100 protein-coding genes, 4 tRNA genes and 1 pseudogene are annotated in these 107,625 nt (G+C 72.2%); 63 read left to right on the top strand and 42 right to left on the bottom strand.

The window, feature by feature from the left end:
• The first annotated feature begins 1,079 nt into the window (after nucleotides 1–1,079).
• Nucleotides 1,080–1,283: a hypothetical protein gene (locus tag ABZY31_RS16285; protein ID WP_356410269.1), complete on the top strand. Its 204-nt coding sequence runs from the start codon at nucleotides 1,080–1,082 to the stop codon at nucleotides 1,281–1,283.
• 922 nt (nucleotides 1,284–2,205) lie between these two features.
• On the opposite strand, the gene ABZY31_RS16280 is transcribed toward ABZY31_RS16285, so the two are convergent.
• Nucleotides 2,206–2,673, bottom strand: a complete 468-nt coding sequence (locus ABZY31_RS16280; RefSeq protein ID WP_356410266.1) for an NUDIX domain-containing protein — start codon at nucleotides 2,671–2,673, stop codon at nucleotides 2,206–2,208.
• An 18-nt stretch (nucleotides 2,674–2,691) separates the two neighbouring features.
• Between ABZY31_RS16280 and ABZY31_RS16275 the strand changes: the two genes are divergently transcribed.
• From ABZY31_RS16275 to ABZY31_RS16215, 13 genes are all read left to right on the top strand, one after another.
• Complete coding sequence (locus ABZY31_RS16275) at nucleotides 2,692–3,471, top strand: GntR family transcriptional regulator (RefSeq protein WP_356410263.1); 780 nt, start codon at nucleotides 2,692–2,694, stop codon at nucleotides 3,469–3,471.
• Between the two features lie 138 nt (nucleotides 3,472–3,609).
• A complete protein-coding gene (locus tag ABZY31_RS16270; protein ID WP_356410260.1) occupies nucleotides 3,610–3,954 on the top strand; it encodes a hypothetical protein in 345 nt (114 codons plus the stop codon).
• A gap of 59 nt (nucleotides 3,955–4,013) precedes the next feature.
• Nucleotides 4,014–5,309: an FtsK/SpoIIIE domain-containing protein gene (locus ABZY31_RS16265; RefSeq protein WP_356410307.1), complete on the top strand. Its 1,296-nt coding sequence runs from the start codon at nucleotides 4,014–4,016 to the stop codon at nucleotides 5,307–5,309.
• A gap of 83 nt (nucleotides 5,310–5,392) precedes the next feature.
• On the top strand, nucleotides 5,393–5,587 hold the full coding sequence (locus ABZY31_RS16260; protein ID WP_356410257.1) for a hypothetical protein: 195 nt from the start codon (nucleotides 5,393–5,395) through the stop codon (nucleotides 5,585–5,587).
• 39 nt (nucleotides 5,588–5,626) lie between these two features.
• On the top strand, nucleotides 5,627–6,307 hold the full coding sequence (locus ABZY31_RS16255; protein ID WP_356410255.1) for a DUF2637 domain-containing protein: 681 nt from the start codon (nucleotides 5,627–5,629) through the stop codon (nucleotides 6,305–6,307).
• A 14-nt stretch (nucleotides 6,308–6,321) separates the two neighbouring features.
• Nucleotides 6,322–6,510 carry a mobile element transfer protein gene (locus ABZY31_RS16250; RefSeq protein WP_356410252.1) on the top strand — a complete coding sequence of 63 codons (189 nt, stop codon included), beginning with the start codon at nucleotides 6,322–6,324 and terminating at the stop codon, nucleotides 6,508–6,510.
• A 20-nt stretch (nucleotides 6,511–6,530) separates the two neighbouring features.
• Nucleotides 6,531–6,686, top strand: coding sequence for a hypothetical protein (locus ABZY31_RS16245; RefSeq protein WP_356410249.1), 156 nt, complete (start codon nucleotides 6,531–6,533; stop codon nucleotides 6,684–6,686).
• Between the two features lie 26 nt (nucleotides 6,687–6,712).
• A complete protein-coding gene (locus ABZY31_RS16240) occupies nucleotides 6,713–7,063 on the top strand; it encodes a SpdD-like protein (RefSeq protein ID WP_356410247.1) in 351 nt (116 codons plus the stop codon).
• Nucleotides 7,064–7,153: 90 nt separating this feature from the next.
• Nucleotides 7,154–7,336 (top strand): hypothetical protein, encoded by a 183-nt coding sequence (locus ABZY31_RS16235; RefSeq protein WP_356410244.1) that lies wholly within the window; start codon nucleotides 7,154–7,156, stop codon nucleotides 7,334–7,336.
• Entirely contained in the window at nucleotides 7,336–7,572 is a 237-nt protein-coding gene (locus ABZY31_RS16230) for a hypothetical protein (RefSeq protein ID WP_356410241.1), read from the top strand. The genes ABZY31_RS16235 and ABZY31_RS16230 overlap by 1 nt, the downstream gene beginning before the upstream one ends.
• Before the next feature lie 47 nt (nucleotides 7,573–7,619).
• Nucleotides 7,620–9,050, top strand: a complete 1,431-nt coding sequence (locus tag ABZY31_RS16225) for a replication initiator (RefSeq protein ID WP_356410304.1) — start codon at nucleotides 7,620–7,622, stop codon at nucleotides 9,048–9,050.
• The gene (locus tag ABZY31_RS16220; RefSeq protein WP_356410239.1) at nucleotides 9,047–9,235 is read left to right on the top strand and encodes a helix-turn-helix domain-containing protein; all 189 of its coding nucleotides are present in this window, start codon (nucleotides 9,047–9,049) and stop codon (nucleotides 9,233–9,235) included. Before ABZY31_RS16225 ends, ABZY31_RS16220 begins: the two co-directional genes overlap by 4 nt.
• Complete coding sequence (locus ABZY31_RS16215; protein ID WP_356410236.1) at nucleotides 9,235–10,389, top strand: tyrosine-type recombinase/integrase; 1,155 nt, start codon at nucleotides 9,235–9,237, stop codon at nucleotides 10,387–10,389. Before ABZY31_RS16220 ends, ABZY31_RS16215 begins: the two co-directional genes overlap by 1 nt.
• A 68-nt stretch (nucleotides 10,390–10,457) precedes the next feature.
• Here ABZY31_RS16215 and ABZY31_RS16210 read toward each other — a convergent pair.
• Nucleotides 10,458–10,532 (bottom strand) — tRNA-Val (locus tag ABZY31_RS16210).
• 116 nt (nucleotides 10,533–10,648) lie between these two features.
• Here ABZY31_RS16210 and ABZY31_RS16205 point away from each other — a divergent pair.
• The 3 genes from ABZY31_RS16205 to ABZY31_RS16195 all read left to right on the top strand — a co-directional run bounded on the left by ABZY31_RS16205 (nucleotide 10,649) and on the right by ABZY31_RS16195 (nucleotide 13,012).
• Complete coding sequence (locus ABZY31_RS16205) at nucleotides 10,649–11,893, top strand: hypothetical protein (RefSeq protein WP_356410233.1); 1,245 nt, start codon at nucleotides 10,649–10,651, stop codon at nucleotides 11,891–11,893.
• A 322-nt stretch (nucleotides 11,894–12,215) separates the two neighbouring features.
• Nucleotides 12,216–12,734: a DUF4383 domain-containing protein gene (locus tag ABZY31_RS16200; protein ID WP_356410302.1), complete on the top strand. Its 519-nt coding sequence runs from the start codon at nucleotides 12,216–12,218 to the stop codon at nucleotides 12,732–12,734.
• Nucleotides 12,735–12,790: 56 nt separating this feature from the next.
• Nucleotides 12,791–13,012: a zinc ribbon domain-containing protein gene (locus tag ABZY31_RS16195; protein ID WP_356410230.1), complete on the top strand. Its 222-nt coding sequence runs from the start codon at nucleotides 12,791–12,793 to the stop codon at nucleotides 13,010–13,012.
• Nucleotides 13,013–13,073: 61 nt separating this feature from the next.
• On the opposite strand, the gene ABZY31_RS16190 is transcribed toward ABZY31_RS16195, so the two are convergent.
• From ABZY31_RS16190 to ABZY31_RS16175, 4 genes are read right to left on the bottom strand one after another with little or no spacing between them, the layout of a single operon-like run.
• Nucleotides 13,074–13,736: an O-methyltransferase gene (locus ABZY31_RS16190; protein WP_356410227.1), complete on the bottom strand. Its 663-nt coding sequence runs from the start codon at nucleotides 13,734–13,736 to the stop codon at nucleotides 13,074–13,076.
• Complete coding sequence (locus ABZY31_RS16185) at nucleotides 13,733–14,554, bottom strand: HAD family hydrolase (protein WP_356410224.1); 822 nt, start codon at nucleotides 14,552–14,554, stop codon at nucleotides 13,733–13,735. Before ABZY31_RS16185 ends, ABZY31_RS16190 begins: the two co-directional genes overlap by 4 nt.
• The gene (locus tag ABZY31_RS16180; protein WP_356410221.1) at nucleotides 14,551–17,202 is read right to left on the bottom strand and encodes a phosphoribosyltransferase; all 2,652 of its coding nucleotides are present in this window, start codon (nucleotides 17,200–17,202) and stop codon (nucleotides 14,551–14,553) included. Before ABZY31_RS16180 ends, ABZY31_RS16185 begins: the two co-directional genes overlap by 4 nt.
• A gap of 57 nt (nucleotides 17,203–17,259) precedes the next feature.
• A complete protein-coding gene (locus ABZY31_RS16175; RefSeq protein ID WP_356410218.1) occupies nucleotides 17,260–18,423 on the bottom strand; it encodes an HpcH/HpaI aldolase/citrate lyase family protein in 1,164 nt (387 codons plus the stop codon).
• 207 nt (nucleotides 18,424–18,630) lie between these two features.
• Between ABZY31_RS16175 and ABZY31_RS16170 the strand changes: the two genes are divergently transcribed.
• Nucleotides 18,631–19,398, top strand: coding sequence for a TerD family protein (locus ABZY31_RS16170; protein WP_356410301.1), 768 nt, complete (start codon nucleotides 18,631–18,633; stop codon nucleotides 19,396–19,398).
• Between the two features lie 16 nt (nucleotides 19,399–19,414).
• On the opposite strand, the gene ABZY31_RS16165 is transcribed toward ABZY31_RS16170, so the two are convergent.
• The 6 genes from ABZY31_RS16165 to ABZY31_RS16140 form a co-directional block, all read right to left on the bottom strand.
• Entirely contained in the window at nucleotides 19,415–20,152 is a 738-nt protein-coding gene (locus tag ABZY31_RS16165) for a Tellurium resistance (RefSeq protein WP_356410298.1), read from the bottom strand.
• A gap of 101 nt (nucleotides 20,153–20,253) precedes the next feature.
• Nucleotides 20,254–21,384 (bottom strand): DUF475 domain-containing protein, encoded by a 1,131-nt coding sequence (locus ABZY31_RS16160; RefSeq protein ID WP_356410215.1) that lies wholly within the window; start codon nucleotides 21,382–21,384, stop codon nucleotides 20,254–20,256.
• A 25-nt stretch (nucleotides 21,385–21,409) separates the two neighbouring features.
• Nucleotides 21,410–21,985 (bottom strand): TerD family protein, encoded by a 576-nt coding sequence (locus ABZY31_RS16155; RefSeq protein ID WP_356410212.1) that lies wholly within the window; start codon nucleotides 21,983–21,985, stop codon nucleotides 21,410–21,412.
• A 140-nt stretch (nucleotides 21,986–22,125) separates the two neighbouring features.
• A complete protein-coding gene (locus ABZY31_RS16150; protein ID WP_356410209.1) occupies nucleotides 22,126–22,701 on the bottom strand; it encodes a TerD family protein in 576 nt (191 codons plus the stop codon).
• A gap of 141 nt (nucleotides 22,702–22,842) precedes the next feature.
• On the bottom strand, nucleotides 22,843–23,301 hold the full coding sequence (locus ABZY31_RS16145) for a peroxiredoxin (protein ID WP_356410206.1): 459 nt from the start codon (nucleotides 23,299–23,301) through the stop codon (nucleotides 22,843–22,845).
• 140 nt (nucleotides 23,302–23,441) lie between these two features.
• Entirely contained in the window at nucleotides 23,442–23,873 is a 432-nt protein-coding gene (locus tag ABZY31_RS16140) for a DUF3052 domain-containing protein (protein WP_356410295.1), read from the bottom strand.
• 432 nt (nucleotides 23,874–24,305) lie between these two features.
• Between ABZY31_RS16140 and aceE the strand changes: the two genes are divergently transcribed.
• Nucleotides 24,306–27,038, top strand: coding sequence for a pyruvate dehydrogenase (acetyl-transferring), homodimeric type (aceE, locus tag ABZY31_RS16135; protein ID WP_356410203.1), 2,733 nt, complete (start codon nucleotides 24,306–24,308; stop codon nucleotides 27,036–27,038).
• An 80-nt stretch (nucleotides 27,039–27,118) separates the two neighbouring features.
• Nucleotides 27,119–27,934 (top strand): potassium channel family protein, encoded by an 816-nt coding sequence (locus tag ABZY31_RS16130; RefSeq protein WP_356410200.1) that lies wholly within the window; start codon nucleotides 27,119–27,121, stop codon nucleotides 27,932–27,934.
• Here ABZY31_RS16130 and ABZY31_RS16125 read toward each other — a convergent pair.
• On the bottom strand, nucleotides 27,915–28,295 hold the full coding sequence (locus ABZY31_RS16125) for a peptidase inhibitor family I36 protein (RefSeq protein ID WP_356410197.1): 381 nt from the start codon (nucleotides 28,293–28,295) through the stop codon (nucleotides 27,915–27,917). The genes ABZY31_RS16130 and ABZY31_RS16125 overlap by 20 nt on opposite strands.
• A 240-nt stretch (nucleotides 28,296–28,535) precedes the next feature.
• On the bottom strand, nucleotides 28,536–30,140 hold the full coding sequence (locus tag ABZY31_RS16120; RefSeq protein ID WP_356410194.1) for an MFS transporter: 1,605 nt from the start codon (nucleotides 30,138–30,140) through the stop codon (nucleotides 28,536–28,538).
• Nucleotides 30,141–30,267: 127 nt separating this feature from the next.
• On the opposite strand from ABZY31_RS16120, the gene ABZY31_RS16115 reads away from it, so the two are divergent.
• The 3 genes from ABZY31_RS16115 to ABZY31_RS16105 all read left to right on the top strand — a co-directional run bounded on the left by ABZY31_RS16115 (nucleotide 30,268) and on the right by ABZY31_RS16105 (nucleotide 33,260).
• Nucleotides 30,268–30,954, top strand: a complete 687-nt coding sequence (locus ABZY31_RS16115) for a TetR family transcriptional regulator (RefSeq protein ID WP_356410191.1) — start codon at nucleotides 30,268–30,270, stop codon at nucleotides 30,952–30,954.
• Between the two features lie 225 nt (nucleotides 30,955–31,179).
• On the top strand, nucleotides 31,180–32,319 hold the full coding sequence (locus tag ABZY31_RS16110) for an alpha/beta hydrolase (RefSeq protein ID WP_356410292.1): 1,140 nt from the start codon (nucleotides 31,180–31,182) through the stop codon (nucleotides 32,317–32,319).
• A 74-nt stretch (nucleotides 32,320–32,393) separates the two neighbouring features.
• Nucleotides 32,394–33,260: a DUF4429 domain-containing protein gene (locus ABZY31_RS16105; protein ID WP_356410188.1), complete on the top strand. Its 867-nt coding sequence runs from the start codon at nucleotides 32,394–32,396 to the stop codon at nucleotides 33,258–33,260.
• Nucleotides 33,261–33,463: 203 nt separating this feature from the next.
• Here the strand turns inward: ABZY31_RS16105 and ABZY31_RS16100 are convergent, their stop codons facing one another.
• Together ABZY31_RS16100 and ABZY31_RS16095 are read right to left on the bottom strand one after the other, a co-directional pair.
• On the bottom strand, nucleotides 33,464–34,489 hold the full coding sequence (locus ABZY31_RS16100; RefSeq protein WP_356410185.1) for an aldo/keto reductase: 1,026 nt from the start codon (nucleotides 34,487–34,489) through the stop codon (nucleotides 33,464–33,466).
• The gene (locus ABZY31_RS16095; RefSeq protein ID WP_356410182.1) at nucleotides 34,486–34,917 is read right to left on the bottom strand and encodes a MerR family transcriptional regulator; all 432 of its coding nucleotides are present in this window, start codon (nucleotides 34,915–34,917) and stop codon (nucleotides 34,486–34,488) included. The genes ABZY31_RS16100 and ABZY31_RS16095 overlap by 4 nt, the downstream gene beginning before the upstream one ends.
• A gap of 69 nt (nucleotides 34,918–34,986) precedes the next feature.
• On the opposite strand from ABZY31_RS16095, the gene ABZY31_RS16090 reads away from it, so the two are divergent.
• On the top strand, nucleotides 34,987–35,808 hold the full coding sequence (locus ABZY31_RS16090; RefSeq protein WP_356410289.1) for a serine hydrolase domain-containing protein: 822 nt from the start codon (nucleotides 34,987–34,989) through the stop codon (nucleotides 35,806–35,808).
• Between the two features lie 179 nt (nucleotides 35,809–35,987).
• Nucleotides 35,988–37,127 (top strand): peptidoglycan recognition protein, encoded by a 1,140-nt coding sequence (locus ABZY31_RS16085; RefSeq protein WP_356410180.1) that lies wholly within the window; start codon nucleotides 35,988–35,990, stop codon nucleotides 37,125–37,127.
• Between the two features lie 34 nt (nucleotides 37,128–37,161).
• Here ABZY31_RS16085 and ABZY31_RS16080 read toward each other — a convergent pair whose 3' ends face one another.
• Entirely contained in the window at nucleotides 37,162–37,890 is a 729-nt protein-coding gene (locus tag ABZY31_RS16080; protein WP_356410177.1) for a pirin family protein, read from the bottom strand.
• Nucleotides 37,891–38,072: 182 nt separating this feature from the next.
• Here ABZY31_RS16080 and ABZY31_RS16075 point away from each other — a divergent pair, with 182 nt between their 5' ends.
• The 5 genes from ABZY31_RS16075 (at nucleotide 38,073) to fabF (ending at nucleotide 42,896) form a co-directional block, all read left to right on the top strand.
• Nucleotides 38,073–39,212 carry a helix-turn-helix domain-containing protein gene (locus ABZY31_RS16075; protein WP_356410286.1) on the top strand — a complete coding sequence of 380 codons (1,140 nt, stop codon included), beginning with the start codon at nucleotides 38,073–38,075 and terminating at the stop codon, nucleotides 39,210–39,212.
• 89 nt (nucleotides 39,213–39,301) lie between these two features.
• Nucleotides 39,302–40,219, top strand: coding sequence for an ACP S-malonyltransferase (locus ABZY31_RS16070; RefSeq protein WP_356410174.1), 918 nt, complete (start codon nucleotides 39,302–39,304; stop codon nucleotides 40,217–40,219).
• Between the two features lie 19 nt (nucleotides 40,220–40,238).
• Nucleotides 40,239–41,243: a ketoacyl-ACP synthase III gene (locus tag ABZY31_RS16065; RefSeq protein WP_356410171.1), complete on the top strand. Its 1,005-nt coding sequence runs from the start codon at nucleotides 40,239–40,241 to the stop codon at nucleotides 41,241–41,243.
• Nucleotides 41,244–41,302: 59 nt separating this feature from the next.
• Nucleotides 41,303–41,551: an acyl carrier protein gene (locus tag ABZY31_RS16060; RefSeq protein WP_150519766.1), complete on the top strand. Its 249-nt coding sequence runs from the start codon at nucleotides 41,303–41,305 to the stop codon at nucleotides 41,549–41,551.
• Nucleotides 41,552–41,630: 79 nt separating this feature from the next.
• Entirely contained in the window at nucleotides 41,631–42,896 is a 1,266-nt protein-coding gene (gene fabF / locus ABZY31_RS16055) for a beta-ketoacyl-ACP synthase II (protein WP_356410168.1), read from the top strand.
• A gap of 60 nt (nucleotides 42,897–42,956) precedes the next feature.
• Here the strand turns inward: fabF and ABZY31_RS16050 are convergent, their stop codons facing one another.
• On the bottom strand, nucleotides 42,957–43,451 hold the full coding sequence (locus ABZY31_RS16050) for a DUF3145 domain-containing protein (RefSeq protein WP_356410165.1): 495 nt from the start codon (nucleotides 43,449–43,451) through the stop codon (nucleotides 42,957–42,959).
• A gap of 250 nt (nucleotides 43,452–43,701) precedes the next feature.
• Between ABZY31_RS16050 and ABZY31_RS16045 the strand changes: the two genes are divergently transcribed.
• On the top strand, nucleotides 43,702–44,598 hold the full coding sequence (locus ABZY31_RS16045; RefSeq protein ID WP_356410162.1) for an SGNH/GDSL hydrolase family protein: 897 nt from the start codon (nucleotides 43,702–43,704) through the stop codon (nucleotides 44,596–44,598).
• Nucleotides 44,599–44,731: 133 nt separating this feature from the next.
• Here the strand turns inward: ABZY31_RS16045 and ABZY31_RS16040 are convergent, their stop codons facing one another.
• The gene (locus ABZY31_RS16040) at nucleotides 44,732–47,146 is read right to left on the bottom strand and encodes a glycoside hydrolase family 3 C-terminal domain-containing protein (RefSeq protein ID WP_356410283.1); all 2,415 of its coding nucleotides are present in this window, start codon (nucleotides 47,144–47,146) and stop codon (nucleotides 44,732–44,734) included.
• A gap of 267 nt (nucleotides 47,147–47,413) precedes the next feature.
• Here ABZY31_RS16040 and ABZY31_RS16035 point away from each other — a divergent pair, with 267 nt between their 5' ends.
• The gene (locus ABZY31_RS16035) at nucleotides 47,414–47,995 is read left to right on the top strand and encodes a TetR/AcrR family transcriptional regulator (protein ID WP_356410160.1); all 582 of its coding nucleotides are present in this window, start codon (nucleotides 47,414–47,416) and stop codon (nucleotides 47,993–47,995) included.
• A 29-nt stretch (nucleotides 47,996–48,024) separates the two neighbouring features.
• On the opposite strand, the gene ABZY31_RS16030 is transcribed toward ABZY31_RS16035, so the two are convergent.
• From ABZY31_RS16030 to ABZY31_RS16020, 3 genes are all read right to left on the bottom strand, one after another.
• Nucleotides 48,025–48,879, bottom strand: coding sequence for an EI24 domain-containing protein (locus ABZY31_RS16030; RefSeq protein ID WP_356410158.1), 855 nt, complete (start codon nucleotides 48,877–48,879; stop codon nucleotides 48,025–48,027).
• Between the two features lie 77 nt (nucleotides 48,880–48,956).
• Entirely contained in the window at nucleotides 48,957–49,379 is a 423-nt protein-coding gene (locus ABZY31_RS16025; RefSeq protein ID WP_356410155.1) for an organic hydroperoxide resistance protein, read from the bottom strand.
• Between the two features lie 65 nt (nucleotides 49,380–49,444).
• Complete coding sequence (locus tag ABZY31_RS16020; RefSeq protein ID WP_356410152.1) at nucleotides 49,445–50,467, bottom strand: NADP-dependent oxidoreductase; 1,023 nt, start codon at nucleotides 50,465–50,467, stop codon at nucleotides 49,445–49,447.
• A 92-nt stretch (nucleotides 50,468–50,559) separates the two neighbouring features.
• Between ABZY31_RS16020 and ABZY31_RS16015 the strand changes: the two genes are divergently transcribed.
• The gene (locus tag ABZY31_RS16015; protein ID WP_356410149.1) at nucleotides 50,560–50,982 is read left to right on the top strand and encodes a MarR family transcriptional regulator; all 423 of its coding nucleotides are present in this window, start codon (nucleotides 50,560–50,562) and stop codon (nucleotides 50,980–50,982) included.
• Nucleotides 50,983–51,006: 24 nt separating this feature from the next.
• Here the strand turns inward: ABZY31_RS16015 and ABZY31_RS16010 are convergent, their stop codons facing one another.
• Complete coding sequence (locus ABZY31_RS16010; RefSeq protein ID WP_356410146.1) at nucleotides 51,007–51,798, bottom strand: hypothetical protein; 792 nt, start codon at nucleotides 51,796–51,798, stop codon at nucleotides 51,007–51,009.
• Nucleotides 51,799–51,876: 78 nt separating this feature from the next.
• Between ABZY31_RS16010 and ABZY31_RS16005 the strand changes: the two genes are divergently transcribed.
• On the top strand, nucleotides 51,877–52,506 hold the full coding sequence (locus tag ABZY31_RS16005) for a hypothetical protein (protein WP_356410144.1): 630 nt from the start codon (nucleotides 51,877–51,879) through the stop codon (nucleotides 52,504–52,506).
• Here ABZY31_RS16005 and ABZY31_RS16000 read toward each other — a convergent pair.
• Complete coding sequence (locus ABZY31_RS16000) at nucleotides 52,499–53,233, bottom strand: triacylglycerol lipase (protein ID WP_356410141.1); 735 nt, start codon at nucleotides 53,231–53,233, stop codon at nucleotides 52,499–52,501. The genes ABZY31_RS16005 and ABZY31_RS16000 overlap by 8 nt on opposite strands.
• A 223-nt stretch (nucleotides 53,234–53,456) precedes the next feature.
• Here ABZY31_RS16000 and ABZY31_RS15995 point away from each other — a divergent pair, with 223 nt between their 5' ends.
• Complete coding sequence (locus tag ABZY31_RS15995) at nucleotides 53,457–54,494, top strand: rod shape-determining protein (protein ID WP_356410138.1); 1,038 nt, start codon at nucleotides 53,457–53,459, stop codon at nucleotides 54,492–54,494.
• 158 nt (nucleotides 54,495–54,652) lie between these two features.
• Nucleotides 54,653–56,182 carry a GAF domain-containing protein gene (locus ABZY31_RS15990; protein WP_356410280.1) on the top strand — a complete coding sequence of 510 codons (1,530 nt, stop codon included), beginning with the start codon at nucleotides 54,653–54,655 and terminating at the stop codon, nucleotides 56,180–56,182.
• 14 nt (nucleotides 56,183–56,196) lie between these two features.
• On the opposite strand, the gene ABZY31_RS15985 is transcribed toward ABZY31_RS15990, so the two are convergent.
• Nucleotides 56,197–56,628, bottom strand: coding sequence for an Lrp/AsnC family transcriptional regulator (locus ABZY31_RS15985; RefSeq protein WP_356410135.1), 432 nt, complete (start codon nucleotides 56,626–56,628; stop codon nucleotides 56,197–56,199).
• Between the two features lie 69 nt (nucleotides 56,629–56,697).
• Between ABZY31_RS15985 and ABZY31_RS15980 the strand changes: the two genes are divergently transcribed.
• Genes ABZY31_RS15980 through ABZY31_RS15970 form a run of 3 tightly spaced genes read left to right on the top strand, consistent with a single transcriptional unit; the run spans nucleotide 56,698 to nucleotide 59,498 of the window.
• The gene (locus tag ABZY31_RS15980) at nucleotides 56,698–57,717 is read left to right on the top strand and encodes a hypothetical protein (RefSeq protein WP_356410132.1); all 1,020 of its coding nucleotides are present in this window, start codon (nucleotides 56,698–56,700) and stop codon (nucleotides 57,715–57,717) included.
• 36 nt (nucleotides 57,718–57,753) lie between these two features.
• Nucleotides 57,754–59,094, top strand: coding sequence for a carboxyl transferase domain-containing protein (locus ABZY31_RS15975; protein WP_356410130.1), 1,341 nt, complete (start codon nucleotides 57,754–57,756; stop codon nucleotides 59,092–59,094).
• 56 nt (nucleotides 59,095–59,150) lie between these two features.
• Entirely contained in the window at nucleotides 59,151–59,498 is a 348-nt protein-coding gene (locus tag ABZY31_RS15970; RefSeq protein ID WP_356410127.1) for a hypothetical protein, read from the top strand.
• A gap of 37 nt (nucleotides 59,499–59,535) precedes the next feature.
• Here the strand turns inward: ABZY31_RS15970 and ABZY31_RS15965 are convergent, their stop codons facing one another.
• Nucleotides 59,536–60,759 carry an MFS transporter gene (locus ABZY31_RS15965; protein WP_356410277.1) on the bottom strand — a complete coding sequence of 408 codons (1,224 nt, stop codon included), beginning with the start codon at nucleotides 60,757–60,759 and terminating at the stop codon, nucleotides 59,536–59,538.
• A 323-nt stretch (nucleotides 60,760–61,082) separates the two neighbouring features.
• Between ABZY31_RS15965 and ABZY31_RS15960 the strand changes: the two genes are divergently transcribed.
• The 3 genes from ABZY31_RS15960 to ABZY31_RS15950 all read left to right on the top strand — a co-directional run bounded on the left by ABZY31_RS15960 (nucleotide 61,083) and on the right by ABZY31_RS15950 (nucleotide 63,409).
• On the top strand, nucleotides 61,083–62,273 hold the full coding sequence (locus ABZY31_RS15960; protein ID WP_356410124.1) for a glutamate--cysteine ligase: 1,191 nt from the start codon (nucleotides 61,083–61,085) through the stop codon (nucleotides 62,271–62,273).
• 156 nt (nucleotides 62,274–62,429) lie between these two features.
• On the top strand, nucleotides 62,430–62,897 hold the full coding sequence (locus tag ABZY31_RS15955) for a CBS domain-containing protein (protein ID WP_356410121.1): 468 nt from the start codon (nucleotides 62,430–62,432) through the stop codon (nucleotides 62,895–62,897).
• A gap of 95 nt (nucleotides 62,898–62,992) precedes the next feature.
• On the top strand, nucleotides 62,993–63,409 hold the full coding sequence (locus ABZY31_RS15950) for a GNAT family N-acetyltransferase (protein WP_356410118.1): 417 nt from the start codon (nucleotides 62,993–62,995) through the stop codon (nucleotides 63,407–63,409).
• Nucleotides 63,410–63,467: 58 nt separating this feature from the next.
• Here the strand turns inward: ABZY31_RS15950 and ABZY31_RS15945 are convergent.
• The 3 genes from ABZY31_RS15945 to ABZY31_RS15935 all read right to left on the bottom strand — a co-directional run bounded on the left by ABZY31_RS15945 (nucleotide 63,468) and on the right by ABZY31_RS15935 (nucleotide 63,872).
• Nucleotides 63,468–63,541, bottom strand: a tRNA-Ile gene (locus tag ABZY31_RS15945).
• A 180-nt stretch (nucleotides 63,542–63,721) separates the two neighbouring features.
• Nucleotides 63,722–63,794: transfer RNA gene (locus tag ABZY31_RS15940), tRNA-Asn, on the bottom strand.
• 5 nt (nucleotides 63,795–63,799) lie between these two features.
• Nucleotides 63,800–63,872 (bottom strand) — tRNA-Asn (locus ABZY31_RS15935).
• A gap of 154 nt (nucleotides 63,873–64,026) precedes the next feature.
• On the opposite strand from ABZY31_RS15935, the gene ABZY31_RS15930 reads away from it, so the two are divergent.
• From ABZY31_RS15930 to ABZY31_RS15915, 4 genes are all read left to right on the top strand, one after another.
• A complete protein-coding gene (locus tag ABZY31_RS15930) occupies nucleotides 64,027–64,323 on the top strand; it encodes a YtxH domain-containing protein (protein WP_356410115.1) in 297 nt (98 codons plus the stop codon).
• A 97-nt stretch (nucleotides 64,324–64,420) separates the two neighbouring features.
• Nucleotides 64,421–65,893 (top strand): FGGY family carbohydrate kinase, encoded by a 1,473-nt coding sequence (locus ABZY31_RS15925; RefSeq protein WP_356410112.1) that lies wholly within the window; start codon nucleotides 64,421–64,423, stop codon nucleotides 65,891–65,893.
• Nucleotides 65,894–66,045: 152 nt separating this feature from the next.
• Nucleotides 66,046–67,779, top strand: coding sequence for an ABC transporter ATP-binding protein (locus tag ABZY31_RS15920; RefSeq protein ID WP_356410109.1), 1,734 nt, complete (start codon nucleotides 66,046–66,048; stop codon nucleotides 67,777–67,779).
• Nucleotides 67,776–69,707, top strand: coding sequence for an ABC transporter ATP-binding protein (locus ABZY31_RS15915; protein WP_356410107.1), 1,932 nt, complete (start codon nucleotides 67,776–67,778; stop codon nucleotides 69,705–69,707). The genes ABZY31_RS15920 and ABZY31_RS15915 overlap by 4 nt, the downstream gene beginning before the upstream one ends.
• 103 nt (nucleotides 69,708–69,810) lie before the next feature.
• Here the strand turns inward: ABZY31_RS15915 and ABZY31_RS15910 are convergent.
• From ABZY31_RS15910 to ABZY31_RS15900, 3 genes and pseudogenes are all read right to left on the bottom strand, one after another.
• Nucleotides 69,811–70,914, bottom strand: a pseudogene (locus ABZY31_RS15910) (RNA polymerase sigma factor); the annotation flags it as partial.
• 192 nt (nucleotides 70,915–71,106) lie between these two features.
• Nucleotides 71,107–73,533 (bottom strand): molybdopterin oxidoreductase family protein, encoded by a 2,427-nt coding sequence (locus ABZY31_RS15905; protein WP_356410104.1) that lies wholly within the window; start codon nucleotides 73,531–73,533, stop codon nucleotides 71,107–71,109.
• A 176-nt stretch (nucleotides 73,534–73,709) separates the two neighbouring features.
• Nucleotides 73,710–74,324, bottom strand: coding sequence for an ElyC/SanA/YdcF family protein (locus tag ABZY31_RS15900; RefSeq protein WP_356410275.1), 615 nt, complete (start codon nucleotides 74,322–74,324; stop codon nucleotides 73,710–73,712).
• Nucleotides 74,325–74,745: 421 nt separating this feature from the next.
• On the opposite strand from ABZY31_RS15900, the gene ABZY31_RS15895 reads away from it, so the two are divergent.
• The 4 genes from ABZY31_RS15895 (at nucleotide 74,746) to dnaG (ending at nucleotide 80,332) form a co-directional block, all read left to right on the top strand.
• Entirely contained in the window at nucleotides 74,746–75,507 is a 762-nt protein-coding gene (locus ABZY31_RS15895; RefSeq protein WP_356410101.1) for a sirohydrochlorin chelatase, read from the top strand.
• Between the two features lie 122 nt (nucleotides 75,508–75,629).
• Nucleotides 75,630–76,946, top strand: coding sequence for a deoxyguanosinetriphosphate triphosphohydrolase (locus tag ABZY31_RS15890; protein ID WP_356410098.1), 1,317 nt, complete (start codon nucleotides 75,630–75,632; stop codon nucleotides 76,944–76,946).
• Between the two features lie 93 nt (nucleotides 76,947–77,039).
• Nucleotides 77,040–78,320 (top strand): FAD-dependent oxidoreductase, encoded by a 1,281-nt coding sequence (locus tag ABZY31_RS15885; RefSeq protein WP_356410095.1) that lies wholly within the window; start codon nucleotides 77,040–77,042, stop codon nucleotides 78,318–78,320.
• A gap of 83 nt (nucleotides 78,321–78,403) precedes the next feature.
• Nucleotides 78,404–80,332 carry a DNA primase gene (gene dnaG / locus ABZY31_RS15880; RefSeq protein ID WP_356410092.1) on the top strand — a complete coding sequence of 643 codons (1,929 nt, stop codon included), beginning with the start codon at nucleotides 78,404–78,406 and terminating at the stop codon, nucleotides 80,330–80,332.
• A gap of 15 nt (nucleotides 80,333–80,347) precedes the next feature.
• Here dnaG and ABZY31_RS15875 read toward each other — a convergent pair whose 3' ends face one another.
• The gene (locus ABZY31_RS15875) at nucleotides 80,348–80,833 is read right to left on the bottom strand and encodes a gamma-glutamylcyclotransferase family protein (protein ID WP_356410089.1); all 486 of its coding nucleotides are present in this window, start codon (nucleotides 80,831–80,833) and stop codon (nucleotides 80,348–80,350) included.
• A gap of 330 nt (nucleotides 80,834–81,163) precedes the next feature.
• Between ABZY31_RS15875 and ABZY31_RS15870 the strand changes: the two genes are divergently transcribed.
• Together ABZY31_RS15870 and ABZY31_RS15865 are read left to right on the top strand one after the other, a co-directional pair.
• Nucleotides 81,164–81,706: a hypothetical protein gene (locus tag ABZY31_RS15870; protein WP_356410087.1), complete on the top strand. Its 543-nt coding sequence runs from the start codon at nucleotides 81,164–81,166 to the stop codon at nucleotides 81,704–81,706.
• A 384-nt stretch (nucleotides 81,707–82,090) separates the two neighbouring features.
• Entirely contained in the window at nucleotides 82,091–82,696 is a 606-nt protein-coding gene (locus ABZY31_RS15865) for a class F sortase (RefSeq protein ID WP_356410272.1), read from the top strand.
• Here the strand turns inward: ABZY31_RS15865 and ABZY31_RS15860 are convergent.
• A complete protein-coding gene (locus ABZY31_RS15860; protein ID WP_356410084.1) occupies nucleotides 82,668–83,447 on the bottom strand; it encodes a sulfite exporter TauE/SafE family protein in 780 nt (259 codons plus the stop codon). The genes ABZY31_RS15865 and ABZY31_RS15860 overlap by 29 nt on opposite strands.
• A 216-nt stretch (nucleotides 83,448–83,663) precedes the next feature.
• Between ABZY31_RS15860 and ABZY31_RS15855 the strand changes: the two genes are divergently transcribed.
• From ABZY31_RS15855 to nirD, 3 genes are read left to right on the top strand one after another with little or no spacing between them, the layout of a single operon-like run.
• Nucleotides 83,664–84,917 carry an FAD-dependent oxidoreductase gene (locus tag ABZY31_RS15855; protein WP_356410081.1) on the top strand — a complete coding sequence of 418 codons (1,254 nt, stop codon included), beginning with the start codon at nucleotides 83,664–83,666 and terminating at the stop codon, nucleotides 84,915–84,917.
• A gap of 2 nt (nucleotides 84,918–84,919) precedes the next feature.
• Nucleotides 84,920–87,460: a nitrite reductase large subunit NirB gene (gene nirB / locus ABZY31_RS15850; protein ID WP_356410078.1), complete on the top strand. Its 2,541-nt coding sequence runs from the start codon at nucleotides 84,920–84,922 to the stop codon at nucleotides 87,458–87,460.
• Complete coding sequence (nirD, locus tag ABZY31_RS15845) at nucleotides 87,457–87,807, top strand: nitrite reductase small subunit NirD (protein WP_356410075.1); 351 nt, start codon at nucleotides 87,457–87,459, stop codon at nucleotides 87,805–87,807. The genes nirB and nirD overlap by 4 nt, the downstream gene beginning before the upstream one ends.
• Here the strand turns inward: nirD and ABZY31_RS15840 are convergent.
• The 4 genes from ABZY31_RS15840 to dusB all read right to left on the bottom strand — a co-directional run bounded on the left by ABZY31_RS15840 (nucleotide 87,804) and on the right by dusB (nucleotide 94,084).
• Complete coding sequence (locus ABZY31_RS15840) at nucleotides 87,804–88,220, bottom strand: VOC family protein (RefSeq protein WP_356410073.1); 417 nt, start codon at nucleotides 88,218–88,220, stop codon at nucleotides 87,804–87,806. The two genes, nirD and ABZY31_RS15840, sit on opposite strands and share 4 nt — an antisense overlap.
• Nucleotides 88,221–88,389: 169 nt before the next feature.
• Nucleotides 88,390–89,388, bottom strand: a complete 999-nt coding sequence (locus tag ABZY31_RS15835) for a helix-turn-helix domain-containing protein (protein ID WP_356410070.1) — start codon at nucleotides 89,386–89,388, stop codon at nucleotides 88,390–88,392.
• A 465-nt stretch (nucleotides 89,389–89,853) separates the two neighbouring features.
• A complete protein-coding gene (gene ppdK, locus ABZY31_RS15830; protein WP_356410067.1) occupies nucleotides 89,854–92,565 on the bottom strand; it encodes a pyruvate, phosphate dikinase in 2,712 nt (903 codons plus the stop codon).
• 376 nt (nucleotides 92,566–92,941) lie between these two features.
• A complete protein-coding gene (gene dusB, locus ABZY31_RS15825; protein WP_356410064.1) occupies nucleotides 92,942–94,084 on the bottom strand; it encodes a tRNA dihydrouridine synthase DusB in 1,143 nt (380 codons plus the stop codon).
• 64 nt (nucleotides 94,085–94,148) lie between these two features.
• Between dusB and ABZY31_RS15820 the strand changes: the two genes are divergently transcribed.
• The 4 genes from ABZY31_RS15820 to ABZY31_RS15805 all read left to right on the top strand — a co-directional run bounded on the left by ABZY31_RS15820 (nucleotide 94,149) and on the right by ABZY31_RS15805 (nucleotide 98,249).
• Complete coding sequence (locus ABZY31_RS15820) at nucleotides 94,149–95,582, top strand: MFS transporter (RefSeq protein WP_356410061.1); 1,434 nt, start codon at nucleotides 94,149–94,151, stop codon at nucleotides 95,580–95,582.
• Nucleotides 95,583–95,727: 145 nt separating this feature from the next.
• Complete coding sequence (locus ABZY31_RS15815; RefSeq protein WP_356410058.1) at nucleotides 95,728–96,756, top strand: aldo/keto reductase; 1,029 nt, start codon at nucleotides 95,728–95,730, stop codon at nucleotides 96,754–96,756.
• 21 nt (nucleotides 96,757–96,777) lie between these two features.
• Entirely contained in the window at nucleotides 96,778–97,371 is a 594-nt protein-coding gene (locus ABZY31_RS15810; protein ID WP_356410055.1) for a TetR family transcriptional regulator, read from the top strand.
• A gap of 167 nt (nucleotides 97,372–97,538) precedes the next feature.
• Nucleotides 97,539–98,249 carry a VC0807 family protein gene (locus ABZY31_RS15805; RefSeq protein ID WP_356410052.1) on the top strand — a complete coding sequence of 237 codons (711 nt, stop codon included), beginning with the start codon at nucleotides 97,539–97,541 and terminating at the stop codon, nucleotides 98,247–98,249.
• 79 nt (nucleotides 98,250–98,328) lie between these two features.
• Here the strand turns inward: ABZY31_RS15805 and ABZY31_RS15800 are convergent, their stop codons facing one another.
• A complete protein-coding gene (locus ABZY31_RS15800) occupies nucleotides 98,329–99,711 on the bottom strand; it encodes a glycine--tRNA ligase (RefSeq protein WP_356410049.1) in 1,383 nt (460 codons plus the stop codon).
• 154 nt (nucleotides 99,712–99,865) lie between these two features.
• Here ABZY31_RS15800 and ABZY31_RS15795 point away from each other — a divergent pair, with 154 nt between their 5' ends.
• The 4 genes from ABZY31_RS15795 to ABZY31_RS15780 all read left to right on the top strand — a co-directional run bounded on the left by ABZY31_RS15795 (nucleotide 99,866) and on the right by ABZY31_RS15780 (nucleotide 103,024).
• Nucleotides 99,866–100,828, top strand: coding sequence for a metal ABC transporter substrate-binding protein (locus tag ABZY31_RS15795; protein WP_356410046.1), 963 nt, complete (start codon nucleotides 99,866–99,868; stop codon nucleotides 100,826–100,828).
• A 32-nt stretch (nucleotides 100,829–100,860) separates the two neighbouring features.
• Entirely contained in the window at nucleotides 100,861–101,655 is a 795-nt protein-coding gene (locus ABZY31_RS15790; protein ID WP_356410043.1) for a metal ABC transporter ATP-binding protein, read from the top strand.
• The gene (locus ABZY31_RS15785) at nucleotides 101,655–102,524 is read left to right on the top strand and encodes a metal ABC transporter permease (RefSeq protein WP_356410040.1); all 870 of its coding nucleotides are present in this window, start codon (nucleotides 101,655–101,657) and stop codon (nucleotides 102,522–102,524) included. The genes ABZY31_RS15790 and ABZY31_RS15785 overlap by 1 nt, the downstream gene beginning before the upstream one ends.
• A gap of 71 nt (nucleotides 102,525–102,595) precedes the next feature.
• On the top strand, nucleotides 102,596–103,024 hold the full coding sequence (locus ABZY31_RS15780) for a transcriptional repressor (protein WP_323183433.1): 429 nt from the start codon (nucleotides 102,596–102,598) through the stop codon (nucleotides 103,022–103,024).
• A gap of 31 nt (nucleotides 103,025–103,055) precedes the next feature.
• Here the strand turns inward: ABZY31_RS15780 and ABZY31_RS15775 are convergent, their stop codons facing one another.
• The 3 genes from ABZY31_RS15775 to ABZY31_RS15765 all read right to left on the bottom strand — a co-directional run bounded on the left by ABZY31_RS15775 (nucleotide 103,056) and on the right by ABZY31_RS15765 (nucleotide 106,272).
• The gene (locus ABZY31_RS15775) at nucleotides 103,056–103,883 is read right to left on the bottom strand and encodes an isoprenyl transferase (RefSeq protein ID WP_356410037.1); all 828 of its coding nucleotides are present in this window, start codon (nucleotides 103,881–103,883) and stop codon (nucleotides 103,056–103,058) included.
• Between the two features lie 11 nt (nucleotides 103,884–103,894).
• On the bottom strand, nucleotides 103,895–104,641 hold the full coding sequence (recO, locus tag ABZY31_RS15770) for a DNA repair protein RecO (protein WP_356410034.1): 747 nt from the start codon (nucleotides 104,639–104,641) through the stop codon (nucleotides 103,895–103,897).
• Between the two features lie 101 nt (nucleotides 104,642–104,742).
• Complete coding sequence (locus ABZY31_RS15765) at nucleotides 104,743–106,272, bottom strand: nucleobase:cation symporter-2 family protein (protein WP_356410031.1); 1,530 nt, start codon at nucleotides 106,270–106,272, stop codon at nucleotides 104,743–104,745.
• Nucleotides 106,273–107,625: the final 1,353 nt, after the last annotated feature.

The following is a 107,625-nucleotide window of genomic DNA, read 5'->3' as shown; positions in this document are numbered from 1 at the left end:
TTCCTCGGGCCTTGGGCCACCGACCGCACCTTGCGGATCTCGAACTCCATCGCACCCCTTGAACTGGGGTGTTGCGACGACTCCTAGAACCCAAGGATCGGCGGGGGGCCTTTTGACTGGTGGGCGCGGACGGTTTCGAACCGCCGACATCTGCTTTGTAAGCTCGCCCAGCCCCCACCAAGGGTCCCCAAACGACGGGACGCGCTGTACCGGCGTCACCGCTCAAAGCTGTCCCGGTCTGTAGTCGTTGATGTCAGCTGCGGATGTCAGCCGTTACCGCCACATGCGGGCGTGGCTACCTGTTCCGTAGCTTCTTCATCTTCGCTTTGGCCTGCCGTATCTTCTCCTGCTCAACACCGTAGGCCGACCAGGGCCCCTGGTGCAGGCTGCAGCGAGAGGTCCCACTGACCGCCAGCCTCCTACAGCGCCCGCCGGCCTTCGTCCGCGCCCCACACCTCGGCTGTGCCACCGCTAACCACCGTCCCCAAAGGTTCGACGTCAGGTCATACGGATAGTGACGCGGACGCTGTGAGCGCGGAAGGCGCACCAAGCGCGGACAGATGCACGCCCCGGACACGGCTCCGGGCAACAGCCACCGCTGGACGGTCTAGCCGGAGCCCGCTAGTCAATCAATAGTTGACAGTTTGGACGGTCCCTGCCGAGACCGCTGTGGTCGCCACCTGCATGCTCAGCACCGGTGGGCCCTTATAGCACCGGATAATATTTTTTCGATTGAAACCCGCCGCTTTCAGGCTGTCATTCTTGACACACCGACACTCCAATCGACATCAACATGGAGGTTGTGCTGGTGCGCAGGAAATTGCAGGAATGGACCAAACCCCTCACACGGACCTCGAGTATGCGAACCGTCATCTTGGCTGCATTTCTCGTGGCATGCTCTAACTTCGTCTCGCCCGAGCAGATTACGGCGATAACTGGGGCACTATTCCTTCTCCATCAATCCGAAATGGGAGCGACGGAACTCAGGGGCCCCCTTCCTCCGTTGCAATCTCCTCGGGAAGGAGCGAATCGAGAGCCAGTGACCGAAACGCCGCACCAAGGTTCCACATGTGGTCCTCATGCCTACTCTGAGCATCCACCTCGTACCCGAAGCGCTCCCGGCGGCGACGATTCATGTGAGCCTGCTCCGTCGTCCCATTGCCTCCCGCAAGTCGAATAAATCGCTGTTCAGCTGCCTGCCTGCTCCGCATGGCCATAGCTTCGGCTATTTCCTGGAAAGTGATACCGCGGCGTCGCGCCTCGCGCAGCAGGCGCTCCTCTGATGATTCGGCAAGGACCTTCATCTCAACTACGAGAGTCAAGCCGTCGAGAATATCTTGACGGCTCCTCCGTGTGCCTCGTGCCGGGTACGCCATGACGGCAACAAATGCAGCCACGTCGATCATAAAGTGGCGCGCCTCTCCAAATAGCGCGGAATGCCTCTTAGATAAGCGCTCACACGCGCGCACGGCTTTATGCGGCAACCAGCTATACCGTTCCGGGGTCGATCGACCGTTGCGGGGCATGAAGACGACTGTAGAGACCCCAGGCTTGTCGCGTAGTAAATTCGGCGCAGTACGTTGCCTGCCGCACCCGCGAGGACGTCAACCACAACAAACCCTTGCTGTCATCCCGTCTGCCGTCGTCCCACACGGAGTGATAGCAGGGCAGGCACCAGGGGCCCAGGTGGAGCGCCCCGCTGGACGAACGACCTGGGCCCCTGGTGCCTGGTCTGCTATGGCTTGCCCTGGGACGGCGGCAGGCGGGATAACAGCCCCCACCCCCACCACAAACAAGCCGCGCCCGCCCGACCGCCCCCCTCCCCCGGAGCCGGAGCGCCCCCGCCGGAGGCACCGCTTTGGCCCGCACCTGGCGGCAAGCTCCGCACCGCACGTTGGCCGGCTCCCGTACGGACTCAGGCGGCGCCCGCGACTGTTCGTCGTGTCCCCGGTGTTTGAGCTCTGCCCAGTGAGTGCAGGTGGTGCCCTGGTCAGAGTCGGCGTCGGTCCCGGATGGGAAGGGCTAGAGCAGTGGAGCCGAGGGTTACCGATCCACGGACGGGTTCTCCCACCATCAACCCCGAGCTGTTCAGCGCGCGGGCCGACGGCCGGGCTGGAGCGGGGCGCAGACAGGAGCGCAGGCCCGGGCGACGGGCCGCGCTCGCCGCGCGTGCGCGGCGGGTGCCTTGATGAAGTAGGGAAACTCTCACCGCACCGTGATCAGCTGGCGCCCGTCATGGCTCCGTACGTGGGGCCCGTCTCCGTCCAGGGCATCCAGCAGCCGGATCGCGTAGACCCCGGACATCCGCTCGGACACCTCCTCTGGTGTGAGCCACTGGACGGCCGTCGACTCGTCGGACGTACGCTCCGCGCCCCCGGAAGGCTTGCACCGGAACACCAGGGCCACTACTCCCACGGTGACGTTCTTGTAGACCCCGGTCAGCTCCGCGACCTCGACTTCGATCCCGCTCTCTTCCCGGATCTCTCGCCGTACGCCCTCTTCGGGAGTCTCCTCCAGCTCCAGCACCCCGCCCGGCAGCTCCCACGCCCCGTTGTCCGCGCGCCGGATCGCCAGCAGTCGCCCGTCATCTCGTACCACCACACCGGCTACGGACACGGAGTGGCGGGGCGTTGACCGTGGAGACTGAGCGCTGTTACTCATGTACATGAGCATAAGAGGAAGTGAAGGACCATGGGAACAGCAGTAGGAGGGGGCAAGGCCGTACCTCGGTACTTGCAGATCGCCGAGGACATCGTCCAGCAGATCCGGGCGGGTGTTCTCGGGCCCGGCGATCAAGTGCCGAGTGAGGCCGACATGGTCGATCGCTACGGCGTCTCGGGCGGCACGATTCGCAAGGCCATGTTGGAGATCCGCGCGAGCGGCCTCGTGGACACTCGGCACGGCAAGGGCTCGTACGTCAAAGATCGCCCGCCAGTGCGTCACCGCTCCTCGGACCGGTTCCGCCGGTCGCTGCGCCGAGGGGGCAAGGCTGCGTACCTCGCTGAGTCGGAGCAGTCGGGGGCGACCGCCAAGGTCAGCGTCATCTACATCGGTCCGATGGATGCGGCCGCGGATATCGCCGGTCGGCTGGGGGTCGATGTCGGGGCTCAGGTGCTCGCCCGTCGGCGGTTGTACTTCCGCAACGGCGTCCCCGTGGAGACTGCGACTTCCTACCTGCCGTGGGACGTGGTGAAGGACATCCCCGAGCTGTTCGCGGAGAACCCTGGGGGTGGCGGCATCTACGCCCGGCTTGAGGACCACGGCCATGTCTTCGCAGAGTTCGTGGAGACGTTGCAGGCTCGGCCAGCAGCCAAGGCTGAGGCGTCGGAACTGGCCCTGAGCCCTGGTGCGCCAGTAGTTCACCTACTCCGCGATGCGGTCACCGAAGAGGGCCGGGTTGTCGAGGTCTGCGACACCCTTATGGCCGCTGACCAGTTCGTTTTCGAGTACCGGATCCCCGCAGCCGACTGACGGTCGCTCAACTCCCCCCAGCCCGCCGCGAGTTTTCTTACGCGGCGGGTTGACTCATGTATAGGAGTCAGGCACTCTTCTTCATGTCACTCCTATACATGAGTGACGGAGTCCCACCCCTATAGAGGAGTGATCTGCATGCGTCAGATTCCCGTCGACACGGCGGCTGCCCTGGTGATGGTGGCCCTGCCTCCGGCTCCGAAGATCAAGGACCGCCGTACCGGTGAGATCGCGGTCGACGCCGAAACGGGTGCCCAGATGATGACGGTGGACGTGCTGTTCGCCGCAAACGGTGAAGCCGAGGTCCTGTCCGTGGCGGTACCGATGCCCGGTGTCGCGGCAGACCTGGTCATGGGCACCCCGGTGGCCTTGACGGGACTCGTAGCCCGACCCTGGGAGAACGAGTTCAACGGCCAGAAGCGGCACGGGATCAGTTTCCGCGCCGCCGCCGTCACCGCCATCTCCGCCCCTGTCAAGGCCTGATCCCGGTGAACGGGGAACAGCTCGTCGCACTGGTCGGCTTAGCCGTGGTCATCGCGGGGCTGGGGTTGCTGCGCTGGCAGCGTCCGGTCTGGTACTGGCTGGGCTTCGGCTGGCTGCTCACCGTGGTTCGGCTGGCATGGACATACCGCTCGGTGATGGAGGCCTGCGGGCTGAGCGAGCCGCCGTCGCGCTCGCGAGTCATCCTGGCGGCCGCGCTGGACCGGGTGCCTGCCCGGGTGGTGCCGAAGCTGCGGCGGATCCGGATCACCCGCTCGGGGCTGGTCCTGCGGATCCGGATCTTGCCCGGTCAGGAAGTCCTCGACTTCGACGCCGCTACGGAGCGGCTGCGGCACTCGTGGCGGATGCACGGCGTGCACGTCAAGGCGCTCAAGCCGGGGTTCCTTGAGGTCCGGCTCATCAGCTACGACGTTCTACGGATCGTCCACATGCCGCGCAAGCTGCCCGCGGGCCTCCTCCAAGTCCCGGTGGCCTTGAGGGCGGATGGCGCTGTGCACGTGAGGAACTTCCGTACCAGCCCGCATGAGTTGGTCGTGGGTGCGACGGAGTCGGGGAAGTCGGTCTATCTGCGCGGACTGGTCAAGGGACTGGCTCCGCAGCGGGTAGCGCTGGTGGGAATCGACTGCAAGTGGGGTGTGGAACTGGCGCCGTTCGCCCGCCGGTTGTCCGCCCTGGCCTACACCCCGGAACAGGCTGCCGATCTGCTGGACGCGCTGGTCGAGGAGATGACGGGCCGCTTCGAGTTGATCCGAGCCTCGCAGCACCTCGCGCCGGACCTGCCGTTGGAGTCGATCACCTCCGACGTCTGGGGCCTGCCCGAGGAAATCCGCCCCGTGCCCATAGTCGTGTTCGTGGATGAGGTCGCGGAGCTATTCCTGATCGCCCACCGGGCCGACGAGAAGCGCCGGGACCAGATGGTCACCCAGCTCGTCCGCCTGGCTCAGCTCGGCCGTGCCGCAGCGATGTACCTGGAGGTCTCTGGGCAGCGCTTCGGTTCCGAACTCGGCCCCGGAGCAACCGCCCTGCGCGCCCAGCTCACCGGCCGCGTCGCTCACCGCGTCAACGACGAAGCCTCCGCCAAGATGGCGCTCGGAGACATCAGCCTCCGCGCCGTCGGCGCCGCTACCTCCATCGCCGCCGAACGCCCCGGCACGGCCGTCATCGGCCTCACCTCCGGCGGCTGGGCTCGCATCCGTTCCCCGTACGTCACCCTCGCTGATGCCGTCACCGCCTGCGCCGCGTACGAGCACCTCACCCCGGACGTCCCCGCTCTGGCCGACTTCCGCCCGCACCACCCCGCTCCGGCCGCCGAGCCCAAGGCCCCGCAGACCGTCTGAGCACCACCCCTCCCACCGGCCGCCGCGACCGCCGCGCGCCATGTCCCTACCCCCGCCATGCCCAAAACCGGAAGGCACCCGCCATGGCCACCACCAGGAAGACCACCACCCGCAAGACCACACCTGCTCCGGTGCCGCAGAAGTGCGCGCCCTGCGCCGGCACCGGAGAGACCACGGAGACCGTCCGGGTCGGCAGCCGCAAGGGCCGCGAGACCACCAACCGCCAGAGCGCCCTGTGCTCCGACTGCTGGGGCACCGGCGAGGCCCTCGCCGACTGACCAGCTCGCTGGCCTAACCCCTTGGAAGGGGGACCCGTGATGCGCACCACGTTCCGCCCGGACGCCGTCCTCGTACAAGCCGTCATCGCAGGCGCCCTGTCCTTCGCACACCTCCACGACCTGGCCGAAGCAGCCGGACAGAGCGGCTGGAAGGCCTGGGCCTACCCGGTCAGCGTCGACCTGCTCCTCGTCGCCGCCTGGCGCCGCCTCCGGCTCCTCCGGGATGCGGGAGAACCGACCCGCTCGGCGTGGACTTGGTTCGCCGTCGCCCTGGCCGCGTCCCTCGGCGCGAACGTCGCCACCGCCGGACTCCTGAACCTGCACGCCGTCCCGGCTTGGCTACGGATCCTCGTCGCCGGATGGCCCGCCCTCGCCTTCCTCGGCGGAACCCTCCTCGTCCACGCCCCTGCCGACCATCCCACCAGGCCCTCAGACAAGGTCGAGGTCCAGGTGGCGCCAGAGGCCTTGGACATCCCGGACTCCGAACCCGAGCCGCCCGCACGGGATGAACCGGTCGCCGAACTCCCGGCCTCGGATCCCGCCCCGGCCCTGCCCGCGACTCCTGCGCCCGCCGTCCCTGAGGCGCTCCTGGGCTACGCCCGGAAGATCGCCGTCGACCACCACACCCGCACCGGCAACCGGATCGACCCCGGCACCCTGCGCACCCGCCTCGGTGTCCCCGCCCCGATGGCCGACGCCATCGCCGCCCAACTCGCCTGAAAGGAGAACCACTGATGCCCCGCTACCGCTTCCGCGACGTCCGCCGGATCGGCCCGGTCGAGGTCGGCACCTACACCGACCGCTACGGACGCGAAGCCCACGCCGCCGCCTGCACCGCCCCGCGCTGCGACTGGTCCGCCAACTACACCAGCCGCACCGCCGCCGAACTCGCCGCCCAGTCCCACCGCTGCCCGCCCCGCTGACCCCCTGAGGGAGACCCGTCATGCAGGTACCGCTCTGGCTCGCCGTGATCGTCGTCGGTGTCCTCGCCGTGAAGCTCATCCGCCCGCCCTGGTGGCTCGTCGCCGTGATCCTCCTCGGCGGCTACCTCCTCGCGAACAGCCTGCTCGCCCCCGCCATCGACGCCGCCATCAAGTAACCGCCTCACGAAGGGAGAACCCGCTGATGATCCACCCCAAGATCCCGGTCAACCCGCTCCCGACCGGCCTCGTCGCCCCGCTCGTCAACCCGGCCACCGGGGACATCACCTACGGCCCGACCACCGTCCCGGCCTGCCACTGCCAGCACACCCCGGTGGCCCCGGCCCCCGCCCCGGCCAGCACCAGCGTCCAGGTGGCGGGTATCCGCCTCACTCCGGCCGCCCTCGTCACCACCGTCGCCGCCGGAACCGGTGTCGTCCTCGTCGTCGGCGCGGTCCTGGTCTCCATGCTCCTGGCCGTCGCCATTACCGGCGCCTCGGTCGCCGTCTGCGCCGTCGTCCTGCGCTCCCTGCTCAACCAGCACAACCGCCGCTGACCGGCCCCGGGGCGGCCTCAACCGCCAAGGTTCCGCCGTCCCGGAGCCGAACTCCCGCCCGAACCAGCAGATCCGGAAGGAAGCACCATCATGGCCCAGCACACCCACACCCCCGGGCAGGTCTGCCCGAACTGCGACGGACACGCCTCCGTCGCCATCACCCTCGGCGGCCGGACCCCGGCCGGTCACCGCCGCACGATCACCGCCCACTGCCCGGCCTGCCACGGCACCGGCACCGTGACCCGCACCAAGCGCGTGGGGGTGCACGCCTGATGGGCATCTTCAACCGCAAGCCGTCCATCAGCGACGACGACCGCTTCAAGTACGACCTCGACCAGGTCGCCGAGGACTTCGGCGCCGAAAACGTCTTCCAGCACCGAGTCCGCTACGCCCACGAGGACCACGACGCCTCCCGCGGTGAGGTGAGCCGCAAGCCCAGCGGCTCGACCTCGGGGCCCTCCTCCGACAACGCCAACACCCCCCAAGCACGACGGGGGCGACGCTGGTGATCGACTCCGCGACCCTCGCGGACCTGGACCCCGGCCTCCTCGGCGACATGCTGACGGTGGCCGGGGCTCCCGGTTACGCCCGCTGGGAAGACCAGATCCGCCGCACCGGCGGCTGCTCCGACCCGATCCACATCACCGGCTGGACCGTCACCAAGGACAAGACCACCGGCGCGACCCTGCACCAGTACTCGACCGCGAACGAGCCCGGAACCCGGCTCCGGATCGCATGCGGCAACCGGCGCGCCTCCCGCTGCCCCTCCTGCGCCTGGACCTACGCGGGCGACACCTACCACCTGATCCGCGCCGGGCTCGCCGGGGACGACCGCCGGGACATCCCGGCCACGGTCCGCGAACACCCCCGCGTCTTCGCCACCCTCACCGCCCCGTCCTTCGGCCCGGTCCACAACCGGCCCGCCTCCGGCCGTTGCCGCTGCGGTACCAGCCACACCGACGGGGACCCGACCCTCGGCACCGCCCTCAACCCGGACACGTACGACTACGCGGGCGCCGTCCTCTTCAACAACCTGGCCGGCACTTTGTGGGACCGGTTCGCCAAGCGTCTCCGCCGCGAGATCGCCGCCTCCGCTGGGCTGACTCAGCGGGAACTGATCGAGGTCGCCCGGATCTCCTACGGGAAGGTCGCCGAGTTCCAGAAGCGCGGCGCCATCCACTTCCATGCCGTGATCCGCATCGACGGACCTGTCGGGCCGGACACCCCGCCGCCTGCCTGGGCCACCACCGAACTCCTCGACGCCTCGATCCGGGCCGCGGTCGCCCACGCGTACACCTCGGTGCAGGTCCCGGCCGCTGGAGACCAGCCCGCTCGCACCCTCCGCTGGGGCACCCAGCTCGACGTCCGCCCCATCAAGGCTTTCGGAGACGGCTCCGACGTCACCGAGCAGGCAGTCGCCTCCTATGTGGCCAAGTACGCCACCAAAGCCGCTGAGACCACGGGAACCACCGACACCCCGGTGCACTGCCGCAAATGCCGGGGAACCGGCCTCTCCAACCGCTACCCGCACCCCGACTCCGCCCTAGGCCGATGCACCCGCTGCCACGGCACCGGCCTTGGTGAAGACCTCGCCCGGCTCGCGATACCTGAGCACGCCCGCCGCCTGATGGCCGCCTGCGCTGCCCTGCAACCCCTCTACCCCGAACGGATGCTCGTCCGCTGGGCCCACATGCTCGGCTTCCGCGGCCACTTCTCCACCAAGTCCCGCCAGTACTCCACCACCCTCGGCGCCCTCCGACAGACACGCGCCGACTACCGCGCCGCCCAGGAACACGCCGCCCGGGGGCTCCCCGACGTCGAGCCGGAGACCGTGCTCGTCCTCGCCTCCTGGCAGTACGCCGGGCACGGCCACACCCCTGGCGAGTCCGTTCTCGCCGCCACCATCGCCCACGGAATCCAGCTCAACCGCCAGACCGCCCGCGAAGCCCTGCACGACCAACTAGCCCTCGAAGGAGCCGCGTCATGACCACCGCCACCGCCGAACTGCTGACCGTGCCCGAGGTCATGCAGCGGCTCAAGCTCGGGCGCTCGACCGTCTACGACCTGATCCGGTCACGGCGACTCGTGTCCATCACCATCGGCCGCGCCCGCCGCATTCCCGCCGACTCCGTCCGCGAGTTCATCGACCACGAGATCGCAGAGGCTGCCTGATGGCCGCCCAGCGCAAGCGCAACCCGAACGGCGCGGGCACCATCACCCAGCGCAAGGACGGCCGCTTCCAGGCTGCCGTGTACGTCCTCCAGCCTGACGGCACCCGGGCCCGCAAGTTCGCCTACGGCAAGACCTGGGCGGAGTGCGATGTGAAGCGCCGGGAGCTGCTCGCCAAGGTCGACCAGGGCGTGCCCGTGCCGACGCGGTCCGCGAAGCTCTCCGAGTGGCTGCCGTACTGGCTCGACAACATCGTGAAGCCCCACCGCAAGCGCACGACCTACGCGAAGTACGAGACCCACGTCCGCCTCTACCTCGTGCCGTCGCTCGGAACCAAGCGGCTCGAATCACTGGGCGTTGGTGATGTCCGGCGGGTCCTCGTGCAACTCAAGAAGGCAAACGGCGCCGCGACCGCCAAGGAGTCCCACCGCGTACTGCGGACCGCGCTCACTGCGGCTGTCAGGGAGGAACTGGTCACGCGGAACGTGGCCACCCTCGTGGAACCCCCGACCGTCGACGCCCGGGACATCGCGCCGTGGAGCCTTCAGGAGACCCTCGACTTCCTCGCCGCGGGCCGCAAGGACCCGCTGTTCGCCGCCTTCGTGCTGGCGATCGCACTCGGCCTCCGGCGGGGCGAGATCGTGGGACTCCGCTGGGAGAACGTGGACCTCGACAAGCGCGAGATCCGGATCCGGACCCAGCGGCAGCGCGTCGGCGGCGAGGCGTACGAGGACGACCCCAAGGGCAAGCGGCGTCGGCAGACCCTCCCCCTTCCCGGGATCTGCGTCGCTCCCCTGCGCTGGCAGCGGATGAAGCAGGCGGAGATGCGGGCCAAGGCCGGGGCGAAGTGGGAGGAGACCGGGTACGTGTTCACGACGCGGACTGGGCGGCCCATCGAGCCGCGGAACGTCTACCGGTCCTTCACCCGAGTGGCCAAGGACGCCGGGCTCCGGGTGATCCGACTCCATGACGCGCGGCACGGGACGGCGACCCTGCTGACCGCTGCTGGCGTCCCGCCCCGGGTCGTAATGGAGATCCTCGGGCACTCGCAGATCGCCGTCACCATGAACGTCTACGCACACGTCGTGCAGGACACCCAGCGCGAGGCCATCGGGCACATGGACCGGCTGCTCAGGCGGCGGCACGACCGCCCCTGACCGCCTGCGTTGATGTCAGATGGAGATGTCAAAGGCCCCCAACCATGATCGGTTGGGGGCCTTTGCACTGGTGGGCGCGGACGGTTTCGAACCGCCGACATCTGCTTTGTAAGAGCAGCGCTCTACCCCTGAGCTACGCACCCGTGGATGAGTGGACAGCCTACATGGGCGGTGGACCCCGGACGCAAACGCGATCTCTTGGGGGAGAATGAGGGCAGGGCAGGGTGGACGCGGGTGGACGCGGTACGGGAGAGGGATTGTGACAACGGCTTCCCGGCGGTGGTTCGGTGGGCGGGACGAGAGCCGGCGGGCGGAGGCGCAGGCCGCGAAGGATGCGGCCGCCGCCGCGTTCTACGAGCTCGACACCGCGCAGCGGGATCTGCGGATCTCGATAGAGACGATCACGGCCGCGGACGGGTCTCCCGCCGGGCGCCGGGCGGTCGAGGGGTTCGCCGAGCTGGGGCGGCGGATCGACGAGGTCAGTCAGGCCTACATCGAGGCCGTCGACGCGCACGACCTCGACCGGGACGATCTCGACGGCGCGGTCGCCGCGCGGGCCAAGCGGGAGCTTGAGCGGGCCCGCGACGAGCTGGTGCGGGTCAAGGGGGAGCTGGAGCGGTTCGACCAGGGGCTGCGGCCGCTGCTCGACAACGCGGAGTCGCAGCTGGCGCGGGTCGCGCCCGCGCGGGAGCGGGCCAAGGCCGCGTTGCTGGCGGCGGCGAACGCGCTGGACGCCGTACGGGCCGCCGGCATGCGCGCCGATGATCTGGCCGCGCGGCTCGCGGCGCTCGGCCCGGAGCTGACCATGCTCAACCAGGGCGCCGCGCAGCACGGGGTGCCCGCGACGGTGCAGCGCGCCGACCGGATCCTGCGGGACGCGGAGGCGGTGCGGGCGGAGGCGGACCGGCTGCCGGAGCGCGCGGCCGAGATGGACCGCCGCCTGGCGAGCCTGCGGACGCGGGCGCAGGCGCTGCGCAACCGGGCGGACCGGGTGGATCCGGTCCTCAGCGAGCTGCGACGCCGCTTCAGTGCCGACTGCTGGCAGGACCTGCAGCACGTACCGGAGCAGGCGCTGGCCTCCGTACGACAGGCGGAGGAGCGGCTGGCGGAGGCCGCCGTGGCGCGCCATGAGCAGCGGTGGGGGGACGCCACGGCGCTGATCACGGTCGTCCGCGAGCTGTTCGACGCGGTCGACGGGGCCGTGTCGACCGCCCAGGACCGGCTGACCCGGCTGGAAGCGGTGGCCAAGGATCCGGAGGCCGAGGTCCAGCGGACGCGGTTCGCGATCCGGGACGCGCAGCGCCTCGCGATGGAGGGGCGCAGCGTCCCCGATCCGCGGCACGCGCGGCCGCTGGACGAGGCGGTGGCACGGGTGGAGCGGGCGCTGGCCGGCCTGGAGGGGCGTCATCCCGACTACTGGCACTTCCTCCAGGAGATGGAGGGCATCCGGGCATCGGTGGCCGGGGTCGTCAACGACATGCGGGGGCGGCGCGGCGGCGGCTGAGGGCAAGGGCCCCGTTCGTCCGGGTTGTCCGGTGGTGGGCGCCGGTGGATGCTTGAGGGGCCACGCCGGAACAGAGGAGGGCGCCATGGCTGCCCACGCTTTCCACAGGCCCCGCAGGTCCCGTGTGCCCCATGAGCCTCTCGCCCCCCACGAACCGCCCACGTCACCCGCACCGTCCCTACCCCAAGAGCACCATGCGGCCCACGCGGCCTACGGGTGCCACGAGGCCCATGAGTCCTACGCGCCCTACGTCGCCCACGAGGCCGGTGCGGCCCGGGCCACGCAGCCGGCCCTCGTCTCCCTCGATCCGCTGCGGCGCCTCATGCGCCCCGTCAACGCGCGGCTCGACGAGCACCTGCCCACCGACCACAAGCTCAGCAAGGTCTACCGGGTGGGCGCCGGGCTGACCGGGCTGCTGCTGGTCGTCTTCGGGGTCCTCGGCCTCATCGACCGGATCGGGTTCTTCGACACCCGCGGGGACACCGTGCTCGCCCTGAACACCAACGGCACGCTGAGCGTCCTGTCGATCTGCATCGGCGCGCTGCTGCTCCTCGGAATGGTGATCGGCGGCGGTTTCGCCTCGACGCTCAACATCGCGCTGGGGCTGCTCTTCATCGCGAGCGGGTTCGTCAACCTCGCCCTGCTGGACACGGGCCTGAACTTCCTGGCGTTCCGGATCCAGAACGTCCTGTTCAGCTTCGTCGTCGGCGTGATGCTGATGTGGTTCGGGATGTACGGGCGGGTGGGCAGCGCGCTGCCGCACGACAACCCGTACTGGCGCGCACGGCACCCCGAGGCGGCGGCCCGCGAGCAGCGGTCCCTCGTCCGCAGCGGCGGGTAGGCGGCCCCGGGGTCACCAGGCCGACCGGACGGCCCCCGACCGTCTAGCCTGTGCGCATGCCACGTTACGAGTACCGCTGCCGGACCTGCGAGGACGTCTTCGAGGTCAGTCGGCCCATGGCCGAGTCCGCCGCGCCCGCGAGTTGCCCCGCCGGGCACGGCGACACCGTCAAGCTGCTGTCCGCCGTCGCCGTCGGCGGCACCAGCTCTGCCCCCGCGCCCGCCCGAGCGGGCGGCGGGGGCGGAGGCGGCTGCTGCGGCGGCGGAGGCTGCGGCTGACCGACGCCGCCGACCGACGCCTCCGGGTCCGGCCTCCGCCGGACCCGGCCCGTCAGGCCCGTCAGGTCCGCTTGCGCGACAGCGTCAGGCCGTCCGAGATGGCCAGCATCACGGATTCCATCCGCTTGTCCTGCACCACGTGCTCGTTGAAGGCGCGGACCCCGGCCGCCGAGCCGGTCGCCGACTCGTCCAGCACCGTGCCGTGGAAGAGGGTGTTGTCCGTGACGATCAGAGCGCCCGGCCGCATGCGCGGGACCAGCTCCTCCCAGTAGGCGACCTGGTTCTGCTTGTCGGCGTCGAGGTAGGCCATGTCGATGTGCTCCTCGAAGGGCATCGCGCGCAGCGTGTCCAGGGCGGGCCCGATCCGCAGTTCGACGCGGTCCGCGACACCCGCTGCGGCCCACGCCTCGCGCCCGTACGCCGTCCACTCCTCGGAGACGTCGCAGGCGATCAGCCGTCCGTCCGCGGGCAGTGCCTGCGCCATCGACAACGACGAGAAGCCGGTGAAGGTGCCCACCTCCACGATGTGGCGGGCGCCGGTCAGCCGGACGAGGAAGGCCAGCAGAGGTCCCTGCTCCTCGGCCGACTGCATGCCGGCTGCGTCCGGGAACTTTTCGGCGGTCGTCGCGATCAGTGCGCGCTGGACCTCGTCGAGCGGCGGGTTGTGGGCGAGCATGTACGCGTACAACTCGGCCGTGATCTTGGTGCTGTTGCCTTTGCTCATGCGCTCAGTCTGCCCACCGCGGCGCCCATCCGGCGGAGGATTTCCTCACCCGCCACGACTCCCTTGGCGCCGAGGGCCTGCACGTGGGGTGCGTGCCACTGCGCGTCGGCCAGTTCGCCGTGGCCGGGCCGCCAGCCTTCGTCCGCCGCCTCCAGCAGGTCCGCGTCCAGCAGCGAGTCGCCTGCGGCCAGCGTGTGCGCGGCGCCGGTGCGCCGGGCCACCTCCCGCATCGCCGCGCTCTTGGTCAGCGGGCGCGGGACGGCGTAGATCTTGCGGCCCTGGAGCGAGACGGTCCAGCCGCGCGCCTCGGCCCACTCGGCCAGCGCCTTCAGCCAGGCGTCGGGCACCAGGTCCCGTTCCACCACCAGGTAGGCGAAGAGGTCCTCGGCGACGCGCGCCTTGCGCAGCCACAGCGGGTCGGCGGTGTCCAGCAGGTGCCCGTGCACCTCCTCCAGCGAGGCGCACTCCTGCGCGAGCCGCTTGGCCACCTGGCGCCGCCAGTCCCGGTCGGGCGCGCCGTCGACCAGGAGCTGGCCGCCGTTGGCGCAGATCGCGTAGGGGGCGGGGCGGCCGGGGAAGCGGATCCGCTGGTACTGCTTGCGCGTGCGCGTGGTGGTCGGGACGAACACCACGCGGGAGTCGGCGGTGAGCGCGGCGAGCAGCGCGGCCGCCGTCTCCGTCATGAAGGAGAGCGGGCGGCTCTCGTGCACCTCGACGCACAGCAGCCGGGGGGCCACCGGGTCCGGCATGGTCAGCCCGAGGGCCGCCGCCGAGTAGATGAGCGTACGGTCGAGATCACTGGCTACCAGAACGGTCACTTGGCGGACACAGCCTTTCCGTCGGCGCCCGTGGCGCCGCGTGTGAAGCGGGGATGGATGAGTCCTACGCAGGTGTACGGCAGCCCGTCGGCCTCCTCGACCGGCACGCCGCGCTGCTCGGCGAGCAGGCGCACGTGGTCCAGGTCCGCCCCGGCGCCGCGCCGGGCCAGGATCTTCCACGGCACGCGGCGCAGCAGCACGCGGGTGGTCTCGCCGACGCCCGGCTTGACCAGGTTCACGTCGTGGATGCCGTACTCCTCGCTGATCCGTTCCACCGCCGCCCAGCCCTCCCAGGTCGGCGCGCGGTCGGCCGCGAGCAGCTCCTTGACCTCCGCGTCGACGGCTTCCGCCACCTCGTCGAAGCGGGCGGCGACGGTGTCGACGAACTCGACGGAGACGTCGGCGCCGGCCAGCTCGCGGTAGAACTTGGCGCCGTGGAAGTCGTCCGGGCCGACCAGGTCGGCGCGCAGCACGGTCCGCGATATCAGCCCGGAGACGGTGGAGTTGAGGCAGGCCGAGGGGATCAGGAAGTCCTCGCGGGTGCCGTACGTCGACACGCAGCCGCCCGGGTCGGCGAGGACCACGATCTCGGGGTCGAAGCCCGGGCCCCCCGTCTCCTCGCGGTGGGCGTCGAGCGCGGCCTTCAGTTCGCGGGTGATGGCGCCCTTGCCGGTCCAGCCGTCGACGAAGACGACGTCGGCCGGGTCGTGGTGGGCGGCCAGCCAGCGCAGCGCGTTGGCGTCGATGCCCCGGCCGCGCACGATGGACACGGCGTAGTGCGGCAGGTCCAGGCCGTGCCGCAGCTGCGCCCAGCGGCGCATCAGGACCCCGACGGGGGTGCCCGCGCGGGCCAGCGAGACCAGCACGGGACGCGGGGACCGCTCGGCGAGGACGGTCTCGGTGACGGTGCCGACGGCGCGCGCGATCCGGGCGGCGGAGGCGGTCAGGGCGCTGCGGTACAGCTCCTGGTAATGCGCGCTGGGCTGGTACTCGACGGGCAGGGACTCGGCGTAGTGCGCGCCGCCGGCCTGGATCGCCTCCTCGCGCTCCTCGGTGGGCGCTTCCAGCGCGCGGTCGGAGAGGTCCTGGAGCAGCCAGCCGACGTCCTCGGCCGGGTAGGAGGAGAACGCGGGTCCGCGCAGGGGCTCGGGCATGATCGGCTCCCGCCGGTCGTCGGATACGGGGACGGCTACGGGCGCGGGCACGTAGGACGGTACGACGGCCAGCGCGATCCGCCCGGTGTGCGGGGCGAGCCGGGCGAGCAGGCCGTCGGGGGCGTGCAGGGCCGGGGTGTCGCCGGCCGAGTCCACCACCACGACCACGGTGTCGAAACGGGCACCCTCGCCGCCCGCGCCGACGCGGGCCGAGGGCGCGACGTTGTAGGCGTAGCGCTCGCCGGGCCCGTCGGCGGGGTCGTCGTGGGCGGGGAAGACGAGCCGGGTGCGGATCGCGTAGCCGGGGTCGTCGACCGCCAGGACGGGCGAGCGGGTGGTGGTGGAGAAGCGCACCTCGGCGGCGGCCCCGCTCTCCTCCAGCGCCAGGGCGAGCCGCAGCGGGGCGTACATCAGCTCTTCGTTGCCGAGGACGAGGACCCGCCCGGGGCGCTCGCCCAGGGCGCGGGCGAGCTGCGCCCCGAGGGCGGGCAGGGCCGCCTCCAGCCGGGCGCGGTGGGCGGGCGTGAACCCGTGCCGGCCCCCGTCGGGGACTCCGGCGGGCCAGTCGAGGGGTATGCGTACGGGGGGCGCGGCGGGGGCGGACGCGGGGTGCCTACGGTCCTCAGCGCGCGAGGGCTCGTACGCCCCCGGGGCACCCGCACCCCCCGCGGCGGCCCGCGCCTCGTACTCCTCCACGAGCCGCGTGCCCCGCTCCAGGACGCCCTCCGGGAGCCGGACGGTGCCGCTCGCCAGGGCGATCAGGTCGACGCGGGCGCCGAGGCCGTCGGCGAAGGCGGTCAGGCGGGCGCGGTCGGCCGGCGAGCGCATGTCCACCAGGGCCACCACGACGTAGTGCTCGCGCGGGTGGCGTGCGTGCAGGTCGCGGATGGTGTTCAGGACGGTGTTGCCCGTGGAGAACTCGTCGTCGACCAGGACCAGCGGGCCGGCCCCCGCCAGCAGCGCGGGGTCCTCCGGCAGCAGCAGGTGCGAGGTGGCGTGCGAGTGGGCCTCCTCGAAGCCCCCGGCGGGCGCGACGCCGGGCACCGGGCGGCGGGTGGAGTGCAGGTAGGGGGCCGCTCCGAGGCCGTCGGCGACGCTGTGGCCGAGCCCGGTCGCGGTCTCGGCGTACCCGAGCACCACGGCGGAGGCGGCCGCCGCCTCGCCGAGCAGCTCGCGCACCCGCAGCCCCAGCCCGTACCCGGCGCCGTGGACCACCGCCGGCGACTGCGGCACGTGCTTGCCGAGCACCCGGGACACCAGCAGGTGCGCCCGCTTGGGGTTGCGGCGCAGGGCCAGCCCGAGCAGCTCGGTCAGCCGCGGCCCGGCGGCCGGAACATCAGGCGCCGGGGCATCCGGAGCCGGGCCGTCCGGCCCCGCTGCGGCACCCGCGCCCGCCACTGGGCCCGGCCCCGCCCGGCCCGGCGCCTCCTCCAGGGCGACGCCCAGCCGCTCCGCGACCCACGTTCCCGACCACACCGCTGTTCCCGACCGCACCGCTTCGATCTCCTTGCCCTTCCTCGTCGACGACACCCGGCCCGGACGCACCGGGTGTCAGACCCGGAGTCCGGCGGTGAGGAGGTCGACGAAGCCGACCTCCTCCTTGGCCACACCGAAGACCTCCGCGCGCAGCATGGTGCGCTCGGCCCAGGCCCGGTGGGGCTTCACCTCGTTCATCTTGTTCGTATAAGCCGATCTCATCACTCCACCACCGCCGCGCTCCGGGCGCAGGATGTCCTGGGCGTCGCTGAACTCCTCGTGCGACACCACCGACAGCGCGTGCACGGGGGTGACGTGTGCGGGGTGGATGCAGGTTTTGCCGAGCAGACCGTTCGCCCGGTCGAGTTCGATCTCGCGGAGCAGGCCGTCCAGGTCGTGCTCGATGAGCGCCGTGCGCAGTTCCTCGACCCCCTCCTCCAGGAAGGGGCTGCGGCGCAGCTGGGGCTTGAAGAGGCGCTGCTGGCTGCGGAAGTACTCCCAGACGGGCCCGGTGACGGTGAAACCTGTGCCGTCGGCCCGGCTGAGGACGTTGACCACGTCGGCGATCACGCCGGCGACGATCTGGACGTCGTAGGCCGTCATGTCGGGGGTGCGGCGCAGGCCGTAGGCCGAGCAGAAGTCCGTCACGCCCAGGCGCAGCGCGAGGACGCGGTCGCGGTAGGCGTTGACGGTGCGCGAGATGCCCGCGAGGGCCTCCACGCGGGTTTCGAGGTGGAGCAGGTCGGGGGTTTCCAGGACGGGCATCGCGTAGAAGCGGCGCCCGCCGGCCTCCTCGGCCTGTCCGACGGCGTCGAGGAAGGCGGTTCCGCGACTCTCCGTGAATTTCGGCAGTACGAATCCGGCCAAGCGGCGGGCCGAGGCCCCGAGGCGCCGGACGATGTCGGGGATCTGTTCGGGCTCGCGGATCCGGATGAAGAGCAGCGGGGCTTCCGCGTCGCTCGCGTCGATCTCGGCGAACTGCCGGACGAGGTTCTCCTCGCCGCCCGCGACATCGGCGTCGCTGATGGAATCCTCCAGGCAGAGGACCATGGAGACGACGCCGCGGCCCGCCTGCTTGGCCACGTCGGCCGCGAGGTGGGGGCGGGTGGCGGGGCTGTAGAGGGTCGCGCCGAGCGCCGCCGCGAGCGTACGGGCGGGCGAAGCGGAGGAGAACTCGACGGGCTCCTGATGGAAGAGGTCCTTGCGGACAGTGGGTGATATGTGCCCGAAATGACGCATGTGCTTCCCCCGTACTGCCTCGGCGGCCCAACTGGCATGGCCGGTAATAGTACGTACGAATGCGTTCCCGGGGTTCCTCGGGCACATGAAGTTCGGGTAACCCTCTTGCACCACGCACAGGTCCCGCGTACCCCCGTAAGGCCCGCGCACGACACTCCGGGGGGCCCGCATTGTCCCGGCCCGCCCCGGGAGGGCAGGATGACCGCCATGACGCACGCGATGCAGAAGGGCTCCAACATCCCGGTGACCGCCGCCGCGGTCCGGGCGGTGCTGCGCTGGACCGGTGGGACCGAGGTGCCGGACGTGGACGCCTCCGCGCTGCTCGTGGGGACGGACGGCCGTGTGCGTTCCGATGAGGACTTCGTCTTCTACAACCAGCCCCGGCACCCCTCCGGGGCGGTCTGGCGCCTGGGCAAGAAGCGGGTCGGCGACGCGGTCACCGACGCCGTCCAGATGGACCTGGTCTCGGTGCCCGGCTGGGTCGACCGGGTGCTGGTGGTCGTCTCGGCCGAGGACGTGCCCTTCGAGCGGGTCGGCGACCTGCGGATCCTGCTCTACGACGCCACGGTCAGCGGCGGCACCGAACCCCTGGCCTACTTCGACGTGCGGCCCGAGACGGGAGCGGAGACGGCCCTGATGTGCGGGGAGGTCTACCGCCGGGGCGAGGGGTGGAAGTTCCGCGCGCTGGGCGAGGGGTACTCCAACGGGCTCGTCGGGCTGGCCACCGACCACGGGATCTCGGTGGACGACGGCGCCGGCGACGCGGAGGCCGCGGCGGCCGGGCAGGCCGACCGGACGGCGGCGATGCGGCCGCCGGCGCCGGTCACCGCGCCCCCGGCCCCCGTGGTGGCGCCCACCCAGGCCCCGCCCGCCGCGCCGCCCGCCTACGGCTACCCGCAGCACGTGTCCCCCGCACCGGGCGGGGACCCGTCCTTCCGGCTGCCGGTGCAGGGGCCGCAGTTCCTGCGCCGCTGAGCGGCGCCGGGCGCGCTCACGCCTTGCTCTTGTAGCCCCGGCCCCACTGGAGCCCCCAGCCGTACAGCCGGTCCAGCTCGGCCTGGAACCCGTAGACGAACTTGACCTCGCGCCGCACGACGAGTTCGCCCTTGACCTTCTCCAGGGTGACCACCGCGCAGGAGCGCGCCTGCGGGTGGCGCTCCTCCAGCGGGATCTCTATCCGCGGTCCGGTGACCGGGAAGAGGGTCACCATGGCGTGCGTGCGGTCGAAGGCGGGGGTCTGGTCGTAGATGTAGACGAAGAGCAGCAGCCGCTTGATCTCGTCGGCGTGGTCGAGGTTGACGTAGAGCGTCTCGCCGGAGGCCGAACCGAACCGGTCGTCGCCGCTGAGCTTGACGTACGGCGGGTCGTTGATGTCCCCGAGCAGGTTGCCCAGGGGCTGGACGGCCCCCCGCGTGCCGTCGGTCAGCTCGTACAGGCAGCCGAGGTCGAGGTCCACGTTGACCACGCCCTGCGTGTGCGCCTGCACCATGTCCGGTTTGAAGAGCTTGAACGGGTGGCGCAGCAGCCCGCCGCCCGTGCCGGAGCGGCCGCCGAAGTCGGAGGTCCGCATCCGCCAGGACAGGTTGACGCGGAGGTTGCCGTGGACCGCCCCCTGTTTGGTGAGCGACACCGTGGGGTGCCGTTTCGTCAGCTCGATCGCGTTGGACGACGCGCTGCCCGACTGGAACTGCGAGGCGCGGGCGCCCCTGAGACCGTCGAAGAAATCGATGAAGCCCATGTCCATCCCCCCTGGGTTCGCACACGCGGGACGGGGCGGCGTGGGAAACCCCGCGCCGCCCCGCAGTTGAGCGTTCCGCATTACCGCCGCGATCATGCCTGGGCGGCGGACTCCTCGAGTGCGGACTCCTGGAGCGCCAGGCGCTTGTTGCGGCGGACCGAGGACCAGAAGGACCAGGCGATCAGCAGCACGCCGACGAGGCCGGTGATGACCTCGTGGATCTCGTACTGGATGGTGACGAGCAGGATGACGGCGAGCGCGCCGATGGCGTAGTGCGCGCCGTGCTCCAGGTAGACGTAGTCGTCGAGGGTGCCCTGGCGGACCAGGTAGACCGTCAGCGAACGCACGTACATGGCACCGATGCCGAGGCCGAGGGCCATGAGCACGATGTCGTTGGTGATCGCGAAGGCGCCGATGACCCCGTCGAAGGAGAACGACGCGTCCAGGACCTCCAGGTAGAGGAACATGAAGAACGCGGCCTTGCCGGCCATGACGACCGCCGAGACGGGGCTGCCGCTCTTCTTGGCGGCTTCCTCCGCCTCGTGCTCGGCCTCTTCCTCCTCTTCGAGCTTGTTCTCGAAGTAGCCGGAGAGACCGCCGACGATCATGTACGTGATCAGGCCGGCGATGCCGGAGATGAGCACGGTCTGCGCCTTGTCCACGTGCGCGCCGCCGTGCTGGTGGGCGTGGGCGGCGAAGGTGAACGACGTGATCAGCAGGGCGATCAGCGCGAGGCAGGCGGACAGCATGTCGATCTTGCCGAGCTTGGCGAGGGGACGCTCGAGCCAGGCGAGCCACTTGATGTCCCGGTCCTCGAAGATGAAGTCGAGGAAGATCATCAGCAGGAACATGCCGCCGAAGGCCGCGATGGCCGGGTGGGCGTCGGTGACCAGCTGCTGGTACTGGTTCTTGTCGGTCATCGCGAGATCGACGGCCTCGATGGGCCCGATCTTGGCAGTGATCGCCACGATCACGACGGGGAAGACCAGGCGCATGCCGAACACGGCGATGAGGACGCCGACCGTGAGGAAGATCTTCTGCCAGAAGGCATTCATCTTCTTCAGGATTCCGGCGTTGACCACCGCATTGTCGAAGGACAGCGAGATCTCCAGGATGGACAGGATCGCGACGATCCCGAACGCGGTCCACCCCCCGTAGAGAACCGCCGCGGCCAGGCCGAGCGCGGTAATCGCGAACGACCAGCCGAAGGTTTTCAGAACCACGGGCACCCCATCGTCTTGTACGGCTTTACGAAACGTTGACCCCGAAGTCTAGAGCGATGCCCCGCAGTCCCGACGCGTACCCCTGCCCCACGGCCCTGAACTTCCATTCGGCGCCGTAGCGGTAGACCTCGCCGAAGATCATCGCGGTTTCGCTGGAGGCGTCCTCGGAGAGGTCGTAGCGCGCCAGCTCCTGGCCGTCCGCCTGGTTCACGACGCGGATGAAGGCGTTGGTGACCTGGCCGAAGGACTGGCCGCGGGCGTCGGCGTCGTGGATGGACACCGGGAAGACGATCTTGTCGCAGGACGCCGGGACCTTGGTGAGGTCGATCAGGACCGACTCGTCGTCGCCCTCACCCTCACCGGTGAGGTTGTCCCCCGTGTGTTCGACGGATCCCTCGGGGCTCTTCAGGTTGTTGTAGAAGACGAAGTACTCGTCGCCGAGCACCCGGCCGCCCGCGCACAGCAGCGCGCTGGCGTCGAGGTCGAAGTCCGCGCCGGTGGTCGAGCGCGCGTCCCAGCCCAGACCGATCAGCAGCCGGGTCAGGTTCGGTGCGGCCTTGGAGAGGGAGACATTGCCCCCCTTGGCGAGTGTGACGCCCATGATGTGGTCCTCCCCGGAGATGTGCCGGCGACGGTACGCCGATGAAGAACATCCGGCGCCGTACACGACTGTGCACGGCGCCGGACGGTGAACTGCTCTCGGCGCCCGGGCGCGGCCCGGGCCGAGGTCGGACGCTCGCGTCAGACGTTGACGCCGAAGTCCTGCGCGATGCCGCGCAGGCCCGAGGCGTAGCCCTGGCCGATGGCACGGAACTTCCACTCCGCGCCGTTGCGGTAGAGCTCGCCGAAGACCATGGCGGTCTCGGTCGAGGCGTCCTCGGAGAGGTCGTAGCGGGCCAGCTCGCTGTTGTCGGCCTGGTTCACGACGCGGATGTACGCGTTGCGGACCTGGCCGAAGCTCTGCTGGCGGGCCTCGGCCTCGTAGATCGAGACGGGGAAGACGATCTTCGCGACATCGGCCGGGACGCCGGCGAGGTTGACCTTGATGGCCTCGTCGTCACCCTCGCCCTCACCGGTGGTGTTGTCACCGGTGTGCTCGACCGAGCCGTCGGGGCTCTTCAGGTTGTTGAAGAACACGAAGTTGGCGTCGCTGGCGACCTTGCCCTGGTCGTTGGTCAGGATCGCGCTGGCGTCGAGGTCGAAGTCGACCCCGGTGGTGGTGCGAGCGTCCCAGCCCAGACCGACGATGACCGCCGTCAGGTTCGGTGCGGCCTTGGTCAGCGAGACGTTGCCGCCCTTGCTGAGGCTGACTCCCACGGGTCCTCCATTGGTTTCGTGTGGGGCGGAGCCCCGTACGTGCGGTTGCTACCGGATCAACGTTTCGATCCTAGTGACGGGTTCCCGCCCGGAACGGGGTTTTCGTACGGAAACGTGCGGTGGGCGCGTGTCGGGCGGCCCTCAGATGCTGTCGAGCGCCTTGATGTACTCGTTCAGGTCACGCGCGTCGGGCAGCCCGTTGACGACGCTCCAGCGCACGATGCCGTCCTTGTCGATGATGAAGGTGCCGCGGACCGCGCAGCCCTTCTCCTCGTCGAAGACGCCGTAGGCGCGGGAGGTCTCGCCGTGCGGCCAGAAGTCGGAGAGCAGCGGGTACTCCAGCCCCTCCTGCTCCCCGAAGACGCGCAGGGTCGGGACGGAGTCGTTGGAGACCGCCAGCAGCTGCACGTCGTCGTTCTGGAAGCGCGGCAGCTGGTCGCGCAGCTCGCACAGCTCGCCCGTGCAGACGCCGGTGAAGGCGAAGGGGTAGAAGAGCAGGACCACGGCCTTCTCGCCGCGGAAATCGGCGAGCCGCACGGTGGCGCCGTGATTGTCCTTCAGTACGAAGTCCGGGGCCTTGGTGCCGACCTCGATCGCCATCTCTCGTATCCCTTCGTTGAGCCGTTCGGGTGGGCCCAGCCTAGGGGAGGGCCCGGCAGGACCGTATGCGCCGGGCCGTGGACGGCAGAAACCCCGCCGGCTGGGGCCGGCGGGGTTCCTCCACTTGTCTGGGCGCGTGGCTAGCGCTTGGACTTGGCGGCCTTGGGGGTCACCAGCTTGCTGGCGGCCCACTCCTTGCCGACGCTGACGCTCTTGGTCTGCGCCAGGCCCGCCGTCTGGGCGGCCTCGCTGATGTCGCTGGCCTCGACGTAACCGGGACGACCGGTCTTGGGGGTCAGCAGCAGGATCAGTGCGCCGTCCTCCACCAAGTTGATGGAGTCGACCAGCGTGTCCGTCAGATCGCCGTCTTCGTCCCGGAACCAGAGCAGCACCGCATCGGCGACGTCGTCGTACTCCTCGTCGACGAGGTCGCTGCCGATGTGATCCTCTACGGCCTCACGGAATTCCTGATCGACGTCGTCGTCGTAGCCGATCTCCTGGACCACCTGTTCGGACTCGAAACCCAGCCTGGAAACCAGACTGGTCTCCGCGTGGTCCGCGGTCGCGCTCACGGGGTGCCTCCTGCTCATGTATCGGTGAATGTCTTCGGCGGCGCGCGTACGCGCAGCATTGGGCGTAGTCCACACGGACGCGGCGGATCGCGCAAGTACCCGGTGGCCGAGACCGTCGAAACGGTGACGATTGCGGCCGTCTCGCCGCAACTTTAAGCCTGCCCGCGCGAACCCCTCGTGATTCATCCCACACCACGGGGCCGCATTCGGCGCGCGAGAGGACTTTCGCACGCGTGCGGGGACGAACGCGCTTACGAACCCGTTGAACGGGGTGGGCGTAAGGTTGCGATTTGGCCGGACCCGCTCCCCGCTCCTTGAGTGTGGCCTGATATTCCAGCGGTTACCCAGCGGTACAGATGACGATTTCGGCCCGGCGGTAGACGATGGGAGCCGGCGACCCAGGCACGACTCCCCCGACAGCGAAGGAACAGCGTGGCTTCCGCATCCGATCGCAACCCGATCATCATTGGCGGCCTGCCGAGTCAGGTCCCGGACTTCGATCCGGAGGAGACTCAGGAGTGGCTCGACTCCCTCGACTCAGCCGTCGACGAGCGGGGCCGCGAGCGTGCCCGCTACCTGATGCTGCGGCTGATCGAGCGGGCCCGCGAGAAGCGCGTGGCCGTGCCCGAGATGCGCAGCTCGGACTACGTCAACACCATCGCGACCAAGGACGAGCCCTTCTTCCCCGGCAACGAGGAGATCGAGCGCAAGGTCCTGAACGCCACCCGCTGGAACGCGGCCGTGATGGTCTCCCGCGCCCAGCGCCCGGGCATCGGGGTCGGCGGCCACATCGCGACCTTCGCCTCCTCCGCCTCCCTCTACGACGTGGGCTTCAACCACTTCTTCCGGGGCAAGGACGAGGGTGACGGCGGCGACCAGATCTTCTTCCAGGGCCACGCCTCCCCGGGCATCTACGCCCGCGCCTACCTCCTGGACCGGCTCTCCGAGCAGCAGCTCGACGCGTTCCGCCAGGAGAAGTCGAAGGCCCCCCACGGTCTCTCCAGCTACCCGCACCCGCGGCTGATGCCGGACTTCTGGGAGTTCCCGACCGTCTCGATGGGCCTCGGCCCCCTCGGCGCGATCTACCAGGCCCGGATGAACCGGTACATGGAGGCGCGCGGGATCGCGGACACCTCAAAGTCCCACGTTTGGGCGTATCTCGGCGACGGCGAGATGGACGAGCCGGAGTCGCTGGGCCAGCTGTCCATCGCCGCCCGCGAGGGCCTGGACAACCTGACCTTCGTCGTGAACTGCAACCTCCAGCGCCTCGACGGCCCGGTCCGCGGCAACGGCAAGATCATCCAGGAGCTGGAGTCGCAGTTCCGGGGCGCCGGGTGGAACGTCATCAAGCTGATCTGGGACCGCTCCTGGGACCCGCTGCTGGCCCAGGACCGCGACGGCATCCTGGTCAACAAGATGAACTCCACGCCGGACGGGCAGTTCCAGACGTACGCGACCGAGTCCGGCGCCTACGTCCGCGAGCACTTCTTCGGCGGGGACCAGCGGCTGCGCGCGATGGTCGAGAACATGTCCGACCAGCAGATCCAGCACCTGGGCCGCGGCGGCCACGACCACAAGAAGGTCTACGCGGCCTACGCGGCGGCCAAGGCGCACAAGGGCCAGCCGACGGTGATCCTCGCCCAGACGGTCAAGGGCTGGACCCTCGGCCCGAACTTCGAGGGCCGCAACGCGACGCACCAGATGAAGAAGCTGACGGTCGACGACCTCAAGCGCTTCCGCGACCGGCTGCACATCCCGATCACGGACGCCCAGCTGGAGGGCGGCGCCCCGCCGTACTACCACCCGGGCCGCAACTCCCCCGAGATCCAGTACATGCACGACCGCCGCAGCGCGCTCGGCGGCTACGTGCCGACCCGCGTGGTGCGCGCCAAGCCGCTGGAGCTGCCGGGCGACGCGGCGTACGCGGCCGCCAAGAAGGGCTCGGGCCAGCAGTCGATCGCCACCACCATGGCCTTCGTCCGCATCCTGAAGGACCTGATGCGGGACAAGGAGATCGGCCGGCGGTTCGTGCTGATCGCGCCCGACGAGTACCGCACCTTCGGCATGGACGCGTTCTTCCCCAGCGCCAAGATCTACAACCCGCTGGGCCAGCAGTACGAGGCGGTCGACCGCGACCTGCTGCTCGCGTACAAGGAGTCCCCGACCGGCCAGATGCTGCACGACGGCATCTCGGAGGCGGGCTGCACGGCCTCGCTGATCGCCGCGGGTTCGGCGTACGCGACGCACGGCGAGCCGCTGATCCCGGTCTACGTCTTCTACTCGATGTTCGGTTTCCAGCGCACCGGTGACCAGTTCTGGCAGATGGCCGACCAGCTCGCGCGCGGTTTCGTGCTCGGCGCGACGGCCGGCCGGACCACCCTCACGGGTGAGGGCCTCCAGCACGCCGACGGTCACTCCCAGCTGCTCGCCTCGACCAACCCGGGCTGCGTCGCCTACGACCCGGCCTACGGGTACGAGATCGCGCACATCGTCCGGGACGGCCTGCGGCGCATGTACGGGCCCGAGGCCGAGGACGTCTTCTACTACCTGACCGTCTACAACGAGCCGATCCAGCACCCGGCCGAACCGGCGGACGTCGACGTGGACGGCATCCTCAAGGGCATCCACCGGGTCTCCCGGGGCACGGACGGCGCCGTTGCGGCGCAGCTCATGGCCTCGGGCGTGGCGGTGCCGTGGGCGCTGGAGGCGCAGCGGATCCTGGCCGCCGAGTGGAACGTCCGGGCGGACGTCTGGTCGGCGACCTCCTGGAACGAGCTGCGCCGCGACGCGGTCGAGGTGGAGACGCACAACCTGCTCCACCCGGAGGAGGAGCAGCGCGTCCCGTACGTGACGCGCAAGCTGTCCGGCGCCGAGGGGCCGTTCGTGGCGGTCTCGGACTGGATGCGGGCGGTCCCGGACCAGATCGCGCGCTGGGTGCCCGGCGCGTACACCTCGCTGGGCGCGGACGGCTTCGGCTTCGCCGACACGCGCGGCGCGGCCCGGCGCTTCTTCCACATCGACGCCCAGTCGGTGGTCCTGGCGACGCTGACCGAGCTGGCCAAGGCGGGGAAGATCGACCGTTCGGTGCTCAAGCAGGCCATCGACCGGTACCAGCTGCTGGACGTCACGGCGGCCGATCCGGGCGCCGCGGGCGGCGACGCGTAGGCGTCGGGCGCTCTTCTTCCGGCGGGGCGCCGGGGACTTCGGTTCCCGGCGCCCCGCCGTCTTTCCCTACGATGCCGGGCATGAAGGTTCAGTCCGCGCAGTCCCGCTGGGAGCGGCGCACCCAGCTCCCCCTGCTCGTGTGCGCCATGGCCTTCGGCGTCGCGTACGCCGTTCCGATCATCGCCCCGGACGCGGACCGGTCGGTGCACGAGGCGTGCCTGCTGACCGAATGGGTGGTCTGGGGCGTCTTCGCCGGGGACTACGCGGTGCGGCTGGCCCTGGCGGCCGACCGGCGGCTGTTCGTGCGGACGCACTGGCTGGACCTGGCGGCGGTGCTGCTGCCGATGATCCAGCCGCTGCGGCTGCTGCGGCTGGTGTCCACGCTGCTGCTGGTGGGGCGGCGGGCCCGGATGGCTCCGCAGGTCCGGCTGACCACCTATGTCGCGGGGGCGGTGGTGGGGCTGCTGATGTTCGGCTCGCTGGCCGTGCTGAGCGTGGAGCGCGACGCCCCGAAGGGGAACATCAAGAACCTCGGGGACGCGGTGTGGTGGTCCTTCACCACGATGACCACCGTGGGCTACGGCGACCACTCCCCCACCACGGGCCTCGGCCGGCTGGTCGCGGTGGGTCTGATGCTGTCCGGGATCGCGCTGCTGGGTGTGGTGACGGCGAACATCGCGGCCTGGTTCATCTCCCGGTTCGACCGCGACGACCAGGCGGACCGGCTCCAGGCCGCGGCGCTGACGGAACTGGCCGAGGAGGTACGGGCCCTGCGCGCCGAGGTCGCCCGGCTCGGCGGGGCGGGGCCGGGCGCGGGGGCCGGCGTACCGGCGGGCGCGGGGGCCGACGTACCGGCGGCCGCGCCCGCCACTGCGGCTATCGCTCCCACACCTTGAACGCCCTCACCTGGTAGGGGGACTGGGGCAGCCAGGTGCCGTCACCGGGGTAGGTCTGGAACTCCCCGGTCTCGGCGCACTCGGCGGACTGGTAGGTGGTCACCGGCCGGCCGGTGCGGTTGGCGAGGGCCTGCGCGGCCTTGCCCGGCGGCAGGGAGACGCAGTCGTTGGTGGTGATCTCGGTCAGTTCGTGGATCTGCTTCGTGCCCTTGAAGTCGGGCTTCGCCCAGAAGCACAGCTGCCCGGTGGCGCAGGCCCCGAGCGGCGGCGGCCCCGCGGCGTGGGCGGCGGAGGCGGCGCCGGGCAGCAGGGTGGTGGCGGCCAGGAACACGGCGGCGAGCACAGTGGAACTCGTACGCATGACGGGTCAACTCCTTGTGGTCACAGGGCACTCGTACGGGTGGCCCGGTGGGCCGGCGGTCCGTCGCGAGTGCCGCTGACACCACGCTGACCTGCGAAGACGGTCGGGCGGAAGACCCGGCGGGGCGGTCCATCCGGATAGGCGACAGCCCCGCCGGACGGGTCCGGCGGGGCTGTGGCGCCCCGGAGTTGACGCCTCCGCGGCGGGGCGGCCGAGGGGGGCCTGGGCGGTCGGCGCGGGTCAGATGTGGGCCGCGCCCGCGCCCGCGGCGGCGTTCTCCCCGCGCCGGGTGAAGCCCGCGACCACCGCGGCGAGCACGGCCACCACGCCGGCGACGACGAAGGCGGTGCTCATGCCTGACACGAAGGTGTCATGGGCGACGGTGCTGATGGCCTTCGCGAGGGGCGCCGGGGCGCCCTCGGGGACGGGGGCGACGCCGACCGTGGCGGCGCTCGTGGCCAGTTCCGCCTGCTCGGGGGTCATCGGCGGCAGCTGCGCCGCGGTCCAGTTGTCCATGAAGGAGGAGGACACCTTGTTGGCCATGACGGCGCCGAGGACGGCGGTGCCGAGGCTGCCGCCGACCTGCATGGCGGCCTGCTGGAGGCCGCCGGCCACGCCGGAGAGTTCCAGCGGGGCGTTGCCGACGATGACCTCGGTGGCGCCGACCATGACGGGCGCGAGGCCGAGGCCCATGAGGGCGAACCAGACGGACATGGTGACGGTGCCGGTGTGCGGGGTCAGCTGCGACATCCCGAAGCAGGCGGCGGCGGTGGCGACCATGCCCGCGACGAGCGGGAGGCGCGGGCCGACCTTGGTGATGGCGAGGCCCGCGAGCGGCGAGCCGACGATCATCATGCCGGTGAGCGGCAGCAGGTGCAGACCGCTGTCGACGGGGCTCATGCCGTGCACGTTCTGCAGGTAGAAGGTGACGAAGAAGAGGCCGCCCATGAAGGCGAAGGCCATCAGGACCATGAGGACGGTGCCCGCGGACAGCGGCACCGAGCGGAACATCCCGAGCGGGATCAGCGGCTCGGCGACCCGGGTCTCCCAGAAGGCGAAGAGCGCGAAGCAGAGCACGGACCCGGCGAGGAAGAGCAGGGTCTTGCTGTCGCCCCAGCCCCATTCGGAGGCCTTGATCAGCGACCAGATCAGGGAGAACATCGCGGCGGACAGCAGCAGGATGCCCAGGACGTCGAAGGAGCGCGGGGCGTTCTCGGCGCGGTGGTCGAGCAGGATGAACAGGCCGAAGCCGAGCGCGACGATACCGACGGGCACGTTGATGAAGAAGACGGACTGCCAGTTGACGTGCTCGACGAGCAGACCGCCGACGATGGGTCCGGCGGCGGTCGAGGCGCCGATGACCATGCCCCAGATACCGATGGCCATGTTCAGCTTCTCGGCGGGGAAGGTGGCCCGCAGCAGGCCGAGGGCGGCGGGCATCAGCAGCGCGCCGAAGACGCCCTGCGCGACGCGGAAGCCGATGACCAGCTCGACGCTGGAGGAGAGGCCGATCGCGGCGGAGGACGCGGCGAAGCCGGCGATGCCTATGAGGAAGGTCTGGCGGTGGCCGAAGCGGTCGCCGAGCTTGCCCGCGGTGATCAGGGAGACCGCGAGGGCCAGCAGGTAGCCGTTGGTGATCCACTGCACCTCGGCGAGGGTGGCGTGGAGGTCGTCGGTGATGGCGGGGTTGGCGACCGCGACGATCGTGCCGTCGAGGGTGACCATCATGACGCCGATCGCGACGGCGAAGAGGGTCAGCCAGGGATGCCCGCGCAGCCGGGAGGCCGGTCCCGGCGCGCCGTCCTGGTCGGACAGCTGCTTGTCGAGGCTGATCTGACTAGTCATGCGGACAGGCTAGTGACAGCGACTGACACTTCACAAACGGCTTAACACGACGGCAACTGTCAGGTCGGTCACAGGTAGCCTGACCGCCCACCCCGCCCCCGCAGCCCGAAAGAGGACCCCCTCGGTGATGACCGACCAGCGGCCCGGCGCACCGGCGGCACCGCCCGCGCCGCCCGCGCCCCTGCCGGGGGCCCCCGCCGGGCTGCGCGAACGCAAGAAGCGCCGCACCCGGGACGCCCTGCTGCGCTCCTCCCTCGTGCTCTTCACCACGCAGGGGTACGAGGAGACGACCGTCGACGAGATCACCGACGCCGTCGAGGTCTCCCAGCGCACCTTCTTCCGCTACTTCGCCAACAAGGAAGAGGTCGCCTTCGCCGTCCAGGACCTGGTGGAGTCCCACTTCGTGGCCGCGCTGGAGGCCCGCCCGGCCGCCGAGGGTCCGCTGGCGGCCATGCGCAACGCCGTGCTCGGCGCGTGGGACACCATCGAGGAGGCGATCGGCGAGGTGGTCCCGGTCGAGCTGCACATGCGGTCCTACCGGCTGATCGAGTCCACGCCCGCGCTGCTCGCCGTCCATCTGCGCCGCTCCACCGAGCTGGAGGAGCGGATCGCCCGGCTGATCGCGGCGCGCGAAGGGCTCGACGTGGACACCGATCCGCGGCCCCGGATCGCGGTGGCGGCGTTCTCCGGGGTGATGCGGGTGACCGGGCGGCTGTGGGGCCGGGGCGAGGACACCAGCGTGGCCGCGATCCGCCGGATGACCGAGGACTACCTCGACCAGATCGGCCCGGCGCTGGCCGCCGACTGGCACTGACCCGCAGCCGCCCTGTTCGTACCGGAACGGAACGGTTCGGCGCCTGTAGGTGACGGCCGCGGGGACGGGCCCGTGACGCCCGTCACCCGGCGTGCCGCGGCCGGAAAAGGTCTCCTACGCTATCCCTCAGTGAACCTGTCCGGCCTGCACGGCCCTGCCTCCCCCGCCACCTCCCCCAGCCCCGGCGCGCTGCACGCCGTGCTCGCGCTCCTGGTGGTCTTCGTCATGCTGGCGACCACCGGCTGGACGGCCGTGCACCGGCCGGAGGAAGCCGTCTCGGCCCGCCGGGCGGCCCTCGCCTCCTGGTCCGCGGCCCGGATCGGCGGCCGTCCCGTCCCGTCCGCCGACGCCCCCATACGCACCGTCGCGCGCTTCTTCTCCGAACTCGACGGACCCGAACGCGACCGGCTGGCCGACAGCTATCCGCTGGTCGTCGGCAACCTCGACGGGGTACCCGCCCGGACGCGGTTTCGGGCCAACCGGCGCGCCCTGGGCCAGGCGGCCCGCACCGAGGCGGTCCGGGCCCAGGACGTGGCGCTCACCCCGGCCGACCGGGACCAGGCCGGCCGGCGGCTGCACCGGCTGGAGTCCCTGGCCGACCCGGCGCGGCAGATCCTCGTCTTCGACCCGACCGGCGACGGCCTGGTCGCCGAGGTCTTCGGCGACCTGGACCGGGCGCGGCGCGTCTCGGTGATCGTCCCCGGCGTCGACACGGACCTGCTCACCTTCGAGCGGTCGCAGCGCCGCTACAGCGCCCCGGTCGGCATGGCCGAATCCCTCTACGAGGCCGAGCGCGCGGCGGCTCCGAACACCAGGACCGCCGTCATCGCCTGGGCCGGCTACGTCTCCCCCACCGGGCTCGGCGTGGACGCGGCCACCGGGCGGCTGGCCGCGCAGGGCGCCGTACGGCTGGCGGCCCTGGCCTCGGCGCTGCCCGGGGACGCGTCCGTGACGCTGTTCTGCCACAGCTACGGGTCGGTGGTGTGCGGGGTCGCCGCCCACGGCCTGCCGCGCCGGGTGACCGACGTGGTGGTCTCGGGCAGTCCCGGCATGCGCGTGGAGAACGCCGCCCAGCTGAACACCTCGGCCCGGGTGTGGGCGATGCGGGACTCCGGGGACTGGATCGCGGACGTACCGCACCTGGAGCTGGGCGGGCTCGGGCACGGGGCCGATCCGGTGTCCCCGGAGTTCGGGGCGCGCCGTCTCTCGGCGGCCGGGGCGAAGAGCCACACCGGCTACTTCGAGCCGGGGACCGGCTCGCTGGAGAACTTCGCGCGCATCGCAACCGGTGCCTACGCTTCCGCTGTCTGCGCGGACGGGGACGACTCCTGCCGACGGGGAATTTCCGGCCCGGAAGAGGACTGACGCACGGAGAGGGCCGGAAAACGACCCTCGCGGTCAGGGGACGCGCAGGCCTGCCGCCCTTTACGATGAGCCGCATGGGTGACGTACTGGCCGGAAACCATGCCGTCTGGGAGTTCGACTCGGACTCGGTGCTCATCCGCTTCGAACGGGGGATGTCCGCACTGCGCATGCCGCGCCTTTGGCATGCGCTGGGGCAGAGACGCATTCCCCACGAGGCGTTGTCCGAGGTGAGCGTGACCGTGACCGCGGGGAAGCGGGAGACGGTGGTGCTGCGTGCCGTGCCGCGGCCCGGGGCCGATCCGCTGATGGAGGCCGCCGCGGGACAGCTGAAGGACATCTGCGATCCGTACCGGCTGGTGCTGCCGGCCGACCGGGCGCCGCTGGCCCTCGCGCTGGCCGACGCGCTGCGCGCCCGGCTCGGGCCGGACCCGGCCGAACCGGCGCCGCGCTTCCTGGTCGAGGCGCCGAAGCCGCCGCTGCACCTCAAGGCGTACGACGGCCGGGCGACCCTCGACGAGAGCGGGGTGGGCCTGCGCTGGTCCCGCACCGGGGCCTCCAGCGCCAAGTGGAAGGCCGGCGACCGGCATTACCCGCTGGCGGAGCTGACGGGGGTCGAATGGCATTCCCCCGAGCGGCCCGGCGGCCACCTGCGGCTCCGCTCGCGCGACGACGGCGAGGAGGTCCCGGCTCCGGAGCACGATCCGGCGGCGGTGGTGTTCGCCACGGGGTACGGCGGGGTGCACGAGTCCCTGCCTTTCGCCGCCGCGGTGCTGGCGGCGGTACGGGGGCGGACTCCGGTGGCCGTGGGGGCGATGGCCGGCGGGGTGGGCGGGGCGCGTGAGCCCGACCGGATGCGGCACCTGGGGGAGCTGCACGGGGCCGGGCTGCTGACCGATGCGGAGTACGCGGCGCTGCGGGATCGTTTCGCCGCCGGGTCGTAGCGGGGGCCCCGGCCACCGGGGGCCGTGCCGGACCGCTGCGCGGGGCCCCCGCGCCTGCGGCGCGCACGTCCTCGAACGCCGGACGGGCTGAAGATGCCCCTGGCCCGGGAGCCGGATGGCGCCCGGGTCGGGGGGTGTCCTCAAACGCCGGACGGGCTGGACATGCCCCCGGGGCTGGGTGGTGTCACGGCCGGGGGCCGGTGTCAGGCCTCGCGGGCCTTCGAGGTGGAGCTCATGTCCGGGTAGCGGTCGCCCGCGACGTGGGCGGCGATCGGGTCCAGGAGGGCGAGGTCGGCCGGGGTCAGGGTGATGCGGGTCGCCGCCGCGTTCTCCGCGAGGCGGCTGCGCTTGCGGGTGCCCGGGATCGGGACGACCGCGAGGCCGTGGACCGCCGAGCGCTGCTGGACCCAGGCCAGCGCGATCTGCGCCGGGGTGGCCCCGTGCGCCGCCGCGACCGCGCGCACCGGCTCCAGCAGGGCGGCGTTGGCCTTCGCGTTGGCGCCGTTGAACCGCGGCTGGTGGCGCCGGAAGTCGCCCTCCGACAGCTCCGCGCCCGCGTCCGCGAACGCCCCGGTCAGGAAGCCGCGCCCGAGCGGGGAGTACGGCACGAAGGCCACGCCCAGCTCCGCCGCCGCGCCCACCGCGCTCTGCTCCACGTCCCGGCTGAACAGGGACCACTCCGACTGGAGCGCGGCGATCGGGTGCACCGCGTACGCCTCGCGCAGCTCGGCGCCCGTGACCTCGCTCAGGCCCAGGTGGCGGACCTTGCCCTCGGCGACCAGTTCCGCCATCGCGCCGACGGACTCCGCGAACGGCACCTGCGGGTCGCGCCGGTGCATGTAGTAGAGGTCGATGACGTCCACCCCGAGCCGCCGCAGGCTCGCCTCGACGGCCTGGCGGACGTACGGCGCGTCGTTGCGCACGCCCCGGTACTGCGGGTCGTCGGTGCGCTCGAAGGCGAACTTCGTGGCCAGCGTGACCTCGTCCCGGTGCGCCGCGAGGAACGGCGCGAGGAACTCCTCGTTGCGCCCCCGCCCGTACGCGTCGGCCGTGTCGAAGAGGGTGACCCCGGCCTCCAGCGCCGCGTCCAGGGTGTCGCGGGCCGCGGCCTCGTCCGTGTCGCCGTAGAACTCGCTGATGCCCATGCAGCCGAGGCCCTGTATGCCGACCAGCGGGCCGCCCTTGCCCAGCTCGACCTGGTCGATCCTGTCCGTGATGGTGTGCGTCATGAGTGTGCCTTCCCCTGTTCCCCGTGCGTGGCCGCGGTGTTTGCGCCGTCCGTGCACCGCTTCGTCTCCGCGTAAAAACCGATCTTGAAGTCCAGTACCGCCAGCGCGTCCGTCAGTTCGTCGATCCGTGCCCGGACCTCGCGCCGCGTGCGTTCCAGCAGCTCCCGCCGCTCCTCGACGGTGTGCCGGCCCTCGCGCACCAGCTCCGCGTACCGGACCATGTCCGCCACCGACATCCCGGTGGCGCGCAGCTTGCCCACGAAGGCCAGCCAGTCGAGGTCCTTGTCGCTGAAGCGGCGCTGGCCCGAGTGCGAGCGGTCCACGTGCGGCATCAGGCCGATCCGTTCGTACCAGCGCAAGGTGTGCTGGGTCAGACCGGTCCGGGCCTCGACCTCGCTGATCGTGTACCGCGTCTGCGTCAGGCTCATGCCCCCACGCTAAAACCCTTGAGTGCACTCCAAGCAAGTAGGCTCGACCGCATGGAGAGCACGGAGATCATGGAGAGCCTGCGGATCATCGACACCTGGCCGGTACCGACCGCCGCGGCGGCCGTCGTACGCGCCGACGGGACCCTCGCGGGAACCCACGGCCCGGTCGGCCACCGCTTCCCGCTGGCCTCCGTCACCAAGCCCCTCGCCGCGTACGCCGCGCTCGTCGCGTACGAGGAGGGGGCGATCGAGCTGGACGAGCCGGCCGGACCCGAGGGTTCCACCGTGCGCCACCTGCTCGCGCACACCAGTGGACTCGCCTTCGACGAGCACCGCGCGATGGCCCCGCCCGGGGAGCGGCGCCTGTACTCCAACGCCGGTTTCGAGGTGCTCGGCGACCACATCACCAAGGCCACCGGCATCGCCTTCGCCGAGTACCTGCACCAGGCGGTGCTGGAGCCGCTCGGCATGGACGCGACCACCCTGGACGGCTCCCCCGCCAAGGACGGCGTCTCCACCGTCGCCGACCTCTCCCGCTTCGCCGCCGAGCTGATGGCCCCCCGGCTGCTGGACGTCCGCACGGTCGCCGAGGCCACCTCGGTGGTACACCCCGGCCTCAAGGGCGTGCTGCCCGGTTACGGTCACCAGTCCCCCAACGACTGGGGCCTGGGCCTGGAGATCCGCGACGGGAAGTCCCCGCACTGGACGGGCGCCACCTCCTCCCCCCGCACCTTCGGGCACTTCGGGCAGGCCGGCACCTTCCTGTGGGTGGACCCGGACGCGCGCGCGGCCTGTGTGGCGCTGACCGACCGGCCCTTCGGGCCGTGGGCGGTGCAGGCGTGGCCGCCCTTCACCGACGGCGTCCTCGCCGCGCTGGCCGGCGGGAAGTGACCGGCAGCGGCCGGAAGCAGCGAGAAGCGAAAGCGCGTTCGACCGTGGTGCCGGGCGGGTGACACCGGCGGGGGCTATGCACCCATCCGACCCGATTGCCGTGGCGCACGTCCCGGTCCGGGCCCCCTCACATCGGTAGATTCCGGTTCCCATCACCGTTGATCATCGGGGAGAACCGGGTGCGCACCCGCAGCATCGTGGTGTCGGCCGCCACCGCCGCCCTCACCACCGGCATCGTCGCCCTGCTCGCCGTCCGGGGGGCGCCGGGCGCGGCGCTGCGCACCCAACCCCTGCGGGTGAACGGTTCCGGCGCCTCCTTCGAGGAGGCGGACACCGCCGGGTTCAGCATGCTGGCCGTCTCCTGGGACGAGCCTGACCGGTCCCTCGACGGGGTGATCCGGGTCCGCACCAGATCCGCGGGGACCGGAGTCTGGTCGCCCTGGACGGTCCTGGGCACGGAGCGGGGCGAGGGCGCGCGCGGGGTCTCCGAGCCGCTGTGGGCCGGGCCCTCCGACGGGGTCGAGGTCCGGGTCGCCGGGCGCGGCGGGCCGCTGCCCGCCGGGCTGCGGCTGGAGCTGGTCGACCCCGGCGCGGACCCGCCGGAGGGGGCGGACCCGGCGGCGGCCGGCGCCGTACCGGCCGCCTACGCGGCGGCCCCCGGCGTCCGCCGCGAGCACGCCGACCGGCCCGAGGTCGTCTCCCGCTCCGCGTGGGGCGCGCGGGAGCAGCCGGGAAACGACCCGGTGTACGGCAAGGACGTCAAGGCCGTCTTCGTGCACCACACCGCGCAGACCAACGCCTACGACTGCACCGACTCGGCGGCCCTGATGCGCGGCCTGCAGACGCTGCACGTGCGCACCAACGGCTGGAAGGACCTCGGCTACAACTTCGTCGTCGACAAGTGCGGCACCGTCTTCGAGGGCCGCCGCGGCGGCGCCGACCGGCCGGTGACCGGCGCCCACACCCTCGGCTTCAACACGGACACGATGGGCGTCGCGGTCATCGGCGAGTACTCCTCCCAGGAGCCCTCCGACGCCGCGATGAGCGCGGTGGCGCGGCTCGCGGCCTGGAAGCTGGGCCGGTACGGGTACGACCCCCGGGGCAGCGTCACCCTGACCTCCGGCCTCGACAACGGGAAGTTCCGCGCCGGGCACCGGGCACGCTTCGAGCGGATCTCCGGGCACCGCGACGCGTTCTCCACGGAGTGCCCGGGCACCGCCCTCTACCGCCGGCTGCCGGAGATCCGCGACCGGGCCGCCGATCCGGGCGGCGGCCCGCTCGACGGGCTGGTCGGCTCCCTCGCCGGCCGCCACGGCTGAGCGGGGCCCCTCAGCGGGACCCGCCCCGCACGCGCTACGGCAGCTCCCACAGGAGCAGTTCCCCCGGGGAGCCGGCGACGATCTGCAGGCCGTGCGCGCCGCTGATCCGCACCGAGTCCCCCGGACCCAGCTCGACCCCGGGCGCGTCCCCGTCGGCCTCCTCCGGCCCGTCCGCCCCGGCCGCCCCGTCGAGCCGCAGGTCCCCGCGCACGACGTGCAGGTACACGCGCGGCGCGGCCGGTACGGGGACCCGCTCGCCCGCGCCGGGCCTGCGCACCCGCAGCACCGCACCGGCCGCGGGGACCTCGTAGGGCGCGTCGTCCGCCACCGCCCGCACGACCTCGTAGGAGGCCTCCGCCGCGGCGGCGGGATGGTCCGACCCGTCGAGTGCGTGCCGCGGGGCCAGCCACATCTGGACGAAACGGAGCGGGACCGGCCCGTCGTTGCGCTCGACGTGACGGACGCCGTCGCCCGCGCTGAGCCGCTGGACGTCCCCGGGCCGCACGACGGTGGAGCGGCCGGTGCTGTCGCGGTGGGTCAGCTCGCCCTCGGTCACCCAGGTGACGATCTCGGTGTGCCGGTGCGCGTGCTCCTCGAAGCCCGCTCCGGGGGCGAGGGATTCCTCGTTGCAGGCCCGGACGGGGCCGAACCCGACGTTGTCCGGATCGTAGGAACTCCCGAAGGAGAAGGCGTGCCGGGTGCTGATCCCGGCCGCTCCGTCCCCGCCCGGGTACCGGTCCGTGGCACGACGTACTTCCATCATGCAGGCCACCGTAGCCGCCCGGCCGGGCACCGCCGGCGGACCTGGCCGCCGACCCGGGACGCCGCGCCGGGGTCGGCATAGGGCAGTCTTGTCACGTGCCCCCACCCGAACGTGAGCAGCTCCCCGCGCATCCTCCGCACCCCGCCCACCAGGTCCACCCGGCCCATCCGCATGCCGCGACACTGCGCCGGCTGGAGAAGTCCTCCGGACGTCTCGCCGCCAACGCGATCGCCCGCATGGACGAGACGCTGTCCTGGTACCGGGCGATGCCCCCGGAGAACCGCTCCTGGATCGGCCTGGTCGCGCAGGCGGGCATCGCCGCCTTCACCGAGTGGTTCCGCCACCCGGAGACCCCGCAGGCGATCTCCACGGACGTCTTCGGGACGGCTCCGCGCGAGCTGACCCGGGCGATCACCCTGCGCCAGACCGTCGAGATGGTGCGTACGACGATCGAGGTGATGGAGACGGCCATCGAGGAGGTGGCCGCTCCCGGCGACGAGTCGATCCTGCGCGAGGCGCTGCTCGTCTACGCGCGGGAGATCGCCTTCGCGACCGCCCAGGTGTACGCGCAGGCCGCGGAGGCGCGCGGCGCGTGGGACGCCCGGCTGGAGTCCCTCGTGGTCAACGCGGTGCTGTCCGGCGAGGCGGACGAGGGCGCGCTGTCCCGGGCCGCGGCGCTCGGCTGGAGCTCCCCCGACCACGTGTGCGTGGTGCTGGGCACCGCCCCCGAGGGCGACAGCGAGCTGACGGTCGAGGCGATCCGGCGGGCCGCCCGGCACCACAAGCTCCAGGTGCTCACCGGGGTGCTCGGCGACCGGCTCGTCGTGATCGCGGGCGGCAGCGACAACCCGATGCAGGTCGCCAAGTCCCTGATCGGGCCGTTCGCGGCGGGCCCGGTGGTGGCCGGTCCGGTGGTCTCGGACCTGCTGAACGCGACGAAGTCGGCGCAGGCGGCGGCGGCCGGGCTGAAAGCGTGCACGGCGTGGCAGGACGCGCCGCGGCCGGTCCTCGCGGATGATCTCCTCCCGGAGCGCGCGATCGCCTCCGACCCCTCCGCGCGCGAGCAGTTGGTGGAGGAGATCTACAGACCGCTCGAGGAGGCCGGTTCGGCTCTGCTGGAGACGCTGAGCGTCTACCTGGAGCAGGCGAGCAGTCTCGAAGGCGCGGCCCGGATGCTGTTCGTGCACCCGAATACGGTGCGGTACCGGCTGCGACGTGTGACCGACGTCACCGGCTGGTCGCCCTCGGACGTGCGCTCCGCGTTCACGCTGCGCATCGCCCTGATCCTGGGGCGTCTGGCCGAGGGCGAACAGCCGTCCTAGACTTTTGTCGGACATCAACAATTACCCCGACGGTTCTTCGTCCCTGTCCCCACGGGCGGCGCAGGCCCGAATCAAGAGAGAGTGTGAGGGTGCTCGTACTCGTCGCTCCCGGCCAAGGCGCTCAGACGCCCGGCTTCCTGACTTCCTGGCTCGACCTCCCCGGCGCCGCTGACCGCGTCGCCGCCTGGTCGGACGCCATCGAGCTCGACCTTGCCCACTACGGCACCAAGGCCGACGCGGACGAGATCCGCGACACCGCCGTGGCCCAGCCGCTGCTGGTGGCGGCGGGTCTGCTGTCGGCCACCGCGCTGGGTTCCCCGGCCGCGTTCGGCGCGGTCGCCGGTCACAGCGTCGGCGAGATCACCGCCGCCGCGTTCGCCGGCGTGCTGAGCGAGGCCGAGGCGCTGTCCTTCGTCCGCACCCGCGGGCTGGGCATGGCGGAGGCCGCCGCGGTCACCGAGACCGGCATGGCCGCCGTGCTCGGCGGCGACCCGGACGTGGTCGTCGCGCACCTGGCCTCGCTGGGCCTGACCCCGGCCAACATCAACGGGGCGGGCCAGATCGTGGCCGCGGGCACCATGGAGCAGATCGACGCCCTGGTGGCCGACAAGCCCGAAGGCACCATGAAGGTCGTCGCCCTCAAGGTCGCGGGCGCCTTCCACACGCACCACATGGCTCCCGCGGTCGTCACCCTGGAGAAGGCCGCGCAGGCCCTCACCCCGGCCGACCCGGCGCTGACGTACGTGTCCAACAAGGACGGACAGATCGTCACCACGGGCGCCGACGTCGTCGCCCGCCTGGTCGGACAGGTCGCCAACCCGGTCCGCTGGGACCTGTGCATGGAGACGTTCGCCGGCCTCGGCGTCACCGGGATCATCGAGCTGTGCCCGGGCGGCACCCTGACGGGGCTGGCCAAGCGCGCCCTCAAGGGCGTACCGACCGTGGCACTGAAGACGCCCGACGATCTCGAAAAGGCCGCCGCGCTCATCGCTGAGCACGCGGCCTGAGAGAAGGAGCCCACACAGCATGTCGAAGATCAAACCTGCACAGGGTTCCCCGTACGCGCGCATCCTCGGTGTCGGCGGCTACCGCCCGACCCGGGTCGTCTCCAACGAGGTGATCCTGGAGACGATCGACTCGTCCGACGAGTGGATCCGCTCGCGCTCCGGCATCGCGACCCGGCACTGGGCCTCGCCACAGGAGACCGTCGCCGCCATGTCGGTGGAGGCCTCGGGCAAGGCGCTGGCCGACGCCGGCGTCTCGCCGGAGCAGATCGGCGCCGTGATCGTCTCGACGGTCTCGCACTTCAAGCAGACTCCGGCCGTGGCGACCGAGATCGCGCACCGGATCGGCGCGGGCAAGCCCGCCGCGTTCGACATCTCCGCGGGCTGCGCCGGCTTCGGCTACGGCCTGACCCTGGCCAAGGGCCTGGTCGTCGAGGGCTCGGCGCAGTACGTGCTGGTCATCGGTGTCGAGCGGCTCTCCGATCTGACCGACCTGGAGGACCGCGCGACGGCCTTCCTGTTCGGTGACGGAGCGGGCGCCGTGGTCATCGGCCCCTCCGACGAGCCGGCCATCGGCCCCACCGTGTGGGGTTCGGAGGGCGACAAGTCCGACACGATCAAGCAGACCGTGCCGTGGGACGAGTGGCTCGGCAAGGACGGCGGAGAGAAGTTCCCGGCCATCACGCAGGAGGGTCAGGCGGTCTTCCGCTGGGCCGTCTTCGAGATGGCCAAGGTGGCCCAGCAGGCGCTCGACGCGGCCGGGATCACCGCGGAGGACCTGGACGTCTTCATCCCGCACCAGGCGAACATGCGGATCATCGACTCGATGGTGAAGACTCTGAAGCTGCCGGAACACGTCACGGTCGCCCGTGACATCGAGACCACCGGCAACACCTCGGCCGCCTCGATCCCGCTCGCGATGGAGCGGCTCCTGGCGACCGGGGCGGCGAAGAGCGGCGACACCGCGCTCGTCATCGGCTTCGGGGCGGGACTCGTCTACGCAGCAACGGTCGTTACCCTCCCCTAGGGCGCGGGATCGTTCCCGTCCCTCACCACCAGAGTTAGCTACCCAAGAAGGAGCGCCACATGGCCGCCACGCAGGAAGAAATCCTCGAAGGTCTCGCGGAGATCGTCAACGAGATCGCCGGGATCCCGCAGGAGGACGTTCAGCTCGACAAGTCCTTCACCGACGACCTGGACGTCGACTCCCTGTCCATGGTCGAGGTCGTCGTCGCCGCCGAAGAGCGCTTCGAGGTCAAGATCCCGGACGAGGACGTCAAGAACCTCAAGACGGTCGGCGACGCCGCCGACTACATCCTGAAGCACCAGGCCTGAGCCTGACGAGCGTTTGTCGCCACCTGGCGGTGGCGCCGTGACAATTCAGCACCCTCTTACACGTGGAGAAAGAATTCCTGTGAGCCCGACCAATCGCACCGTGGTCGTCACCGGTATCGGCGCAACCACTCCGCTGGGTGGCGACAGCGCTTCGACCTGGGAAGGTCTGCTTGCCGGTCGTTCCGGGGTCAAGCCCCTGGAAGGCGACCGTTTCGCCGAACTCCCGGTCCGCATCGCCGCCACCGCCGCCGTGGACCCGAGCGAGGTCCTGCCCCGCCCGCTCGCCCGCAAGCTGGACCGCTCGGCGCAGTTCGCGCTGATCGCCGGCCGCGAGGCCTGGGCCGACGCGGGCTACACCGGCCCCGCCGGCGAGGACCCCTCCGTCGCCCCCGAGCGCCTCGGCACGGTGATCGCCTCCGGCATCGGCGGCGTCACCACCCTGCTCGACCAGTACGACGTGCTCAAGGAGAAGGGCGTGCGCCGGGTCTCCCCGCACACCGTTCCCATGCTCATGCCGAACGGCCCGGCGGCCAACGTCGGCCTGGAGGTCAACGCCCAGGCCGGTGTGCACACCCCGGTCAGCGCGTGCGCGTCCGGCGCCGAGGCCATCGGCTACGCCGTCGAGATGATCCGTACCGGCCGCGCCGACGTGGTCATCGCGGGCGGCACCGAGGCGGCGATCCACCCGCTGCCGATCGCCGCGTTCGCCAACATGATGGCGATGTCCAAGAACAACGAGAACCCCACGACGGCCTCCCGCCCCTACGACAAGGCCCGCGACGGCTTCGTCCTCGGCGAGGGCGCGGGCGTGGTGGTCCTGGAGTCCGCCGAGCACGCCGCCGCGCGCGGTGCCCGGGTGTACTGCGAGGTGCTGGGCCAGGGCCTGTCCGCGGACAGCCACCACATCGCGCAGCCGGAGCCCACCGGCCGCGGTGTCGCGGCCGCGCTGCGCAACCTGCTGGACAACACCGGCCTGGACCCGGCCGAGCTGGTCCACCTGAACGCGCACGCCACGTCCACCCCGCAGGGTGACACGGCCGAGCTGAAGGCCCTGCGCAAGGTGCTGGGCGACGACCTCGACCACATCGCGATCTCGGCGACCAAGTCGATGACGGGCCACCTGCTGGGCGGCGCGGGCGGTGTCGAGACCGTCGCGACGGTCCTGGCGCTGTACCACCGCATCGCCCCGCCGACGATCAACGTCGACGAGCTGGACGACGACATCACGGCCGACATCGTCCGCGGCGAGCCGCGCAAGCTGCCGGTCGAGGGCCCGATCTCCGCGATCAACAACTCGTTCGGCTTCGGCGGTCACAACGTCTCGCTGGCCTTCCGTTCCGTTTAGTGCCTCACGCCGCAGAAGGCCCACCCGGAGTTCCGGGTGGGCCTTCTGCGTGGGCGGGGCTCAGACGACCTGGTGGAGCCAGCGCACCGGGGCGCCCTCCCCCGCGTAGCGGAAGGGTTCCAGTTCGTCGTCCCAGGGCTTTCCGAGCAGCTTGGCGATCTCCGCCTCCAGGTCGCTCTCGCCGAGGACCGACCGGGCGAGGGCGGCGCGCAGCCGGTCCTCCGGGATGAGGATGTCGCCGTGCATGCCGGTGACGGCATGGAAGATGCCGAGTTCGGGCGTGGAGCTGTAGCGCTCCCCCTCGGCGGTGGCACAGGGCTCGGCCGTCACCTCGAAGCGCAGCAGGTGCCAGCCGCGCAGCGCGGACGCGAGCTTGGCGGCCGTGCCCGGTTCGGCCTGCCAGGAGAACTCGGCTCTCCAGGTGCCCGGCGAGGCGGGCTGCCTGATCCAGTCGAGGTTCACCCGTACTCCGAGTACGCCCGCGACCGCCCATTCCACGTGCGGGCAGAGCGCACGCGGTGCGGAATGCACGTACAGAACTCCACGTGTCGTCACCGGGACCTCCAGTGTGGGACGAGGTCGGGAATAAACTTCAGAAAACGGACAGTATGTGACGTGATGTAATTTAGCGGAAATGATCTGACATTGTGCCCAGGGACGTGCGGCCGAAACGCCACGGGAAAAAGCTACCGTGCGCCGGGGGTCGCGGGGTGACGTACGGTCGCTCAGAACCCGCTGCACACACAGCTTTCACTCAGCAGGGCGGCCTCCGGGGACGCCGGACGACGAGGGAGGGACCTCACCCATGCGGACCACCACCTCCGCGCACCGACGCGGGCGGAATTCCGCTCTGCGCGCGGGCGCGGCGGCCGTCGTGCTGGCCCTGGCCGGTACGGGCTGCCAGGGCGGCGGTTCGACGGGCGGCGAGCGCGGGGCGCCGGCCGCGCCGCGCTGGAACACCGCTCCCGCCTCGGTCGCGGCCGTCGGGGACTCCATCACCCGCGGGTTCGACGCCTGTTCGGTGCTGGCGGACTGCCCCGAGGTCTCCTGGGCCACCGGGAACGACCCGGAGGTGCGTTCGCTGGCGACCCGGCTGCTGGGCGAGGCGCTGGCCCCGCAGCGCAGCTGGAACTACGCGGTGACCGGCGCCCGGATGGCGGACCTGGGCGCGCAGCTGACGGCGGCCGCCGCGCAGCGCCCCGACCTGGTCACGGTGATGGTGGGCTCGAACGACGCCTGCCGCCCCACCACTTCGTCGATGACCTCGGTCGACGATTTCCGGGAGGGCTTCGAGAAGGCCCTGGCGGGGCTGCGCGAGGCCGCGCCCAGGACCCAGGTGTACGTGTCGAGCGTGCCGGACCTCCAGCGCCTGTGGGAGCAGGGCAAGGGCAGCGCGATGGGCCGGCAGATCTGGAAGCTCGGCATCTGCCAGTCGATGCTGGCGGACGCCGAGTCCGTGACGGCCGGGGCGACGGCGCGGCGCGAGAAGGTGCGGGCGCGCGTGGTGGAGTACAACGAGGTGCTGCGGCAGGTCTGCGCGAAGGACGAGCTGTGCCGCTACGACGGCGGCGCGGTGTTCCAGTACCCCTTCACGACGGCGCAGTTGAGCCGCTGGGACTGGTTCCACCCGGGCAGGGACGGGCAGGCCCGGCTGGCGGAGCTGGCGCACCGGCAGGTGACCTCGCCGCGTCCTCCCCTCTGAGGGCTGCGGCCACCGCGGGGCCGGGCGCCGATGGCGCCGCGGAGGGACCGGGGGCGGGTGTCAGGGCCCGCCCCCGGTCCGGTTCAGGGGTGATTTCCGGCCAGTCGCCGCCGGGCGGCTTCCGGAGCGTGCCTCAAGGGCGGATCTCCAGGGTGGCGGTGAGCCGGGTCGCCGCGTGCGAGCGGCTCGCGCGCACCTCGTACGCCCCGCCCACGCGCTGCCAGGCGCCGGTCTCCTCGTCCCAGATCTCGAAGGCCCGCGGGGGCAGCGCGATCTCGGCCTCCACGCTCTCGCCGGGTCCCGCCTCCAGGCTCGCGAAGCCCGCCAGCCAGCTCGCCGGGCGCTCCACCGGGTCGGCCACGGGGGCCAGGTAGACCTGGACGACCTCGCGGCCGGGGCGGGAGCCGGTGTTGCGGACCCGGACGCGGGCCACCTCGGGGGTGACCTCCAGGGACTCGTAGCTCCAGTCGGTGTAGCCGAGGCCGTGCCCGAAGCAGTACGCGGGGCTCACCCCGGCCTTCTCGTAGGCCCGGTAGCCGATGTGGAGGCCCTCGCGGTACTCCAGCCGCCCGTCGGCCGGGGTCACGTCGGTGACCGGCGCGTCGGCGAACGCGGCGGGCCAGGTGGTGGGCAGCCGACCGCCGGGCTCCCGTTCGCCGAGGAGCACCTCGGCCAGCGCGGCGCCGCCCTCCTGGCCGGGGAACCAGGTCAGCAGGACCGCCGCGACCTCGTCCCGCCAGGGCAGTTCGACCGGGGAGCCGGTGTTGACGACGACCACGGTGTTCGGGTTGACGGCGGCGACGGCGCGCACGAGGTCGTTCTGCCGCCCGGGCAGTTCCAGGTCCTTGCGGTCGAAGCCCTCGGACTCGACGCGCTCGGTGGTGGCGACGACCACGACGGCGGTGTCCGCGGCCCGCGCCGCGGCCACGGCCTCGGCGATCAGCTCGTCGGCGTCGCGCCGCGGCGCGAGGTGGAGCAGCGAGAACATGATCGCCTTGAGCGGCAGCGCGCTGGTGTCGGGGACCTGGTAGGTCAGCGACACCTCGACGGGCTCGCCCGCCGTCAGCACGGCGCGGGCCCGCTCGCTGGGCGCGCCGAAGAAGGCCTCGAAGGGGTCGGCCTCGTCGCCCATGTGCTGGACGCCCTCCCAGACCGTCTCGCCGCCGACCGTGAGGGTGAAGGCGCCCAGCCCCCGGGTGCCGAAGGCGTGCTCGCCGCTCTCGCGGGGGACGAAGGTGCCGGTGACCTCAATGGAGGCCATCGTCGCGTAGGTCGCCCCGGCGGGGAGGTCGTCGCCGATCCACTGGACCTGGCCCGTCGGCAGGCTGCCCTCGCCGAGGACCGCCCCGCCGGCGTCGCGGCAGACGGCGCGCAGCTCGAAGCCGGTCTCGGCGGGGGCCAGTTCGTCGCTGGGGTCCGCGCCCACGTGGAAGGTCAGTGCCCCGGGCGGGAGGGCGGCGGTGAGGCCGTCGAGCGGGGAGACGACCCGCTCGGGGAAGACGGTCGCGCTGCCGCCGCCGAGGACCCGGGCGTCGCGGGCGGCCGCGCCGCAGAGGGCGACGGTGGCGCCGCGGCGGGCGTCGAGCGGCAGCGCGGCGTTCTCGTTGCGGACGAGGACGAAGCCGCGGGCGGCCAGCTCGCGGGCCAGCGCCTGGCCGTCGACGGCGGCCGGGACCTCACCGACGGCCGGCGGGGCGCCTTCGAGCAGTCCGACGCGGGCGGCCAGGCGCAGGACGTTGCGCACGGCGTCATCGACCGCGGCTTCGGGGACCTCCCCGGCGCGTACGGCGTCGGCGAGCGGGGGCCCGTAGACGGTCTGCGGTCCGGGCATGGCCACATCCAGGCCGCCGAGGATGTCCCCGGTGGTGGAGCGGGCGGCCATCCAGTCGGAGACGTTGTAGCCGTCGAAGCCCCACTCCCCGCGCAGGACCTCCTTCACCAGGTGGCGGTGCTCGGTCATGGTCGCGCCGTTGACCTGGTTGTACGCCGTCATGATGCCCCAGGGGCGGGCGTTCTTGACGATGGCCTCGAAGGGCGCCAGGTACAGCTCGCGCAGCGGGCGCGGGGCGATGACGTTGTCGACGGTGAAGCGGTCGGTCTCGGCGTCGTTGCCCACGAAGTGCTTGACGGTGACGGCGACCCCGCCGTCCTGGACGCCCCGGACGTAGCCGGTGCCGATGGCCCCGGTGAGGTACGGGTCCTCGGAGTAGCACTCGAAGTGGCGGCCGCCCAGCGGGGAGCGGTGCAGGTTCACGGTGGGCGCGAGCAGGACGTGGACGCCCTTGCGGCGGGCCTCCTGGGCGAGCAGGCGGCCGGCCCGGCGGGCGAGGGCGGGGTCCCAGGAGGCGGCGAGCGCGGTCGGCGAGGGGAGCGCGATCGACGGGTCGTCGGCGGTCCAGCGGACGCCGCGGACGCCGATCGGGCCGTCGGACATGACCACGGAGCCCAGACCGATCCCGGGGAGGGCGGGCAGCGTCCACATGTCCTGGCCGGCGAGCAGCCGGGCCTTGGTGTCGAGGTCGAGCTTGCCGAGCGCGGCTTCCACCACGTCGTCGCGCGTCCGGTCGGCCTGGGCGTCCCGGGACTGCTCGGTCTTCTGGGGCTGCTCGGGCTCCCGGGGCTGCTGGGAATGCTGGGGCTGGGGGTTGAGGGCGTCGCCTGCCACGGCCTGCCTCCTCGTCGGGTGGTGCGGGGTGCGGGTGCCCCCATCGTGGACCCGTTCCCTGGTGAGCGGTAGGGTTCGTGATGTTTTCGTTACTTCGAGGGAATGGCGTACGGTCCTGCTGGCGCAACGGACACGGAGGAAGGCGGCCGGATGGTCAGGGCCAGGAGCGAGGAGCGGCGCGGGGACATCCTGCGCGCCGCGGTCGAGGTGATCGCGGAACGGGGCTACCGGGGCGCGTCCCTGGGCTCGGTCGCCGAACGCGTGGGCCTGACCCAGCAGGGCCTGCTGCACTACTTCCCGACCAAGGAGTCCCTGCTGGTCGCCGTGCTGGAGGAACGCGACCGCTGGGACACCGGCGGCGGTTCCCGCGCCTCGGCCGAGCACTGGCGGCTGGACCTGCTGGCCTCGCTGGTGGAGTACAACGCGATGCGCCCCGGGATCGTGCAGACCTTCTCGGCGCTGCTGGGCGAGAGCGTCACCGACGGGCATCCGGCCCGGGAGTTCTTCACCGAGCGCTACGCGCAGGTACGGGCCGAGATGGCGGCGGCGCTGCGCGCCGAATTCGGCGCGCGCCTGCCGTCGGGGCTGACCCCCGAGGAGGCGGCCCCGCTGCTCACCGCGGTGATGGACGGGCTCCAGTACCAGTGGCTGCTGGCCCCGGACGCGGTGGACATGCCCGCCTCCTTCCGCTCCTTCCTGACGCTGCTGCGGGGGCCCGGCGCGGCGGAGTGAGGCTCAGGGGGCGGGCGCCGAAGGTGCGCTCAGCCGTCGGTCCCGCCGGCGGGGCGGCCGTAACCCGCGGGCGGCGGTCCGAAGCCCTGCGCGGGCGCGGGCCACGCAGCGTCGTCGCCCCCGGGAGAGGGAGCGGGAGCGGGCTCCGGGTCCGCGGTGAGGTCCCGGACCATCAGGGTCGCTCCGGCGACCGCGCCGGGCATCAGGAACACCGCCACCAGCGGCACCAGGAAGGACAGCACCAGCGGCACGCCGAAGCCGAGCGCCAGCATCCGGCGCGAGCGCAGCAGGGCGAGCTGTCCGGGCAGCTCCACGCGGCGGCGCATCAGGGCCACGCCGGTCAGCTCCAGGGTGAGGAAGTAGCCGGAGACGCAGAACCCGACGGCGGGGACGACGGTCTGACCGACGACCGGGATGAAGCCGCAGGCGAAGAGCAGGATGCCGTAGAGCAGCACCCGGCCGAGCACCCGCACGCTGTCGCGGGCCGAGATCCACAGCTCCCGCCACAGGGTGAGACCGGAGTCGGGCAGCTCGCCGCCCTCGCTGCGGTCGACCTGCTCGGAGAGCGACTCGTAGAACGGCTGGCCGATCAGCAGGGTCACCGCGGTGAAGGTGATCACCGCGAGGAACAGGCCGAGGCCGAAGAGCAGGAAGGTCAGGAAGCCGCGGAAGGCGGCCAGCCACGGGGAGGACCAGTCGTCGGCGAAGGGCGTCAGCCAGCCGACGAGGTCGTCGGCGCCGTAGCCGAGCCCGGTCAGTGCGGCGGCGTACAGGACCAGGGACAGCAGTCCCGGCAGCAGGCCGAGGCCGAGCCAGCGTCCGTGCGCCAGTACCCAGCGCTGCCCGGCCAGCAGATAGCGGAATCCCCCCGCGAGATCACTCATCGGGCCAGCTTACGGCGCGGGCCGCACCCCCTCGGAGGGGGTGCGGCCCGCGCTGTGTGCGTCCGTGCGTGCGGAGATCAGACCGCCAGCTCGACGGTGATGTTGCCGCGGGTCGCCTTGGAGTACGGGCAGACCTGGTGGGCCTTCTCGATGAGGTCCTTGGCGGTGGCGGCGTCCACGTTCGGGATGGAGGCCGAGATCTTGACGATGATGCCGAAGCCCTCGTCGTTCTTGCCGATGCCGACCTCGGCGGTGACGGTGGAGCCGGAGATGTCGGCCTTCTCGGTGCGGGCGACGACGCCGAGCGCACCCTGGAAGCAGGCGCTGTAACCGGCGGCGAAGAGCGCCTCCGGGTTGGTGCCGGCGCCGCTGCCGCCCATCTCCTTCGGCGGGTTCACGACGACGTCGAGCTGACCGTCGGTGGTGGCGACGCGGCCGTCACGGCCGTTCTCGGCGGTGGCGACAGCGGTGTAGACGACGTCGGACTGCTGGATCGACATGTAAGGAAATCCTCCTGGTATTTCGCCGCGACTCGCGCCCACGATCGCGGCGGTCTGGGGTGAGCCTAGCGGGTGAAAGAAACGATCATCTTTCCGGTGTTGTCGCCGCGCAGCAGGCCGAGGAACGCGTCGGTGGCGTTCTCGACGCCCTCGATGACGGTCTCGTCGTAGGTCAGCTCGCCGGAGCGCAGCCAGCCGGCCACGTCCTGGACGAACTGCTGCTGCAGGCCGGCGTGGTCGCCGACGAGGATGCCCTGCAGGCGCAGGCGCTTGCCGATGACCAGCGCGAGGTTGCGCGGGCCGGGGGTCGGCTCGGTGGCGTTGTACTGCGCGATCGCGCCGCACAGGGTGGCCCGGCCGTGCACCTTGAGGGAGCTGATGGCGGCTTCGAGGTGGTCGCCGCCGACGTTGTCGAAGTAGACGTCGATGCCCTCGGGGGCGGCCTCCTTCAGCTGCTCGGCGACGGGGCCGTTCTTGTAGTTGAAGGCGGCGTCGAAGCCGTACTTCTCCGTGAGGGTGGTGACCTTCTCGTCCGAACCGGCCGAGCCGATGACCCGGGACGCGCCCTTGATCTTCGCGAACTGGCCGACCAGGCTGCCCACCGCACCGGCGGCGCCGGAGACGAAGACGGAGTCGCCCTCCTTGAAGGAGGCGACCTCGAAGAGGCCCGCGTAGGCGGTCATGCCGGGCATGCCGAGCACGCCCAGGTAGGCGGAGAGCGGGGCGAGCGAGGCGTCCACCTTGACGGCGTGCTTCGCGTCGAACTCCGCGTACTCGCGCCAGCCCAGCCCGTGCAGGACGTGGTCCCCGACCTCGAAGCCCTCGGCGGCGGAGGCGACGACCTCGCCGACCGCGCCGCCGTCCATCGGGGCGTCGAGCTGGAACGGCGGGATGTACGACTTCACGTCGTTCATCCGGCCGCGCATGTACGGGTCCACCGACATGTGGAGGTTGCGGACGAGGATCCGGCCGGGCCCGGGGGTCGCCGACAGCGGTACCTCGCGCAGGGCGAAGTCGGTGGCGACGGGCCAGCCCTGCGGACGGGCGACCAGATGCCACTCGCGGCTGACTGCAGGAATCTCAGACATGAAGCGCTCCCGGGAGAGAAATTACTTAACGACCTGAAACAACCATGCTCCTGGATATTTCATGTTGTCAAGTAAATGGGTACGCTGGATCCATGCCCAGTCGTCGCACGGACCCCCTGACCCTCGAGGTCGTCGAGCTCATCGGCACCGTCGTGGCCCGCTACCACGAGGAGTACGAGCACGCCGCCGCCAGCCACCAGCTGACCGGCGCCCAGGCGCGCGTCCTCGGTCTCCTGTCCCTGGAACCGATGCCGATGCGCCGGATCGCCCAGAAACTCAAGTGCGAGCCCTCGAACGTGACCGGGATCGTCGACCGGCTGGAGAGCCGCGGCCTGGTGGAACGCCGCCCCGACCCCGCCGACCGGCGGGTCAAGCTCGCCGCCGCCACCGAGGAGGGCCGGCAGACCGCCGACCGCCTGCGCGAGTCGCTCGACTTCGCGCGGGAGCCGCTGGCCGGACTCTCCACGACCGAGCGGACCGCCCTGCGGGACCTGCTCAAGCGGATGCTGGGCTGACCCGGAGGCCCGCCCGGCATCAGCTCAGCACCACCACCAGGGCCAGCACTCGTCCGACGGCGACGGCGACGGGCTCGCCGAGGGCCGCGGCTTCTTGGTGGGCTTCGGCGAATCCGGCCGGCTCTCCGTGGGCTGCGCGGGCCCGGACGGGGCGACGGGCCGGGGCGTGCCGGAGGCGCTCGCCGACGCCCTGACCGAGGCGCTCGCCGAGGCGGACGGGCTCGCCGACCGCGAGGCGCCGGCCGAGGGACTCGCCGAAGCGGACCCGCTGGGCTTCGCCGACGCGCTGGCGGACGGCGGGAGCGCGGGCGCGGTGGACGGGGCCGCGCTCGACAGCGGCTGCTGCGCGCCCGCGCCGTCCTTGAGCATCACGTCGGAGGAGCCCTGCCGGCCGTCGGTGGTGATCCGGGCGATCGCGAAGGTGACGCCGACCGCGAGCACCAGGCCGATGCCCATGGTCAGCGCGGTCCGGCGGCGCCGCCGGTGCACGCGGCGAGCGGCCCCGGGGCGGCGGCTCCCCCGCGCGCCCTCGGCGCGCGGGCCGGAGGGGGCGGGACCGTCCGCATAGGCAGGACCGTCCGCATAGGGCGGTGCGGCGGGGTGGACGGGCGCGGTCGGGTAGGGATACCCGGGCGCGGCGTCGTACGCCGGCACCCCGGGCGGGGCACCGGGTGGCGGCGCGGCAGGGCTCACCGGCGCGGCGGGCGGCGGCGCGGCCGGCGCGGGCGCGGTGGTCAGGTACTCGGCCGGGGTTCCGCACCCGGCGCACGCCAGTGCGCCGTTGAGGTGCCTCCGGCAGGCGTGGCAATAGTCCATGGCGCCCGCAGGCTACGTGGTGATCCGCAACATCCGTATCGCGGGGGTGTAAGGATCCTGTGTGCAATTCTGAGGCGCATGGCTGCCGCCCCCGACTCCCGCCCGGCCTCCCGCTTCGGCCCGGAGGCCTTCCAGCTGGTGCTGCTCCGCCGGATGTCCGACTTCCAGCCGGACCTCGCCGACCGGGCACGGATCCGGCTCGGCGCCTCCCTCGCGGAGCAGCGCGAGGCGAACAAGCGGTGGCAGGCGATGGTCCGCTCGCCCCGGGCGCGCGGGGCGCTGGCCCGCTACCGCTCGGTGCTGGGCCCGGCCGAGTCGGTGACCCGGCGCACCATCGGCGACCTGGAGTGCGAGGCGCTGCTGTGGCCCGTACCGCTCTGGCCGGACCTGCGCTTCGAGGTGCTGGCCGCGCCGGACGGGGCGGTGTGGAACGAGTGGCTGGTCCGGGCACCCGGGACGCGGGGGCCCGTACTGGAGACCCTGGACGACCTGCTGCCGTGGTCGGCGACGGTGGGCGAGGTGGCGCGGGCCTTCGCACCGGCCCGCCCGATGGAGGGCACGGCGCCCACCCGGTGGCGGCTGGCGTTCACCGGGCGGGACGGCGCCGGAGCGCCGCGGCCGTGCGTGGCGGAGTTCACCTACGGCCTGCTCCAGCGCACGGAGTACGGGCCGCCCGCACCTGAGCGCGCGGAGGGGCGCCTCACGTAGCGAGGAAGGCGCGGACCCCGGCCGAGACCCCGTCGTCGCCGAGGAAGTCGTTGTGCTTGAGGCAGCCCGCGTGGGTGTTGAGGGCGCCGGTCAGGGCCACGCTGCCGTCCGGGTTGATGACCTCGTCGCAGGAGGACCAGAAGGTGGCGTACTTCACCGCGTCGGGCGTCTCGTCGCCCTCGGCGAGCTTCTTCTGCACGTAGGAACCGGGGCTCATGTCCCGGCAGGCCTGGTCCCAGATGACGCAGCCCCAGCTGATGTAGGTGCCGTGGTTGGGTCCGGCGAGCGAGATCCAGTGGTCCACGGCGGAGCCGCCGCCGCCGAACTTCACGTACCAGCGGGTGACGAGCGAGCCGAACGAATGGGCCACCACGTCGACCCGGGCGGCGCCGGTCTGGCGGCGGACCTGCTCGACGTACTCCGCGAGGCGGCCCGAGAGCACCTCGTTGACCGACTGGTGGGTGTCATAGCCCCACGAGAACAGCTCCGCGTCGGCGTACCCGGCGGCGCGCAGGTCCTCGCGCAGGGCGCCCCACACGCCGGGGTCCGCGTTGTACCCGTGGACGAACACCACCGGAGCGTGCGGCTGGGCCCGGACGGCGCCCTGCACGCCGGCCGGCTCGGCGGCGCGTGCCGGGAGCGGCGCGAGGAGCGCGGGGAAGCAGGCCAGGCAGAGCGTCAGGCAGAGTGTCAGGACGGTCAGGAATCCCTGGCGGGCCGTCAGCATCGTGTCCCCCTTACCTTGTTACGCGCGGGTAGCGCGGAATGTGGGGGCATCGTGTCGCCTGTCGGTACAGAAAACCACCCCCGTGCAGCACCTCCGCACCCCCTCGGCCCCACCCCGACCGGACCAGCACAACGGGCGATATGCCCGAATTGTCCCGGAAGATACTGATTGAGACCGGTAATCCATCGGTCCCCTTGCATCAGCGCTCTCGGGAGGACCTGCCGTGACCGTCAGTCTTGAGCAGTTGCGCCGCTGCCACGTCGCCGTCGACCTCGGGGCCGCCAGGACCCGCGTCTACGTCAAGGGCGCCGGCCTGGTCGTCGACGAGCCCAGCGTCGCCGCCGTGAACACGCGGACCGGCGCCCTCATCGCCGTCGGCACCTTCGCCGAACGGATGACCGGCCGCACGCCGGACTACATCCGCGTCGTGCGCCCCGTCTCCGGCGGCACCGTCGTCGACATCGAGATGGCCCAGCGGATGCTGCGCCACCTCCTCGGCGAGAAGCTGCGGCGCGCCCTGCGCCGCAAGCCCCGGCTGCGCGCCGCCGCCTGCACCCCGCACGACGCGGACCCGCTGGCCCAGCGCGCGACCGTCGAAACCCTGGTCGGGCTCGGTGCCCGGCGGGTCGAGCTCGTGGACACCCTGATCGCGGCGGCCGTCGGCTGCGGCCTCCCCGTGGAGCAGCCGACCGCGACGATGATCATGGTGTGCGGGGCCGCGGCCACGCAGGTCGCGGTGCTCTCGCTCGGCTCGATCGTCACCGCCCAGCGCATCCCGGTCGGCGGCGAGGCCATCGACCACGCGATCGTCCAGCACCTGCGCCACGCCCACGAACTGATGCTGCCGAGCCAGGCGGTCCGGCCGCTCCAGCTGGCCCTGCACGGCAACGGCATCACCCCCGAGGGCCCCGCCTCCACCCTGATCCACGGCCGGGACGTGGCGACCGGCCTCGCGCGGTCCGTGCACGTGGACACGGCGGCCGTCCGCGACGCCATCCACACCCCGCTGACGGCCGTCCTCGACGGCATCGGCAAGGTGCTCCGGGACTGCCCGCCCGACCTGGTCGCGGACCTGACGGACCGGGGGATCATGATGGTGGGTGGCAGCGCCCGGCTGCCCGGCCTGGACCAGATGCTGCGCGACTCCACCGGAATGCCCGTGCAGATCGCGGAGCGGCCGGACGTGTGCGCCGTACTCGGACTCGGCGCGATGCTCGAAGGGAAGATCACCCCCATGGTTCTGAACCCCTTGGCCGAATGAGCCGGACGAGTCCTGCGGGCCCGGCGGACCCGGCGAGTCCTGCGGACCCGGCGGACCGGCCCTCGGCGGACCGGCCCCCGGCCGCCGGGGCCGCCGGGGCCGCCGGGGCCGCCGGGGCCGCCGGGGCCGCCGCTGCACCGGAGGAACCCGGGCTGCCGATGCTGCTGGAGGCCGTGCTCAGCGTCGGCTCCGAACTGGAGCTGCACGCCACTCTCCAGCACATCGTCGACTCGGCGTCCGACCTGTGCGCCGCCCGCTACGCGGCGCTCGGCGTCGTCGACCCCGAGCACGGCCGGCTCACCGAGCTGTTCACCGCCGGGATGACCGAGGCGGAACGCAACGCCATCCCCCGGCTGCCCGACGGCCGCTCGGGCCTGCTGGGCACGCTCATCAGCGATCCCCGCCCACTCCTGGTCACCGACCTCACCAAGGATCCGCGCGCGGTCGGATTCCCGCCGGGGCACCCGCCGATGCACACCTTCCTCGGCGTCCCCATCCGGGTGCACACCGAGGTCTTCGGCAACCTCTACCTCACCGAGAAGCGCGGCGGCGGCTCCTTCTCGGAGGAGGACCTCGCGCTCGTCCGGGTCCTGGCCGCGCAGGCGGGCATAGCGATCGGCAACGCCCGGCTGTACGAGACCGCCCGCCGCCGGGAGCGCTGGATCGAGGGCGCGGCCGCCGTCACCACCACCCTGCTCGCGGGCCGCCCGGCCTCCGACGCCCTGCGGTGCGTGGCCGAACGGGCCCGCATCCTCGCGGACGCGGCGGCCGGAGTGGTGCTCCAGCCCACCCCCGAGGGCGGCATGGAGATCGTGGCCGCCTCCACCGAGGGCGATCCCGGGGACCTGGTCGGCACCGCCATCGCGCCCGGTTCGGCCGTGCTGGAGCAGCTGCTGGGCGGCGAGCCCGTCTTCATAGACGATTCGGCGACCGATCCCCGGATGACCACGCACGTCCGGGTGCGGTTCGGGCCGAGCATGATGCTGCCGCTGCAGAGCGGCGGGCAGCTGATCGGCACGCTCGCCCTGCCCCGGCACCGGGGCGGCAAGCCGTACGACGCCGTGGACCGGCTGCTGGCCTCGCAGTTCGCGTCCCAGGCCGCGCTGGCCCTCGTCCTGGCCGACGCGCAGTACGACCGCGAGCAGCTGGCCGTCTACGAGGACCGTGACCGGATCGCCCGGGACCTGCACGACCTGGTGGTCCAGCGGCTGTTCGCGACGGAGATGATGCTGGAGAGCACGCGGCGCCGCTCCTCCACCGCGCCTTCCGGCGACACGGTCGGCGAGGAGCTGAGCCGTGCGGTGGACGAGCTGGACTCGACCATCCAGGAGGTGCGGACCGCCATCTTCGCCCTCCAGCAGCCGCCCACCGACGCGCCGACCACCTTCCGGGGCCGGGTGCTGCGCGAGACCGGCGGCGCGGCGGTCCTCTTCGGCTTCCAGCCGTCGGTGCACTTCACGGGGGCGGTGGACGCGCTGCTCCCGGACCCGGTGGCGGGCGCGCTACTGGCCGCCCTGCGCGGAGCGCTGGCGGCGGCGCACCGGCGCAGCGAGGTCACGTCGATCGCGGTCGACGTGACGGTGGAGGCGGACGCGGGGCCGGGCACGGTCCGCCTGACGGTGTCGGACGACGGCGTGACGGAGGCGGGCACCCGCGGCACGAGCGTGCACTGGGAATCACCGCTCTAGGGGGTCTGCCCACCTCATGGGCGAGTGGCGGCGCGCAACGCGATCCGGGTACTGGACTGGGCGACTCCGGCCTCCCGTTTGAGCCGGCGCAGCAGCGTGTCCAGGGCCGCCGGATCGGCCGCCCTGGCCCGGACGACGTAGTCGTGCGCGCCGGTCACGTGCACCACCTCGGTGATCCCGGGCAGCCGCAGGACCCGCTGCTCGAACTCCTCGTTCGTGGTGTCGGGGCGCAGCGTGACGTCGATGAACACGACGAGGACGCCCCGGGTGTCGGCCGCCGGGTCCACGACGGTGGTGAAGGCGAGGATCACCCCGTCGCGGCGCATCCGGCGCACCCGGTCGGCGGCGGCGTTGGCACTGAGCCCGACGCGCGCGCCGAGGTCGCGGTACGAGATCCGCGCATCCTGCTGGAGGATGCCGAGGATGTCCCTGTCGAGGCGGTCCATACCGCGATTCTCGCAGCGGGAGCCGATATCGCCGCCCGTCCCGCACCCGGCCCCGCCCATGCTCCCCGCATGAACCCGATGACTCCCGTGCACCACCTCCTGTCCCCCGCCCTCTCCGGAGCGGCGGCCGGCCTGGGCGTGGCGGTGCCGATGGGCGCGATGAGCGTGCTGCTGCTCCAGGAGGCGGTGCGCTCGCGCCGCGCGGCCGTGGCGGGCGCCGCGGGAATCGCGCTGGTCGACTTCGCCTACGCCGCCCTGGCCACCGCCCTCGGCCCCCGCCTCACCGCGTCCCTCGCCCCGGCGGCCCCCTGGATCCGCCTCACCTCCGCCACGATCCTCCTGACCCTCGCCACCCACGGCCTACGCCACCACCCCCGCCCCCCGAAACCCGGCCACCCCGAAGCCGGGACCCCGGGGCCGGGCGGAGCCCCCGTGAACGGCGCAGCCGGGTCGGGGTTCCGGGGCGCAGCCCCCGGGACCGGCACCGTCGCAGCGGGGGCGGGGGCGGAGGCGGGCGCTACGAGCCCAGCCCCCGAGCCAGGCGCAGCCGGGACGGGTGCTTCGGGCGGAGCCCGTGCGACCGGCGCAGCCGGGGCGGGGTCCCGGGGCGCAGCGCCCGGTTTCGGGAAGGGGCGGGGTGGGGGAAGCCCCGCAGGGCCCAGCTCCGGCTCCGGATCCGGCACCGCATGCCCGGACCCCGCAGGGCCCGCCGGCGCCACCGCCCCCGGCACCGGCACCGGCACCGGCACCGCCACTGCCACTGCCACTGCCACTGCCAGCGCCAGCGCCCCCGGCACGGCCCGCAAGGCGTTCATCCGTTACGTCGGGCTCACCGCCGTGAACCCCACCACCGCCCTCTACTTCGTCGCCCTCACCACCGCCCAGGGCACCGCCATCCTCACCGCCCCCGCCGGAGCCGCCTTCGCCGGTGGCGTGCTCCTCGCCTCGCTCCTCTGGCAGCAACTGCTCGCCGCCGTCGGCGCGTTCGCCGGAAGCCGGATCTCCCCCGCCGTCCGGACCTGGACCTTCCGACTCGGCTATGGCCTGATCGCCGTCTACGCCGTCAAGATCGCCCTCCCCCTCCCCTGACGCCCCCGACCGCCTACCACCCAGTACGCTGACGCGGTGACGACCCGCCTCTCGGCCCGCGCCGCCATCGCCTCCGTCGCCGACCCCGGCAGTTTCACCGAACTCCCGGCCCCCGAGCGGGAGTCCCGCCCGGACGGCCCGCTCGGCTGGGACGGCTACGACGACTCCCGCGCCCGCGCGGCCACCCGTACCGGCGAGCGGGAGTCCGCCGTCACCGGCACCGCCCGCGTCGGCGGGCGCGAAACCGCCTTGATCTCCTTCGAGTTCGGCTTCCTCGGCGGCTCCCTCGGCGAACGCACCGGCGACCGCCTCGAAGCCGCCTACACCCATGCCCGGACCCACCGCCTCCCCCTGCTCTCCCTGATCGCCACCGGCGGCTCCCGGATGCAGGAGGGCATGCTCGCCCTCACCCAACTCCAGCGCGTGGCGCGCCAGTCCGTCCTGAACCGGGCCGCGGGGCTCCCGCAGATCGCCGTGCTCCGCGACCCGACCACCGGCGGCGGCTGGGCCACCCTCGGCGCGGGCGCGGACGTCGTGCTGGCCCTGCCCGGCGCCCAGGTCGGTTTCGCCGGGTCCCGGGTGCGCCCCGCCGACGCGGATCCGGCGGTCTACACCGCCGAGGGGCAGTTCGCCGCCGGGCACGTGGACGCCGTCGTGCCCGCCGGGGACCTGGCCCGGACCGTCGGTGACTGGCTGCGCCTGCTGGGTGCGCCACACCCCGGTCCCGTCGCGCCCCCGGCCGCGCTGGCCGACGTACCGCCTCCGGCGACCGGTTGGGAGGCCGTGCGCCAGGCCCGGCATCCGGACCGGCCGCGCGCCGTCGCGTACCTGGACGCGTACTTCGACCTGCGCCTGCCGCTGTCCGGGGACCGTGCGGGCGGCGCCGATCCCGGGATGCTGTGCGGTTTCGGGCTGCGCGCGGGCGGGGCCGTCGCCTACGCCGCCCAGTGCGGCACCGCCACCCGCCCCGCCGGGTACCGCACGGCCGCCCGCGTCATCCGCCTCGCGGACCGGCTCGGCGTGCCGGTGCTGACCCTGATCGACACCCCGGGCGCCGCCAACGACGCGGCGGCCGAACACGCCGGGGCGGGCGCGGCCATCGCGGACACCTTCGCCGCGCTGGCGGCGGCCACGGTCCCGGTGACCACCCTGCTGATCGGCGAGGGCGGCTCAGGCGGCGCGCTGGCCCTGGCGGCGCCGGGCAACACCTGGGTCACGCCCGACAGTTACTTCTCCGTCATCGCCCCGGAACTGGCCGCCGCCATCCTCAAGCGCCCCGCCGACCAGGCCGCGGCCACCGCGGACCAGCTCCGCCTGCGCCCCCAGGACCTGGTCGACCTGGGCGTGGCCCGCGGCATCGTCACCCCGAAGCGTTAGCGCACCGGCCTCAGCCACCGCCGGAACCGCCCGGCAGCGCCGCCCCAGGAGGCCGCGTGTCACGCACCGCCCACCACGCCGTTTCCCCGGCCGCGCGCCTCCGGCAGGGCTGCCCGCTCACCCTCACCGTCCACGATCTGCGCTTCAGCGCCCGGGCACGCGCCGAGGCCGAGCGGGCGGGCCGCCGCGTCCGGCCGCGGCCCGTCCGCCGCCGGGCCGTGATCCGCCGCCTGCCGCGGCTGATGGGCGACCCCTCGGTCGCCCGCTGGGCCGCCCAGGAGGAACGGCGCGCCCGCGCCCGGCTGCGTACGGCCGTGCGCGCCGCGGTGCGCACACCGGCCGGCGCGGACCACCCCGACGTCCTCCCCGCCCGCCACCGCCGCGCCGCCCTGTGGCTCGCCTGACCGGGCGGGACGGGACACTGCCCGGTGGCTTGCCCCGTCAGGCCTGCGGCGACCTGGCGTCGTAACGGGCGAAGCCGCGCCAGCGCAGGCCCAGCAGCACGAGCACGAGCACGCACGCGAGCCCCCCGCCCGTGATCGCGACCCCCGGCGAGGTGAGCTGGGCGACGGAGCCGGTGAGGAAGTCGCCGAGCCGGGGGCCGCCCGCGACGACCACGATGAAGACGCCCTGGAGGCGGCCGCGCATATCGTCGGGGGTGGCGGCCTGGAGCATCGTCGTCCGGAACACCATCGAGATGGTGTCGGCCCAGCCTGCGAGGCCGAGGAAGAGCAGGCCCAGCCAGAGGTTGCGGGTCAGCCCGAAGACGGCGATGGCCAGGCCCCACGCGGCCACGGAGAGCAGGATGGCCAGCCCGTGCCGCCGGATCCGGCCCTGCCAGCCGGAGAAGAGCCCGCCGAGCAGCGAGCCGACGGCGGGCGCGGCGACGAGCAGTCCGACGGTCTTGGCGTCGCCGCCGTACCAGAGCAGGGCGATGGCCGGGAAGAGCGCCTTGGGCTGGGCGAGCACCATCGCGGCCAGGTCGGAGAAGAAGGTCATCCGGACGTTGGGCCGGGTGCCGAGGAAGCGCAGTCCGTCCAGCACGGAGGCCCGCCCGCCGCCGTCGTCCGTCCGCTCGGGGCGCATGGGGGGCAGCCGCCACATCGCGTAGAGCGCGGCGGAGAAGGCGACGGCGTCGATGAGGTACGCCGCCTGGTAGCCCCACCAGCCGACGATCAGGCCGCCGAGCATCGGGCCCGCCGTGAAGCCGAAGGTGGTGGTCAGCGAGGTGAGCGCGTTGGCGGCGGGCAGCTGCTCCGGGGGCAGCAGCTTGGGGATCATGGCGGAGCGGGCGGGCGAGGTGAGCGCCCCGCAGACCGCCTGCAGGGCGACCACCAGGAAGAGGAACCAGACCCGGTGGAAATCGAGCAGCGCGGCGGTGGCCAGCGCGGCCGACAGGACGGCGGCGGCCGAGGAGCTGTAGAGGCCCAGCTTGCGCCGGTCGAGGGTGTCCGCGATGGCGCCGCCGTAGAGGCCGAAGACGACGAGAGGCACGAGGGAGAAGAGCCCGACGAGCCCGACGTAGAAGCTGGAGCGGGTGATGTCGTAGACCTGGAGCGAGATGGCCAAGGCGGTCATCGCCTGGCCCATCCAGGAGATGGTGCTGCCCGCCCACAGCCGCCGGTAGGGGGCGGAGGTCCGCAAGGGAGTGAGGTCGGCGAATATCCGCCGTCTCGGGCCGCCGGTGGGGCCGTCGGCCGTGCCGTCGGGGGCCGCGTCTTCGGACTGGGTCCGTGGGGTCGTACGAGTCACATCGGATGCTAACCGTCCGCCGCGCCCGTGCTCGATCGAATTCCCGGCCGCGCACCGGCCCGGTGGGCACGCGCCGACCCTCCCGCCCCACCGTCACCCCCCGGCTCCGGGCCCCCGCGCCGAGCCCGCTCCGGCCGCTAACTCGCCACCATCCATGGACAATTGACCGAATCGACGTGCGCTCACCCCTCTCGTTCAGCTCATGATGAAACGACTCGAATGTCCAGGGAGGCGCAGTGATCGAACCTGGCAAGAGCACGAGCACGAGCACGAACGAGAGCACGAGTCCGAGGCCGAGGCCGAGCCCGACCTCGGGCACCCCCGCCCCCACCGTCCCCCTCACGCTCGGTGTGGAGGAGGAGTTCCTCCTCGTCGACGCCCGCACGTTCCGGCTCGTCCCGGCCGCGCCTCAGGTCCTCGCCACGGCCGCCGGTGATCCGAACCTGATCCACGCCGAGGGAACCCGCTACCAGGTGGAGATCTCCACCCCGGTCGAGGACTCGGCCGCCGCGCTCCGCGAGGACCTCACCACGCTGCGGCGCAGCCTCGCGAAGGCGGCGCGCGCGCACGGCTGCCGGCTGCTGGCCGGCCCCTCCCCCGTGGTGGCCGTGCCGGGGCCGCTCCACCTGAGCGACGACGAGCCGCGCCAGCGCGAGATGGCACGCCGCTTCGGCTCGCTCACGCAGACCCTGGTCAGCTGCGGCCGCCACGTCCACGTCGGCACCCTGGACGTCGACACGGCGGTGGCGGTCGCCAACCGGGTCCGGCCCTGGCTGCCCACCCTGATCGCCCTGTCCGCCAACTCGCCCTTCTGGGACGGCCGGGACACCGGGCACGCCAGCTGGCGGGCGATGGCCTGGTCGACCTGGCCCTCGGCCGGGCTGCCCCCGCACTTCGGTTCCACCGCGCACTACTGCCGCTCGGTCCAGGCCCTGCTCGGCTCGGGGGCCGCCCTCGACACCAAGATGGTCTACTGGGATCTCCGGCCGTCCGCGCACTGGCCGACCCTGGAGATCCGGGCCCTCGACATGTCCCCGGACGTCGACGGCGCCGTGCTCCAGGCCGAGCTGGCCCGCGCCCTGGTCGCCACCGCCCTGCGCGAGCTGGCCGAACACCGTCCCGACCCGGTCGTACGGGAGGACGTACTGCGCCTCGCGCGCTGGCGGGCGGCCCACGACGGGCTGGAGGGCTTCGGGCTGGACCCCTATACCGGGGCCGAGGTGCCGGCGGCGGACCTGGCGGAGGCGATGCTGGACCTGATCGCCCCGGAACTGGCGGCGGCGGGCGACCTCGACCACGCGGCCAAGGCCCTGGCCGGACTCCTGCGCGACGGCTCGGGCGCCCAGCGCCAGCGCGCGGCGTACGCCCGCCGGGGCAGCCTGGACGACGTACTGCGGCAGCTGGCCGACGAGACGGAGGACCTCTGACCCCTGGCCCGGGGCCCGGCGCGACCAGCGGGGCCCGGGGCTGGTCCCGGCCCTGGGCGGGGCCCTGGTCAGGGGCCCTCGCCACGGCCGGCTTACCCGGCCCGAGGGCGGGTAGGCGCCACCCGCAGGTGCGGCTTTCAGCCAGCGGGAGGACCGATGACCCGGCGAGTGCACGAGGTGATGACCCGGAACCCGGTGACCGTGGAGCAGCTGACCTCCCTGGCGGAGGCGGCGCGCGTGATGCGGGACGCGGGCATCGGGGACGTACTGGTCGTCGGGGACGGGCGGCTGCGCGGGATCCTCACGGACCGCGACATCGTCGTCCGCGCGCTGGCGGAGGGCCGGGATCCCAAGGACACGACCGTGCGGGCGATGTGCAGCACCGACCCGGTCGTCGTCGGGCCCGACGAGGGCGTGGACCACGCCCTCGACCTCATGCGCCGGCACGCGCTGCGGCGCCTCCCCGTGCAGACCGGCGAGGGCGAACTCGTCGGCATCGTCGCCCTCGGGGACCTGGAGGTCGAACGGGACCCGGGCTCGACCCTCGCCTCCATCTCGGCGGCGGCGCCGGGCACCTGGCGCGGCGAGGCCGGTGCGACGGACACACCCCCCGGCACGCCGTAGCCGGCACTGCGGCAACACTGGTGCGCAGCACACAGGATCACCGGGGCGCCCGCAGGGGTCCCCGGGGGCAGACACCGGCAAGGAGCCGCACCAGCATGTGGACGTGTGAACAGGTCATCGGCGCCGCCCTCAACACCGAGGAGGCGGCCGCCCTCTACCGGGCCTCGACCCTGGCCGAACGCCGGCCCGTGGAGGACACCCGGCGCTTCACCCGGATGCTCGCGGGCGCCAACCTCGTCATCGTCGCGCGCGCCGAGGACGGCCGTCTCATCGGCATATCCCGCTCGATCACGGACGGCGTGTACGCCACCTACCTGAGCGACCTCGCCGTCGACGCGGCGTACCAGGGCCGGGGCGTGGGCCGGGACCTCATCGAGGCCACCCGCCGGGCCGCGCCCGAGGCCGACCTGATCCTGCTCGCGGCCCCGGCGGCCGTGGACTACTACCCGCACGTCGGCTTCACCGCGCACAACTCCGCCTGGACCATGGCCGCTCCGGGCGCCCCGGCCTGACGTTGCCCGAACACGCCAAAGCCGCAGGTGAGATCGTTTCTTCACCTGCGGCTCGCAGTGGGGCGGGTGGGACTCGAACCCACGGCCGACGGATTATGAGTCCGCTGCTCTAACCGGCTGAGCTACCGCCCCTCGCGGCGCGTCGCGCACATGTGTACGCGCCGTCTGCCGCAGCATAGCCGCTCATACGATCTCCTGCCTCGGATGCCTCGCATGATCGGCTTCGCCTGCCCGCAGAGACCGCGCCGAGGGCTGCCCGGTTCCCGAGCGGGACAAAAAAGAAGAGGACCCACCGGGTCCTCTTCTTCACCGCTCCCCCGACTGGACTCGAACCAGTAACCTGCCGATTAACAGTCGGCTGCTCTGCCAATTGAGCTACAGGGGATCGCGCTCCCCCGACTGGACTCGAACCAGTAACCTGCCGATTAACAGTCGGCTGCTCTGCCAATTGAGCTACAGGGGATTGCTGCGTGCGCCAAACAGCCGACCACCGGTGGTGCCGAGGGGCGCTCGTTCGTTGCGAGACATAGATTAGCGCAAGCAGGGGGGTGCTCCGCCAATCGGTATCGGCAGTGGGCCGGGCGGGCCGGGCACCGACACTTCGAAGGGCGGCAGGTATGCGGTACAAGGTCACGTTCGTGGTGGGACTGGCCCTCGGGTACGTGCTCGGCACCCGCGCGGGGCGCGAGCGCTACGAACAGCTCAGGAAGTCCGCGCGGGAGATCTCGCGGAACCCCGCCGTGCGCAACGCGGCGGAGACGGCCGGGCAGAGCGGACGGCAGTTCGCGGGCAAGGCGTTCGCCGTCGTCAGCGACAAGGTCGGGGACGCGGTCCCGGGCTCGCTGGCCGACCGGGTGCGGTCACTGCGCGGGCGGGGCTCCGCCGAAGACGAGTGGGGCACCACCAACACCTGACCCTCACCACGTGACCGGCACCTGACCGCCGAGACCTGACCCGGCGGCAGGTACCGCGGCGGACGGGGCGGCCCGCCGGTGCGGCAGAATTCACTCCATGGGGATAGTCGCCGGGCTGGACAGCTCTTCCACCTTCACTCGCATCGTCGTCTGCGACACCGACACGGGCGCCGTGCTGCGCCAGGGGTACGCACCCCATCCACAGCACGGCGCCGCCGAACCCGACGGTGCGCATCCCCACGAGACCGACCCGCAGACCTGGCTGCTCTCCCTCGGGGAGGCCGCCGGCGGCGGGCTGCTCGAAGGCGTGCAGGCCATCGGCGTCTCCGCGCAGCAGCACGGGGTGCTCGCGCTGGACGCCCAGGGGGCGCTCGTGCGCCCGGCGCTGGTCGGCAACGACAAGCGCGGCCAGGTCGCCGCCGCCGAGCTGATCGAGGCGCTCGCCGCCGATGGCCGGGGCGGGCGCCAGGCCTGGGCGGAAGCCGTCGGGTCCGTCCCCCAGTCGGCGCAGCCGATCGCCAAGCTGGCCTGGCTCGCGCGCACCGAGCCCGAAGCGGCGCGGCGCGTGGCGGTCCTGATGTCCCCGCACGACTGGCTGGTGTGGCAGTTGCTGGGCCGCCCGGTCCGGCGCACCACCGACCGCGGCGGTGCCTCCGGCACCGGCTGGTGGTCGGCGGCCACCGGTTCCTACCGCCCCGACCTCGTCGAGCTGGCGCTCGGCCACCGCGCGGTGCTGCCCGAGGTGCTCGGCCCGGCCGACGCCGCGGGCACCACCCCGGAGGGGCTGCTGATCTCCGCCGGTACCGGCGAGACCATGGCCGCGGCCCTGGGCCTCGGGCTCGGTCCCGGCGACGCGGTGGTTTCGCTGGGCGCGTCCGGTTCCGTGATGGCCGTGCACCACGAGGCGCTGTCCGAGCCGAACGGGCTGATCACCTCGCTGGCCGACGCCGCCGGGATGCACCTGCCGGTGGTGAACACCTCCAACGCGGTACGGGCCCTGCGCGGCACCGCCGACATGCTGGGCACGGACCTGGAGGGCCTCTCCGACCTGGCCCTGAAGTCGACGCCGGGGGCGCACGGGCTGGTCCTCCTCCCCTACCTGGAGGGCGAGCGGACCCCGAACCTGCCGCACGCGGCCGGCACGCTGTCGGGGCTGCGGCGCGACTCGATGAAGCCGGAGCACCTGGCGCGGGCGGCCTTCGAGGGCATGCTGTGCGGGCTGGTGGACGCGCTGGACGTACTGCGCACGCGCGGCGTGGAGATCCGCCGGGTCTTCCTGCTGGGCGCGGCGGCCGGGCTGCCCGCGGTGCAGGCGGCCGCGCCGGGACTGTTCGGTACGCAGATCGTCGTACCGCAGCCCGCGGACTACGCGGCGCTGGGCGCGGCGCGCCAGGCGGCGTGGGCGCTCGGCGTGGCGCAGGGCACGCTCGCCCCGCACACCCCGCCGGTGTGGCCGGCCCCCGCGGCGCAGGTCTTCGAGGCGGGCGAGGACCTCGCGGTGTGGCAGGCGGTGCGCCAGCAGTACGTGGCCACGCGCGAGCAGATCCACCCGGGGGCGTTCCAGGGCTGAGGCGCGGCACGGCCCGCACCGGCCGGGCCCTAGGCCCCGGCGGGGTGCGGGCTACTCCTTTTGAACCGGCTTTGCGAAAAAGAGTGGGGATCACGCCCCCGGTTGGCCGAAGATGGGGTGCCCCCCTCGATCTTGCCGACCGGAGCCTGCGCGTGCTCATACGACTTCTGCGGACCCATCTGGGTCCGTACCGCAAACCCATTGCCCTGCTGGTGCTGCTGCAACTGCTGCAGACCAGCGCGAGCCTGTACCTGCCCACGCTCAACGCCGACATCATCGACAACGGTGTCGTCAACGGCGACACCGGCTACATCCTGTCCTTCGGCGCGCTGATGCTGGGCGTGTCGCTCGTCCAGCTGGTGTGCAACGTCGGCGCCGTCTACTTCGGCGCCCGGACGGCGGCCGCCGTCGGCCGTGACATCCGCGGCGCGGTGTTCGACCGGGTCCAGAGCTTCTCCGCGCGGGAGCTGGGCCACTTCGGCGCGCCCTCGCTGATCACCCGCACGACGAACGACGTCCAGCAGATCCAGATGCTGGTCCTGATGTCCTTCACCCTGATGGTGTCGGCGCCGATCATGTGCGTCGGCGGCATCGCGATGGCGCTGTCCCTCGACGTGAAGCTGTCCGGCGTGCTGGCGGCGGTGGTGCCGGTGCTCGGCGTCGCGGTCGGCGCGATCGTGTGGCGCACGCGTCCCCTGTTCCGCCTGATGCAGACGCGGCTGGACACGGTGAACCGGGTGCTGCGCGAGCAGATCACCGGCAACCGGGTGATCCGCGCCTTCGTCCGCGACGAGTACGAGAAGGACCGCTTCCGGCAGGCCAACACGGACCTGACCGCGGTCTCGCTGGCCTCCGGCAAGCTGCTGGCCCTGATGTTCCCGACGGTCATCCTCGTCGTGAACATCTCCAGCGTCGCCGTCATCTGGTTCGGGGCGATGCGCATCGACAGCGGCCAGATGGAGATCGGTCAGCTGACCGCCTTCCTCGCCTACCTGATGCAGATCGTCATGTCCGTGATGATGGCCACCTTCATGTTCATGATGGTGCCGCGCGCCGAGGTGTGCGCGGAGCGCGTCCAGGAGGTCCTGGACACCGAGACCAGCGTGACGCCGCCCACCGACCCGGTGCGCGAGCTGGCCCGGCACGGGCAGCTGGAGCTGCGCGGGGCCGACTTCCGCTACCCGGGCGCCGAGGCGTCCGTCCTGCGCGGGGTCGACCTGGTGGCCCGGCCCGGCGAGACGACCGCGGTGATCGGCTCCACGGGCAGCGGCAAGTCCACGCTGCTGGGGCTCGTACCGCGGTTGTTCGACGCGACGGGCGGTGAGGTGCTCGTCGACGGCGAGGACGTGCGGCGCCTGGATCCGGCGCTGCTGGCCAAGACGGTCGGCCTGGTGCCGCAGAAGCCGTACCTGTTCTCCGGAACCGTCGCCTCCAACCTGCGCTACGGGCGGCCCGACGCGACCGACGAAGAACTGTGGCAGGCGCTGGAAGTGGCCCAGGCCAAGGGCTTCGTGTCCGAGCTGGAAGGCGGTCTGGAGGCCCCCATCGCCCAGGGCGGAACGAACGTCTCCGGCGGCCAGCGCCAGCGCCTCGCGATCGCCCGCACGCTGGTGCAGCGTCCCGAGATCTACCTCTTCGACGATTCCTTCTCCGCCCTGGACTACGCGACGGACGCGGCGCTGCGCGCGGCGCTCGCCCGCGAGACCGAGGACGCGACCGTGGTCATCGTCGCCCAGCGGGTGTCCACGATCCGCGACGCGGACCGGATCATCGTGCTGGACGAGGGCCAGGTGGTGGGCGAGGGGCGCCACCACGAACTGATGGCCGGCAATGAGACCTACCGGGAGATCGTGCTCTCCCAGCTGACGGAGGCGGAGGCCGCATGAGCGGGCCCGGAGGACGCATGATGATGGGACCGCCGACGACGCGGTCCCTGGACTTCAAGAATTCCGGCAAGCGGCTGCTGGCGCAGCTGACGACGGACCGGGCCCCGCTCTGGGGCATGATCGTCGCGGTCGTCGGCAGCGTCGCCTGCTCGGTGGTCGGTCCGAAGATCCTCGGCCAGGCCACCGACCTGGTGTTCGCCGGGATCGTGGGCCGCAGCATGCCGCGCGGGATCACCAAGGAGCAGGCCCTGGCCGGGCTGCGCGCCAAGGGTGAGGACGGCATGGCCGACATGCTGTCCGGGACCGACTTCACGCCCGGTCACGGCATCGACTTCGGCGGTGTCGGCGTGGTCGCGCTCTGGGCGCTGGCCACCTTCACCGCGGCCGGACTGCTGATGCTGGTGGCGACCCGGCTGGCGAACCGCGTGATGAACGGGACCCTGTACCGGCTGCGCGAGGAGCTGCAGGACAAGCTCTCGCGGCTGCCGCTGTCGTACTTCGACCAGCAGAAGCGCGGCGAGGTGCTCAGCCGGGCGACCAACGACATCGACAACATCGGGCAGACGCTCCAGCAGACGATGGGGCAGCTGCTCAACTCGCTGCTGACGATCATCGGCGTGCTGGCGATGATGTTCTGGATTTCCCCGCTGCTGGCTCTGGTCGCGCTGGTGACGGTACCGATGGCGATCTTCATCGCGGCGCGGATCGGCAAGAAGTCGCAGCCGCAGTTCGTGGCGCAGTGGAAGGTCACCGGCACGCTCAACGCGCACATCGAGGAGATGTACTCGGGGCACACGCTGGTCAAGGTCTTCGGGCGCCAGGAGGAGTCCGCGGCGACCTTCGCCGAGCAGAACGAGGCGCTGTACCGGGCCTCGTTCAAGGCGCAGTTCGTCAGCGGGATCATGCAGCCGGTGATGTTCTTCGTCTCGAACATCAACTACGTGCTGGTCGCGGTCGTCGGCGGGCTCCGGGTCGCCTCGGGCACCCTGTCGATCGGCGACGTCCAGGCCTTCATCCAGTACTCGCGCCAGTTCTCGATGCCGCTGACTCAGCTCGCGTCGATGGCGAACCTGGTGCAGTCGGGCGTGGCCTCGGCCGAGCGGGTCTACGAGCTGCTCGACGCCGAGGAGCAGGAAGCGGACGCGCCGGTCCAGGAGTTCGCGGAGCGGGTCCGCGGCGCCGTCTCGCTGGAGAAGGTGTCCTTCCGCTACGAGCCGGACAAGCCGCTGATCGAGAACCTGTCGCTGTCCGTCGAACCCGGCCAGACGGTCGCGATCGTCGGCCCGACGGGCGCGGGCAAGACCACGCTGGTCAATCTGCTGATGCGGTTCTACGAGGTCACGGGTGGCCGGATCGCCCTCGACGGGGTGGACATCGCCAAGATGAGCCGCGAGCAGCTGCGCTCCGGCATCGGCATGGTGCTCCAGGACACCTGGCTGTTCGGCGGCACCATCGCGGAGAACATCGCCTACGGCGGCGACGCGTCCCGCGAGGTGACGCGCGCCGAGATCGAGGAGGCCGCGCGGGCCGCGCACGCGGACCGCTTCATCCGCACGCTGCCGGACGGGTACGACACCGTGCTGGACGACGAGGGCGCGGGCGTCAGCGCGGGCGAGAAGCAGCTGATCACGATCGCCCGGGCGTTCCTGTCGGATCCGGTGATCCTGGTGCTGGACGAGGCGACGAGCTCGGTCGACACCCGTACGGAGGTGCTGATCCAGAAGGCGATGGCCCGGCTGGCGGCCGGCCGTACGTCCTTCGTGATCGCGCACCGGCTGTCCACGATCCGCGACGCGGACGTCATCCTGGTGATGGAGAACGGCTCGATCGTGGAACAGGGCACGCACGAGGGGCTGCTGGCGGCCGACGGCGCCTACGCGCGGCTGTACGCGGCGCAGTTCGCGCAGGCGGTGGCCGAGGTCGACTGACCGGGACCGTGGGTCCGGTCGGTCCGGTCGGTCCGGTCGGCACTGCGGATCGTGGGTGGGGGGCGTCCTTCGGGGCGCCCCCTTCGGCGTCGTCGGGCGGGTCTCAGTCCAGGTAGCCGCGGAGCTGGTCGGCGAAGGCGTGGTCGCGCAGCTTGCTGAGGGTCTTGGACTCGATCTGGCGGATCCGCTCGCGGGTCACGCCGAAGATCCGCCCGATCTCCTCCAGGGTCCGGGGGCGGCCGTCGGCGAGCCCGTACCGGAGCTGGACGACCCTGCGCTCGCGTTCGCCGAGGGTGGAGAGCACGGCCTCCAGGTGTTCGCGCAGCAGGAAGAACGCGGCGGACTCCACGGGCGAGGCGGCGTCCCCGTCCTCGATCAGGTCACCGAGGGCGACGTCGTCCTCCTCGCCCACGGGGGCGTGCAGCGAGACCGGCTCCTGGGCGAGGCGCAGCACCTCCAGGACCCGTTCGGGCGTCAGCTCCAGGTGGGCGGCGACCTCTTCGGCCGTGGGCTCGTACCCGCGCTCCTGGAGCATGCGGCGCTGCACGCGGACGACCCGGTTGATCAGCTCCACCACGTGGACGGGCACGCGGATGGTGCGGGCCTGGTCGGCCAGCGCGCGGGACATGGCCTGCCGGATCCACCAGGTGGCGTAGGTGGAGAACTTGTACCCGCGGGCGTAGTCGAACTTCTCAACGGCCCGGATGAGCCCGAGGTTCCCCTCCTGCACGAGGTCGAGCATCGTGAGTCCGCGGCCGACGTACCGCTTCGCGACGGAGACGACGAGCCGCAGGTTCGCCTCGATCAGGCGGCGCTTGGCCATCCGGCCCAGGACCACCAGCCGGTCGAGGTCCAGGGCGAGGCGGGTGTCGAGGCCGGTCGCGGTGCCGAGCTTCTCCTCGGCGAACAGGCCCGCCTCGACGGCCCGCGCCAGTTCCACCTCTTCCGCCGCCGTGAGCAGCTGGATCCTGCCGATCTCGCGCAGGTACTGCCGGAACAGGTCGGCGGAGGGCCCGCCCGCGGCGCTGCTGTCGCCGCGCCTGCGCTGCGCCGGCACCAGCAGGGTTTCGACCGCCTCCGGCGCCTCGGGCTCTTCGTCCACGGCCACGACCTCGGGCTCGGGCTCTTCCGCGGCGCCTGCGGCTTCCGGCGCCACGACGGGATCGGTCACGGACAGGGTCTGGGTCTGCACGGGGGCGACCTCCAGGGCTCCGAGGACTCAGGCACCGCCACTCAGTGTGGAGTACGACACATCGCTGCCACGAGGGGCGTGCGAGCACTTTCTGAGTCCGGTGCGTGACCGGATGGTTACCCCCCGGCGGGAACGCCGATGCGGACCGGACGCATGTCCGAGAAGGCCGCCCCCCGAGTCCGGGGCGGCGTCCGCCGCCGCGGCGCCTCAGGCCTCCTGCGGTCCCGTCGGCGGGGTGAGGGGTTCCAGGCGGACCGCGCACACCTTGAACTCCGGCATGCGGGAGACGGGGTCCAGGGCCGCCTGGGTGAGGGTGTTGGCGCGGCCTTCGCCGGGCCAGTGGAAGGGCATGAAGACCGTGTCCGCGCGGATGGTGTCCGTGATGCGGGCCGGGACGACCACCCGGCCGCGGCGGGAGACCACGGCCAGGGGACGGCCCTCGCGCGCGCCGACGCGGGCCGCGAGCCGGGGGTGCAGTTCTACGAAGGGACCGGGGGCGGCGGCGTTCAGCTCGTCCACCCGCCGGGTCTGCGCCCCCGACTGGTACTGGGCCACCACCCGCCCGGTGGTGAGCAGGACCGGGTACTCCGCGTCGGGCACCTCGGCGGCCGGGCGGTGCGAGACGGCGACGAACCGGGCCCGCCCGTCCTCGGTGGCGAACCGGTCGAGGAACAGCCGCGGCGTCCCGGGGTGCGGGGCGGGGGCGGTCCCGGGAAGCCCGGGAGCGGGGGCCGTGCCGGGCGCGGCCGTCGGCCCGGGGGCGGGCGTCGGCCCGGGGGCGGTCCCGGGGGTCCCGGGGGCGGGGGCCGGCACCGGCGCGGCGGCCTTCCCCGGCGCGGGTGCCGACTCCGGTGCGGGTGCCGACTCCGGTGTGAGCGCCACCCCCGCCTCGGGCAGGGGCGCCGGGCAGGGCCAGAAGACGCCCTGTTCCGCTTCGATGCGGGCGTAGGAGATGCCCGAGTAGTCGGCCGGGCCGCCGGCCGAGGCGCGGCGGAGTTCCTCGAAGACCTCTTCGGGGTCGGTGGGGAACCCCTTCTCCAGGCCGAGCCGGCCCGCCAACCCGTGCAGGACGTGCAGGTCGCTGCGCACCCCCGGCGGCGGGGTGAGGGCCTGGCGGCGCAGCAGGACACGGCCCTCCAGGTTGGTGGTGGTACCGCTCTCCTCCGCCCACTGGGTGACCGGCAGGACCACGTCCGCCAAGGCAGCCGTCTCCGACAGGACCACGTCGGCGACGGCCAGGAAGTCCAGCGAGCGGATCCGTTCCTCGATGTGGGCGGCGCGCGGGGCGGAGACCACCGGGTTCGAGCCCATGAGGAGCAGGGCCCGGACGTCGGTGCCCAGCGCGTCGAGGAGTTCGTACGCACTGCGCCCCGGGCCGGGCAGGCTGTCAGGGTCGACCCCCCACACCCCGGCGACGTGCGCCCGGGCGGCCGGGTCGGTGAGCTTGCGGTAGCCGGGGAGCTGGTCGGCCTTCTGGCCGTGCTCGCGACCGCCCTGGCCGTTGCCCTGGCCGGTGAGGCAGCCGTAACCGGAGTACGGGCGCCCCGCGCGCCCCGTCGCCAGGCACAGGTTGATCCACGCGCCGACGGTGTCCGTGCCCTTGGACTGCTGCTCGGGCCCGCGGGCGGTGAGCACCATGGCGGAGTCCGGGGCGCAGAACATACGCACCGCCTCGCGCAGCCGGGGCACCGGCACGCCGGTGAGGCTTTCCACCAGTTCCGGCCAGTGCGCCATGGCGGCGGCCCGGGCTTCGGGCCAGCCGGTGGTGCGGGAGTCGATGAACTCCTCGTCGGTGCGCCCTTCCGCGACCACGAGGTGCAGCAGGCCGAGGGCGAGCGCGAGGTCGGTGCCGGGGCGGGGGGCGAGGTGCAGGTCGGCCTGGTCGGCGGTGCGGGTGCGGCGCGGGTCGATGACGATCAGCGTGCCGCCGTTCTCCTTCAGCTCGGTGAGGTAGCGCAGCGCGGGCGGCATGGTCTCGGCGAGGTTGGAGCCGACGAGGATCACGCATCCGGTGCGCGGGATGTCCTCCAGGGGGAAGGGCAGCCCCCGGTCGAGGCCGAAGGCGCGCTGGTGGGCGGCTGCGGCCGAGGACATGCAGAAGCGGCCGTTGTAGTCGATCTGCGAGGTCCGCAGGGCGACCCGGGCGAACTTGCCGAGCGCGTACGCCTTCTCGTTGGTGAGCCCGCCGCCCCCGAACACCCCGACCGCGTCCGGCCCGTGGTCGCGGCCCGTGCGGGCCAGACCCTCGGCTACCGCGTCGAGGGCCTCCTCCCAGGTGGCCGGCTCCAGCTGCCCGGCGTGGGTGCGGATGAGCGGCTGGGTCAGGCGCACCCGGGAGGAGAGCACGGCGGGTGCGGTGCGGCCCTTGCCGCACAGCGCGCCCCGGTTCACGGGGAAGTCCGTACGCTCCTCCACCGCCACCGTCATGCCCCCGCCCTCCGGCCCCGGCCCGGGGCGGAGGTTCATGCCGCACTGCAGGGCGCAGTACGGGCAGTGCGTGGCGACGGCGGGGGCGGTGGCCCCGGCGGCGGCCGTGCCGTCGGCCGCGGTGCCGGAACCGGAGCCGGTGCCGGCGGTGCTGCCGGTGCCGGCCGAGGTGGCAGTGGTGGTTGGGGCGACGTCCCGAGGGTGCATACGGCCACCCTGCGCCGGGGCTGTTACGCGGGCCGCCGCTCCTCGTTACGCGCCCGGTACGACGACCTCAGCGCCCGGTTCACCACCCGGTGAGGTGGACCCGTGCCAAGCGTGCCCTGTGCCGAGCGTGCCCTGTGCCGAGCGTGCCCCGTGCCAGGCGTGCCGTGCCGAGCGCGTCAGTTAGGCAGGGCGGCCAGGGCGCGCGCCACTCCTTCCTCCTTGGGTCCCAGGAAGCGCGGCTGCGGCTTGAACACCGCGTCCAGCGCGGCCTTGCCCGAGGCGAACACCTCGCGGACGCCGCCGTAGTACCAGGTCGCGTCGTGCGCCTGGTCGACGCCCACTCCGTACGACTCGACACCCGCCGCCTCGCACAGCGCCACCGCCCGGCGTATGTGGAAGCCCTGGCTGATCAGCACCGCCCGGTGCACCCCGAAGATCTCCCGGGTCCGCACGCAGGAGTCCCACGTGTCGAAGCCGGCGAAATCGCTCACTATGCGCCCGTCCGGCACCCCGTGGCGCGTGAGGTAGGCGCGCATCGCGTCCGGTTCGTCGTACGCCACGCGGCTGTTGTCGCCCGTCACCAGCACCACCTTGACCCGGCCCGCGCGGTACAGCGCGGCGGCCGCGTCCAGCCGGTTCGCCAGATACGGGGTCGGCTGCCCGTCCCACAGCCCCGCCCCGAAGACCACCGCCACCTCCGCCGCGGGCGTGTCCGCCGTCGTGCGCAGCCGGTCCCCGGCCGCCGCGTGCGTCCACGCCGAGGGCAGCAGCGCGAGCACGCACCCGAGCATCACCACCCGGACCGCCCGGCGCCGCCCCCGCACCGTCCCCCACCCCGGCCCCCGCAGGGACCGCACCCTCGACGTGAGCCTCGAACCGAGCCTCGCCCTGAACCCCATGACCCATCCCCCCTTGCACCCCTGTACCCGCGCCATCCACACCGTTCGCACGGATTGACGAACCGGAGCGGTCCCGCAGTTCCTTCCGCCCCGCCTTTCACTCGTACGAATGAGCGGGTGAGCAGCCGGAAAACGTCCGTCACGCCCGCGCAACGACACGGCAACCTGCGCCCGCCACCATCGGAGCACGGCGGAACCCGCGCCCACCCGAAACGATTCCTCCCGGGCCGCGGACCGGCCCCGCCCTCCCGGCTTCCTCTCCCCGACCTCCCCTCCCCCTGGCCCTCCCGCACCGGCCCCACGGAGCCCCCGCATGCAGCCCACCCTCGTCGCCGTGGCCCACGGCAGCCGCGACCCCCGCGCCCTGGCCACCGTCTCGGCCCTGCTCGACCGCGTCCGCGAGCTGCGGCCCCGGCTGCGGGTCCGGCTCGGCCACATCGAGCTGAACGAACCCCTGCTGGACACCGCGCTCGCCGCGCTGGATCCGGGCGCGGCCGTGCTCGTACCGCTGCTCCTCGGCCGCGGCCACCACGTCAAGCACGACCTGCCCGCGGCCGCCGCGCGCGCTCCCCACCTGCGCGTGCGCGTCGCGGCCCCGCTCGGCCCGCACCCCCTGCTCGTCGAGGTCCTGCGCGAGCGGCTCCTCGAAGCGGGCTGGACCCCGGGCACCGGCGCCGTCCTCGCCTCCGCCGGATCCCGCGACCCGGACTCGGCCGCCGACACCCGCCGCACCGCCGCCCTGCTCTCCGAACGGCTCGGCGGGGTGCCCGTCGTCGCCGCCTATGCCTCGGCCGCGGCGCCGAGCGTGCCCGAGGCCCTGCGCGCCCTCGCCGCCCGGGGCCACCACCGGGCCGCCGTGGCCTCGTACTTCACCGCACCGGGCCGGTTCGCCGCCCAGTGCGCGGCGGCCGCCCCCGGCGCCGCCGCCGATCCGCTCGGCGCCCACCCGGCGCTCGCCCGGCTCGTCCTCCAGCGCTACGACGCCGCCCTGGCCGCGCGGTCCGCGGACCGCGCGCACCCCGCCCCCGGACACCGGTCCGGCCACCCGGACCAGCGGGAACTCGCCCCCGCGTAGGGCGGCGCCGCTCCGGCGAACGAGCGGTGCCGGCCGCTGCGCCCGTCATCGGAGTTCGTCCGGAGCGGGTTCGGATTGCTCCGATTGTCGGTCGCTCCGGTTAACGTCTGAGCATGGAAGGCATGGACAGCACCGCACCCGTCCCGTCACCCGCGTCGTACGATCCGGACGCGACCGAGCGCTGGGCGACCGAGCCCGACAAACGTCCGGGCCGCACCGCCTTCCAGCGCGACCGCGCCCGGGTGCTGCACTCCGCCGCCCTGCGCCGCCTCGCCGGGAAGACCCAGGTGGTCACCCCCGGCTCCCGTTCCTACGACTGGGACGCCAGCCCCCGCACCCGGCTCACGCACTCCCTCGAATGCGCCCAGGTCGGCCGGGAGCTGGGCTGGGCTCTGGGCTGCGACCCCGACCTCGTCGAGGCCGCCTGCCTCTCGCACGACATGGGCCACCCGCCCTTCGGGCACAACGGCGAGGAAGCGCTCAACGAGTTCGCCAAGGACTGCGGCGGCTTCGAGGGCAACGCCCAGTCGCTGCGCCTGCTGACGCGCCTGGAGCCCAAGCGGTTCGCCCCGCATCCGGACACCGGCGAGCTGGTGAGCGTGGGCCTCAACCTCACCCGGGCCTGCCTCGACGCCGCCACCAAGTACCCGTGGGCGCGCGGCGACCACCCCACCGACCCCGGCTCGGTGAAGTTCGGCGCCTACGAGGACGACCTGCCGGTCTTCGAGTGGCTGCGGCGCGGGGCGCCCGCCGACCGCAAGTGCTTCGAGGCCCAGGTGATGGACTGGGCGGACGACGTGGCGTACTCCGTCCACGACTTCGAGGACGGACTGCACGCGGGCCACCTCGACCCCAACATGCTCTTCGCCGAGCCGGAGCGGGACGAGATCTGGCGGGTCGCCATCGGGCGCTACGTCCCGGCGGACACCGACCCCGGGGAACTGCGCGCGGCCCTCGACCGTTTGATGGAACAGGAGTGGTGGCCGCACGGCTACGACGGCTCCGCGGTCGCCCAGGCCCGCCTCAAGGACGCCACGAGCCAGCTGATCGGCCGCTTCTGCCTGGCCGCGGAAGGCGCCACCCGCGCGGCGTACGGCACCGGCCGCCTCACCCGGTACGCCGCCGAGCTGGTGGTCCCCCGCGAGGCCCGCAACGAGTGCGCCGTCCTCAAGGCGGTCGCGGACCTGTACGTGATGCAGCGCGACGAACAGGAGCGCCTGCGGGCCGACCAGCGCATCGTCCTGGCCGAACTCGCCGAGGCGCTGAGCGCCCGCGCCCCGGAAGGGCTGGACCCCCAGTTCCGGGCGATCTTCGACGCCGCGCCGGACGACAAGGCCCGCAAACGCGCGGTCATCGACCAGATCGCCTGCCTCACGGACGCCGCCGCCCGCTCCCTCCATGCGCGGCTCGCGCTGCCCCCGCGACGCGCCGGGAGGTGAGCCGATCGGGCCACTCCCCCTTCACGCGGCAGGCTCAGTGCGGGACGCTCGCATGTGGTCGCATGTGGCGGAGAGGTTATGAGGAGGCATCAGGTGGTCGACGCACACCGGACGTTTGTCATCGTCGGCGGAGGGCTGGCCGGAGCGAAAGCGGCCGAAACGCTGAGGTCGGAAGGGTTCACCGGCCGGGTCATCCTGATCGGCGACGAGCGCGACCATCCCTATGAACGGCCACCCCTGTCCAAGGGGTACCTCGCGGGCAAGGAGGAGCGCGAGAGCGTCTTCGTGCACGAGCCGGCCTGGTACGCGCGTGCGGACGTCGAACTCCACCTCGGGCAGCCCGCGGTCCAGCTGGACCGCGAGGCGAAGAAGGTGACCCTCGGCGACGGCACCGTGGTGCACTACGACCGGCTGCTGCTGGCCACCGGCTCCGAGCCGCGCCGCCTCGACATCCCGGGCACCGACCTCGCCGGGGTCTACCACCTGCGCCGCCTCGCCCACGCGGAGCGGCTGCGCGGGGTGCTGGCCACGCTGGGCCGGGAGAACGGCCACCTGCTGATCGCCGGGGCGGGCTGGATCGGCCTGGAGGTCGCGGCCGCCGCCCGCGGCTACGGCGCCGAGGTCACCATCGTGGAACCGGAGGCCACCCCGCTGCACGCGGTGCTCGGCCCGGAGCTGGGGCGGGTCTTCGCCGACCTGCACAGCGCGCACGGCGTCCGCTTCCACTTCGGCGGCCGCCTGACCGAGATCAGCGGCCGGGACGGCATGGTGCTGGCCGCGCACACCGACGACGGCGAGGAGCACCCGGCGCACGCGGTGCTCGCCGCGATCGGCGCCGCGCCGCGCACCGCGCTCGCCGAGACCTCCGGGCTCGCCCTGATCGACCGGGAGCACGGGGGCGGCATCGCGGTGGACGCCTCGCTGCGCACCTCCGACCCGGACATCTTCGCCGCGGGCGACGTGGCCGCCGCCCACCATCCGCTGCTGGGCACCCGGCTGCGGGTGGAGCACTGGGCGAACGCGCTCAACGGCGGGCCGGCGGCGGCGCGGGCCATGCTGGGCCAGGAGGTCTCGTACGACCGGGTCCCCTACTTCTTCTCCGACCAGTACGACGTGGGCCTGGAGTACTCGGGGTACGCCCCGCCCGGCGCCTACGACCAGGTGGTGATCCGCGGGGACCTGGCCAAGCGGGAGTTCATCGCCTTCTGGCTGGCCGGGGGCCGGGTACTGGCCGGCATGAACGTGAACGTGTGGGACGTCACGGAGCCCATCCAGGCCCTGATCCGCGCCGGGGTGGCGGTGGACCGCGACGCCCTGGCGGACCCGAGCGTTCCGCTGGCCTCGCTGGTCCCCTCCGGGGAGGCCGCCGGGTGACCCGCGGGCCCCGGCCGGAGGGGGCCCGCGGGAAGGGGAGGGCGGCGGGCGGGATTGTCCGAGCCCGGCCGTAGACTTCACGCGTGGCAGGCAGGATCAACGACGACGATGTGAAGGCGGTCCGGGACGCGGTCCCGATCGACGCCGTCGTGTCCGAGTACCTCCAGCTCCGCAACGCGGGCGGCGGCAACCTCAAGGGCCTGTGCCCCTTCCACGACGAGAAGTCCCCCTCCTTCCAGGTCAGCCCGAGCAAGGGGCTCTACCACTGCTTCGGCTGCCAGGCGGGCGGGGACACCCTCGACTTCATCATGAAGATCGACCACCTCTCCTTCTCGGAGGCGGTCGAGCGGCTGGCGGGCACCGCCGGCATCACCCTGCGGTACGAAGAGGGCGGCTACACCCCCGGTCAGAGCGGCCGCGGCGAGCGCATCCGGCTGGTCGAGGCGAACAAGGCCGCGGCCCAGTTCTACGTCGACCAGCTGGACGGCCCCGAGGCGGAGATCGGCCGGAAGTTCCTGGCCTCGCGCGGCTTCGACCAGGCGGCGGCCGCGCACTTCGGCGTGGGCTACAGCCCGGCCGGCTGGGACCACCTCACCCGCTTCCTGCGCGGCAAGGGCTTCACCGACAAGGAACTGATCCTCTCCGGCCTGTCCCAGGACAGCCGCAGCGGGAAGCCCATCGACCGCTTCCGCGGCCGCCTCATGTGGCCCATCCGGGACATCACCGGCGAAGTGGTCGGTTTCGGTGCGCGCAAGCTGCGCGACGACGACAACGGGCCCAAGTACCTGAACACGCCCGAGACCCCCATCTACAAGAAGTCCCAGGTCCTCTACGGCATCGACCTCGCCAAGAAGGAGATCGCGAAGACCTCCAGCGCGGTCGTCGTCGAGGGCTACACCGATGTCATGGCCTGCCACCTGGCCGGAGTCACCACCGCGCTCGCGACCTGCGGCACGGCCTTCGGCGGGGACCACATCAAGATCCTGCGCCGCCTGCTGATGGACAACGCCACCGCCGAGGTGATCTTCACCTTCGACGGTGACGCGGCGGGCCAGAAGGCCGCCCTACGGGCCTTCGAGGACGACCAGAAGTTCGCCGCCGAGACCTCGATCGCGATCACGCCCGGCGGCATGGACCCCTGCGACCTGCGGCTCGCCGAGGGCGACGCGGCCGTGGCCGCGCTGGTGGCCTCCCGCACCCCCCTGTTCGAGTTCGCGCTGCGGCAGATGGTCGCCCGGCACAACCTGGAGAACCCGGCGGGCCGCGCGGCCGCGCTCGACGAGGCGGCCCCGGTGGTCGCCGCCATCAAGAACATCGCCATCCAGCACGAGTCGGCGGTCCAGCTCGCGGGGATGCTCGGCATCCGCGACGAGCAGTTCGTGGTCAAGCGCGTCTCCCAGGTGGCCCGCTGGGCCCGCGACCGGGGCGGCCGCCCCGGTCCGGGACAGGGCCAGGGCGGTCAGCAGCAGGGCGGCCGGACCCGGCCCGCCCACGAGCAGGGCGCCCCGCAGCCGGCCGCGCACGCCCCCGGCCCCGCGCTGAACCTGCGCAGCCCGGCCCACCGCACCGAGCGCGAACTGCTCAAGCTGGCCCTGCAGCGCCCGGCCCTGGTCTCCCCGGCCTTCGACGCCTACGGGCCCGACGAGTTCACCGCCCCGCCGTACGCGACGGTCCGCCAGGCCATCCAGGACGCGGGCGGCGCCTCCCAGGACACGGACGACTACCTCGCCCGGGTCCGCGCGGCGGCCCCCAACGACACTGTCCGCGCCCTGGTCACCGAGCTGGCCGTCGAGGCCATCCACGCCAAGACGGTGGACGAGATCTACGCCGGGGTCCAGCTGGTCCAGGTCCGGCTGCGCGCGGTCGACCGCCGGATCCACGACATCCAGGGCACCCTGGCCCGGCTGGGCCCGAACGCCCCGGCCGAGCAGCTCGCGGCCGTCCAGGAGGAGCTGTGGGTGCTCCAGCAGTACGGCCAGCGCCTGCGCAACCGCGGCGCCGAGGGCCTGTGACCCGGTCCTGACCGCCTACCGGCGCAGCCAGTCGCCGTCCGGTATCGGCGTGCCGGACCGGGCCAGGGCCGCGGCCAGTGCCGGGGCGGCCAGGTAGACCCAGGCCGGGGTGGTGGTGCCGTCGGGGCGCAGGGTGGTGCGGCGGACCCGTTCGTAGAGGTTCAGCGGGCTCGCGGGCCCGTGGTATTCCTCCAGCCGGTCCAGCTCCGCCAGCAGCCTCGCGTACTGCCCCGGCGCCGCGGCCACCAGCTCCCCGGTCGTCCGCGCCCCCGGGCACGGGACGGCGTACGGGTAGCCCGGGCCGTCGTAGAGCAGCGCGTCCGGGAGCAGGGCGGGCTCCTCGCAGCGGGTGCGTCCGCGCAGGAAGGCGTCGTGATTGATCTCGCCGGGGCGCAGCGTGCCGTAGACGAAGAAGGGCAGTTCCTCGTCCTCGCGCGACGGCGGCGCGGCTCCCCCGCACCCGAGCGGCTGCGGCTGTGCTGTCCGGTCGGGCGGTGTCATCGGCGGGCCCCCTCGCATTCAACGGTTCGGAACGGGCGCGTTCCCAGGACTTCCACGCGCCCGGACCACCGTACGCACGTCCCCCGACCCGGCGGCCACCTCCCCCGTAACCCTGCCGTCTCACGCGCCCGGCCGGGCATCGGGGCCGGGCGGTCACACGTGCATCACCCGGACGGGGCGGGGGTACCCGGATGGCCGCGGACCCGCCCTGACGTGCCCTGATGGCGGGACACGCCCGAGCACGACCGGAATCTGACATTCCATCAGGAGGCGGCCCGCGCACACCCGGGCTTACCTCGGATCACGACCCCGCTTCCCAGGAGAGCCCCCATGCGCCGACGCACCGCCCACGTGCTCACCGCCACCGCGCTGACCGCCGTCGCCTTCGCCGGTCCGGTCGCGGGAGCGGTGGCCGCCGCGGACTTCGGCGTGGGGAGCTTCGCGCCCGGGGACTTCGCACCGCTGGAGGTCTGGCCCAAGTCGGCCGTCCCGGGCACCACCATCACCGTGAACACCCCCGCCTGCGGACGCGGTGGCCGCGCCGAGGGCGACGCGACGACGGTGGGCGGGGGCCGGTTCACGCTGGCGCCGGGCACCCATGAGGAGGTGGTGGTGGGACAGTTCCGCGTCGCGCGCACCACCGCGCCCGGGACCTACGCGATCGGCGCGACCTGCGCGGACGGCAGGTTCGCCACGGGCGACCTGGTCGTCACCGAGCGCGGCCCGCAGGGCCACGTCCGGACGGGGGTGGGCGGCGGTACGACGACGACCGCCGACCCCACCAAGATCGCGGCGGGAGCGGCAGTACTGGCCGTGACCGCCGTCGGCGGTACCTGGCTCCTGCGTCGCCGGGCGAGCGGCACGCGGAGCTGACGGACGCCCACCGCGGCCCCTGCCGCGGTCCGGCCGGTACCGCCACGCCGTCGCCCGCCCCGCGAGGTCCCCCCCGTTCGCGGGGCCGGGCGACGGCCACCCTCCCCCACCCCGGAGGAACCATCCCGGACCAGAGGAACCACCCGCACCACAGGCAGCAAGGGGGCACGCATGCGCACCTCCGGCCACCACCGTCACCCCACCCCGGGACCCGGCCCGACCCCGGCCCCGGGCCCCGGCTCCCATCCCGACCACCCCCCGCACCCCCCGCACCCCCCGCACCCGAACCCGCACCACCGGCGCCTCGCGCCCCCCGGCGCGGCCCGCGGCGGCGGAACCGGCGCCGGTCGCGGCGGCCTCGTCGCGCTCGCCGCCTGCGTCGGCATCTGGCTGGTCACCAGCGGCTCCGCCGAACCGGTCCATCCGCCCCGGCCGTCCGCCGCGGACTCCCTGACCGCCGAGCCCGTCGACCACGGGGGCGCCGACCCCCTCCCCGGCTCCCCGCCCCGGCGGATCCGGATCCCCGCCATCCGGGTGGACGCCCCACTGACCGGGCTCGGCCTGGAGGCCGACGGCAGCCTGGCGGCCCCGTCGGCCGCCCGGCGCGACCTGGCCGGCTGGTACCGCGACGGCACCACCCCCGGCGCCGTCGGCACCGCGGTCATCGCCGGGCACGTCGACACGGCCACCGGCCCGGCGGTCTTCTACCGGCTGGGCGCGCTGCGCCGCGGGGCACTGATCGAGGTGACCCGCGCGGACGGACGTACCGCCGTCTTCACCGTGCACGCGGTGGAGGTCTACGACGCCGACCGCTTCCCGGACCGGCTGGTCTACGGGCCCGCGCCGCGCGCAGAACTGCGGGTGATCACCTGTGGCGGCGCCTTCTCGCCGCGCACCGGCTACCAGGGCAACGTGGTGGTCTTCGCCCACCTCACCGGCGTGCGCGCGGCGCCCGCCACGCTCAGCCCCACTGCTCCAGACCCAGCTTGACGACCAGCGCGGACACCACCGTCAGCAGCACGACCCGGACGAACCCGCTGCCCTTCTTCAGCGCCATGCGGGCGCCCGCCATCCCGCCGATCAGGTTGAAGGCGGCCATCAGCCCGGCCAGCTGCCAGAGCACCTCCCCCTTGGAGGCGAAGACGGCGAGCGCCCCGGCGTTGGTGCCGACGTTCACGATCTTCGCGGTCGCCGAGGCGGTGACCAGGTCGAGGTGGAGCAGCGCGGTCAGCGCGAGGACGAGGAAGGTGCCGGTGCCGGGTCCGATCAGGCCGTCGTAGAAGCCGATGCCGAGACCGGCCAGCCCGATCGCGGCGACGATGCGACGACGGCCGACGGGGCCGGTGGCGGGGGCCGCGCCGAAGCCGGGGCGGAAGATCACGAACGCGGCGACCAGCAGCAGGACCACCATGATCACCGGACGCATCGTGTCCTTGCTGAACGCTCCAGCGAGCAGGGCCCCGCCCGCGGCCCCGGCCATCGCGGCCAGGCCGATGCGGACCGCGATGCCCACGTCGACGGGGGCCTTGCGGGCGTACGTCACCGCCGCGCCCGTGGTGCCGACGATGGCCACCGCCTTGTTGGTCCCGAGGGCGTGCGTCAGCGGTACGTTCGCCGGGAGGCCGAGCATCAGCGCGGGCAGGAGCAGCAGGCCGCCGCCACCGACCACCGCGTCGATCCAGCCCGCGGCGGCCGCGGCCGCGCAGAGCACGATGATCATCGTCGTTGATATGTCAGGCACGGCCCGACCCTATGGATCCGGTGGGTGCAAGAGCCATCGATCCCGGGAAACTTGCGCAAGGTTTGAGCTTGGACCAGCGGAAATCCGGTCCGCCGCCCCCGCGCACCCGCGCCGTCCGCCGCCTCACGCCCGCTCCCTCCCCGTGCTGAGATGCGTGTTCCGTCAGGGAAACAGCGGCGATGCGGCCGGGAAACAGCGGGCGCGCAGGCTGACGTCATGACCTCGCAACAGCGTGTGGTGGTGATCGGCGGCGGCCTCGCGGGCCTGCGGCTCGCAGCCCGGCTCGGCGGGGACGCGGCGGTGACCGTCCTCGGCGAGGAACCGCACGTCCCCTACAACCGGGTGCTGCTGGCCGAGGTCCTCGCGGGCCGCTACGCCCCCGAAGTGACCGCCCTGCCCGCCCCCGGCCCGGTGTTGCGCCGGGGCGTGCGGGCGGTCCGCGTCGACCGCGCCGACCGGACGGTCCACTGCGACGACGGCGGCGCGCACGGCTACGACGTCCTGGTCCTGGCCACCGGATCCAACCCGGTGCTGCCGCCCCTGCGCGGACTCTTCGAGCCCGACGGCAGGGACCTCCCGGACGGGGTGCACGCCTTCCGCACCATGGACGACTGCCTCGCCCTGGACCGCGCCGTCACCGCCCGCCCCGGCCTGAACGCCGTGGTCATCGGCGGCGGCCTGCTCGGGGTCTCCGCCGCCCGCGCGCTGGCCGAACGCGGCGTGCGGGTGGTGCTCGCCCAGCAGGGCACCCGGCTGATGGAGCGCCAGCTCGACGAGGACGCCTCGGCCCTGCTCCACGCCCACCTCGGCGAACTCGGCGTCGAGATCCACACCGAGTGCCGGGTGCGCGGCCTGACCACCCGGCCCGAGGGCGCCGGCCGTCGGGTCACGGGCGTCGACCTCGCCGTCGGCCTCCACCTGGACGCCGACCTCGTCGTCCTGGCCTGCGGGGTGCGCCCGCGCACCGGCCTGGCCCAGGCCGCCGGGCTCGCCGTGCGCAAGGGCGTCGTGGTCGACGACGCGCTGCGCACGAGCGATCCGCGGATCCACGCCATCGGCGACTGCGCGGAGCACGCGGGCCGCGTGTACGGGCTGGCCGGGCCCGCGCTGGAACAGGCCGACGCCCTCGCCGCCCTCCTCACCGGCGGCGCCCCCGCCGGCTCCGGGAAGCCGGACTACACCGGCACCCGCGCCCTCACCCGCCTCACCCTCTCCTCCGGCCCGCGCCCGCTGGACCTCGCCGCCTTCGGCGAGACCACCCCGCTGCCCGGGGACGACGTGCTCCGGCTCTCGGACGCCACCCGGCGCACCTACCGCAAGGTCGTCGTCCGCGGCGACCGGCTGGTCGGCGGGGTCCTGCTCGGCGAACTCTCCACCGTGGGCGCCCTCGCCCGCAGCTGGGAGGGCGACGAACCCCTGCGCGCGCACGACGACCTCTCCCACCTGCTCACCGACGACGGAGGCTCCTGATCATGGCCGCATCCACGACGCCCACCCCCGCCATCGTGCTCATCGGGCACGGGATGGTCGGCCAGCGCTACCTCGAAGCGCTCGCCGAGCGCGGCGCGACGGCCACCCACCGGATCACCGTGCTCTGCGAGGAGCCGCGCCCCGCCTACGACCGGGTCCACCTCACCTCGTTCTTCTCCGGCAGCACCGCCGAGGACCTGTCGCTGACCCCCGACGGCTTCATGGCCGAGCACGGGATCGAGCTGCACCTCGACGACCCGGCCGAGCACATCGACCGGGCGGCGCGCACGGTCACCTCCCGCTCCGGGCGGGTCTTCCCGTACGACGTCCTGGTCCTGGCGACCGGCAGCTACCCCTTCGTGCCGCCCGTCCCCGGCAAGGACGCCCCCGGCTGCTTCGTCTACCGCACCATCGAGGACCTCCTCGCGATCGAGGCGTACGCCGAGGGCCGCACCCACGGCGCGGTCATCGGCGGCGGCCTGCTCGGCCTGGAGGCGGCCGGCGCGCTCCAAGGGCTCGGACTGGCCACCCGGATCGTGGAGTTCGCGCCCCGGCTGATGCCGGCGCAGATCGACGAGGGCGGCGGCGCGGCCCTGCTGCGCACCATCGAATCGATGGGCCTGACCGTGCACACCGGTGTCGGCACCCAGGAGGTGCTCATCGGAGCCGACGGCTCCGTCAGCGGCATGGCGCTCTCCGACGGCTCCTCGGTCGACACCGAGCTCGTCGTCTTCTCCGCCGGGGTCCGCCCCCGCGACCAGCTGGCCCGCGCCGCCGGGCTGGAGGTCGGCGAGCGCGGCGGCATCGCCGTCGACGCGCACTGCCGCACCTCCGACCCGCACGTCTACGCGATCGGCGAATGCGCCCTGGCCACCGACGGCCGGGTCTACGGCCTGGTCGCGCCCGGCTACGAGATGGCCGAGACCGCCGCCGAGGACCTGCTGGGCCGCGCCAAGGAGTTCACCGGAGCCGACCTCTCCACCAAGCTCAAGCTCCTCGGCGTGGACGTGGCCTCCTTCGGCGACGCGCACGGCGCCACCCCCGGCTGCCTCGACGTCGTGTACTCCGACTCCCGCTCCGGCATCTACAAGAAGCTCGTCGTTTCCCCCGACGGCGTCCTGCTCGGCGGGGTCCTGGTCGGCGACGCCGACTCCTACGGGCTGCTGCGGCCGCTCACCGGCAGCGTGCCGCCCGCCGCGCCCGAGCAGCTGGTGCTGCCCGCCGGCATCGGGTCCGCGGCCCAGCTCGGACCGGCCTCCCTGCCCGACGACGCGGTCATCTGCTCCTGCCACAACGTCACCAAGAAGGCCATCACCGCCTGCGCGACCCTGCCCGAGGTCAAGAAGTGCACCAAGGCGGGCACCGGCTGCGGCAGCTGCGTCAAGGTGATCGGCCAGCTGCTCCCTGCCCCCGCAGAGACGGGGCTCTGCGCCTGCTTCCCGTACACCCGCGCCGAGCTGTACGAGATCGTCCGCACCCTGCGCGTGACCTCCTACGCCGATCTGCTCGACAGCCACGGCCGGGAGGCGGCGCGCGGCGGCGACGGCTGCGAGGTCTGCAAGCCGACCGTCGGATCGATCATCGCCTCGCTCGCCCCGACGGTGGGCGCGCCCGGTTACGTCCTGGCCGGGGAGCAGGCCGCGCTCCAGGACACCAACGACCACTTCCTCGCGAACCTCCAGCGCAACGGCTCGTACTCGGTCGTCCCCCGCATCCCCGGCGGCGAGATCACCCCCGACAAGCTGATCGTGATCGGTGAGGTGGCCCGCGACTTCGGCCTCTACACGAAGATCACCGGCGGCCAGCGCATCGACCTCTTCGGCGCCCGCGTCGACCAGCTCCCGCACATCTGGGCCCGCCTGGTCGAGGCCGGCTTCGAGTCCGGACACGCCTACGGCAAGGCGCTGCGCACGGTGAAGTCCTGCGTGGGACAGACCTGGTGCCGCTACGGCGTCCAGGACAGCGTGCGCATGGCCATCGACCTGGAGCTGCGCTACCGGGGCCTGCGCGCCCCCCACAAGCTGAAGTCGGCGGTGTCCGGCTGCGCCCGCGAATGCGCGGAGGCGCAGAGCAAGGACTTCGGGGTGATCGCCACCGCGAGCGGCTGGAACCTGTACGTCGGCGGCAACGGCGGGGCCACCCCGCGCCACGCCGACCTGCTGGCCCAGGACCTGTCCGACGCCGAACTGGTCCGCCTCATCGACCGGTTCCTGATGTTCTACATCCGCACCGCCGACCGGCTGGAGCGCACCTCCGCCTGGCTGGAGCGGCTGGAGGGCGGCCTGGAGCACCTGCGGGACGTGGTCGTCCACGACTCGCTCGGGCTGTGCGGGGAGCTGGAAGCGCTGATGGCCGACCACGTGGCGCACTACCGGGACGAATGGGCCGAGACGCTGGAGGACCCCGAGCGGCTGCGGCGGTTCGTTTCCTTCGTCAATGCGCCCGGCGCCCCCGACCCGACCGTGAAGTTCGTCGCGGAACGCGACCAGGTCAAGCCCGACCTGACCTTCTTGACCCTCGAACCCCTGGGAGGCACCCGATGACCGTCGAACTGCAGGTGACCGAAGGCTGGCTGACGGTGTGCGAGTACACCGCGCTCACCCCGGGGCGCGGGGTCGCGGCCCTGCTGCCGGACGGCACCCAGGCCGCGGTGTTCGTCGACCGCGCGGGGCGTACGTACGCCATCGGCAACCAGGACCCCTTCACCGGGGCGCAGGTGCTCTCGCGCGGGCTGGTGGGGTGCGTGGAGGGCCGGCCGTTCGTGGCGTCGCCGCTGCTCAAGCAGCGCTTCGACCTGGCGACGGGGCGGTGCCTGGACGACGAGGAGGTGGCGGTCCGGACGTATCCGGTGCGGACCGCCGCGACCTCGGCTCCGGTGGCGGTCGCCTAGGCGACGTCCTGGCCCTGGACGGCCGCCGGGTCCATCCACATGATCTCCCAGGTGTGGCCGTCGAGGTCCTCGAAGGCCCGGCCGTACATGAAGCCGTGGTCCTGGGCGGCGCGCGGCTCGGTGCCGCCCGCCCCGAGGGCTCCGTCGACCAGCTCGTCGACGGCGGCGCGGCTCTCGGCGCTCAGACACAGCAGCACCTCGGTGCTGGTGGCCGTGTCGGTCACGGCCTTGTGCGTGAAGTCCTTGAACCGGGCCTCGGTCAGCAGCATCGCGGCGATGGTGTCGCTGATGACCATGCAGGCGCCGTTCTCGTCGCTGAACTGGCCGTTGAAGGTGTAGCCGAGCTTCGTCCAGAACGCCTTGCTGGCGTCCAGGTCCTTGACCGGCAGGTTGACGAAAATCATCGTTGACATCTCGGACTCGCTTCTCTTCGTGCCGCCGTCCCGCCCCCCGTGGAGCGGTGTCCGGTGCTTGCGAGGGGTAGACCGCGGGTCCCGCGGAAACTCATCGCTCGTGCGGAAAAACTTTTCGCCGTGCGCCGGCGCCGGGCTTCCGGGGACCCCGCAGGGTCCCCGGAAGCCGTCACGAGGCCACCGCGCCGCCCTTCAGGAGGGCGGCGCCGAGCGGGGTCACCGTGTGCAGCACGGCGCTCCCCCGGCGCAGGGTCGTCACCAGGCCCGCCTCCCGCATCACGCACGCGTGCTGGCTCGCCGAGGCCAGCGACACCCCGGCCCGGCGGGCCAGTTCGCTGGTCGTCGCCCCGTCGCCGATCGCCCGCAGGACCACCGAGCGGGTGTGCCCGACCAGCTTGCCCAGGGTCCGCTGGCGCTGCTCCTCCACGGGCCGGGCCGCCTCGCCGCCGGTCTGGGCCGAGGCGAGCTGCGCCGCCGCCGGATAGACCAGGACGGGCGGCAGTTCCGGGTCGTGCAGGGTCACCGCGGTGCGCCGGCAGAAGAACGAGGGCTGCAGGAGCAGCCCGCGTCCGCGCAGCCGGACGTCCCGGTCCACCGGGTAGTCGCACTCCAGCACCGGCGCCCGCCACCGCAGCATCGGCGGCAGCGAGGCGAGCAGCTCGTCCGCGCCTCCGTCCAGCAGCGCGCGGCCCCTGGCCGCACGTTCGGCCTCGATCTGGGCCTGGATGTGCGTCCAGTGCGGCTCCACGGCCGCCCGGTGGTACCCGCGCAGCTCGTCCATGAGCCGCGGCAGGTGCCGGGGGGTGTCGTCGGCGAACTCCCGCAGCCGCGGCGAGGGCGGTGCTCCCCGCCCCAGCACGAGCAGCTCCCGGCGCATCCGCTCAGGCCTGATCCCGCGCAGCGCGTCGAGCCCCGTGTCCCACCCGTACTGACCCTCGACCGGGGTCAGGAAATCGGGGAAATAGCCGCGACTCGGTATGAGCGCACCGAGCAAACGTGTTTCACTATTCAACCTGCTCCGCGTTGTTGTACGCCATTCACCGAACAACCGGACATCACGCCGGTCCCTTAAACGGTGAAAACTGAGAATCGTTTCCCACAACGCATCGGGACGCCCTGCCATCCGTACGCGTGCCAGGTCCACTCCAGTGAAATGGATACGAAGCACCGAACCCCCACCTGTGCAACCGCAATCCCCCCGCCCCATGAGTATGCATGCCGTCACACGACGTCACCACGCCCTTTCGGCCACAGTTGAAACCCCTTTCGGCGGGGGTGTGACAACCGAAATCCTGTACTCCGCCGGGCACACTCCGGCGCGACCGAAACGCTCCGCGAAGGCCGTGGGGGGCTTTGCGGGGCCTGGCGGTCGGTCGCACCGGGAAGCGCCGACGTGTCCGGCAGATTGTCAGCAGGCGGTGGACGGGTGGGGATCCGTCCACCGCCTGCTGACGTAAAGAGTCGTTGAACAATGTGCTTCTCGGCCCGGCGCTTCTTCACCGCGCGCTTCTGCACATACAGGCGCGCCCACCCCAGGGCGTCAGGGAACCCGGGGCAGGCGCGGTCTGTGGGGGCGGGTGGGCGCGTACCGCGCGCGGGGAGCGCGCGGTACGGCGGACCCGCCGTGGGTGGGTCAGCGGCTGTCGCTGCCCTTCGACTCGGCGGCGGCACGGCCCGCCTCCAGGCGCGCCACCGGGATCCGGAAGGGCGAGCAGGAGACGTAGTCGAGGCCGACCTCGTGGAAGAAGTGCACCGACTCGGGGTCGCCGCCGTGCTCGCCGCAGACGCCGAGCTTGAGGTCGGGGCGGGTCTCGCGGCCCGCCAGGACCGCGCTGCGGACCAGCGCGCCGACGCCGTCCTTGTCGATGGTCTCGAAGGGGGAGACCCCGAAGATGCCCTTCTCCAGGTACGCGGTGAAGAAGCTGGCCTCGACGTCGTCGCGGGAGAAGCCCCACACCGTCTGGGTCAGGTCGTTCGTGCCGAAGGAGAAGAACTGCGCCGCCTCGGCGATCTGACCGGCGGTCAGCGCGGCGCGCGGCAGTTCGATCATCGTGCCGATGGTCAGCTTCAGGCTGGTGCCGGTGGCGGCCTCGACCTCGGCGATGACCTGGTCGGCCTCCTCGCGGACGATCTCCAGCTCCTGGACCGTGCCCACCAGCGGGACCATGATCTCGGCGCGCGGGTCGCCCTTGGCGTTCTTGCGCTCGGCGGCGGCCTCGGCGATCGCCCGGACCTGCATGGCGAACAGACCGGGGATGACCAGGCCGAGACGGACACCGCGCAGACCCAGCATCGGGTTCTGCTCGTGCAGCTTGTGCACGGCCTGGAGCAGGCGCAGGTCGTTCTCGTTGTGGTCCTTGCGGGACTCGGCGAGGGCGACGCGCACCGACAGCTCGGTGATGTCGGGCAGGAACTCGTGCAGCGGCGGGTCGAGCAGGCGGACCGTCACGGGGAGCCCGTCCATCGCCTCGAACAGCTCGACGAAGTCCTTCTTCTGGAGCGGCAGGAGGGCACTGAGTGCCTCCTCGCGCTCCTTGTCGGTGTCCGCCAGGATCAGGTGCTCGACCAGCTCGCGGCGCTCACCGAGGAACATGTGCTCCGTGCGGCACAGGCCGATGCCCTGGGCGCCGAAGCGGCGGGCGCGCAGCGCGTCCTCCGCGTTGTCGGCGTTCGCCCGCACCCGCAGCCGGCGGACCCGGTCCGCGTACGCCATGATCCGGTGCACGGCGGAGACCAGTTCGTCGGCGTCGTCGGCGCCCGCGTGCATCCGGCCCTCGAAGTACTCGACGACCGGGGACGGTACGACGGGTACCTCGCCCAGGTACACCTTGCCGGTGGAGCCGTCGACGGAGACGACGTCACCCTCCTCGACGACCGCGCCGGAGGAGGTGGTCATCCGGCGGCGCTTGGTGTCGACCTCAAGCTCCTCCGCGCCGCAGACACAGGTCTTGCCCATGCCGCGGGCGACGACGGCCGCGTGCGAGGTCTTGCCGCCGCGCGAGGTCAGGATGCCCTCGGCGGCGATCATGCCGTCCAGGTCGTCCGGGTTGGTCTCGCGGCGGATCAGGATGACCTTCTCGCCGGAGCGGGACCACTTGACGGCCGTGTAGGAGTCGAAGACGGCCTTGCCGACGGCCGCGCCCGGGGAGGCGGCGATGCCGCGGCCGATCAGCTGCGTGGCGGCCGCCTCGTCGAAGCGCGGGAACATGAGCTGCGCGAGCTGGGCGCCGTTGACCCGCTGGAGGGCCTCGGCCTCATCGATCAGGCCCTGGTCGACGAGCTGCGTGGCGATCCGGAAGGCCGCGCCCGCGGTGCGCTTGCCGACACGGGTCTGGAGCATCCACAGCTGGCCGCGCTCGATGGTGAACTCGATGTCGCACAGGTCCTTGTAGTGCGTTTCGAGGGTCTCCATGATCTGCATGAGCTGGTCGTACGACGTCTTGTCGATCGACTCCAGATCGGCGAGCGGGACCGTGTTGCGGATGCCCGCGACGACGTCCTCGCCCTGCGCGTTCTGCAGGTAGTCGCCGTAGACGCCCTGGTGGCCGCTGGCGGGGTCGCGGGTGAAGGCGACGCCGGTGCCCGAGTCGGGGCCGAGGTTGCCGAAGACCATGGAGCAGATGTTGACCGCGGTGCCCAGGTCGCTCGGGATGCGCTCCTGGCGGCGGTAGAGCTTGGCGCGGTCGGTGTTCCAGGAGTTGAAGACGGCCTCGACGGCGAGGTCCATCTGCTCGCGGGCGTCCTGCGGGAACTCCCGGCCGGCCTCCTCGGCGACGATCTCCTTGAAGCGCGCGACCAGCTTCTGGAGGTCGGCGGCGTCCAGGTCGGTGTCGACGGTGACCTTCTTGGCGGCCTTGGCCGCGTCGAGGGCGTCCTCGAACAGCTCGCCGTCGACGCCGAGGACCGTCTTGCCGAACATCTGGATGAGCCGGCGGTACGAGTCCCAGGCGAAGCGGTCGTTGCCCGCCTGCGCGGCGAGGCCCTGGACCGACGCGTCGGACAGGCCGATGTTGAGGACCGTGTCCATCATGCCGGGCATGGAGAACTTCGCGCCGGACCGGACGGAGACCAGCAGCGGGTCGTCCGACTGACCGAGCTTCTTGCCCATCTTCGCCTCGAGGGCGTCCAGGTGGGCGCTCACCTCGTCGCGCAGGGCCACGGGGGCGTCGCCGCTCTCCAGGTAGACCTTGCAGGCCTCGGTGGTGATGGTGAAGCCGGGCGGGACGGGGAGGCCCAGGTTCGTCATCTCGGCGAGGTTGGCCCCCTTGCCGCCGAGAAGGTCCTTGAGGTCCCGGTTGCCCTCGGTGAAGTCGTAAACGAACTTCTGATCTTTGTTTTCCGACACGGGTCTCGACTCCTCGAGGACTCGGTGGCTGCCCTGACGGCCAGGAACATACCCAGATCGAAGGCTTATAGGTACGTCCACTTGGCGGTCACATGGCCGTAACCACTCGTGCGCCAGGACATCGAAAGTGACTCGCGGGTAGCTGGAACCTACGAAGAGCCTTCACATCCCGAAGCGAAGAGGGCTCCGGGCGGCGCGTTCGTGCTCGGATGAGCGATCATCGATCCATTTGCGTTCAAGTCTTGAACGCCCAAAGGGTGGCACCCAGTGCCACCCTTTGAGAATCTTAGCCGTGATGTTGGCGCTCATCTGAGCGCAACCCCACCCATGCGTGGCGTATCTCACGCCGCCCGCAGGGCCCCGGAAGGCCTTTTTCTCAGCCTCCGGACGTGTCCGACTCGGCTTCCTCGCTCACCCCGGCGCAGTCGTAGGGATCCTTCAGCCAGCCTTCGGGCAGGACAACCCGGTTGTTTCCGGACGTCCGGCCCCGCGGACCGTCCGCACTGTCCGGCCAGGGCTGGTCCAGATCCAGCTCGCTCAGATGAGCGTCCAGCTCGGCCAGGGACGAGGAGACGGCCAGCTTCTGCCGCATCTCCGATCCCACCGAGAACCCCTTGGTGTACCAGGCCACGTGCTTACGGAAGTCGATCACCCCGCGCGCCTCGTCGCCGATCCACTCCCCCAGCAGCTGCGCGTGCCGGAGCATGGTGGCCGCGACCTCGCGCAGCGTCGGCTTGTGGAAGTCCTCGGGCCGCCCCTCGAAGGCCGCCACCAGGTCGTTGAACAGCCAGGGCCGCCCCAGGCAGCCGCGCCCGACCACCACGCCGTCGCAGCCGGTCTCGCGGACCATCCGCAGCGCGTCCTCGGCGCACCAGATGTCGCCGTTGCCCAGCACCGGGATCTCCGGCACGTGCTCCTTGAGGCGCGCGATGGCGTCCCAGTCGGCGGTGCCGCCGTAGTGCTGGGCGGTCGTGCGCCCGTGCAGCGCGATGGCGCTGATGCCCTCCTCGACGGCGATGCGGCCCGCGTCGAGGTAGGTGAGGTGGTCGTCGTTGATGCCCTTGCGCATCTTCATCGTCACCGGCAGGTCGCCGGCGCCCGCGACCGCCTCGCGCAGGATCGCGCGCAGCAGGTGCCGCTTGTACGGGAGGGCCGAGCCGCCGCCCTTGCGGGTCACCTTGGGGACGGGGCAGCCGAAGTTCAGGTCGATGTGGTCGGCGCGGTCCTCTTCGACGATCATGCGGACCGCCTTGCCGACCGTGCCGGGGTCGACTCCGTACAGCTGGATCGAGCGGGGCTTCTCGCTCTCGTCGAAGTGGATCAGCTGCATGGTCTTCTCGTTGCGCTCGACCAGCGCGCGCGTCGTGATCATTTCGCTCACGAACAGCCCCTTCCCGCCGGAGAACTCGCGGCAGAGGGTGCGGAACGGAGCATTCGTGATGCCGGCCATCGGCGCGAGCACCACCGGGGGCTGCACGGTGTGCGGGCCGATCGCAAGGGGCGGAGGGAGCGTGGTCATCCCCCCATTGTCGCAAAGCCGCGCCGCGTCCCGGATATGTTTAGTTAGGCGTACTATCGGCACCATGCACGACTTGAGCCCCAGGCGCCGCCTCCTGATCCTGGCCATCTGCTGCATGAGCCTGCTGATCGTCAGCCTCGACAACACGGTCCTGAACGTCGCCCTCCCCTCCATGCGCCGCGAACTGGGCGCCACGGTGGCCGGGATGCAGTGGACGATCGACGCGTACACCCTGGTCCTCGCCTCGCTGCTGATGCTGGCGGGGTCGACCGGTGACCGGATCGGCCGCCGCAAGGTCTTCACGGCGGGCCTCGTCCTCTTCACCCTCGGATCGCTGCTGTGCTCGGTGGCTCCCGGCCTGTCGTGGCTGATCGCCTTCCGGATGATCCAGGCCGTCGGCGGCTCGATGCTCAACCCGGTCGCGATGTCGATCATCACCAACACCTTCACCGACCCGAAGGAACGCGCCCGCGCCATCGGCGTCTGGGGCGGTGTCGTCGGCATCTCCATGGCCGCGGGCCCGCTGATCGGCGGGCTGCTCGTCGACTCGGTCGGCTGGCGGTCGATCTTCTGGGTCAACCTCCCCGTCGGGATCCTCGCGCTGGTCCTGACCCTGCGCTACGTGCCCGAATCGCGCGCCGAGCGGCCGCGCCGGCCCGATCCGGTGGGCCAGCTCCTCGTCATGGCGCTGCTGGGCTCGCTGACCTACGGAATCATCGAGGCGCCCGACGCGGGCTGGACCTCGCCGCTGATCCTGGGCTGCGCGGCGCTCGCGGTCGCCTCGCTGGCCGGGCTGCTCGTCTACGAGCCCCGGCGGCCCGAACCGCTGATCGACCCCCGGTTCTTCCGGAGCGCGCCCTTCAGCGGAGCGACCGTGATCGCCGTCAGCGCCTTCGCCGCGCTGTCGGGGTTCCTCTTCCTCAACACGCTGTACCTCCAGGAGGTGCGCGGGCTGAACGCCCTGCACGCCGGGCTCTACATGCTCCCCATGGCCGCGCTGACCTTCCTCTTCGCCCCGCTGTCGGGGCGCCTGGTGGCCGCGCGCGGGCCCCGGCTGCCGCTGCTGGTCGCCGGGGTCACGATGGCCGCGAGCGGGCTGCTGTTCGCGGCCTTCGACGCCCCGGCCTCCACCTCCCTGCTCTTCACCGCCTACGTGCTCTTCGGGCTCGGCTTCGGCATGGTCAACGCGCCGATCACCAACACGGCCGTCTCCGGGATGCCGCGCGCGCAGGCGGGGGTGGCGGCCGCGGTCGCCTCGACCAGTCGGCAGACCGGCGGCACCCTGGGGGTCGCGGTGATCGGCGCGGTCCTGGCGGCCGGGCTGGGCGGACACGGCTACAGCGCCACGGGCTTCGCCGACGCCGCGCGCCCCGCCTGGTGGATCATCACGGCCTGCGGGTTCGCCGTCCTGGTCGTGGGCCTGCTGACCAGCGGCTCCTGGGCGCGCGCCACGGCCGTGCGGACCGCCCGGACCCTGGAGAAGGTCCCGGCTTCCTGATCCGGCTTCCTGACGAGTGCCGACGCTGCGGGACGCGCCCCGGACCTGGGTTCACCCCGCACCGCGCCCCTTCGGCATGCCCTCGAACGGGTGATGACGGCTGACAGATATTGAAATCTGTCAGCCGTCATGCCATTGTTCTGGCATGACGAACCATGAGCACACCCCGCGCGCACCCCGCACCCTCGGCACCACCGGGCCCTCCGTCCATCCGCTCGGCCTCGGCTGCATGGGCATGTCCGCCCTCTATGGCGAGGCCGACCGCTCCGAGTCGATCGCCACGATCCACGCCGCCCTGGACGCGGGGGTCACCCTGCTGGACACCGGCGACTTCTACGGGATGGGGCACAACGAACTCCTGATCAACGAAGCCCTGCGGACCGCGCCCGCCGCCGCCCGCGACCAGGCCCTGACCAGCGTCAAGTTCGGTGCCCTGCGCACGGTCGAGGGCGGTTTCACCGGATACGACGGGCGCCCCGCCGCCGTGAAGAACTTCCTCGCGTACTCGCTCCAGCGCCTCGGCCGGGACCACATCGACATCTACCGGATCGCCCGCGTGGACCCGGACGTCCCGATCGAGGAGACGGTCGGTGCCATCGCCGAGGCCGTCCAGGCCGGGCACGTCCGGCACATCGGCCTCTCCGAGGTCGGCGCCGACACCCTGCGCCGGGCCGCCGCGGTCGCGCCGATCTCCGACCTCCAGATCGAGTACTCCCTGATCTCCCGGGGCATCGAGGAGGAGATCCTGCCCACCGCCCGCGAGCTGGGCATCGGCATCACCGCGTACGGCGTCCTTTCGCGCGGCCTGATCAGCGGCCACTTCACCCGGGACCGGGCGCTGGCCCCCGGGGACTTCCGCGGGATGAGCCCCCGCTTCCAGGGGGACAACCTGGAGCGCAATCTCGACCTGGTCGACGCCCTGCGCAAGGTCGCCGACGACAAGGGAGTGAGCGTGGCCCAGACCGCCATCGCCTGGGTGCTCTCGCGCGGCGAGGACATCGTCCCGCTGGTGGGCGCGCGCCGCCGGGACCGGCTGGAGGAGGCGCTGGGCGCCCTGGACACCGTCCTGACCCCGGCAGACCTGGCGGCCATCGAGGCGGCCGTCCCCGCGGGAGCGGCGGCGGGCGAGCGGTATCCGGCGGCGCAGATGGCCCACCTCGACAGCGAGCACTGAGCTGCCGGTACGGTCGTAGGCATGCCCCCCGCAGCTGCCGAACCCCTGACGCCCGAGCGCATCCTCGAAACCACCGAGGAAGTGCTGCGCCGCTTCGGCCCCACCAAGGCGACCGTGGTGGACGTGGCGCGCGCCCTCGGAGTCAGCCACGGCAGCGTGTACCGGCACTTCCCCTCGAAGGCCGCGCTGCGCGAGGCGGTCACCAACCGCTGGCTCGCGCGGAACGTGGACATGCTGGAGGAGATCGTCTCGGCTCCCGCCGCAACCGCCCCCTCCAAGCTGGAAGCGTGGCTGGAGGCCCTCTTCGAGGCCAAGCGGCACAAGGCGGGCGACGATCCGGAGCTGTTCGCGACCTACACCGTGCTGCTCGCGGAGAACAGCGGCGTGGTGGACGACCACCTGACCCAGCTGATCGCCCAGCTGACCCGGATCATCGACGAGGGCGTCGCCGCCGGATCACTGGCCGCGCCCGACGTACCGGCGGCCGCCCGCGCCGTCTTCGACGCCACCGGCCGGTTCCACGATCCGCAGTACGCGGCGGAGTGGCTCTCGCCGACCATCCTCACGGAGTTCGAAGCGGTCACCGCGCTCGTCGTCCGGGGCCTGCGCGCCTGACCTCCGGGACCTCCGGGGAGGCGCCGCGGCCCGGCACCGCGCCCAGCCGGAACGTACCGATCCGGACAGCTTGGTGATCATTTTGGGCGCACTGCCATTGCCCCCTGCCCGGCACCCTCCTTACGTTCCCTTTACCGCACGTCATCAGGCACGCCTCAGGGGGAACGTTGTCCGCTCAGGAAACACCGGCGGCTCAGGCCGCACCACCCGCCCGTTCGGGTTCGGCCACGGCGATCGGCTGGATCATGACCATCGTCTTCAACGTGGTCGCACCGATCGTCACCTACAACATCCTCACCGGACGGGGCTGGACCGAATTCGCCGCCCTGCTGCTCAGCAGCGCCTGGCCGGTGGTCGACACCGTCGTCTCGCTCGCCTGGCGCCGCCACATCGACGAGTTCGCCGTCGTCACCCTGGTGTTCTTGGTGATCACCGCCCTGGTCACCCTGGTCGGCACCCACTCGGCCCGCGCCCTGCTCGTCAAGGACTCGGCGGTGACCGGGCTGTTCGGCGCACTGTGCATCGCCACGCTGCTGGCGCCCCGGCCGCTGATGTTCTACTTCGGCCGCAAGTTCGGCACCGACGGCACCGCCGAGTCCGTTGCCCACTTCAACAGCCTCTGGCAGTACCCGGACTTCCGCCGGGCGATGAGGCGGATGACCACCGTGTGGGGCGTGGCGTACCTGTTCGAGGCCGCGCTGCGCGTGGTGCTGGTGTACGCGCTGAGCACCGGCACGATGGTGACCGTCAGCCCGATCCTGATCTACGGCTTCCTCGTGGCCCTGATCTTCTGGACCATCCGCTTCTCGAACCGGACCAAGGCCGAGGGCAAGGCCCGGGCGGCCGCGGCGCTGGCCGCCGCCAACGCCACCGCCTGACCCGCGGCACGGACGACGAACAGGGGCGGCCCGGCGCGCACAGCGCACCGGGCCACCCCTGTCGTGGATCCGGGTCCGACTAGCAGCCCAGCAGACGGCTGCCGAGGTAGGTCTGGATCTGGTCCAGGGAGACGCGCTCCTGCTTCATGGTGTCGCGCTCGCGCACGGTCACCGCATTGTCGTCCAGGGTGTCGAAGTCGACCGTGACGCAGAACGGCGTACCGATCTCGTCCTGGCGGCGGTAGCGGCGGCCGATGGCGCCCGCGTCGTCGAACTCGATGTTCCAGTTCTTGCGCAGGTCGGCGGCGAGACCCTTGGCCTTCGGCGACAGGTCGGCGTTGCGCGACAGCGGCAGGACCGCGACCTTGATCGGGGCCAGGCGCGGGTCGAGGCGCATCACGGCGCGCTTCTCCATGACGCCCTTGGCGTTCGGGGCCTCGTCCTCGTTGTACGCGTCGAGCATGAAGGCGAGCATGGCGCGGTTGACACCGGCCGCCGGCTCGATGACGTACGGGGTGTAGCGCTCCTTGGTCTCCTGGTCGAAGTACGTGAGGTCCTGACCGGAGGCCGCCGAGTGCGCCTTGAGGTCGAAGTCGGTGCGGTTGGCCACGCCCTCCAGCTCGGAGAACTCATTGCCACCGAAGTTGAAGCGGTACTCGATGTCCGCGGTGCGCTTCGAGTAGTGGGACAGCTTGTCCTTCGGGTGGTCGTACCAGCGGATGTTCTCCTCGCGCAGACCCAGGTCGCGGTACCAGTTCCACCGCTCCTGCATCCAGTACTCCTGCCACTGCTCGTCCTCGCCCGGCTTGACGAAGAACTCCATCTCCATCTGCTCGAACTCGCGCGTGCGGAAGATGAAGTTGCCGGGCGTGATCTCGTTGCGGAAGGACTTGCCCATCTGGGCGATGCCGAACGGGGGCTTCTTGCGGGAAGTCGTCTGCACCTGGGCGAAGTTGGTGAAGATGCCCTGGGCGGTCTCCGGGCGCAGGTACGCGACGGAACCGGCGTCCTGGGTCGGGCCGAGGTGCGTCTGCAGCATGCCCGAGAACTGCTTGGGCTCGGTGAACTGGCCCTTGTTGCCGCAGTTCGGGCAGTTGATGTCGGCCAGGCCGTTCGCGGGGAGGCGGTTGTGCTTGGCCTCGTACGCCTCTTCCAGGTGGTCGGCGCGGTAGCGCTTGTGACAGGAGGTGCACTCGGTCAGCGGGTCCGAGAAGGTCGCGACGTGGCCCGAGGCCTCCCAGACCTCGCGGGCCAGGATCACGGAGGAGTCGATGCCGACGATGTCCTCACGGCCGGTGACCATCGAACGCCACCACTGGCGCTTGATGTTCTCCTTCAGCTCGACACCCAGCGGGCCGTAGTCCCAGGCAGCCCTGGAGCCGCCGTAGATCTCACTGCACGGGTAGACGAAGCCACGGCGCTTGCTCAGGCTGACGATGGTCTCGATCTTGTCGGCGGCCACGGTGCTCTCTTCATTACGAGGACGAACGGCGAATGCCTCAGGTTACCGGCGCCCGTACCCCCTCCTTCAAATCGGATCCCCCTTGAGCGCCCGGGGCGCCCCCTCTCACCTGGCTTGTTGACAACGGTTTCCATCTTTGATGAAAATGGATGTCATGAACGTACGACGCCTCATACCCACCGCCGCCCTCGCCGCAGCCGTCGCCCTCGCCGCCACGGCGCTGACCGCCTGCTCCGGCGCCTCCGCCGCGGGCTCCGGTGAGGACGGCAAGCTCGACGTGACGGCGTCGTTCTACCCGATGCAGTTCCTCGCCGAGCGGATCGGCAAGGACCACGTGAAGGTCTCCACCCTGACCAAGCCGGGCGTCGAACCGCACGACCTGGAGATCACCCCCCAGCAGACCGCCCGGCTGGGCGAGGCCGACCTGGTCCTCTACCTCAAGTCGCTCCAACCCGCCGTCGACAAGGCCGTCGCCCAGAGCCCCGCCGAGAACGTCGTCGACGCCGCCACCCTCACCAAGCTCGAAGTCCACGCCGCCTCCGGCCACGACCACGCCGAGGGCGAGGCGGACCACGACCACGGCCACGAAGCCGCCGGCCAGGACCCGCACGTGTGGCTCGACCCGGTCAAGTACGCGGAGATCGCCAAGGGCGTCGGCGCCGCCCTGGCGAAGGCCGACCCCGCCAACGCGGCGGACTACCGGAAGAACACCGACGACCTCGTCGCCGAACTGGGCAAGCTCGACACCGAGTTCAAGGACGGCCTGCAGAACACGGCCACCCGGACCTTCATCACCACCCATTCCGCCTTCGGTTACCTCTCCGCGCGCTACGGCCTCGACCAGGAGGGCATCTCCGGCGTCGACCCCGAGTCCGAGCCGACCCCCGCCCGGATGAAGGAACTCCAGGCCGTCGCCAAGAAGGACAATGTGACCACCGTCTTCTTCGAGGCGCTGGCCAGCGACAAGACGGCCAAGACCCTCGCCCGCGACACGGGTCTGAAGACCGATGTCCTGGACCCGCTGGAGGGAATCAGCGACACCTCCCAGGGCGCTGACTACTTCGCGATCATGCGGTCCAACCTGAAGAACCTGCAGAAGGCGCTCGGCAACAAGTAATGGCAGCAGTAGCGGCAACGGAGGCGCGAGCCATGGAGTCCACGGCAACCGCGACAGCGGTGGAGCAGCCCGTCATATCCCTGCGCGGGGCCTCGGCCACGCTCGGCTCGCGCCCCGTGCTGCGCGGGATCGACCTCACCGTCCGGCGCGGTGAGGTCGTCGCCCTGCTCGGCGCCAACGGTTCCGGCAAGTCCACGGCCGTCCGCGCCGTCGTCGGCCAGGTCCCGCTGAGCGCCGGCGCGCTCTCCCTCTTCGGAACGGACTTCAAGCGCTTCCGGCAGTGGTCGCGCATCGGGTACGTCCCCCAGCGCACCACCGCCGCCAGCGGCGTCCCGGCCACCGTCCGCGAGGTCGTCTCCGCCGGGCGCCTGGCCCGTACCCGCTTCGGGCTGCTGCGCAAGGCCGACAAGGCGGCCGTGGAGCGCGCCCTGGCCCTCGTCGACATGGACGGGTACGCCGACGCCTCGGTGAACGCCCTCTCCGGCGGCCAGCACCAGCGCGTCCTCATAGCCCGGGCGCTCGCCGCCGAACCCGAACTGCTGATCATGGACGAGCCCATGGCCGGCATCGACCTCGCCAACCAGGAGGTCCTCGCGCGCGCCCTGCGCCTCCAGGTGGAGGCCGGGACCACCGTCCTGCTCGTCCTGCACGAACTGGGCCCCCTGGAGCCGCTCATCGACCGCGCCGTCGTCCTGCGCGACGGCTGCGTCACGCACGACGGACCGCCCCCCGAGGCCGTGGGCCAGCACGCCCTGCCCGGCCACGACCACGTACACCCCCACGCGGCCCACGACGCCGAACCGATCCGGACGGGACTGCTGAGCTGATGGACCTCCTCGACTACGCCTTCATGCAGCGGGCGCTGATCGCGGCCGCCCTCGTCGGCATCACGGCCCCCGCCATCGGCACCTACCTCGTCCAGCGCCGCCAGGCCGTCATGGGCGACGGGCTCGGGCACGTCGCCATGACCGGTGTCGCGCTCGGCTTCCTGTTCCAGACCAGCCCCGTCTGGATGGCCACCCTGGTCGCCGTCCTCGGCGCCGTCACCATGGAGCTGATCCGCTCGCGCGGCAGGACCAGCGGCGACGTCGCGCTCGCGATGCTCTTCTACGGCGGCCTGGCCGGCGGCGTGCTGATCATCAACATGGCTCCGGGCGGCTCCACCGGCAAGCTGCTGGCCCCGATGTTCGGCTCGATCTCCGCGATCGCGCCCGAGGACATCACCGCCATGGCGGTCCTGTCCGCCCTCGTCCTCGCCGTCACGATCGGCCTGCGCCGCCAGCTCTTCGCCGTCTGCCAGGACGAGGAGTTCGCCCGCGTCACCGGCCTGCCGGTGCGCCTGCTGAACCTGATGATCGCGGTCACCGCTGCGGTCACCGTCACCGTCGCCATGCGCATCGTCGGCCTGCTGCTGGTCAGCGCCATGATGGTGATCCCGGTCGCCGCCGCCCAGCGGATCACCCGCGGTTTCGCGGCCACCCTGGGGCTGGCCATCGCATTCAGCCTCGTCATCTCGCTGTCCGGCACGGCGGCGACGTACTACGTCGACGTCCCCTCGGGCGCGATGATCGTGCTCCTCGCCATCGCCCTGTTCCTGGTCCTCTCGCTGGTCTCCGCTCCGCTCGCCGCCCGCCGGGCGCGGGCCGCGCGGGCCGCCGAACAGGTCTGCACCCAGGACGACGTGAAGGTCCCGTAGCGCGACGGACGGGGCACCCGGGACCGGCGGGCTGGCACAATGGCCGCACGGCCCGATATGAGGAGGACCCGGTGGCGACTGCCCCTGGCGAGATGAATACCGCGCCAGTACGAGGGCGCTCGACCCGGCAGCGGGCGGCCGTCGCGGCGGCGCTGGACGAGGTGGACGAGTTCCGCAGCGCCCAGGAGCTGCACGACATGCTCAAGCACCGCGGCGACTCGGTCGGCCTGACCACCGTCTACCGCACCCTGCAGTCCCTCGCCGACGCGGGCGAGGTCGACGTGCTGCGCACCAGCGACGGCGAATCCGTCTACCGGCGCTGCTCCACCGGCGAGCACCACCACCACCTGGTCTGCCGCAAGTGCGGCAAGGCCGTGGAGGTCGAGGGCCCTGCGGTGGAGAAGTGGGCCGAGTCGATCGCGGCCGAGCACGGCTACGTGAACGTCGCCCACACCGTGGAGATCTTCGGCACCTGCGCGGACTGCGCCGCGGCGGGCTGACCCGCCGCGGTCCGCCGTCCTCGCGTCCGCGTCAGCCCGGCTGCCCCGGGATCTCCGGCTGGTTCGGCAGCGCCCCGCCGAAGCGGCGGTCGCGCTGCGCGTACTCCAGGCAGGCCGCCCAGAGGTTGCGGCGGTCGAAGTCCGGCCACAGCACGTCCTGGAAGACCATCTCGGCGTAAGCGCTCTGCCAGAGAAGGTAGTTGGAGGTGCGCTGCTCGCCGCTCGGCCGCAGGAACAGGTCCACGTCCGGCATGTCCGGGTAGTACATGTACTTCGCGAAGGTCTTCTCGTTGACCTTCGACGGGTCGAGACGGCCCGCCGCCACGTCGCGGGCGATCGCCTGCGCCGCGTCCGCGATCTCCGCCCGGCCGCCGTAGTTGACACAGAAGTACAGCGTCATCGCATCGTTGTCGACGGTCTGCTCCTGCGCGACCTGGAGCTCCTGGACGACCGACTTCCACATCTTCGGCATGCGGCCGACCCAGCGGATGCGGATGCCCAGCTCGTTCATCTCGTCGCGGCGCCGGCGGATGACGTCCCGGTTGAAGTTCATCAGGAAGCGCACCTCGTCGGGCGACCGCTTCCAGTTCTCCGTCGAGAAGGCGTACAGGGAGAGGTTCTTGACGCCCATCTCCAGGCAGCCCTTGAGGACGTCGAGGACCACGCCCTCGCCGACCTTGTGCCCCTCGGTGCGCGGCAGACCGCGCTCCTTGGCCCAGCGGCCGTTGCCGTCCATGACGACCGCGACGTGGTTCGGAACCAGCTCACCGGGGATCTTCGGCGGGCGCGCACCGGACGGGTGCGGCTCCGGAAGCTTGTAGTCCCTGCGGCTGCGCCCCAGGATCCCGCGTCGTGCCATGTGTCCCGCTCCTATTTCTCGACGTATCGCAGGGAGCGTAGCCCGCGCTCCAGATGCCAGTGCAAGTAGGCGGAGACCAGTCCGCTCCCCTCGCGGACGTGGCGCGCCTCGCAGGCGTCCGCGTGGACCCAGTCACCGGTGAGCAGCGCGCTCAGCAGTGCGATGGCCTCCGACGAGGGTACGACGCTGCCGGGCACCCGGCAGTCCCCGCAGACGACTCCGCCCGTCGCGACCGAGAAGTGCCGGTTGGGGCCGTGGATGCCGCACTTCGCGCAGTCCGTGAAGCTGGGGGCGTAGCCGTTGACGGCGAGGGAGCGCAGCAGGAAGGCGTCGAGGATCAGGTTCGGCGCGTGCTCGCCGCGCGAGAGGGTGCGCAGGGCGCCGACGAGCAGCAGGTACTGCTGGACGGCGGGCTCGCCCTCCTGGTCGGTGAACCGCTCGGCGGTCTCCAGCATCGCGGTGCCCGCGGTGTAGCGGGCGTAGTCCACGACGATGCCGTTGCCGTAGGGGGCGATGATCTCGGTCTGGGTGCACAGCGGCAGGGTGCGGCTGACGAGATCGCTGCCACGGGCGAAGAACTGCACGTCGGCGTGGGAGAAGGGTTCCAGCCCGGCGCCGAACTTCGACTTGGTCCGCCGCACGCCGCGGGCCACGGCCCGGACCCGGCCGTGGCCACGGGTCAGGAGCGTGATGATGCGGTCCGCCTCACCCAGCTTCTGGGTGCGCAGCACGATGCCGTCGTCGCGGAACAGACTCATGGTTTCCATTGTCCCGTACGCCACCGACAGCCCGGGGACACCGGTGCCCCGGACCGGTCGGGGGCCCGGTCCGGGGACGTTCCTCAGGCGGATCAGACGGATCAGACGCTCGGTGCCGGGGCGCCCGCCCCCTCCGCGGGCTCGGCGGCAGCGCCGGGCCCGCCCTCGACGGCGGGCCCGGCGCCGGCCGCCGGCTCGTCCTCAGCCGCCGCCCCGGCCGGTACGAGCGCGTCGGGCCCGGCGGCGGGGACGGGCGCCGCGGCGTGCGGGTCGCCCTGCGGCAGGCCGTTGCAGAGCAGGTTGAGCAGGATGGCGGCCGTGGCGCCGAGGGTGACGCCGCTGTTGAGGAGCGAGGCGGTGTCCACGCTCATGTGCTTCTCGAAGAACGCCGGGACGGTGGCCGGGAAGAGGGCGAAGGCGAGGGAGACGCCGACGATCAGCGCGTTCTTCTCCTCCTTGAGGTCCACCTTGCCCAGGGTCTGGATGCCCGCCAGGGCGACCATGGCGAACATCACGGTGGCCGCGCCGCCGAGGACGCCCGGCGGGATCGCCGCGACGAGCGCGGCGGCCTTCGGCAGCAGCCCCAGGACGATCATGATCACGCCCGCGGAGACCACCACGAACCGGCTCTTGACCTTGGTGACCCGGACCAGGCCCACGTTCTCGGCGAAGGCGACGTAGGGGAAGGAGTTCAGCAGGCCGCCGATGGCGGTGGCCGCGCCGTCCGCCCGCAGCGCACGGGCCACGGTCTCGCTGTCGATGTCCTTGCCGACGATCTCGCCGATGGCGTAGGTGTCACCGGTCGTCTCGACCATGGTGATCAGCATGACGATCAGCATGAGGAGGATCGGGAACCACTCGAACTTCGGGGCCCCGAAGTGGAAGGGGGTGGTGACCCCGACCCAGTGCGAGGTGGTGACGGCGTCGAACTTCGCGTCGCCGAGGGCGAAGGCGACGAGCGTGCCGCCCACCAGGCCGAGCAGCACGGCGATGCTGGACAGGAAGGCCCCGCCCAGCCGCATCACGACCAGGACGAAGAGCATCGTGCCGGCGGCGTAGGCCAGCTGCGCGGGGTCCCCGCCGTCTCCGACGAGCGGCGCGCCGCCGACGACGTCCTTGAGGGCGACCGGCAGCAGGACGATGCCGAGGATCGTGATCACCGTGCCGGTGACGACGGGCGGGAAGAGCGCCATCACGACCTTGAACACCCGGGCGGGCATCCACGCGAAGGCGAAGGTGGCGATGCCCGCGGTGATGACGGCGCCGTAGATCACCAGCAGGGCGGCCGTGCCGCCGCCCGCGCCCAGCCCGATGGCGATCATCGGGGAGACGGCGGTGAAGGTGACGCCCTGGACGATCGGCAGCCGGGCGCCGATCCGGCCGATGCCCCAGGCCTGGATGATCGAGGCGATGCCGCAGGTGAAGAGATCCGCGTTGATCAGGTAGACGAGCTGCTCGGGGGTGAGTCCCAGCGCGCTGCCGACGAGGATCGGGACGATCACCGCGCCGGCGTAGAAGGCGAGTACGTGCTGGAAGCCGTACAGCGCGAGCTTGGGGAGGGGGAGCACCTCGTCGACCGGGTGCGTGCTCTGCTCTCCGTCGACGGAGAGCCGGACGGCGACACGTGCCATCTCTGCCTTGCCCTTCAAGAGGTAGGTAAGCGAGAGGAGATCTGCTGGTCCCTGGTCGAAGTGGGTCGTGAGCCCATTGATCCGCCAGGGTGGTCCGTACGTTCACGTGAATCGAAGCCGCGCCGTGTTACAGGCAGCGCCTCGCCGTGTGACCGGAATTGAACGCCCGCGAGGGGCTGCGCAGATATCGTCGACTACTACAAATTGTTGACGCTTCGCGGACCCATCTGTAGAGCTTTCTCCAGTAGCGGGCACACGCGGGGTCGGAGTATGCAAAGCGGGGTCCGGGACGCGGGATCCACGGGGCGCTGCAGTCGACCGACGGGGCGGCCTCGGCATCCCACCTGCAAGAAGATGCTGTACGTCGCCTCCTCGCCGCAGATCACGACCTGACCGCACGCCAGTCCACCTGGTGGATGCCCCGGCCCGGAGCGATCACTCCGCCCCGGCCCGACGCCCCATCTGGGCCGCGCGGGTGGCCGGATCGTTACCGGGGAAAGGTCCGGTGCGCCCTGCTATGGGAGCCGGCTGCGCCGGTCGCGGCTCCGCCGCTCATGGCCGGGTTTCGCGCTTCGGGGTCGGGGTGGTTCCGGGGGCTGCCCGTCAGTTCCACTGTCTTCCCGTGCCGGGGCGTCCCGTCAAGAGCGCTCCCTGCGGTCGCGTCGCTGCGCGATGGCCTGCGGCCACTCTTGACATGCCACCCCGTCCCGGAAAGCCAAGAACTGTCGGGCCGCCCCCGGGGGGAGGCAGGGGGGAGGCTGCCCATCGCCTGGGGCCCGGCGCCCGGCCGCAGGCCGAGTGCCGACTGTCCCGCCCTTCGGGCGAAAGGCCGCCCCTAATCGCTACGCGCTCCTCCGAGAGAAGCGTCAGCGGGCTGTGTGGGGCTGAGACTTCGGTCAGATGGGTGTTGGTGCGGGTCTGGCAGCCGTCCACCTCAAAAGTCGAGATCAAAGCGATGCAAAAGGGACTTCTTGAGCGGCTGTTGGGAGTCGACGGCTGCTTGACCCGAGTGGACTCTCGTCTGCCCGAGCTTTGAGCCCCGCCGCGCCCCTCACCAGCCCAAAGCAAGCCGCAGACGCCTCTCTCGGAGAAGCGCGTAGCGATTGAGTGCGTTCCTGTCGCCCGAAGGGCGTCACATGGGCCCCACTCGGGCTGCGGCCGGGCGCCGGACCGCAACGGATCGATCCCCTCCCCCATGCCTCCCCCCGGGGGCGGCCCGACAGTTCTTGGCTTTCCGGGACGGGGTGGCATGTCAAGGGTGGCCGCAGGCCATCGCGCAGCGACGCGACCGCAGGGAGCGCTCTTGACAGGACGCCCCGGCACGGGAAGACAGTTGAACTGACGGGCAGCCCC

The sequence above is a fragment of the Streptomyces sp. NPDC006529 genome (assembly GCF_040611795.1).
Classification (GTDB): Bacteria; Actinomycetota; Actinomycetes; order Streptomycetales; family Streptomycetaceae; genus Streptomyces.
Note: the sequence above shows the minus strand (reverse complement) of the source record. Positions and strands in the feature narration are given on the sequence as shown.

Bases quoted from the DNA above. Each gene is read 5' to 3' on its own strand.
- ABZY31_RS15810 (WP_356410055.1), top strand. From the start codon at position 96,778: ATGCCCCCCGCAGCTGCCGAACCCCTGACGCCCGAGCGCATCCTCGAA.
- ABZY31_RS15785 (WP_356410040.1), top strand. From the start codon at position 101,655: ATGGACCTCCTCGACTACGCCTTCATGCAGCGGGCGCTGATCGCGGCC.
- ABZY31_RS16060 (WP_150519766.1), top strand. From the start codon at position 41,303: ATGGCCGCCACGCAGGAAGAAATCCTCGAAGGTCTCGCGGAGATCGTC.
- ABZY31_RS16195 (WP_356410230.1), top strand. From the start codon at position 12,791: ATGCCACGTTACGAGTACCGCTGCCGGACCTGCGAGGACGTCTTCGAG.
- ABZY31_RS15870 (WP_356410087.1), top strand. From the start codon at position 81,164: ATGCGCCGACGCACCGCCCACGTGCTCACCGCCACCGCGCTGACCGCC.
- ABZY31_RS16130 (WP_356410200.1), top strand. From the start codon at position 27,119: ATGAAGGTTCAGTCCGCGCAGTCCCGCTGGGAGCGGCGCACCCAGCTC.
- ABZY31_RS16200 (WP_356410302.1), top strand. From the start codon at position 12,216: ATGCGCCCCGTCAACGCGCGGCTCGACGAGCACCTGCCCACCGACCAC.
- ABZY31_RS16235 (WP_356410244.1), top strand. From the start codon at position 7,154: ATGGCCCAGCACACCCACACCCCCGGGCAGGTCTGCCCGAACTGCGAC.
- ABZY31_RS15955 (WP_356410121.1), top strand. From the start codon at position 62,430: ATGACCCGGCGAGTGCACGAGGTGATGACCCGGAACCCGGTGACCGTG.
- ABZY31_RS15905 (WP_356410104.1), bottom strand. From the start codon at position 73,533: ATGCACCCTCGGGACGTCGCCCCAACCACCACTGCCACCTCGGCCGGC.
- ABZY31_RS15855 (WP_356410081.1), top strand. From the start codon at position 83,664: ATGACCTCGCAACAGCGTGTGGTGGTGATCGGCGGCGGCCTCGCGGGC.
- ABZY31_RS15875 (WP_356410089.1), bottom strand. From the start codon at position 80,833: ATGACACCGCCCGACCGGACAGCACAGCCGCAGCCGCTCGGGTGCGGG.
- ABZY31_RS15895 (WP_356410101.1), top strand. From the start codon at position 74,746: ATGCAGCCCACCCTCGTCGCCGTGGCCCACGGCAGCCGCGACCCCCGC.
- ABZY31_RS16175 (WP_356410218.1), bottom strand. From the start codon at position 18,423: ATGCGTCATTTCGGGCACATATCACCCACTGTCCGCAAGGACCTCTTC.
- ABZY31_RS15815 (WP_356410058.1), top strand. From the start codon at position 95,728: ATGACGAACCATGAGCACACCCCGCGCGCACCCCGCACCCTCGGCACC.
- ABZY31_RS16215 (WP_356410236.1), top strand. From the start codon at position 9,235: ATGGCCGCCCAGCGCAAGCGCAACCCGAACGGCGCGGGCACCATCACC.
- ABZY31_RS15890 (WP_356410098.1), top strand. From the start codon at position 75,630: ATGGACAGCACCGCACCCGTCCCGTCACCCGCGTCGTACGATCCGGAC.
- ABZY31_RS15900 (WP_356410275.1), bottom strand. From the start codon at position 74,324: ATGCTCGGGTGCGTGCTCGCGCTGCTGCCCTCGGCGTGGACGCACGCG.
- ABZY31_RS16285 (WP_356410269.1), top strand. From the start codon at position 1,080: ATGCCTACTCTGAGCATCCACCTCGTACCCGAAGCGCTCCCGGCGGCG.
- ABZY31_RS16260 (WP_356410257.1), top strand. From the start codon at position 5,393: ATGGCCACCACCAGGAAGACCACCACCCGCAAGACCACACCTGCTCCG.
- ABZY31_RS16065 (WP_356410171.1), top strand. From the start codon at position 40,239: ATGTCGAAGATCAAACCTGCACAGGGTTCCCCGTACGCGCGCATCCTC.
- ABZY31_RS16230 (WP_356410241.1), top strand. From the start codon at position 7,336: ATGGGCATCTTCAACCGCAAGCCGTCCATCAGCGACGACGACCGCTTC.
- ABZY31_RS15840 (WP_356410073.1), bottom strand. From the start codon at position 88,220: ATGTCAACGATGATTTTCGTCAACCTGCCGGTCAAGGACCTGGACGCC.
- ABZY31_RS16280 (WP_356410266.1), bottom strand. From the start codon at position 2,673: ATGCTCATGTACATGAGTAACAGCGCTCAGTCTCCACGGTCAACGCCC.
- ABZY31_RS16095 (WP_356410182.1), bottom strand. From the start codon at position 34,917: ATGAGCCTGACGCAGACGCGGTACACGATCAGCGAGGTCGAGGCCCGG.
- ABZY31_RS15775 (WP_356410037.1), bottom strand. From the start codon at position 103,883: ATGGCACGACGCGGGATCCTGGGGCGCAGCCGCAGGGACTACAAGCTT.
- dusB (WP_356410064.1), bottom strand. From the start codon at position 94,084: ATGACCACGCTCCCTCCGCCCCTTGCGATCGGCCCGCACACCGTGCAG.
- ABZY31_RS16240 (WP_356410247.1), top strand. From the start codon at position 6,713: ATGATCCACCCCAAGATCCCGGTCAACCCGCTCCCGACCGGCCTCGTC.
- ABZY31_RS15915 (WP_356410107.1), top strand. From the start codon at position 67,776: ATGAGCGGGCCCGGAGGACGCATGATGATGGGACCGCCGACGACGCGG.
- ABZY31_RS16245 (WP_356410249.1), top strand. From the start codon at position 6,531: ATGCAGGTACCGCTCTGGCTCGCCGTGATCGTCGTCGGTGTCCTCGCC.
- ABZY31_RS16030 (WP_356410158.1), bottom strand. From the start codon at position 48,879: ATGAGTGATCTCGCGGGGGGATTCCGCTATCTGCTGGCCGGGCAGCGC.
- ABZY31_RS16190 (WP_356410227.1), bottom strand. From the start codon at position 13,736: ATGAGCAAAGGCAACAGCACCAAGATCACGGCCGAGTTGTACGCGTAC.
- ABZY31_RS15985 (WP_356410135.1), bottom strand. From the start codon at position 56,628: ATGGACCGCCTCGACAGGGACATCCTCGGCATCCTCCAGCAGGATGCG.
- ABZY31_RS16005 (WP_356410144.1), top strand. From the start codon at position 51,877: ATGGCTGCCGCCCCCGACTCCCGCCCGGCCTCCCGCTTCGGCCCGGAG.
- recO (WP_356410034.1), bottom strand. From the start codon at position 104,641: ATGAGTCTGTTCCGCGACGACGGCATCGTGCTGCGCACCCAGAAGCTG.
- ABZY31_RS16275 (WP_356410263.1), top strand. From the start codon at position 2,692: ATGGGAACAGCAGTAGGAGGGGGCAAGGCCGTACCTCGGTACTTGCAG.
- ABZY31_RS16105 (WP_356410188.1), top strand. From the start codon at position 32,394: ATGGGTGACGTACTGGCCGGAAACCATGCCGTCTGGGAGTTCGACTCG.
- ABZY31_RS16020 (WP_356410152.1), bottom strand. From the start codon at position 50,467: ATGTCTGAGATTCCTGCAGTCAGCCGCGAGTGGCATCTGGTCGCCCGT.
- ABZY31_RS15765 (WP_356410031.1), bottom strand. From the start codon at position 106,272: ATGGCACGTGTCGCCGTCCGGCTCTCCGTCGACGGAGAGCAGAGCACG.
- nirB (WP_356410078.1), top strand. From the start codon at position 84,920: ATGGCCGCATCCACGACGCCCACCCCCGCCATCGTGCTCATCGGGCAC.
- ABZY31_RS15930 (WP_356410115.1), top strand. From the start codon at position 64,027: ATGCGGTACAAGGTCACGTTCGTGGTGGGACTGGCCCTCGGGTACGTG.
- ABZY31_RS16250 (WP_356410252.1), top strand. From the start codon at position 6,322: ATGCCCCGCTACCGCTTCCGCGACGTCCGCCGGATCGGCCCGGTCGAG.
- ABZY31_RS16225 (WP_356410304.1), top strand. From the start codon at position 7,620: ATGCTGACGGTGGCCGGGGCTCCCGGTTACGCCCGCTGGGAAGACCAG.
- ABZY31_RS16145 (WP_356410206.1), bottom strand. From the start codon at position 23,301: ATGGCGATCGAGGTCGGCACCAAGGCCCCGGACTTCGTACTGAAGGAC.
- ABZY31_RS16015 (WP_356410149.1), top strand. From the start codon at position 50,560: ATGCCCAGTCGTCGCACGGACCCCCTGACCCTCGAGGTCGTCGAGCTC.
- ABZY31_RS15925 (WP_356410112.1), top strand. From the start codon at position 64,421: ATGGGGATAGTCGCCGGGCTGGACAGCTCTTCCACCTTCACTCGCATC.
- ABZY31_RS16100 (WP_356410185.1), bottom strand. From the start codon at position 34,489: ATGACGCACACCATCACGGACAGGATCGACCAGGTCGAGCTGGGCAAG.
- ABZY31_RS16270 (WP_356410260.1), top strand. From the start codon at position 3,610: ATGCGTCAGATTCCCGTCGACACGGCGGCTGCCCTGGTGATGGTGGCC.
- ABZY31_RS16155 (WP_356410212.1), bottom strand. From the start codon at position 21,985: ATGGGCGTCACACTCGCCAAGGGGGGCAATGTCTCCCTCTCCAAGGCC.
- ABZY31_RS16120 (WP_356410194.1), bottom strand. From the start codon at position 30,140: ATGACTAGTCAGATCAGCCTCGACAAGCAGCTGTCCGACCAGGACGGC.
- ABZY31_RS16035 (WP_356410160.1), top strand. From the start codon at position 47,414: ATGGTCAGGGCCAGGAGCGAGGAGCGGCGCGGGGACATCCTGCGCGCC.
- ABZY31_RS16025 (WP_356410155.1), bottom strand. From the start codon at position 49,379: ATGTCGATCCAGCAGTCCGACGTCGTCTACACCGCTGTCGCCACCGCC.
- ABZY31_RS16045 (WP_356410162.1), top strand. From the start codon at position 43,702: ATGCGGACCACCACCTCCGCGCACCGACGCGGGCGGAATTCCGCTCTG.
- ABZY31_RS16125 (WP_356410197.1), bottom strand. From the start codon at position 28,295: ATGCGTACGAGTTCCACTGTGCTCGCCGCCGTGTTCCTGGCCGCCACC.
- ABZY31_RS16115 (WP_356410191.1), top strand. From the start codon at position 30,268: ATGACCGACCAGCGGCCCGGCGCACCGGCGGCACCGCCCGCGCCGCCC.
- nirD (WP_356410075.1), top strand. From the start codon at position 87,457: ATGACCGTCGAACTGCAGGTGACCGAAGGCTGGCTGACGGTGTGCGAG.
- ABZY31_RS16000 (WP_356410141.1), bottom strand. From the start codon at position 53,233: ATGCTGACGGCCCGCCAGGGATTCCTGACCGTCCTGACACTCTGCCTG.
- ABZY31_RS16170 (WP_356410301.1), top strand. From the start codon at position 18,631: ATGACGCACGCGATGCAGAAGGGCTCCAACATCCCGGTGACCGCCGCC.
- ABZY31_RS15950 (WP_356410118.1), top strand. From the start codon at position 62,993: ATGTGGACGTGTGAACAGGTCATCGGCGCCGCCCTCAACACCGAGGAG.
- ABZY31_RS15820 (WP_356410061.1), top strand. From the start codon at position 94,149: ATGCACGACTTGAGCCCCAGGCGCCGCCTCCTGATCCTGGCCATCTGC.
- ABZY31_RS15795 (WP_356410046.1), top strand. From the start codon at position 99,866: ATGAACGTACGACGCCTCATACCCACCGCCGCCCTCGCCGCAGCCGTC.
- ABZY31_RS16255 (WP_356410255.1), top strand. From the start codon at position 5,627: ATGCGCACCACGTTCCGCCCGGACGCCGTCCTCGTACAAGCCGTCATC.
- ABZY31_RS15990 (WP_356410280.1), top strand. From the start codon at position 54,653: ATGCTGCTGGAGGCCGTGCTCAGCGTCGGCTCCGAACTGGAGCTGCAC.
- ABZY31_RS16110 (WP_356410292.1), top strand. From the start codon at position 31,180: ATGCTGGCGACCACCGGCTGGACGGCCGTGCACCGGCCGGAGGAAGCC.
- ABZY31_RS16010 (WP_356410146.1), bottom strand. From the start codon at position 51,798: ATGGACTATTGCCACGCCTGCCGGAGGCACCTCAACGGCGCACTGGCG.
- ABZY31_RS16220 (WP_356410239.1), top strand. From the start codon at position 9,047: ATGACCACCGCCACCGCCGAACTGCTGACCGTGCCCGAGGTCATGCAG.
- ABZY31_RS15980 (WP_356410132.1), top strand. From the start codon at position 56,698: ATGAACCCGATGACTCCCGTGCACCACCTCCTGTCCCCCGCCCTCTCC.
- ABZY31_RS16090 (WP_356410289.1), top strand. From the start codon at position 34,987: ATGGAGAGCCTGCGGATCATCGACACCTGGCCGGTACCGACCGCCGCG.
- ABZY31_RS15790 (WP_356410043.1), top strand. From the start codon at position 100,861: ATGGAGTCCACGGCAACCGCGACAGCGGTGGAGCAGCCCGTCATATCC.
- ABZY31_RS16080 (WP_356410177.1), bottom strand. From the start codon at position 37,890: ATGATGGAAGTACGTCGTGCCACGGACCGGTACCCGGGCGGGGACGGA.